A 115,343-nucleotide genomic window follows, 5' to 3' on the forward strand; every position below is an offset into this window, starting at 1 on the left:
AGTGGAACGAGGACACCATGTTCCCGGCCCACGCCACCGCCGCGAACCCGGCCGCGGCGGTGTTCAACGGGCAGCTGATCCTCGTGCACCGCGGCTACGGAGCCAGCGACCAGCAGCTGTGGTGGACCACGTTCGACCCCGACAAGGGCTGGTCCGAGGACAAGCGCTTCGATGCCCACTCCAGCGCCGCCGGCCCGGCGCTGGCCGTCTACAAGGGCGAGCTGCACTGCGTCCACCGGGGAGCCGACAACGACACGCACCTGTACCACACCAAGTTCACCGGCTCGGGCTGGACTCGCGACCAGAAGCTCGACGCCATCAAGAGCTCGGTCGGCCCGGCGCTCGCCGTCTACGACGGCCTGCTGCACTGCGTGCACCGCGGTGACGGCCCCAAGACGACCATGTGGCACACCACGTTCAACGGCTCCAGCTGGACCGCCGACACGGAAATGCCCCGCCACAAGACGGCCTCCAACCCCGCGCTGGCCGTCTACAACAACAAACTCCACCTGGTCCACCGCGGGGACGGCTCCAACGTGCACCTGTGGCACGCCACATACACCCGCTTCTCGGGCTGGACCGCCGACACGGAAATGCCCCGCCACAGCAGCCTGGAAGGGCCCGGACTCGCCGTGTTCGACAACAAGCTGTACTGCGTCCACCGCGGCTACGGCAGCAGCGACCAGAACCTGTACTGGGCCACCTACAACGGCAGCTGGACCCAAGACACCAAGTTCCCCGCACACAGCAGCGGCGCCGGCCCCGCCGTAGTCGCCTACCGCGACAAGAACGGCACCAAGGACCAGCTCATGGTCATCCACCGCGGCTACGGCAAGCGCGCCGCCGGCACCGACACCGCCGAAACAGAAGCACGCATCGCCGCCGAGGAAAGCACCGGCTGAACCACCGGCACTCCCGCCGACCGGCCCCCAGGCCAGCCGGCGGGAGCACCACCCCGGAACCGACCCACACACACTTTCAGGCGACCCGCCGATCCGGCGAGGAGCCGTGCCCGGCACCGGCCGGGGTTCCCGACGCGACCGCCCCTCGTCGGCAGCGCATGTCACCTACCTCCGCGGCGAGCTCCACCGCGCCGAACAGGCCCTGGCCGCCGAGCACGCCGGATGAGGCCGTCAGGGTGACGGCAGGCAAGAGTGAATACACTACGTGACCAATTCGGCACTTTACGTGATAGACGAATGGTGATCAGGTGGGGGGTGTCGGATATGCCGGAGGCAACCCCTTGGGGCGGCCCCGAGCGCCGCCCCGCTATAGGCAGGAGCGCCCAGAATGGCCATCGAGGAACAAGCAGCAGAGTCGGAGAGCGCCAGCTTCGTCCTGGGCAGTGACAACGCACAGCCGTTGCCGCAGGACGTCGCGCGCGCTGAGCAGGTCCAGAAGGAACTGGCCGCACGCGGGGTCAATGTGTGGCCCGAGAAGATGTGGTGGGGCTTCGCGCTCCACCTCAACGCGGAGGCCGCCGAGAAGACGGCGGAGCTCGCCGAGGAGATCGGAGGCGTGGCCGGAGGCATCCTGCCGCCTCCCTTCAACCTGATCGTCGAGGCGTACTGCAGGGCGAAGGCCGTATGGATCAAGGCCGTCTCGGGCGGGTACGGGTGCAGGCTGGTCTCGCCGTGGATCGCGCCCGGCATGCTCATCCCGATCTCCAAGAAGCCCAAGGACGACCCGGCCCTGTGGTGGACCGTCCTGGGGACCGGCAGCTGGAGCGAGGACCAGCGGTTCCCCGGACACAACACCGCCGCGAACCCCGCGCTGGGCACCCTCAACGGCAAGCTGGTGTGCGTACACCGGGGCAACACTGACAGCCGCCTGTGGTGGACCATCTACGACCCGGACAAGGGCTGGAGTGACGACCAGCAGCTCCCCCACCACGCCACCGCCTCCGGGCCGGCAGCGGCCGAGTTCAAGAACAGGCTGTACTGCGTCCACCGCGGCGACAGCGACAACAACCTGTGGGTGACCTCCACCGCCGACGGCGTCAACTGGACCCAGGACGCCAAGCTGGGCGGGGGCGGCCGCATGACCTCCGCCGGACCGGCACTGGCCGTGTTCAACAACAGGCTGTACTGCGTCCACAAGGGCAACAGCAGCAACTACAGCCTGTGGGTGACCTCCACCGCCGACGGCACCAACTGGACCGCGGACACCGAGCTCAGGAACCACAAGACCGACTCCAACCCCGCCCTGGCCGTCTACAACGGCCGCCTCTACTGCGTCCACAAGGGCAACGGCGACACCACCATGTGGTGGACCTCCACCGCCGACGGCACCAACTGGACCACTGACCAGCACATCAAAAACGCCGCCACCCGAGAAGGCCCCGCCCTGGCCGTGCACAACGGCGAACTGCACTGCGTCCACCGCGGAGGCGCCGACACCAGCCTCTGGGGACTCTCCTACAACGGCAGCAGGTGGACACAGGACTTCAAATTCCCCGGCCACCACAGCACCCAGGGCCCCGCCCTGATCGCCTACCGCGACAAGAACGGCACCCAGAACCAACTCCTGTGCGTCCACCGCGGCTCCCGCAGCTGAACCCCAAGCCGGCGATGAAGCACACCCCAGCCGTCACCACCAGAGGCCACCAGACCCCTTCCCAGGCACACGGCACCGCCGAGGAAGGCACCGGCTGAACCACCAGCGCTCCCGCCGACCAGCCCTCATCCCGGCCGGCGGGAGCACCCCCGCGGGGGACTCTCACGTCCGAGACGCCACCCGCCCCCGCCCCCGCGCCCGGCCCCCAGGCGCCCCACGGACGGCCCGTAAACCGGACCGGCGGAACAGCTAATCGAGCGCGAGATCGGCGCCGGACGGCCCCCGGGCCGCGTCCACGTCGGGACGTGCTGGGACACCGGCAAACGCTGCGCCCCCGCCACCGCCGACCAGATCCGCGACCTGCTCGCCCAGGGCAGGCCCGCCTGCCCCCAGTGCCGCCCGGACACCGCACTGGGCGTGCTGGAATGACCACCTCGCAGCAGGGTGGAGGAATGAGCCCCGCCCCGCGCATCATCGTCTACCCGCCCGACGCCCAGGGCGGGCGCCGCGTCCGCTGCGACGGCGAAATCCTCGGCCGCGCCCTCAGCCCCGCCGATCTCCTGGAGTTCCTGCGCCGGGCCGGCCTGGATCCCGACAACGTCGACCTGGACGATCCGCTGCTGATCGAGTGGCACGGCGGCGGCCCCACCGTGTGGAGCCCCGAACCCGACGAAGGGTGAGTGCCTGTGTCCGAACCCCGACCAGGGCCCGACTCGTCCCGGCCGTATCGGGTTTTACCTCCGAACCCTGACGGGCATGATCGTTGCACTGCCGGCCGCCCGGCCCAGCAGCCCGCTGACGCCCCCGGGAGGGGACATGGCCACTGGCACTGTGCACTGGTTCAACGACGCCAAGGGGTTCGGATTCATCACCCCAGAGGGTGGTGGTGACGATCTCTTCGCCCACTTCAGCGAGATCCGAACGGAAGGCTTCAAGACCCTGCAGGAAAACCAGAAGGTGGAATTCGAGGTCAAGACGGGCCCCAAGGGCCTCCAGGCCGCCAACATCAAGCCCCTATAACTCTCCGGCGCTGCGCTGCGACCGGCTGGTCGCCGGGGCAGGCGGGAGCCGGTCCATGGTGCAGGCCGTCAGGCTGACTCCATCGCTGCACCGTTGGGCACACTCAGCACCCCGATCCTTGCCTGTTCTGAACCGGAGCTGAGCCGAATCGGTAGCCTGCTGCCGGTCGAGCCAGGGACCAAGGTTGTTCCTGACCAACTTGACAACGATCAAGAAGCCAGCCGCTCGCCTTCGCCGGCCTCCGGGGCTACCCCACGCTCGGCTCAGCGTCTCCTGTGCCTCGGAGGGCCCGATCGCCCAACGGGCACGATGGCCGTTCGGCGAACACTTCCACCCACCGACCTGCGCGTCCTGGCCACCTGAGATGATCCCACCCACTCCCCTCGTCCCCCAAGAAGTGGGTTGGCTCATCTCAAGCGCAGTACAGGCGGGTGCCCACCCGGCACGGACGGGTGATCTCGCCCGGTGCCCCGTGACGCCAGCCGCCCCACCGCCCCACTGTGACTTTAAGCGGTAGGCGGCCAGCTGATCCTCAGCCTTTGCAGGTCACGCGGTGGCGTGGATCTGCAGTTGGCCAGTTCATGGCTCTGTAGTTGGCCATTCGGAGATCGACGCACGGCGCGGGTGCGTCGGTGGCAGGCGCCAGTGTCGACGTGGTCGCCGCGCGCCTTCGGCCCGGCGGGTCGGATCCCACCCTGTGATCGCACACGGGCGCTCCTTCACCAGGGCGCTCTCAGCTGCACCTGAGTGGCTGGTTTCGCTTGTCCGGCCAACTGGCAGCCCCGCGAGCGCCCTCCCCGATACGCTCCTGAACCGAAGATGATCAACGTGAAGGAGCGAAACATGATCGAGCTGCACACCACTCACGGCGTCATCAAGATCGAATTGTTTGCAGCCAAAGCCCCTAAGACGGTCCAAAACTTCCTTGACTATGCCAGGAGGGGGCACTACGACGGCACGATCTTCCACCGGGTGATCAACGGCTTCATGATCCAGGGCGGCGGCTTCGAGCCCGGCATGCAGCAGAAGCCGGTCGGTGCGCCCATCGACAACGAGGCGCACAACGGGCTGCGCAACGATGCCTACACCGTGGCCATGGCCCGTACGAACGACCCGCACTCGGCCACCGCCCAGTTCTTCATCAACGTCAACGACAACGACGTCCTCAATCACTCCTCTCCGACCCCCCAGGGCTGGGGCTACGCCGTCTTCGGCAAGGTCGTCGAAGGACAGGACGTCGTCGACAAGATCAAGACCGTCAAGACGGGCAACGCGGGATTCCATCAGGATGTCCCCCTTGATGACGTAGTCATCGAGAAGGCCGTCATAGTCTGATCCGCCCCCGACCGGGCGCAGCGCGACACCAGCGCCTGGGCCGATACGTGTTCAACATCCACCACAGCGGCTCCGGGCGCGGCCTGCGCCCGCTGCGCGATCTCAATGCGCCCGAGGAAGCCGACGAGGAGGAGTAAGTCGGAGTCAACCTCAGGAAGGCCACCTTCCGCGTCCGCCCGCGGTCCTCGCAGACGGTCCGGTACTACGGTGCGCCGTCATGAAGCTTCGGCCGGCAGAAGCCTCCACACTCAGCGCCGAGGTGACACGGACGTCCGCTGCCCAGGCAGCCGTACATTGGCCCACAGCGAACCCGTCAGGAACGGGCAGTACATCACCTGAAAGTGGACGACAACACCACGGTGGCACAACCGCCGGCGACGTCGTGTGAACATGAGCCAGGCTGTTCAGGCGCTGTGGCGGAGGATCGCCTGCCGCTGCTCGCCACTGCAGGCATCCCCCGGACCGTCTGCGCTGCCAGCCGCTCCCCGGGCCCGAGAGTCAAATACCCCTGCCCCCCGGCGCGGTGGTGGAAGCCGGCCCCGCGCATGTGGCGGTTCGCCACGCCGAGCCGCGCGGTGGAGCCAACCGGGCGGCGGGTTCAGGCCTGTGCCTACAACACGGTTCGCAAGCGGGTGACCTGGCACGCTGCCTTGTCGTTGGGCACTGTATGAAGCGCAGCCTGTTCAACCGCCGCCCTGCCGCCGTGCTGACCGCTCTCGCCGCGCTGCTGCTGCCTGTCGTGGCCGCCGGCCCCGCCGAGGCCATGACCCGCGACGTCCACGTCTCCTACATTTACGAAGACAGTCTGGGAGATGTCACCTACGACATCCGGTTCAACGGCACCGTGAAATCCAACGGCCCGACCGGCTACATCATCGACGGTGACTTCGACGGCTACTGCGCCCCCGGAGCCCTCACCACCCAGTACGCGACACTCGCCTACCACGGCGCCGGAGACGCCTGGGGATACAAGACCCGCAGCTGCGCTGATCTTCCCGAGCACTTCCACTTCACCGGAACCCGCAAGCGCGGCGCGAAAATCGAACTCCAGGTAGGCGCCACCAGCGGCATCGCGAATACATACGGCTACGGCACCAAGATGAGCTACGACATCGACGCCCACTGAACCACCACCCGGGCAATGAGGCTGCCCGGGACCAGTGGCTGCCCCTCACGCCTCAATGTGCCTAAAGGCGAGGAGAGGTGTGTGGGAGGCGGCCGCGCGGCAACATCCCGCCTCAGCGACTTGCGCAGGGCGGCATGAAACAGGGTCTTGCCGGTTCAACTTCTCGGCCGGCCGATGCATGGCGTCGGCGACGCGACGGCACGCTGTCGGGCCCCTGCCCACAGGCACCGGCCCAAGGTCTCATGCGTCGGTTGCGAACACCACGACCTCACCGCCGCTCGCGCGGCCAACCGCGAACTGATGGCCTAGATGAACCGCCACAGCGAAAGACCGCTCCCCACGTAGCCTCCGATCGCACGTCCCCCGGCATCACCAGTCCCGGGGGACGCTTGGTCTCCGGCCTCCCGCCGTCAGGGTGTTCCTACTTCGCCGCGCGTTCCACGGCGATCAGATGATCAACCACGTTCAGGAGCCCTTCGGGGCCCTGAGCCGTTCCAAGATCCGCACGGTACTTCCCGTTGACGACCATCGAGGGAACGCCCGTCACCTCGTAGTTCTTCACCAGCTCCTTGGCCTGCTTGACCTGGCCCATGATGGCGAAGGAGTGAAACACGGCCTGGTACTTGTCCTTGTCGACGCCCTCGGTACGAAGGAAGTCGGCCTGTTCCTCGGGCTTGGTGAGCCTCATGCGCTTGTTCTGCACCGCGTCGAAGACAGCGGCGTGGACCTTGGGCTCGGCCCCCATGGCTTCCAGGGTCAAGAACATCTGCCCATGGACGTCCCACGGGGCCCCGAACATGGCGGGGACCTTCTTGAAGTTCACATCCTTCGGGAGCCTCTCCGCCCACGGATTCACCACCGGCTCGAAGTGGTAGGTGTGCGGGTCGCCGTACCAGAACAGCTGCACCGCTTCGATCTTGCCCGGGACACTCACCGGGACCGGGTTGGAGATCTCGATGTACTCCGTGCCTGCGACCGGCTCACTCATAACCGACTCCATCCATCACGCCACGTGAACACGCATCCCACTGACGCGCTTAACGATCATGGCGTCATCGGCCCACGGTCGCGCGTGACTCGCACCGAAAATGACCGGATCAGGTGGCGAGCAAGCCCCCGTGGCGCGAAGAGCACGCCCTCCCTCTCACTCACCGGGCGCGCCGGCGCGCATCGGTTCGCTCGGTGGTGATTCGACGGACGGAGGGCGTCCCCCGTGGGAGGGATATGACGGCCACGCTCCCGGTAGCCGCCGCCTTCAAAGATCGACAATCCAGACATGACAGAGAACCTCACCCGACGCCGCCTCCTCGGCACCGCAGCTGCGGCGGCCGTCGGCGGCGCACTCCTGACCGTCGAGGCGGGCAGCGCCTTCGCCGCCACCTGGTCGCGCCGCAGCCTGCTTCCCACCATCGGGCAGACCGTCAACCAGAGCATCAACGCGTTCGGCGCCACGCTCACCACGGGGTCCGAGCCGCCGGCCACCGTGAATTTCATTGGCATGATCGTCGTGAAAGTACTCACCGGGGGCGCTGACTACGTGCGCTTGCAGGTGCTCGACTTCCAGGTCGAGGGCGCTCACCCGCGCTACGGAAAGATCACTCTCCGCCTGCCCGATGCCGACGTCTCTCCAGCGAGCACCCTGAGGCTCGGGCCCGGCGGCCTCCTCGCGACGTACCGGCTGCCCTTCGACGCGACCCTCGAACGCGAAGGTCACACGACCGGTCCGTTCACCTACACCACGCTCAACCCGGGAACCTGGCAGGGCACCACGGTGACGTGGCCGCCGCCGCCTCAGGACACGAACGCGGACGGATCCCCCACTGGCGGACACCTGTATGCGGGGCATGCGCCGCTGCCGCTGGGGACGATCGCGCACGACGGCACCCGGACTCCGCTCGCCCAGCTCAAGATGAACATGAACATGGGGGCACTGCTCACGTAGCCCGCCAAGCACGGCCTCAGCGAACATCGGTGCACGCCAAGCCGGTGATCTTGGTCGGTCCGGAGCAGTGATGGGGATGACGCGGTTCTCATACCTTGCGGCGGGACTGTGGGCTGGGCGCGGCTTCGCCTTCGCGCGGTGTGGAGGAACCTGCGGTTCGCCTGCTCGGCACCGCGTCAGCGCAGGTCCCACCACCAGGACACAGCGCGCCAGGGCGGGGGCGTGTGGCAGTCGTGGTCGGGATGGTCGGACGTCGGGGACAGCGTGATCGGGGGGAGGCGGTCGGGCCGTTCGCGGTAGCGCCGGGTGACTTCGTACCAGTCCAGGTGGCCTCGCGTGATCTGCGCGACCTGGCCTGCATAGCGCCCGAGTGGCTCTTTGGCGTTTGCGGTGAGGTCGGCCACAAGGTGTTCAAGTCTGCAGGTGAGCAGGTTGCGCAGTGCGACAGCTTCGTCAACGGCCTGGGGGCGGGGGATGCCTGCTTCGGCGGCGAGGATGTCGAGCAGATGCGCGCTGTGGGGTTCGGAAGTTGGTGAGGACAGGTCGTTGTCGATGCCGGTGATCAGGCCCATGGCGTGGCGGACGGCGGCGGCGCGGGGGTCCTGCCACTGGTGGCTGGTGAGGGTGTAGTCGCCGGTGGTCAGCGGCATGGGGGCGTAGACGGTGCTGGCGTCGTCGAGGTGGCGCCAGGACAGGTAGGCGTCGACGGTCGTGACGGGACGTCCCGGGATGAGGGCGGTGATCCAGGAACGCCAGCCGGCGGCGAGGTAGGACCAGGTCGACTCGGGCATGCTGGCGTGCCAGCGCTCGGCCAGGTCTCGTTGTGCGCCGACGTAGCGGCACGGCTCGGTCACCGGGACCCCGAGGGTGTCGAAGACGCGGTCGGAGGCAGCCAGGCAGGAGCGTACGTGGTCGCCGCTGGTGCCGCGGGCGGTGATGTGGTCGTCGTAGAAGAAGGCCCATACCGAGTACTGGGTGATCAGCTGCAGTGCGGTGGCGTCCACGGCATCGGGAAAGGCGCGGCACATGCCGTAGCCGCTGGTGGTGTTGGAGTACAGCTTGGGTGGCTCCGGAAGTTCTTGGGAGCCGTACCAGGCGACGGCTTCGGCCTCGATGTCCTTCCAGTCGGTGGCGGTGTACTGTCCTGCGGGCCACGGGCAGTACACCGGCATTTCACGGGGGTAGGCGTCGGCAGACGGCACAGGGTTTCCCTCCTCATGGACATGGTGGTTCAAAGGAGAATCAGTGATCGCTACGGTTCTCTGCGCCGTCCGCGGGTCTCCGTTCCGGGCCGCGAGGGTGATGGGGCGGCGCGCTCATGCTTGGCGTTCGTCCGGTTCCTGGCGGGCCGGCGCTGGCGGCAAGGCCCTGCTGGTGGTGTCTGCAGAGGGATAGAACTGTGCCGCCCAGCGCCGGTACGCCCCGATGGGCCCGTCGCCCTTGGCCAGCCGAGGGTGCTCGATGTAGATCTTGTTCTCCCAGACGGCGAAGTCCGCCGCGGCCTCACGGCCCAACACCGGAGCGGCGAGGCCGGTCAGCAGACGTGACAGCGGGGCCCGCAGTCTCCCCAGACTGCGGGGAGCGAGCAGACTCATCGTCCAGCGGTAGTGGATGTGCGTCGGGTCAACCGCGGTGGGGAGCTGGAGACTGCGCCCGCGAATACCGAGGCGAGGCGCGTCGAACTCCAGTGAGAAGTAGCCGAGTCCGTGAACGTCTGCCCTGATGTCGAACCGTACGGGACCGGTGAGGGGGAGGTAGGTCTTCTCCACGGCCAGGTGGTACCTCATCCGATGGCCGTCGAACTCGACCGGGCTTACTTCGCTGGCGTGTGAGAAGCCATGGAGGTAGGTCAGGTGGCCGATATCCATGAGGTTCTCGACGATTTCCTGGGGGTGATCGGTGAGGGGCACGGTGCGCTCCACCGGCGCAGGGAGGTCGTCGGGGAGCCTGGGGATCTGCCACTGCGGGGGCAGGTCATCGGGGTGGTGCCACACGAGGATGACGCCGTTGACCTCGCTGACGTGCCGTACCGTCAGCCGGGCCTGGGGAGGGGGTGTGTCGTATCCGGTACGGACACACCGGCCGCCTGTGTCGTAGGCGAAGCCGTGGAACGGGCACACGATGGTCTCGCCGTCCACACGGCCCCCGTAGCCGAGGTGTGCGCCCAGGTGCGGGCAGTAGGGGTCCACGGCGCGCGCCGCACCGCTTTGGGTGCGGTAGAGGACAACGTCGTCGTCCATGAAGCGGACACGGCGGACTTGCCCGCGCCGCACCTCCCTGCTGAAGGCCAGGGCGAACCATCCGTGCGGATATGGGCGTCTGGGCTGCATCGCACTGCGCGGCGGGTTCTGCACCTTCTTCAACCTTGGTCCCCTGGTCTCTCGAGCGGCTGTGGCTGGAGGGCTTGGTTGCTGTGCCGGCTCGGCCTGCTGAGCGAGGGACGGGCTCGGTCACGGGGCGGTTGTGTACGTGCCGGCATGGCGCTGAGGCCAACGCCCAAGTCGTCACCGGTCGCGATCGGCGACCAGGCGAGCCAGCATCCTGAGGTCGGCGGCGGCACCAGGCTCCGGCTCGGCGGCCCGGAGATGGTGCAGAGCCGTCTCGATGTGACGGTGCGCCTCGGACATTGCCCAGGCGCGGCCGCCGGCCTCCTCCACCAGGACTGCGGCCTGCTCCAACTGGCGCTGAGACAGAGAGCCGGGCGTGGCGTAGAGGCGGGCCAGGGCCTGACCGGCAGCGTTGCCGGAAGCGAGAGAGTGGGCGACCGGAAGGGACTTCTTCCGCGCGGACAGGTCCGCCCACCGCGGCTTACCCGTGGCCTCGGGGTCACCCCAGATTCCCAGCAGGTCGTCCGTCAACTGGAATGCCGCCCCCAGATGGCTACCGAAGGCCCCCAGTAGTTCGATACGTGCGTCATCCGCGCCTCCGGCCAAAGCCCCCAACTCACATGTGGCCGCGATCAGCGCACCGGTTTTCGCCTGAGCCATGGCCTGCGCTTCACCTCTCGGCACTGCCGGCCGGTCCTGGAAAGTGACGTCCGCGTACTCGCCGTCGATCAGATCCTGCACCGCCTCGTTCAAGCGCGTGAGCCCCGCGGCGGCCAAGGGGCCGCCCGCCTCGAGAAGAACCTGCGTGGCCAGGAAGAACAGCGCATCCCCCGCCAGGATCGCCGCCGGCACGCCGAACACGGTCCACAAAGCAGGTCTGCCCCGGCGCAACCGGTCCCCGTCTATGACGTCGTCATGGAGCAGGGAGGCATTGTGCACCAGCTCGACCGCCACCGCCGCGGGCACCGCCCGCTCGGCTTCACCGCCCACGGCCTGGCAGGACAGCAGAGCCAAAGCGGCACGCATCCCTTTTCCCTCCACCGCAGTCAGCGCGGCACCGCCCTGGTCCCACCACCCGAAATGGCATCCGGCAAGGTGGCGCATAGCACCCGGCAGCCGCTCCACAGCCGTACGAAGGGACCTACCGATCAGCAAACGGACCCGCGAGCCGATCACCTCAGAATCACGCTGAGACACCACGGGTGGAACGACAGGCGCATCCACGTATCCAGCTCCCCCTCGAATCCAGTTCTTCATCGCTGGCCGGACCCCCGCCCTGCCCCCTTCCGCACTCCGCGTCCGGCGCTCACCGACATCTCACCGCCCACAGCCCCTGAGCACAACCAGGCCTAATCGGCCCACGGACACCCACCGATGCACCACATATGTCACGTCCCGACTCGCCGCCCTCGGAGTAACGCCCGCGCGGACCCCACGGGCCCGTACGGCGGCCGCGACGTCGGATGCGACGTCCACGATCCGGCGGGGCGCCGAGGCGTTCCACAAGGGCGTACAGGCCCTCTCCCAGTACCTCAAACGGGAAGGCGGTGGACTCCCCGGACGGGCGCACGTCGAGCAGCTCCCCGACGGAACCGAGCACCGCACCGGAGTATGGATCGTCAACCAGAAACAGCGCCGTGACCGGCTTCACCCCGACCAGCTCGCCGCCCTCGCCGCCCTCGGGGTGGAGAGGGCGCAGTAGCCCACCCCCGCCCGGGAGTGGGCACCCCACCGGCCCTCCCGGGCCAGGCCCAGAAGTGAGCTGGCCAGTTGTCCCCTGCGGCGGGGGCCGCCTCCGGACCGGTGGTGGCCCCCGCCGCTGTGGGATCCGGCTGACCCCTCAGGGACACGAAGTGGGGCCGGCACCATCCGTGCCGGCCCCATGCAATCGGTCCGTCCGCCTGCTTCGGCCCGTCGCCCGCCGGTCAGAGAACCTGAAGGCGTGCGCCTCTGCGACGGCGATCGCCGAGGCTGATAACGGGTGCGGTTCGGCGCGGGGCCGGGTCGGCTGCCACATCAGGTGCGAGGGAGCGCATGAGGACGGGGTGCAGTCCGAGGTCTTCGGCGGCCTGGAGCAGGGACGGCGGCTCGCCGTACTTGCGGCCGAGCATGGCGCGGACGAGGGTGGGCTGCTCGGGGTGCACGGCGACGGGTTCGTTTGTCCGCCAGCCGCGGGCGGCGAGTTGCTTGTAGAGGCTCTCCCGGCGGGCTTGGTCGATGTGGCCGAGGTCGTGAGCGCGGTTGATCAGGGCTTGGATGGAGATGCCCCAGCGCCGCTTAAGTACGGCGAATTCGCGGAGCATCAGCGGGCCGCTGAACGCCTCGTCTGCCCGTTCGCGGGGAAGCAGGAACGCTCCTGCGAAGCGAAGCGCCTCGGTTTCCGCCTGCTTGGGGTCCAGGCCGGCTCGGCGGTGGGGGTGGAGGACGAGGTGCCCCAGTTCGTGGGCGGTGGTGAACCTCTGCCGGTCCCCGCTTCCGGCGGAGAAGTAGCTGATCATCGAGGGTCCCGTGGTGCCCTTCCAGCAGGAGACGCCGGAGTGCCCCACGACGGCTTCCTCTCCGGCGCCGTCGGAGTCGAGGAGCACGATGGGGACCACGGGGATGCCGGCGCGTTCGCAGGCGCGGATGACGTGGCCGATCACTCCGTCCGCCGCGATGCCGAGAGCGGCGCGGGTCTGGTCCGCAAGATCCTCGATGTCATCGCCGGTGAGGGTGCCCTCGGCCACGGGCAGGGTGGTGCGGCGGATCTTGGTCTCGTCCATGAGGCGTACGGCGACCCGGTACGCCTCCCTGACCGTCGCCTCCACCCGCGCGACCTCCTTGGCCGATGCGCTGGCCTTCTTGCGGAAGGCCAGCGTGTCGGCGGGTAGATCAGCCGGGTCCACGTCGAAGAACGACATGGGGGTGCCGGTCGCCGCAGCGATGCGCGTTAGCACGTCGTCGCTGACCGGCTTGAGGCCCTTCTGGATCTGGGAGATCAGCGGCTGCGAGACGCCAGCAGCTTGCGCGAGTTCCCCTTGAGTGAGGCCCATAAGGGCCCTCAGGGTCCGAATGCGCTCAGCTGGATCACGCACCACGTCCTTCACCCTCTTCGCGCACGTCCTCGTCGAACTCGAAGGGCAGTGTGAAGCCCTCGTCGTCCGGAATGAACTCCCAGTCGGTGAACGACTCAGTGTTGCGGGGGAGCTCGTAGTACAGGTCAAACTTCGCGGCCCGGCCCGGCTTCCATTCCCCTATCGGGCGAACGATCCGAACCGAGATTTCCCCGCCCTCCTCGGGCGGCGAGAGCCAGACCGCGATGAGGTTGCTGCCGGCAACCCCAAGTAGATCAAGCTTTCGATTCTCATAGTAGGTGATCCGGGCCTGGTTCCCACCAGGGGCGGGGACCATCTCGTACGGGGTGGCATGCAGGACCCGGATGGTCATCATGTCGTGGCGCAGGTGCAGCCGACCGCTGGACGTCTCGATGGGCGTCCAACCGCCGAGGTCGAGCCCGTCCGCGTGGCGACGCTCGATGAAGCCGCGGGTGTGGTCGCGCACGAGGTCGGTGCGGCCTTTGGTGTAGCCGTAGCCGGTCAGGCCCGAGTCGTCGTAGTGACCGTGGGCGGCGATGTAGCCGTGGACGAGTGCTTCGTAGAGGGGCGCGGCCAGACCTTCAGTGGCCCGCGTGATGTATGACGCGTCCTCAGGTGTGAGCATGGCGGTTATTTTATAACCGCGAATTCCACACCCACAACGACTTCGGAGTACAAGAAGGGCCGCCACCCTGCCGGGTGACGACCCTTCACGCGCGGCCGCGTCGCGCTACGGGGCAGGGGTGAACTCCACGTCCGTGCCACCGCAGCCGGCCGCGATGTCCAGCAGCCGGTCCCGCTCCGCCTCATCCGCCGCCAGGCCCCACCGCAGCTTCGTCGCGGTCCACTCCGCGCCGTACCTGCACAGCGCATCCGGCGATGGCGGCAGCCACTGGGCCGGGTCCTGGTCCGCCTTGCTGCGGTTCGAGCGGGCCGTGACCGCCACCAGCGAGGACGGCTGGCCCTGGTCGTTCGCGTACGCCTCTCGCCGTGCAGCCGTCCACGCGGACGCCCCAGAGTCCCACGCCTCCGCGAGCGGGACCATGTGGGTCAATATCGAACTGGCGTGAGTCTGTGGTCTGTACACCGTCGTAGTAAGACGACCACAGGCCACCGGTCAGGGTGCAGCCCGGCCCGATCTCGGGGTAGACGACCGCCTCGGCCAGCAGGACCTCCTGGCGGGTGTTGCAGCCGTCGGCGGGCAGGTCACCGGCGTTCCAGTGCTTGAACGACGTGCGCTGGTAGCCGGTCCGGTCCTCGAGCGCGACCGGCAGCGCGCTGACCGCGACGCCGATCGGGAGGACCTGCGCCACCCCGCTGACTGCGGCCGGCTTCTCGGCGGCGTGTGCGGACGTGACAGGCAGGGACAGGGCGAGGGCAGCGGCGGCCGCGGTGGCGGCCCGCACGAACGTGATCACCACGCGGCGGTTCTACCGCCTCCCGCCGCCCCGGGGACAGACCTCGACCAGGCAGTTCACCCCTGCGGGGCGGCTGATTCACTGCCGAAACGACACTGCCCGCCCACCAGCCCCACCACGGCGTACACCCCGCCCGGACGCGGAGTGCACCAGGCCGGGACTGCCGCAGCCCCGGGCCGGTCTCTGCAGCGGGCGCCGGGGGCGGGTCAGCCGTAGTACGCCCAGCCTCCGAAGCGGGCCAGGAGCGCCTCGGTGTCGTCGACGTTCAACCCGAGCGCGGCCGCGACCTCCTCGGGGTCCTGGCTGCGCGCGTCGTGGGCTGGCCAGTGCGCTGTGCGCTGGGCGATGAGTTCGAGGGAGCGGGCGGCTTTGAGGGCGGCGGCGGGTGAGTTTTGGGCGAGGTTTTCGATCGCGTCGGCGATGGTGTCAAGGAGGGTTTCTAGCTCGGCGGGCAGGGCGATGGTGGTGGCGCCGACGGCGGTGATGTGGCCGTCCCACTCCTTTTCGCACTGCGCGGCCATCACCAGGCCGCTCTCGCGGAACGGAAGGTCCCCCAGGGCGGCCCAGTCGACGGTGTGCCGGGTGCCGGTCCAGCCGCAGGAGCACTCGGCCCGCAGCACATCCGCCTTCGGCCGCGGGGAGTACGGGCCGTCGCCGTCGTAGACGCTCCAGTGCCTGACCTTCGAGCTGAACCCGCCGGAGTTGGAGTCGAAGTACACCGGCTCCGGGACCGTCCCGTCCGCAAGGAGCACGCCGACACGGCCTTCGTGCGACGTCCCGTACTCATCGGACGTCCACGTCTCGTCCTTCGCCACAGACACCTCCAGTACTCCCGCAGGCCGCGGTCACAGCCCACTGGGAACGACCATCTCGCATCCGCTGCATGTGCGGGCGAGAACCGGCTGAATCGACCACTTCCTCGTGCGGTCCGGGCGACGTCCGGGACGTCGCGGCGGCCCCGCGCTGCGGTGATCCGAAGCTGGTCCAGGGGCGGGGTCGGCTGCGGTCAGGTGTTCGGCGGCCTTGGCGGGCCGGGGCCGCCCGGAGCGGGAGCGTCCGCCCCGCCCGTGCGTGGCCGGTCCGTCTGCGTCGAGAGGCCGCGCACGAAGGACTGCGGCCGGTGGGGAGAGGTGGGGTGGGCCGGTGCTCAGGGCTGGGTTTCGGGGGTTTGATCAGTTCTGAGCAGTTTGTATGTTCGGCTTGATGCTTTATCGGCTCACCTTGCTGCACCTGCTGGTTTCTCGCGTTGACCGGCAGGTGGCTGTCGTCGCACCGATTAGGGTCGCGATTCGGAGGCCCCCTGACCGGCCGTCAAACCAGGGGCAGGGGCTCTCCTTCAACCGACTCGAACAAGGGAGCGCCATGTCCGTTATCCGAGGTTCTGCCGAGCCCATCATGGCCCTGAGCAGCGGTTTCGACCGTAACATGCCCCCTATTGGGGTGGCCCAGTCCTGCGGGGCTGTCGACAAGTGTGTCAACGTGTAATTGGTGCCGTTTCTGGCCGTCGTTTTCGTGGGCGTGATTCTCGTTCTCGCCCCTGCGCAGGTTTCGTCCCTGCTTCTTGTCCTGCCGGCTCTGCTGGCCTGTGCGCGGCGTTCTTCCTGGTCGGTGCGGTCCAGGCTGGTGTGGAGTGGTGTCGGCCCGGTGCCGGTGGCCACGGGCTGAGGCTGCGCTGCGGCCCGCTCGTCGCGGCGCGCGCCGGGACGAGTGGGCCGTTTCTTCCTCCCCTCGGGGGCATTGCGCCTCGGGGCGTGTCGTGACGAAACCGGGGTGGCGCGGCGATTCGCCACCCCCTCTCATGCCTGTGAAGGACTGGTATGTCGCAGTTGGTGGCGCCGCGGATCGAATGCGCGCACTGCAAGGAGAAGTTCTTCCGTCCCCGGCCGACGGGCCGGCCTCCGCAGTACTGCGGGAAGGAATGCCGGGCGGCCGCCTACCGGGCGCGGCAGGCGTCGGTCCTGCGGTATTCGCAGCGGCACGACGCGGATGTGGTGCGGCTCGCGCAGTCGGTGTCGGGCCGGGCGGGCGCGGCTCTGCATCGCGCCCGGCTGCCTGCGCCCTCGCGGCCGCTGGAGCTGGTGGAGGAGGTCGTGCGGCTGCAGCGGGACCTGGAGGAGCTCAAGGCGGTCGCGGTGCGGCAGGCCGCCGAGTACGGAGCCGGATGGTCGGACATCGCGGCCGTGCTGGCCATGTCCCCCTCGCACGCGCGCGTGAAGTTCAGCGACGAAAACGTCGCCAAGACTCTCGAGTGGCGGGCCGCGCGCGGCTCGGCCCCCGGCCCCCGCCCGCCGCGCGTGCCGTCACGGCGGCCGGCTTCCCCCTCCGCCGCGCCGCAGGAGGGGCAGGGGCCTTCCAGTCCGGCGCTGCCCGGCCATCCCGGCTACCAGCTCACCACCGCCCTGTCCCACCTGCAGCGGTCTTCCGGGCACACGCAGCGCTGGCTGGCGGCTGAAGTCGGGGTGTCGCCGTCGTTACTGTCCCGGATCCTGCTCGGCAGGCGGAACCCGAAGTGGGAGGTGGTCAAGGCGGTGGCCGCGCTGTGCGGCGCCGACCCCGACGACCTCAGGCCCCTGTGGGAGAAGGCCCTGGGGATCCCGCCCGTTCAGTTGCCGGGCCCGGAGGACTTCTTGCAGGCAGCCGCCGCGCTGAAGGCCTCCCTGCGCGGGATGTGGATCGCGGCCGGCGCGCCGCTGCCGCATGCGCTCTGCTCCAACCACCCGCTACTGGCCCCGGGCCGGGTGAGGCGTGCGCTGGTGACCGGCCGGCCCGAGGAAGAGCTGGCCGACTGGCCGTTCGTGGCCGCCCTGGCCACAGCCCTGCGCGGACAGCCGGAAGACCTCCACCCCTTGTGGCAGCGGATGCAGGTCGCATCCGCGCTCCTCACCCCCGCCGGCCCCCAGGCGCACGACGGCGCCGGCGCGGCACCGGCACCGGTCCCGCACCCGCGTGCGGGCAGCCCGTCCCACACGACCGCACCGGGGCACTCGAGCACTGGCCCACATGGAAGCAGTCCGAGAGACGGCTTTACGCCCCGGGCGCGCCCGTCCACGAGGCCCGGCGGCGCCAGGAGCACCGGTGCCGACGCGGTACGCCGGCGACTGGAGATCCTGGAAGTCCTGCGCGCCTGCGACGCGCCTGTCGGGCTGACCACGCTCGCCCGGTCCTGCGGGCTTCCCGTCCCCCAGGCCGCCGAGGTCCTCTCATGGCTGCGCGAACACCACTTCACCCAGGGCAAGGACGGCGGCCACACCGCCGGCCCCGTCCTGCAGGCCGTCGCCGAAGGCCGCGACGTCACACAGGACTACCTCGAAAGCCTCAGCCGGCAGCTCCTCGGCGCGATCTACATCGGCACCTACATCGACGGGGAGATCCACGTCTCCCACGAAGCAGCCGAGCCCGGCATCCCCACCGTCCACCAGTGGGTCGACTTCCGCGAAAGCGCCCACGCCAGCGCCGTCGGCAAAGCCACCCTCGCCCAACTCGACCGCGAAGCCCGCCTGGACCACCTCTCCCGCCACCAGCCCGAACCCCTGACCCCGCACACCATCACCAACCCCGACAGCCTTTTCCGCTCCCTCGACCTCACCCCCGTCCAATACGACCTCACCGAGTACTCCGACCAAACCATCTGCGCCGCCAACCCCCTCACCCTGCCCGGCCAGACCACCTGCATCGCCGTGGCGCTCCCCGCCACCGAACGCCGACGCCTCAACCAGGCCACCACCCCCCTCAAAGCCCCATCAACCACCATGGCCCTGTCCCTCATGCTCGCCCTGAACACCCCCCACCCCCGACAGCCGAGGTAGAGCACCCCGCACACCCGAGCACCAGGGCAGCCCCCGCCGGATCACGGGGTCCTCTCCGAACCAGGGACACACCCTCCGCCCCGAAATTGTGGCCATTCGAAGCGCAGTGGGGGCGAAAGACCCCGCCCCAGCGGACAGCTTCGCCCGGCGTCCCGCCCGCCGGCACAGTGGTGATCGGGTGTCGAACGTGGGGCTGCGCCCAGAGCTCGCAGGCGCCCCGCTGCGGAGCTTCAGCCGGGTGGGGGTGCAGGCTGGAGGCCCCCACCTGAGGTGCACGCGGGCCGGTTGTCAGTGGTCACCCCTAGCCTGATTCCGGCATTCCCGACATGGGAGAAAGAAGGTGCTATGCGAGGAGAAGATGCGGTGGACTGCGGGGACGACTGGGTTGCCGCAGGCTGGACTGCTCAGTACGCAGCGAACCCCCGAACACCCACTCCCGGGCCACCACCCAGCCCGGCAAGGAGAACCGCCGTCCGGCGTCCCCGGGCAATCCCGATCACGGCCCTGAGGACCTCGGAATCCTGAGCAACGCCCTCGCGGCACAAGGACTTCCCATCCGCACCATGCTGGCAGCACTGCACCAGGGAAGACTGATCTTCCTGGAACTGAACGTCGAAGACGCCGGTGACATCAACTCGATCGCCTTCTCTTCCGACGGCTCGCTGCTGGCCGTCGCCGCGAAGAACAGTCCGGTGCGCCTGTGGGAGACGGCGACCCTCGAACCGGCGGGCTTGCTGCAGACTTACCACGTCCACGGCGCTACCGACATCGCGTTCTCCCCGGCCGGTGGGGTCCTGGTCTCCATGGGCGAAGACGGGGCGATCCGCCTGGTCGACACCGTCACGGGCATGCCCCTCGGACTGTTCCCCAGCGTCATCAGCCAGTCCTCCAGCTACACCAGCCCGTTCCCCAGATACTCCGGCAGGGGTGCTGACGCATTCGCGCTCTCTCCCGACGGCCGGATGCTCGCTGTCTTGGCTGAGGTGTGTCGGGTGTGCGTATGGGACACCGACACCGGCGATCTCGTCGGCGACATCCACACCGGCGCCAACCCCGTAACCAGAATCGCGTTCGCCCCCGACGGCCGACTGGCCACCGCGATCGGGAACGTTGTACAGCTGTGGAACCCCGCCACCGCCGCTCCGGCAGGCGCGCTGTCCGTCAACGACGACCAGCACCCCCCCCTCTCGGCGCGATGGCGTTCTCCCCCGCGGGCGGGCTGGCAGCACTGATCTGCACCGGCTCCGGCATCAGCCCCTACGGCGCCCGCGGCCCCGAGGCGACGATGGAGCTGTTCGACCTGAGCACACACAGCAAGATCTCGCAGCTCGTCCCCAGCTACGTCGGCCACGGAAGCAAGGCGGTCTTCTCCCCAGACGGGCGACTACTCGCCACCACCTACGGCGACACGGTGTTCCTGTACGACACGAGCACCCACCAGTACGTCCGCCAGCTCGTCAGCGCCCCAACCGGCACACCAGCCTTCTCCCCAGACAGCAGGCTGCTCGCAACCGTCAGCAGTGCAGGTGTGCTCTTGTGGATCCTCCCCACGACCAAGACGTCGCCGAAGAGCAAGCTTCTGGCGAACCCGCTCGAAGGGAAGTGATTGATCATCATCCTTCCCTCTCCAAGTCGCCAGCCTCCACACGTGGGCATGAGGCAAGTGGTACCAGCGTGCTGTCGATTCTCGGGCTCTGTCTCACATTCGGCGGTAACGCAAAGTGTCCGTCATTGCAGTGGGTGATACCTGCAGGTGGGTCGACCTACCGCCCTGTCGGGTGGGTGCCGGCCCGTCTCCGTAGGATGCCCGCGCAGCGATTTCGCCGTCCCGGCTCCGCGGAGACCAATGAGAGGGACCTGTGTGCTGAAGCGCCTCCTCACCAGCCACCACGCGGCCGGCCAGGCGCAGTTTCCTCGACCAGGCAAGCGTCAACTGCGCCGTAACGCAGTGTTACCACCGAATGTGAGACAGAGCCGTTCATTGCACAGACCCTCGAACTCCGGCGCAACGGCTATGAGTCAGGGAGCTTGACCGTCCTCGGCCATGTGCTGAAGCAGAGACCGAAGCCGTTGAGACCAGTCGAGGGCGGGGAGATACACCTCCGTGTGTGCGGTGGCGAGGCTGTGGTAAACGGTGACCAGCTCGTTGACCGCTGCGAGAGCCTGCGGGATCCCGCCGGTGCTGTAGTGGCCTGCCGAGAGCTTCTTCAGGTAGTCCGCGAGGTGCGGCAGGTAGCGGTCGGGGCGTGCGGCAGCGAGCCCGCGGAGGATGGTGACGGCTTCCTCGAGTGCAGCGTGGGCGTCCTTGGTCCGCCCGACCTGCTCACGGCTGGAGGCGAGGATGTCGAGGTTGGCAGCTAGGCGGGGCAGGTAGGTTTCGGGGTTGTTGGCGGCGAGGTCGCGGCAGACGATGACGGCTTCTTCGCTCGCGTTGAGCGACTCCTGGATCCGCCCGGCTCTGGCAAGGCCTTCGGCGAGGTCGTTGAGGCTTCCGGCGTATTGATGGAGATAGGTGCCGGGGTGCCTTTCGGCGAGGTCGCGGTAGACGCTGACGGACTCCTTGCTGGCGCTGAGGGCCTCCTCTGTCCGCCCTCTTCTGAAGAGGCCTGCCGAGACGTTGTGGAGGCCAAGGGCGAGGTCGGGGAGGTAGGTGTCGGGCTGAGTGGTGGCGAGAGTGCGATAGACGGGGACGGCTTCCTCGAACAGAACGTGGGTGTCCTCCATCCGTCCGGCTCCCGCGAGGTTTGCGGCAAGGTCGCTGAGGCTTCTGGCGAGGTGGGGCAGGTAGAGGCCGGGCCGTGTGGTGGCGAGGCTGCGGTAGATGGTGACCACTTCCTCGGCTGCGGCCAAGGCATCTTCCGTCCGGCCGAGGTGCCACAGCTGGCTACCGAGGTTGTGAAGGGCGCCGCCCAGTTCGGGGAGGTAGGTGTCGGGGCGTCTGGTGGCGAGGTCGCGGTGGAGGGCAACCGCTTCGTTGCTGACGGTAAGAGCCTCCTCCATGCGGTCGGCTTCCTGGAAGGCTGCGGCGAGGTTGCTGAGGGTCCTGGCAAGGTCGGGGAGGTAGGTGTCGGGGCGTCTGGTGGCGAGGTCGCGGTGGAGGGCGACGGCCTCGTTGGCCGCAGCGAGGGCCTCATCGGTCCGGCCGACATCCCCGAGTTGGGTGCCCAGGTTACTGAGGACGCCGGCGAGCGCTGGGAGAAAGAGATCGGGGTGTGTGCTGGAGAGGCTGCGGTACAGCATGACCGCTTCTTGGCTGGCGGTGATGGCTTCCTCCAGCTCCCGGACGTCTCTAAGTTGGCTGCCAAGGTTCTGGAGACTCCTGGCGAGGTCGGGGAGGTAGAGGTCGGGCCGTGTGGCGACGAGGTTGCGGTGGATAGTGACGGCTTCCTTGATCACGACCAGGGCGTCCTCCATCCGCCCCAGTGCCTCGAGATGGACGGCGTGGTTGCTGAGGCTCGCAGCGAGGTCGGGAAGGTGTGTGTACGGGGGCGAGGTGGCAAGGCCGAAATAGATGGCCATGGATTCGTCGCTGATGGCGAGGGCTTCTTCCAGCCTCCCGAGCTCCCTAAGCCTCCCCGCAAAGTGGTCGAGGCTGCTGGCGAGATCGGGCAGGAGCCGGGGGTCTCGTTGGGCTCGCTGCCGGTAGGCATCGCTGGTGCGTTCGGTCAGGAGCGCGGCCCAGGGCGCGAGCATCTGGCTTGCCGCGGGCAGCTCGTTGGCCAGGGCTGTGAGGTCGTCGAGGGATGTGGCGGCGCTGTCGAGAATCTGCTGGAGAGCGTCGAGGATCGGGGTGGGGTGTTCGGACTGGGAGGCGACCTCGATCGCAGCGGGGGCGAGCGTGCCAGGGCTCGCGGCGATCAGGTCGGTGAGCTGTGGGCCGAGGTGGCGCAGTGGAAAGTGCGCGGCGGCGCGGGTGTAGAGGGTGAGGAGTTGGTCGGCTTGGGGACGGCTGATGCCGCTGGAGAGGTGGTGGGCCAGGGTGGGGACGTTGGTGAGGTGGCGTCCGACGAACCATTCGGCCAGGCGGTCGGGCTGTAGTAGCCCCCAAACGCGGTCGCTGCTGGCGGGTGGGTAGAGGCTGGCAATCCAGGTACGGACTCTTCTGCGCCGGTCGTAGGTCTCGTCGGCAAGACCGGGGATCCGGCGCAGGACGGTGTCGGCATCCGCGTTGGTGCAACCTTGGATGAGGAACGCCGCGGCCAGGGCGTCGGTCAGTGTCTCGTCGCCAAGACTGGACGTGAGTTTCCGGGTTTCGGCAGCGTTGGTCCAGTAGCGGCGTTCGTGGAAGAGCAGCCGGTCCTCGACAGTTCGTGCGGTGCTGGGTAACGGCGTTCTGGTGTGGTCGGGTTGGGTGGTGGTGGCGGTGTCGAGGAGGTCGGCGAGGGCGGTCATGTGCAGGGTCAGCGCACTCGAGAGGTTGGCCGCGTCGACGCTGCGGTTTCGGAGCTTGTCCGCGATGCTGGGCCAAGGGTGGTGCTGCCAGTCGCGGACGTTGGGCAGGTGCTGGGCATAGCGGTCGAGGGCTTCTTTGTAGGCCTGCTCGCGTGATTGGCCGGGTGTTGGCTCCAAGGGGCCGATGCCTGTGACCGTGGTGTCGTCGAGGAGGTCTTCGGCGCGGCGAGTGGCGGTTTGCAGGTTCTCCCACCAGTCGCCGGCAGTTCGGGCAAGCAGCAGGAGTCTGAACGGGCTGCTGCCTCGGTGACGGCCGGCGGCTTCGAGCAGGGCGAGGATCTGAGGGGCACGGATTTCGGCGTAGTCGACGACTACCAGCAGGGGACGGGCTGCCCCGGCGAGGACCGCCAGGCTCTCAGGCGCCGCGCTGGGGGCCAGCCACAGCACTTGGCTTCGTCCGGCGGAGAGGATGTCGGTGAGATGTTGAGCGAGGCGGGTTTTGCCCTGGCCGCCTGGCCCGTGCAGCAGGTAGGCGCCGAAGCCAGGCTGTTGGCTCCACGTCTGCAACTGCTCGACGAGGTCGGCCCTGCCTCGGAAAGGGACGATCTGGTTCCGGGCGTGCAGGAGCACGGTGGGGGATGCCAGGACGTCGGGGATCTGATCCAGGGTGTCGTCGAGGTGCTGCCATTCCACGGCCTCCAGGACGGTGCTGGCACCCGCGCCGTGTTCGGCCAGCACGGAGCGGAAGGCGTCGTCGCGCAGGAGCATGTAGGCGGGTACCGCTTCAAGTGCGGCGTGGGAGTGCCCACCGGGGTCGACGGCGATGACACCGGTGAGCAGGTCCTCGCAGAACAGGGCAGCTCCCGAGAGTCCGCCCCAGGGTGACTTCCCGTCCGCCCGGGGTGCAGGCGGATGGCCGTCGATGTTCATGACGTAGCGGTTGCCGACGTCCCGGTCCCCAGGGTTCAGGGTCCCAGTGAGGTGCTTGGTGTCGGTGGGCCTGCCCTTGCGCCTGACGAGGTCAGGGGAGCCCCAGGTTTCACAACGGGTGCCGGGCAGCGTGGTGGCGAGTCGGCCCCATCGCACCGGGCTGCCGTCCTCCGGAGGAACCCACCCGCTGTCGTCGACCAGGACGAGGGCGGCGTCGTCACGTCCATCCGGCGTGCCCCGCCAAACGACCCGGCCCGCGTACACGGGCGTCTCACCCGGGCGGAACACCGTGACACCCCCACCCCGCGCGGGTACCGCGTGGGCCGAGGTGATCACCAGATTCGGTGCTATCACATACCCCGACCCCGGACCGCCGGACCCCCGTACCACCACAACCCGGTTCTTCTCCACTGGCTGACCCGCCCCCGCGCGATGCGTCCGTTCCTGTGGGTTTCAGTCCTTGACCACTTCGTCGAGGTCGCCGGGACCCTCGTCGCTGTTGCTGTCACCGTGGACCATCAGGTCCGTTCCGTCCGCGTTCTGCGGCGTCAGGGTGAGCTTGACCTTGTGTGTGCGACCCCGCGCGGCAGTGCCCTCCGCTCCTGCGGTCACCACCCATGCCTTGAAGCCGGCCTTCGCCTTCGCATCCACCCGCACCTCCACGGCGAATTCCATTTCCACAGGGCCCACCTTGAACTGCAGGTTCTCGCCCGCCCCCCGGGCCGCCGCCTCCAGCAACTCGTCGCGGACCGCCGCCACCGCGTCCGCCAGCTCGATCTCCACCACAGACCCCCAACTCTCCTACCGGTCCGCGCGATTCATGACCGGCACTGCCAGTGAACTCACCCACCGTAGGGACAACACCACATCCGCCACAACACGCCGGGTCTGTACGGTCATCGGCTCTGTCCCGTAATCGGCTCTGTCTCACATTCGGTGGTAACGCAAAGTGTCCGTCATTGCAGTGGGTGATACCTGCAGGTGGGTCGACCTACCGCCCTGTCGGGTGGGTGCCGGCCCGTCTCCGTAGGATGCCCGCGCAGCGATTTCGCCGTCCCGGCTCCGCGGAGACCAATGAGAGGGACCTGTGTGCTGAAGCGCCTCCTCACCAGCCACCACGCGGCCGGCCAGGCGCAGTTTCCTCGACCAGGCAAGCGTCAACTGCGCCGTAACGCAGTGTTACCACCGAATGTGAGACAGAGCCGATTCTCGTGAACATCGAACAGCGCGCGACACGAGTGACTCCCAAAGTGGTGAACACGTGCTGTCCGAACTCGGGCTCTGGCTCATTTTCCGTGATCGGTCACTGAGAGTGTCCGGTGCTGGGAAGAAGCAAGCTCCGTAGTACGGCGGCGACTCTGCCGGGCTGGCTGAGGAAGGGTGAGTGGCTCGTGTGCCACGTCAATGTGCTGGAACAGCGCCTGCTCATCTCCCTCTGCAGGTCAGGTTCAATCGCGCGATCCTGAGTGCAGATGACGTAGGTGGAAGGCGTGCTCTGCCACGACTGGCGTTCCGGTACGCCGCGGCCACATCCGGGTTTCTGGGGTCGCAGCAACGACGCAGCCCAGGTCGCACGTTCGATCGGGGCGTCGGCGTAAAACACTTCTACGGCCGCGGCGGGATCCACGTGGGTCACGCCGTCTCCGTCTTGCACGATGGAGGAGGCGAGGAGCGTGGTCGAACCACCGAGACGGGCCGCACTCTCGCCTTCAGCAGGCACAAAGGCTGCCAGATACACCAAATGAGCAGCACCTGTCAGGCCGGTGATGACTGACCCGCCGTAAGAGTGGCCTACAACCAGGGGCGGCTGTTCCATGGCATCAACGACTGCTTGCACCGCTTCAGTGTCGGCCTGAAGCGAGCCACGATGCAGTTCCGGTACAGCGACCTCGACTCGGGCAGCAGCCAACTCCCCGACGACCAGGTCGAAGTGCTGGGGGTCGTGGTATAGGCCGTGTACCAACACCACACCACTCACGAAGATCCCCCAATTCAGTAGAGCATTCCTTCTCCCGCAGCCATGATCACCTGTGCGCCGCCGATCACGCCAGAAGCACTCGTTTGCGCAGGAGGGCGAATCCGGCTCGGCCGAACATCTGGCGCTTGAGCATCTTGATGCGGTTGACGTGTCCTTCGACAACGCCGGAACTCCAGGGCAGGGTGAGGCCGGCGATGACCGCATCGCGGTCACGGTCGATGCCGGCGGCGAGTGTGTGGAGGCCTGGGAGGTCGTCTCGCCGGACTGCATCGAGCCACTGCGGCAGCCGTTCGCCCTGGCGCTCGGTGAGCATTTGACCGAAGGAGCGGACGTGGCCGGTGAGGGCGTCCAGTTCAGGGCAGTGGACCATAATGGCTTTGAGTCGAAGGTGCTCCGTCTCGTTGAGAGTCTCCGGCCGGCGAAGGATCCATCCGGCAACGACGCGGGGTGACGGTGGCCGAGCTGTGACGGGGCCCGGCGAGAGCCGCTTCTCCCGGGAGTAGGCGCGAACCCGCTGGTAGCTGCCCTGATAGCCGAGCGGCACGATCTCTTCCCACACGGTCCAGGCGTTCGTGCAGCCCTGGTTCCAGCGGTCATCCAGGTAGGGCTTGAAGGCGTCGAGTATGGAGGGCCGGCCCTGCCACTGCCCGTGGAACAGGTCCTCTGGGGTGGCTGCGTCGGCCAAGAGCTTGACGGTGCGGGAGGTCATACGGAGTTGGCGGCCGATCGCCCTCCGGCTGAGCCCGGCTGCCAGCAGTTCGTGGACGGTCGCGTGCTTGGAGCGGGTGCGGTCGGCGAAACGATGCCCGGTAGGCCACGGCGAGCCGGACGGGTCTGCGAACTTCTCCGGCTGGGGGACGGACTGGGCTGGATCCGGCGCCAGGACCCGCAGGCACCCGCGGTGGTCTGCGACACAACGCTCGGCGGCCTCGCTCAGGTTGTGCCAGAGGTGCCACCTGTCTGCGACCTGCACCGCCTGGGGCGCCCCGGCGGTGGCCCCTTCGGCGAAGAACGGTGCCCGGTCGCGGCATACGACCTCTACCCCGGGCCGCTTCGCGAGCCAAGCGGCCAGACTGGAAGCCTCCCGGTCGGGCAGCAGGTCCACCGGACGCCGGCTTTCGACGTCGACCAGGACGGTCCCGTAGTGGCGCCCTTTGCGGGTCGCATACTCATCGACCCCGACCACGCGCGGGGCGGGAACTTCCGGGTCGGGCAAGGCTTCGACCAGCCTCAGCACCGTGCTGCGGCTGACGGACACGCCGAAGACTTTCGCCATGCGGGCCCCGGCCCGACCGGCGAGTGCGAGGCCGACCGCGGCCAGCGCTGACCGCAGGCGCTCGGTCCGCCGGCCGTACCGACGGGTCAGCCCCTGCATCTGCTCGGCGAAGGTCCGGCGCCCGCAAGAGATGACCGGGCAGAGGAACCTGCGGACACGCAGGCAGAGGACGACCCGTCTGCCACCGCTGGGTACATCAGCGGGAAACCGCAGGTAGGAGCTGTGAATCCGCCGTGACCAGCACAGACAGCCAGGGCAAACGGACTCGGCCGCCGTGCTCCGAGCCTCGATGCGTACCGACTCATCGTTCACGTCGACCGACAGCACCGCCACGTCCGCGATCGACGGGAACAGCAACTCTTCCAGCCGCAGCACCGTTTCTTCCACGAGCCGAACAGTCAGCCACATCGAACCGGAGGCAGATCATTTTCGGGCAACCTGCCCCGGGCCTGCTCGCCCCCACAATCGTCACTCAGCGTGGATAGTCCACGGAAAGTGCGCCAGAACCAAAACTCATGAACATCCGCGGCCCTCTTGATCGCCCACTGCTGACGGAACTCATCGACAAACGCTGTTCCTAGAAGTGAACGAAGCCAGCAGCCCATGGCAGCAGCCTGGTCACCTGATGACAGCCACTGCAGACCGCCACCTCGCCCTGAACCGAGACCATGGAATGATCACGAGATGACCGCGACGAGTAGTACGGACGGCCGCTCCAAGACCGAGCTGGTCGTCAACGAGATCGCCCAGGAGCTCCGAACCTTGGCCGACGGGGTTGCCTGGTTCTCCGGTCTCTCCCCGGCAGGCCAACGGGAGGTACTACAGCAGGTCAGCGGCTACGCGATGCAGGCACACATCACCGCCGCGGACGGCCGCGCCGGCGTGGCCCGGTCCGGGGTGAAACCCACCGCGAACCCCTCAGTGATGATCTGCATGGACCCACCCCGCTACGGATTCTCAGGCCTCCCCGCCGACGAATACGTCAAAGCGTTCCGCGTCCTCGTCTCCGTGTTCGCCGTCGCCGACACCCGCCGCAGACAGACGCACTGCAAGAACGCCTGCGGACACCCATGGCACAACCTGCCCTCAACGTCATCAGAAACCGAGCAGCCGTAACAGACGTCCACCCCAGCTCCAGCCCATGCAGCCGCCCAGAGCAGTCAGCAACCGTCGTACGCGAACACGGTCACCCGCTGACAACCAACCGCTGCCACCACACCACCCATTCACAGCACATCTCAGTCGCCCGGACAGAGTCGGCGTGAGAACTTCCACCCGTGGCTACGGAATCCGACGTCGGAGAGCTGTTGCACCAGCGCGGCTGGCGGACGGCATTCACGCTCGCTGAAAGGGTGAGCGGCTGGGCCGCCCTGGTGAGCGCCATCGAGCGCGGCTACGGCGACGACATCCACGAGTACTCCAACGATCTCTACTGCCGAAACTGGCTGCACGAGGCGTGGCTCCTGCTGGACGACCACATCGTTCAGCTCTGGACGACCGGTACAAGGCCGCGACCCTCGACGACGACGGCATAGCACTCGACCAGTTGCACGGGCTCCCCGGCCCCGCCCTATGGTGGTGGCGGCGACACCCCCGCATCCTCACCGGAGACCTCGGGCGTTCGCTTCGCTCGGCAGGCGCCATCGGCACCGCTCCGGACGCAGCCTCAGGCTCACAGGAGTACGGGAGATGACATGCAGGTTGCCGGTGCCGAGGTCTTCTCTTGCGCCGTGTGCAGCGCCCGGCTGTCCACGCCAGTGCGCGAGGTCCACCCGCCGGCAGAGGGCGAGGCATGGACACCGCTCGACTCCCCCGTCGAGCCCTGCCCGCCCAGGATGGCGGCGGGCACTTTCGCCCGTGACCCGCAGCCTGGACGCATCACCTGGGGCGCGTTCCTCACACGATTCCCGCAGGGCCTGTGCGGCCAACTCACCGCTCGCCGGGCCTTGAATCCGTCGATCAAGGCAAGACGGCTACGCGGTGGGGATGCGTGTCACCCCGGGACGACGATGCCGCTGTCCCGGCGGTCGTGCGGGGCCGTTCCGTCCAGGGAAACGCCCAAGAACGAAAGGAGGATCATCAGGGCTCCCCCGCAGACAATCGCCGAGTCGGCGAGATTGAAGACGGCGAAGTGCTGAACAGAGATGAAGTCGACGACGTGCCCTCGGAAGACCCCTGGTGCCCGGAAGATCCGGTCAGTCAGATTGCCGAGCGCACCCCCCGACAGCAGGCCCAGGGCGAGAGCCCACGGGAGGCTGTGGAGCTTGCGTGAGGCACGCACGATGACTACGACAACCGCGAACGCGATCGCCGTGAACACAGCAGTGACCGCCTGGCCCATACTGAACGCCGCGCCCGAGTTGCGTATCACCTGGAGAGTGAGCACGCGGCCGACAACGCCGACGGGCTCGTGGTTCTCCACCCGCGAGACGGCCAGGAACTTGCTGCCCAGGTCCAATGCATAGGTGAGACCAGCCGCTGCCAGCAATGCGGCCAGATGGCTCTTGCTCAGAGCTCGGGCGCCGGCTTCGGTCCCTGCTGTCTCCCGCTGGGGCTGCGAGGAACTGCTGGTAGGCATGATCCACTCCACTGATACAGAGCCGGCATGACGAGACGGCATTACGACACAATAGCCCCTGCCCTACTGAAGGCAGGCATATGCGGACACTACGTACCTGGCCAGCCACCATCAGTAACGAATGCCGGCTTGGCCGACTCAGCGGTGCGCGTTGAAGCACTGGAAAGGGACTGACAGGAATCCGGGAAAGTGTTCACTTCTGCTTTGACTCCGATCCCCTCGGATCCAGTCGGCGGCGTCCCGGGGACCTCTCTCAGCTCGGCCCACTCGACGTCCGCCATGCCGGGGGCGCCGTCAGCCAGGAGACCCCGGGCCCGGTGCGTCCAGGACGCCCGGAAGCAAGGCGGCAGGGTGGCGGCCGCCGCGTCAAGGAGCGAACAAGAGTCACTCGGAGTAGCATTTGGTGACAAGGTAGGGGCAATGGGTGCTATTGCCCCATCTCCACAGGACCAGGTCGGCGATGGGGCTCGCGTGATGAAGAGCACGCTCAATCGACTGATAGAACGCACCTACTTCCGCGGATTGGTATTCAACCAGTCCTGGGAGGATCCGCTTCTCGATCGTGAGGCGCTCCGCATATCGGCGGACCAGGACACCGTGCTGTCCATCACCTCGGGTGGCTGCAACTGCCTGAACCTCCTCTGCCTACGGCCCCGCCGGCTCATCTGCGTCGACCCCAATCCCGCTCAGACGTACCTGCTCGACCTCAAGCTGGCAGGCATCCGACACCTTGACCATGCCGACTTCCGCTCTCTCCTCACGTCCTGTGGCGGCACAGAGGCGGTGGACATCTACCGGCGAGCGCTGCGAGCCAAGTTGCCTGATGACGCACGAAATTACTGGGACAGTAACACTCGGATACTGGAACGCGGGATACTTGCCCAGGGCAAGCTGGGGTTCTTCTTGAAGTGGATTCGCCGCTATATGCGATGGCAACTCGGAGAGCGACGGATGCGCCAGTTCTTCGAGGTTGACGACATCGATGACCAGCGCGATTTCTACTACCGCGAGATCCACCCGCGATTGTTTCGCGATTCGGTACTCGAAATCCTCGGCTCCCGATGGGTGCTTGCCTTCGCCGGCATGCACCCCTCCCAGTACGACCTGATTCAAGACCGTCATGGCATAGGGCGATACATACGCGATCGCGTGGAATATGTGCTGACCACCGTCCCGATACGTGACAACTATTTCATCGCCCAGGCATTTTTGGGCGCCTACCTGGACGCGGAGAACGTTCCTCCCTACCTCCTCGAACGGAACTTCGACACCCTGAAGCAAACGGCCGATCGCGTAGTCAACGTCACAGCCTGGCTCACCGAGCACCTCGATTCATTGCCCGAGTCGTCGGTCGACAAGTTCAGCCTTCTGGACATATTCGACTGGATGAGCCGGGATTCTCTCCATACGACGGTGCGCAGCGTGCTCAGGGCTGGTACGCCAGGCGGCCGCTTCATCTACCGTTCCGCCGTACGCTCACTTCCTGTCCCTCCGGAGCTCCGAAGCGCGGTGGTCAGCGAGGACGATCTCGCCCACCGGCTCTTCGCGCAGGACCGGTCCTTTACGTACAGCAGCTTCTACATCTACCGAATTGATCAGCAGCGAGTCGCGGATCAATTGCATCGGACGTAACCTTGGGCCAGCCACACCTTCACAGGTCAGATGCAGCTCGCTCCTTCTGGCCGGATGCCGGACCAACTTTCACCCGAAGGAGTGAGGTCGTGCTCGAGCAGTTCAGCATTTCAGGCACCGGTCATGCCGTCGGCTCCAGGATTGTCTCGAACACCGGCCTGGCTGTTTCGATGGGGCTGTCCACGGATTGGTTCACGAAGCGCACAGGGATTGATGAACGACGGGTTTGCGGGGAAGGAGAGGACGTACTCACGCTGGCGGTGTCCGCTGTCGAGTCGGCTCTCCAGTCGAGTGGGCTGAAACCTGACATGTTGGGCCCCGAAACAGTTCTCCTTCACATCCAGAACGGCCTGACGGCCTTCACCCCGCCGTCCGGGGTCATCTTGGCGAATGCGCTGGGGCTCAAGGGTCTACGCGTGCTCTCCGTCGACGGAGTCTGCGCTGAACCTGTGGCCATGTTCGAGATGGCTGTGCTCATGTTGTCGAGCAATCGCTGCAGTCGGGCCGTCATCTCGTCGAGTGTGGATTTCCTGCCGATCATCAGCTCGAAGGACAGGGGCACGGTCGGGCTCTTCGGCGCTGGTGCGGGCGCGGTCGTGGTCGAGCGGCACACCACGTCACAGGGCATATCGGCGAAGGTCATGAGCCTTCAGTGGGTGACTCACGCCGACCATGCGGCCCTCGGGAGCATCCCGGTACTGGGCTACAACGCCGGCCCCGAAGGGGTCAGCGTGCAAGCGGGTTTCTACGACATGGACGGCTCTGGCCTGGTTCATACGGGGCTGAGCGTCATCCCTCCCCTGGTTTCCCGTGTACTCGAAGAAGCCGGGTGGTGCCACGACGACGTCCACCTCGTCATCTCCCATCAGCCGAACGTTCGCATGCTGAACGTTCTCATCGAGGCCCTGGGCTTCCGGCCGGAGATTTTCCCGATGCCTGCCAGCCGCCTGGGGAACATGGGCCCGGCCAGCCTGTTGGTGAATCTCTCCCTGGCCAGAGACGAGGGTCTGCTCCGTCCAGGGCAAAGGCTGTTGCTTCTCGCCTTCGGCCTCGGGTTCTCCTGCGGCGCAGTGGCAATCGAGCTCCTGCCCGGTGAGGCGGGGTGCGATGACTGACGCGCGCACATGGGTGCGCCCTCCCGTCTCGGACTCGCTTCGCACGAGGATGACCGAGGACCAAAGAGCGATCGCGGCGGCCATGCGTCCTGTCACGCTTCCCGACGGCAGAACACTCCGCGTACTCGACTGCGGAGAGGGGGACGCCGTTGTACTCCTGCCCATGGTCACCGAACTGAACTTCGTCTACGCACCTCAAATCGCAGAGTTCCAGCGCGACCACCGCGTCGTGCTCTATGAACCGCTGCTCAGCACGAACACGCGGGTCGGCATCAAGGACAGGGCCCACGAGGTCCGCTGCCTGCTTTCCGCCCTCGGTATCAGCCGCGCGCACTTCGTCGTGTGGGGCGACACGGGTGCGGCAGCCTATTATCTGGCCAAGCATCACCCCGAGTTGTGTCGCTCGGTGGTCTTCGTCGGGCTGGCCGATCGTTACCGGTTCCCGCAACCCTACGGCTTCTGGCTGAAGATGCTGGAACACCTTCCCCTCGAGCGAGTGGTGTCATCACGTGTGTGTGCGACGCTCCTTGGGCGCTTCGTCGGAGGGACCCAGATCAAACCGGAGTGGATCGTCCAGGAGGCGCTGGTCGTCCTTCGGTTGACGGCGCTGTTCAAGCACAGCATTCTTCCCAACCTGACCGAGCATCGCCCGACGCCGGGCGAGGTTCACGTGCCGAGCCTGGTCATCTCCGGCGACAACGACCACATCGTCTCGGTCGCCCAGGCCCGCCGCATGGCCGCGCTGCTTCCCCACGCGGGTGCAGCGGTCATCAAGCCAGGTGGTGAGCACTTCATCACCTACGTGGACGACTCATTCGTCAACGAGACCGTTCGCCGCTTCATCTCCAGCGTGGAGTAGCTGATGAGACCATGGCGAACGTAAGGAAACCCGCGGTTCCCGACGCGCAAGCCGCCGACCCCACCGCACCCGTCGGCGGACTCCACCCGCTCACCGTTCTCTGCATCGGTGTACTGGTCACCGCGGTCGCCCTTCCGGAGTCATGGCAAGGCTGGCCCTACGCGCCGTTTCCTGTCTTTCACGCGTGCCTCGCCATTGTCATCCCGCTTTGGCTGGGGGTTCGCCCCACCGGTCGACCCTGGCCTGAGATTCGGGCGCATCTTCCGAAGCAAGGCCGACCGTTCGCTGCCGCCATCGCGTTCATCGGCGGCTTCATCCTTCTCTACAGCCTCGCTATGGCCGTCCTCGGCAAGACGCGGGATCCCGCATGGAACCTGCTCGCGACCTATGGGAAGTTCGCGGATCTGTACGCCGCGCGTTATGGAAGCTGGATCGCGCTGATCATCGTGTACGTCTTCCTGGGACTGTGGCCCATGTTCGGGGAGGAACTCTTCTACCGGGGATTGCTCCATGGCTCGCTGTTGGGGCGCTACTCGCTGCCGATCGCTTCGGTCGTCACGTCCACCCTGTTCGGACTCCGCCACTCGGCCCAACTGGTCTACCTTTTGCCTGCATACCCGTATGTGGCCGGCGCAGCATACTTCGTATGGGCTTTCGGCGTGAGCATGATCTGGTGCTGGGTGCACGCACGGACGGGCTCTCTGTACCTCTGCATGGCGACACACGGGGTGAACATCGTCCTCGCCCCCCTTGCTATTGCCCTCGTGATTCGGTAGGTCCGCTCGTGCCACGTCCCGCATCACCGCTGCGTGCATTCACTCTGCGCGGCGCACGCGCTGTTCATCGAGCCGGAGCCTGGGGGTTCGACCGTTCTGGTCCCCTTGCACCACTCCTTGCCGAGCTCGGCGCACCCCTGCATCGGTGGCTGTTCCCCCACTCGCTTCTGACGGATCCGGGGATCCCCGTCGAGGTCGACGGCTTTCGGCTCTACCACGAAGGGCGCCCCTCATATCACCTCCAGATGCTGGCGATGGGCATGCACGACCGCGATGTCGCGGCACTCATCCGGCAGCTCGTCAGGCCGAGCATGTCGGTCGTGGACGTCGGTGCGCACCTGGGCTACTTCACGCTGCTGTGCGCGCGCCTCGGCGGAGCGGCGAGCAGGGTCTGGGCCTTCGAGCCGTCGTCGGCACTGCTCCCCATCCTGCGGAGAAACGTGGCGGAGAACGACGTCTGCGGCGAGATCCACGTGGTGCCGAGTGCCGTGGGAGATTCGGTCGGTGCAGTGACGCTGTTCGCAGGCACGCCCGACAGCATGCTGTCCAGCATCCACCGGGCTGCGGCGGCCGGCGACGGTGCGGGGCCGAGGGAGACCGTTGCGTGCACCACCTTGGACGCATGGGCCGAACGGAGTCTGTGGCCCCGAGTGGATCTGGTCAAGATCGACATTGAAGGCCACGAGGTCGCGGCGTTGGCCGGTATGCGGGAGCTGAGCCGTCGAAATCCCGGTCTGGTTCTGATCATCGAGCTCAACGAGCGGACGCTGGCCGCTGCAGGTGAGTCGATCGACTCGTTCTGGGCGGCCCTGGCCGCATGCGGATTCGACGACGTCTCCCTGGCGGGGCCCCCTCCTCGACCGGTGACATACCCCCAGGACCGCGACGCCATCCGGCGGGAGATCCGTCGCCAGGGAAACGGGCGGGTCAATCTGATGTGCCTGCGGAGGCCGGGGTAGCCGGCCGGTGACCGGCTCGTCGGATCTCCGATCCGCTCCTCGCACTCGCGACCAGGAAAGCCCCTGCCAGGGACAGGAGCAGGAAACACGACTCGGCGTACCCGCGCACGACGGACAGCAGCCCGGACGAGAGAAACACGACACCCAGGCCCAGTTCACACCACGCGATCCGCGAGGCGGTTTTGACCCACTTCACTTCGCTCTTCCGGATAATGCCCGACGACCCTTCCTTGGGGGTTCTCACGAACTCCGGCTCGTCTCGCTTGATCGTGTCCCGGAAGCCGGCCAGGATGGAGACCGATACGCCTATGGCGAGCGGCAACGACAGGGGCAGACGCAGACACCGCCGCGCCCAGTCGTCGTACAGAATTCTCTGAGAGAGCGCGCATTCCTGCAACGGCGGGAACAGTACGAGAAACGCGCTGAGACCGACTTGGGTGATCACCCAGTACGGAGTGCGTGGGAGCCCGAAAACGACATATGCACTGGAGAGCAGTCCGGTCAGGACGAGTACCGGTGTACCCAGAACCAGGTGCAAGGAAGAAAGCTCAAGAAATCGACGCCTCTTGCCCTGTGGCGGACTGAGCGCCTTCTTCCCGTAATCGAGGAAGAGCCGGAATGCCGCGCGCGCCCAGCGGCGTTGCTGGCTTTTGTAGCTGAGGTAGGTGTCGGGAAGGTCGCTGCTGGCCAATGCCTCGTTGACGAAGACGACCGACCATCCCGCGAGCTGGGCACGGAAGCTGAGGTCGATGCCGTCGTCGGTGAACGGTGCTTCGTGCCACCCGCCGAGTTCTTCGATCGTGCGCTTCCGCCAGACCCCACTGGTCCCCAGATATATGGTGGGCTCCCCCCTGGCCTGGCGGATCCCGCTCGAAAAGCAGAAGAGGCTGTCGATGACCGCCGCTTGGAACAGCGTCAGAGTGGACGAAAGGCCGTTGCGGTGTCGCCACCGCGTATGGACTGCAGCGACGCGGGCATCCTCGAACAGGGGCACGGTTTTGATGAGGAAGTCACGATCAGGTGTGAAGTCCGCGTCAAAAATCGCCACGAGGTCGCAATCTACCGTTCGCGTACCGTGGTTGAGCGCCCCCGACTTGTACCCTTCGCGGCTTGTTCTGTGGACGTATTCGATCGGGACGGAGCCTCCGCGATGTGCGTCGACGACAGCCTTGGCCAGCGCGGCCTCTTCCCCCTCGGAGTCGTCCAGAACTTGCACCGCGAGTCGGCCGTCCATATAGTCGAGGTTCTTTACCGCCGCGAGCAGTCGGTAAAGAACTTTATGTTCTCGATAAATGGGGAGTTGCACCACGACCGTCGGCCAGGAGCAACTGCTCGGCCGGGTGAGTTCGATGGCCTGCCCTCCGACACCCTTCATCTGAGAATATGCATGAATGACCAGTATCCGCAGTTGAGCTATGGCGAAGAACGCCAGCATGGCGGAAAGGGCTATCACCAGCATTCCATCAGTCTAACCCGAATTCCGCATGAGGGCTCGCCGGCTTACTGACGCGACAGTGGTGCGTTCGGGTGATGAGCCGACGAGCCCCCGGTGGAGACAGGGGAGCACGGGTGGGTTCTCACTCATCATGGTGACGTAACTGTTCGCAACCGTTTCGCTCCGATGCTTAGTTCACGCTCAGTCGAGGAGGCCGCCGCGTGAGGCGTCATTCACCTTTCGGCCGGCACCTCGCAGAAACCAGAGACGAAGCAGTCTTCGTCACCGGTACATCCAGCGGGATCGGCAGGGCAATCGCTCTGGACCTCGCCGGGCGAAGTGTGACCGTATTCGCCGGTGTGCGCAGGGCCGGGGACGCGCCGAAGGGCGACGGACTGCCCGGTGCGGTGCACGAGATCCTCTTGGACGTCACCAGTGGCAGCCAGATCACGGAGGCGGCCGATTCGATCCGCCGGCTCCTGGGCCGGCAGCGCCTCCGCGGAGTGGTGAACAATGCCGGCGCCGCGACCGGCGGCCCCCTGGAATACGTGACCATCGACGAGATGCGACACCAGTTCGAGGTCAACGTCTTCGGCCAGCTGGCCGTGACTCAGGCGGTTCTTGACCTGATCCGCGATCACGGGGACGGACGCGTACTCTTCACGAGCTCTATCGCAGGACACGTCGCCGCACCCTGCTTCGGACCCTACGCCGCGTCAAAGCACGCACTGAACGGCATAGCGGAGTCGATGCGACGCGAGCTGCGGCCATGGAACATCTGCGTGTCCGTCCTCGTGCCCGGAGCGGTGGCGACGCCGATCTGGGGCAAGGCAGACCATTCTGTGCAGGGCTTGACGGACCGATTGCCGATGAGAGCGAAGGAGTTGTACGGCAGCACACTGGAGAACATGCGGCGATACGTGGCTTCCGCCGCGGCGGGGCGGAGCATCTCGCCGTCGGTGGTCGCCCGTGCCGCTCATCATGCGCTCTATGCGCGACATCCCAAGGCCGTCTATCTCATGGGCGCGGAGGCACGCGCGGGGGTGGCCCTGTCCACCGCTCTGCCCACACGAGTCTTCGACGCGCTGCTTGCCAGGCAGCTGAGCAGATCCCCGTCGAGATAGACCTTCAGCGACGTGGGGCCGGCCCACCTCAACGAGCCGCGGGCACGACCTCCCAGTCCGGCGTGTAGCCGCAGTGCCAATACAACACGGAACCATTGCTGCGCCCCTGGGCCAGACAAGACTCCATGATCGACCAGGTCTTACCTCCGAAGACCGGGTCGAGCTTCAGTCCTGTCTCGTCCTTCACGGATGTGCACAGCTCGACCAGGTCGGTTGGGTAGCGGCCGAATTCGCGGTAGATCCTGGTCGTCCTCAGGTCGATGCGTCCACTCGGCACCCGGTCGGACACGGACAAGTAGTGCTCGGTCCACCGGACGAGTCCGTGGATCCACCAGCGTGCTGGGCCCGGGTAAACCTGAACGCCGACGACATGGATCGGACGATGTCCTTGCTGGCGCAGGAGGTTCTCCGCCAGCACGAAACCCGCGAACGCCGTGCCCGACGCGGCCGTGATGAACACCGTCTGCAGCGGCGGCACCCCCATGGCCTCGACCTGACCCACCATTTCCAGGAAACCGCGCGCAGCAGCGATCACCGCTGCGGGATGTGCGAGGCTCGGCGGGGCGAAGAACGGCCGTCGTCCCGCTCTGCGGCTCCGGTGATAGGCACCGGCCAGCGCACCGGCTGCCTCGATGTGGCCCGGGCCGATCAGACGCACGTTGCTTCCGAGGCCGCCGAACATCCTCCGCCGCTCACCGAGAGGAAGAGGCGGAACGTCAGCGACGACGATGTCCCATGCGATGTCGAACCGTCGAAGAACCGGGAGGATGTCGTGTACGAGGTTGGTCACGTTGCCCACCGGGGTGACGAGGCTGCCGTACCCCTTCTCCAGCATGTGCCCGACCAGATGTTCGATCTTACGTGTCTTGACGCCTCCGCGGCCGTGACCGGAGAGGTCGTCACGCTTGACCAGGACATCCACCCCGTTTGATCGGGAGATTGCCGAGATCGGCGTCGGCCACTGTCCCAGAGGGACGAACGGGGCCTCCAGAATGCGCTGGATTCCATTGTGGTCGCGCATGCCTGGTCCCTCAACGTGCTGTCACGGCCGGTCCGGGCACGGGATGGAGAATCACAATGGGAAGCTCTCGGGCTGTGCGCTGCCGGTAATCCTCGTACCCGGGGAAAGCCTTGACGAACCGGAGCCACAGTTCCGCACGTTTCCGTTGGTCGGCCCGTTCGGCCCTGACAGGGAAGGTGCGACCTCTGATCTCGACCGTCGCGAAGGGATTTTCTCCGAGGTTCAGCCACCAGCCCGGCGGCTGGTCCAGTCCCCCGTGAGAAGCGATGACCGCGAGGTCTTCGCCGTCCTCGACAGCGAGGAGGGGAACCGTCCGCGGCTCGCCCGTCCTACGGCCCGTCGTCGTGATGATCACGATCTTGCCGTGCTTCAGACCCAGTCGTCCCAGCAGACCACCCGTTCGCCGGTAGACGCCGAGATGCAGCACGCTCATGACGACGATGAATCTGCGAAGGGCAGGACTGGACTTCTGCCCGATCCGGAGCATGGCCGCGCGCAGAAGGGCCACCCCGAGTCTGTGCATAGGGACTCCCCACGGCAGTCGATCTCCTGTTCCACGTTACGTCGGACTGCCTCCGTCCGCATGACGGCGGATTGATGCCCGCAGCGGTCTTTTCGTTCCGGACACAGCTCACGTGAAAGCAGGGCTGCGGGCCACGGTGGTGGCGGCGTGCGGGACCGGCAAGACGTTCATGGCCGCCGCGGCAGCGCTGAAGCTGGCACGGGGCGGGCGGGTGCTGGTGCTGGTGCCGACCCTGGATCTGCTGACCCAGACGGTGCGGGAGTGGCAGGCGGTGGGCCACACCGGGCCGGCGGTGGCGGTGTGCTCCCTGGAGGACAACCCCGAGCTGTGGGCGGGGCAGGTGCGCTCCACCACGTCCGCGCCGCAGCTGGGCCTGTGGCACAGCCGGGGGCCGGTCACCGTCTACGCCGCCTACGCCTCCCTGCCCGTGATCACCGAAGCTCACCGCGGGGAGTACGGGCTGCCGATGGAGGCTTTCGACCTGGTGGTGGTGGACGAGGCGCACCGTACGAGCGGGTCGGCGGGGAAGGCGTGGGCGGACGTGCACCGCCAGGAGGTCATCCCCGCCCGCCGCCGGCTCTACATGACGGCCACCCCCCGCGTCTGGGCGGAGCGTCCTCCGCGTTCGCGTGCGGAGGAGCGGCCGGTCGAGGAGAGCCGGCGCCTGGCCGAGGAGGAGGGCCGGCCGTATGTGCCCCGGTCGCGGTGGGACCGGCTGCCGAAGGAAATGGCGTGCTCGATGGAAGATGTGCGGGTGTTCGGGCCCGTGGTCTATGAGCTGTCCTTGGCCGACGCAGTCGCCCGGGGGCTCCTCGCCCGGTATCAGGTCGTCGTCGCCGAGCTGGTCGACCCCGTCGTCACGCCGCAGAGGCTCTACAGCGAGAAGCGCTACGAGGAGCGGCTGCGTGGCGAGCGGCTGGCGGCGGTGCAGACGACGCTGCTGGAGACGATGGCCGAGCACGACCTGAAGACCACCATCACCTTCCACCACCGAACCGTGGAGGCGCAGGCGTTCGCCGAGGGCCTGGACCGCGTCGCGCGGCGGCTGCACGCCGTCGACCCCGCCCGGCACCCCGAGAAGGTGTGGGCCGGGTGGCTGCGCGGGGAGCACGAGCCCGAGCACCGGGCCGCCGTGCTCGCCGACTTCGGCCGGCGGGCTGGGCGCGCGGTGCTGGCGAACTGCCGGGTCCTGGGCGAGGGCGTCGACATCCGGGCGGTGGACTCCGTGGCGCTGATCGACCCGAAGGGGTCGGCCGTCGACATCGTGCAGGCCATCGGCCGGGCGCTGCGGCAAAAGCCCGGCGAGGGGAAAATCGCGACGCTGATCGTGCCTGTTTTCCTGCGGGAGGATGAGAATCCCGAAGACATCATTTCTTCGAAGTCGTACGGGCCTCTTATTCGGCTTTTGAATGGTTTGCGGGCGCATGATGAACGCGCTGTCGAATTGCTTGCTGTGCCGCAGGAAAACCAGAAACGCGTCGTACAGCCGTCGCTGACGATCGGTCCCCCGCCGGAAGACGGCGACGAGGAGAGCCGGCTGCTGCTGCGGTTCGCCGCCCCGCGAGACCCGGCGCTGATCGCGAAGTGGATCAGCTACCAGGTCTTCGACACCGAACGGCAGGACTGGCGACGCGGCTACGAGGCCGCCTGGCGCTACCGGGAACGCGAGGGTCATCTGGACGTCCCGTACGACCACACTGAGGGCGCCTACCCGCTGGGGCGGTGGCTGTCCGACCAGCGGCGGGCGTTCCGGGCCGGGACCATGACCGGGGAGCGGGCCGCCGAGCTGGAGGCGCTGGGCATCGTGTGGGACACCGCCGACGCCGGCTTCGCCGAGAACCTCGCCGCCGCGCACGCCTACTACGAGCTCCACGGGACGCTGGCCGCGCCGCGTCACGCGACCGCGCTGGACAAGCCGGTCGGGCAGTGGCTGACCAACATCCGCCGGCCTGGCGGACTCGGCAAGGACCCGGTACGCGCCGAGCGGCGGGCCGCCCAGCTCGCCGCGATCGATGAGGACTGGAACCCAGGCAAGCGGGGATGGACGGTGGACTGGCAGCGCCACTACGCCTACCTCGCCCAGCTCCTGGCCGAGAGGGCGCGGCTGGCGGCCGTCAAGCCGGGAGTGACCCGGCACGGCGAGGACGTCGGCCGGTGGCTGGCCACCCAACGCCGGAACTGGAACCGGCTGAACACCGAACAGCAGGCCCGGCTCGGGAAGCTCGGCGTCACCCCGGCCAGGGTCGTACACGCCCGCACAGCGCCCCCGAAGCCCGCTGCGGCCTCCCGGGCGGGGCGGGGCCGGGAAGCCTTCGACAAGGGCCTCCAAGCCCTCCAGCAGTACCTGGAACGGGAAGGCGGCGGCACACCCGGACGGGGGCACGTCGAACGACTCCCCGACGGCAGCGAACACCGCACTGGTGTGTGGCTGGCGAACCAGCGGCAGCGCCGCGACCGGCTCCACCCCGACCAGCTCCAGGCGCTCGCTGACCTGGGGCAGGAGTGGGCCGACTCGTGACCGGGCCGCCGACCCGGTGCGGTGCCCGTCGGGGTGGACACCCTCCTAAAGACCGTGTCCTATGTGGTGAGGCGTCGTTGGGCTTCGTATGGGGCGGGGTACGTGGAGTTGGATTGTTCCGGACGGGTTGTGGGAGATCGCGAAGCCGCTGCTCCCGCCGTCTCGGGTGCGGCCGCAGGGCGGCGGGACACAGGACACGCCTGACGAGACGCTGTTCGCAGCGATCATCTACGTGCTGGTATCGGGGTGTGCCTGGCGAGCACTGCCGCCATGCTTCGGGATATCGAAGTCCACCGCACACCGCCGGTTCCTGATCTGGTCCAGAGCCGGCGTCTGGGGCCGCCTGCACGAGAAGATCCTGTACCGGCTCGACGACGCCGGCTTGCTCGACCTCTCCCGCGTGGTTCTGGACTCCGCCCACGTCAGGGCTAAAAAGGGGGCGAACTCACAGGTCCGAGCCCCGTGGACCGGGGCAAGGCGGGCTCCAAGATGCACGTCCTGTCGGACGCGGCAGGACTGCCCCTCCTCGTCGGTGTCAGTGCGGGCAACACCCACGACAGCCTCGCGCTGAAGCCGATGGTGCTCGGTCACCAAACGAGACACGACCCCTACCGTGGCCGCTGCTTCAAGCCGCAACGCATCCATGCCGACAAGGCCTACGACATACCCCATCTGCGGAAATGGCTCCGCGGCAAACGAATCGGAGTCCGCATCGCCCGCAAGGGCGTCGAGTCCAGCGAGCGGCTCGGGCGGCGCAGGTGGGTGATCGAGCGGACGATGTCCTGGCTGACCGGCTACCGCCGGCTCAACCACCGCTACGAGCGTCATCCCCGCAACTACCTGGCCTTCCTCGGCCTCGCCGCAGCCCTCTGCTGCTACAAACGCCTCCTCCGCCTCACCACATAGGACACGGTCTTAGGGTCTTCGTCCAGTGGCAAACTCGGGAGGGGTGGTTCGGGTGCACAGAATGATCAGGTCCGTGGCCGTCGTGATGATGGTTGGCGTGGTGGGGGCGTGTCAGTCCGGAAGTCCGCAAGGCGGGTCTCATTCGCAGAGCCCTTCTCCGGGCACCAAGCCGGGTCCGGCCACGCCCCGGCTGAAGGCACCGGACGGCTTCGACGCCGCCAAGGGGTGGGCGTTACCCTCCGGCCCCCGTGATCAGATGGCCGTCGCTCCCACCGCCCAGCTGGTCATCGAATCGACGAAGGAAGCGAACGGGTACGTCTTGACGGCCAAGGACGCCGTCACAGGCGCGGTCCGGTGGTCGAGCGAGCCCTGGTGGCCGTTCAAATCCATCCGGGACAAGGCACCCAAGCCCCAGGTGGTCACCGTGGGTGGCAAGGACTACGTGGCGGTCTCGATCGCCGGGCGCCCCGGCCAGGACAGCGTGCACAAGGGCCAGCCGACGATCCAGACCGCGGTGTATACCGCCGAGGCCTCGGGGACCGCCGTTCGCCCGGCCCGCACGATGGACCTCCCCGTCAAGGAGGACGAGATTGACCGCCTCCCCGAGGCCTCGGGAACCCAACTGGTCCGATACACGGGAGGAACCCCGAACAATCCCCTCACCCCCATGGCGATGGACGTGGTCTCCGGTAAGATCACCCCCTACACACTCAACGTCTACGACGCCCCGGACCCGAGCGTGTGCCGCAGCTGCTCCCTGGGCGGCCACGCCGCGGGACTGACCGCGGAGGGTCCGGTCATCCAGGGGCACCAGGGCCCCCAGACCACGGTCATCTGGGTACCCAGTGTCTGGTACGGGCCGGACAACCTGCCACCGGGGGCCTTCGCCGGACAGACGGCCGAGGACCTACAGGTCATCGGCGATCTGGTCATCGCGGGCTGGCCAGCTGACGACGGGACCAGCCTGAGCAGTCACCCCCACCGCGTCTGGGCCGTGCACGACGCGGCAACGGGCAAGGTCAAGGCATCCGTCGGCTGCACCACCGACAACCCTGCGGGCAGCAATGTGCGCAACCTCTTCCACCCGGTCGTCGACCCCGACCACCACTACCTCGTGTACGGCCCGCTGGCCTTCGACCTCGTCAGCGGCAAGGGAACCTGTGCGCTCGGCAGCTCCACCACCAAGGACGCTGGCTTCGACTCCGTCGATCTCAACGGCACGGCCTACGGCCACACCACGGACCGCGACGAGTCGGCCCCGGTCGCCCTGGACATCGCTTCGGGAAACGTCACCGCCCTGCCGTCCGGCACCAGGATCCCGACCCTCTTCCTCAAGGGGGCGGCGGTATACATCCCGTCGGACGAGGAGAACGTCCCTTACAGCCTGGTGTCCTACCCGCGGCGCTGAACGCGCCGACGGACTGCTCACACACGGAGTGTGCGTCGGCACACGACCGCGTTCCCGTCTCCGTGCCGCGTCATCGCCCGGCACGGAGACGGTCCTCCTCCGGTGCGGCGGGGAGACGCGAGACCTGGGCGGTCCATGCTGGGGAGCGGGACCCCCAGCGCTGCGCGCTGGGGAGAGACGGCGACCGCTGCGCGGCCGAGTGACGGAGCGTGAGGCCCCGCGCTTCGCGCGGGGCGGGCCGGCGCCCGCTTCGCGGGTTAGGCCGTGTCTTCAAATGGTTCTGATGGGGGATCATGTCGGCATGGTGCGTCGTCATGAGCTGACGGATGTGGAGTGGGAAGTGCTGTCCGGGCTGTTGCCGCGGTCGTCCTCGGGGCGGCCGCGGTTGGACGACCGGCGGGTGCTGAACGGGATCGTGTGGAAACTGCGGACGGGGTCGGCATGGCGTGATGTGCCGGCACGGTACGGGCCCTGGCGGACTCTGTACACGCGTTTTCGCAGGTGGGCGCTGGACGGGACGTTCACGCGGATGCTGGCCGCGGTCCAGGCGGAGAAGGACGCGACCGGTGACATCGACTGGCTGGTGTCGGTCGACTCCACGGTCGCGCGGGCCCATCAGCATGCTGCGGGCGCCCGTAAAAAGGGGCAGGGCAGGGGGACGAAGTATGTGATCACGCCCTCGGGCGATCCCGGGGCGGACTGACCACGAAAATCCACCTGGCCTGCGACGGCCGCGGCCGGCCGCTGGGCTTCGTCCTCACCGGCGGCAACGCCGCCGACTGCACCCGCTTCGAGGAGGTCATGGACACCATCAAGGTCCGCCGAGCCGGGCCCGGGCGGCCCCGAACCCGCCCGGACCACGTCCTGGGCGACAAGGGCTACAGCTCCCGCAGGATACGTGCCTACCTGCGTAAACGCGGGATCGGCCACACCATCCCCGAGCGCCGTGACCAGCGGGCCAACCGCTACCGCAGAGGCCGCAACGGAGGCAGACCACCTGCCTTCGACACACAGCTCTACAAGAAACGCAACGTCGTCGAACGCTGCTTCAACCGCCTCAAGCAGTACCGCGCGATCGCCACTCGCTACGACAAAACCCGCGAGTCCTACCACGCAGCCGTCACCATCGCGTCCCTGTTCCTCTGGCTCAGACCCCTTTGAAGACACGCCCTAAGGCTGGGGCCGTCCACACTCCGCGGCGGCGTGCCCCGGCCCGGCGACAACCTCCGCCGGGTCCTGACCGCGCGCGTCGTGGGCGGCCGTAGGCGGTTTGCTGGTCTGCTGGCACGACGTCATCGTGGCGCGGATCTGCCTGTCCTCCCGTTCATCGGGCGGCGGCCGGGCCGGAGGATGTCGGCAAGCGCAAGGGCAGACGGCGGCAAATCACGCGGTGAGCAGATCTCCGCGTTGCAGCGCCTGGCGCAGGACAACGGAGACTTCCTCGAGGAGGTACTCGCCTCGGTCGTCGCGCCCCAACTCGGGCACGCAGCGGTCGTTGAAGTCCCATGACTCGACGCAGGCGAGGTAGAAGAACTCCTGCTCCCCCTTGGGGTTCTCTAGCAGGTGGGACAGGCGGAGGATCTCGGCGTCAGGGGCGGACCCGTCCCACGTGCGGGCCCGCCTCGCGTGGAAGATGCAATCGGCTATCAAGCCGACCGCGCTGATCATCGATGACACGGGATTCCTCAGGGATGGCGACGCCTCAGCGTGCGTGACGCGCCAGTACACCGGGACCGCGGGCAAGGTCACCAACTGCCAGGCGGGGGTCTCGCTGCATCAGACCGGCGACCATGCCTCAGCTGCGGTCAACTGGCGGCTGTTCCTCCCGGAGACCAGGGACCCGGCCTCGCCGAAGGCCGATCCCGCGAAGGTGGCCCGCCGGGCGAAGTGCGGTATCCCCGAGGGCCTCGGCCACGTCGAGAAGTGGCAACTGGCGCTGGACATGGTCGACGAGACGCGGTCGTGGGGCCTGGACGTTCCGCTGGCCGTCGCCGATGGCGGATACGGGGACACCGCTGCCTTCCGCCTCGGCCTCGAGGAACGCGGCCTGCATTACGTGGTGGGCACCTCCACCACCGTGACTGCCCAGCCCGGCGACGCGGCGCCCTGCACTCCGCCCTACTCCGGAACCGGGCGCCGTCCCTCAGCGCAGTACCCCCAGACAGCCCAGAGCGTGAAGGAGCTGGTCATCCAGGCCGGACGGAAGACTGCCCGGCCAGTGCAATGGCACGAGGGATCCCGTCACGGCACCGGCCGCAGCGGCTTCAAACGCATGTACTCGCGCTTCACGGCTCTGCGGATGAGGCCCGCCGGGCGCCAGATCCGCAAAGCCGTCACCGGGCCAGAGCTGCCCGCCTGCTGGCTGCTGGACGAGTGGCCCGCCAGGGAGGCGGAGCCGGTCCAGTTCTGGCTCTCGAACATGCCCGAGGACACACCGCTGACCACACTCGTGCGGATGGCGAAGCTCCGCTGGCGCATCGAGCACGACTCACGCGAGATGAAACAGGCCCTGGGCCTGGCCCACTTCGAGGGCCGCAGCTGGCGCGGCTGGCACCACCACGTCACCCTCGTCTCCGCCGCCCACGCCTTCTGCACCCTCCGGCGACTGGCCAGAGCCCCAAAAGAAACGGCGTCGGCCTGGCCCTCTACCGGGTCGTCCGCGAGTTACAGACCCTCCTCACGGTCTGGACCAGCGCCTGCCCCACCTGTCACCGCGACACACCCGCACCAACATCAACCTGACCAAGCCCTACTAGGCGGGATCATGCCCGCCCCGACCGCGGCGCCATCGGCTGCCGCAGGTGGCCGGGGAGGTGGTTCACACGACCGGGTGACGCCCGACGCGCGGCACTCCTGAGCTGCTGCCGAAGGCCCCTGCCCCGGAGCATGGGCTCAGGGGCAGGGGCGGCCACCGGCTCCCGTGGTCGGCTGCATCACGCGCGCGGCACGCCCGGACCGCAGCGGCCCGTTGCCCCGGAGCATTCGGGGAGCCCTGTGCGTGACGTCGGTCTCCAAGACCTGGTCGTGGTCTTCGAGACCGACGCGCAGGCCAAAGTTGGATACCCTCATGCGGTTGGTTTCGCGCGTTGACAGGCTTTGAACTGCCTGATGGGGGAAGGCTTTCATGAGCGGCACACATCCGGCCGAGCTCTTCCGACCACTCGGTCAGGGCGACTTGGTCACGGTGGGCGGATACCGCCTGGCCGCCGTACTCGGCGCGGGCGGCATGGGCAAGGTGTACCTCTCCTACACTCTCGGCGGACGGCCCATCGCCCTCAAGGTGATCCGGCCCGAGTTCAGCGAGGACCCCGAGTTCCGGCGGCGCTTCCAGCAGGAGGTACGCGCCGCGCAGCGTGTGCAGGGCCTGTACACCGCTCCGGTCATCGACTTCGACACCGAGGGCGCACAGCCCTGGCTGGCCACCGCCTACGTACCGGGCCCCTCCCTCGCGCACGCCGTGGCCCGGCACGGACGACTGCCGCTGCGCAGCGTCCTGCAGCTGACCATCGGCGTCGCCGAGGCACTCCACGTCATCCAGGGCGCGGGCATCGTTCACCGCGACCTGAAGCCGGCGAACGTGCTTCTCGCCTCCGACGGCCCACGCGTGATCGACTTCGGCATCGCCCGTGCTGCCGACGCCACCTCCCTGACCAGCAGCGGTGTCAGCATCGGCACGCCCGCGTTCATGGCGCCCGAGCAGGCCTCCGCCGGGACGGTGACCGCCGGAACCGACATCTTCGCCCTCGGCCAGATCATTGTCTTCGCGGCGACCGGCGCACCTGCCTACGGCGACGGGAACTCGCATGCGGTCCTGTACCGCATCGTCCACGAGGACCCAGACCTCAGCGGGCTGCCCGCCGAGCTGCGGCCCCTGGCGACCCGCTGCCTGAGCCGCGACCCCGATGGCCGGCCCACCCCCACAGAGGTCATCAAGGCGTGCCACGCCCTCTCCGCCGAGCCCCTGCGCCAGGGCGAGGGCTGGCTCCCGCAGGCGGTTGCCGGATCCATCACCGAACGCCTCCAGCTGCCCGAACCGGCAGCGACCTCGCCCTCACTGCCCACAGCAGCCCCCACCGCAACCGAGTTCTCCGGGCCGCCGCGGCCGGCCACGGCACCTGCTCCCGCCCCGTATCCGCTGCAGCCCCCGGCGCCCGCGTACGCGCCAACGCAGAGCGCCCCGGCAGGTCTGGCGCCGACCCCGCGCTACCCGACACCCCCGCCCTACCCGACGCCTCCGCCCGGCCACCAGACCAGGCCGCCCAGCTACGTGGCCCCGGGCCACCCCGTGCCGCCGCCGCTCGACCAGACCGGATACCCGCCTGCCACTCCGCAGGGCTCCCGGCCCAAGGGACTGGTCGTCGCAGGTGCGATCGTGGGCGCGGTCATCGGCATCGCCGTCATCGGCTCCCTTCTGCCGGACGGCTCGGCCGAGAACGGAAAGAACACCGGCAGCAGCGGCAGTCGCGGCAACAGCGCCGACAATCCCGCGAGTCCGGCCGACGGGAGCCCCGGCCGGGCCGGTTCTGGCCTCGGGAACCAGAAGAGGCCAGAACCCACCCCGGCCTCCTACCAGGGCATCAACATCACGGCCAACTACCAGGTCATGCTGGCCGATAACCCACCCCGCCCCGATTCGGGCGGTTCGAACGGCGTGATGTACAACCACGGGGACTTCTACTACTACTTCGACACCCTCTTCGGAGGAAAGGAAGTCGGCACCGCCAACGGCAAGCTGGTCGTGCTGAACAACGCGCAGAAGGGCTCCCTGGAGACCTGCCGCGAGGAAACCCGCTACACCGAGAAGATCAAGCTCGATCAGCTCACCGACGGCTCCGAGATCTGCGTGCTCAGCGACGCCGGCCACATCGCCGTGGCGACGTACCGAGGCAAGTCGGACTCAAAGGACGCCAGCAACTACATCACGGTGGACCTCACCGTCTGGCGCAACGCCGAGGCCCCGAAGAAGCACTGAGCCGCACGGCGGACTCGGCCGCGGTATCCGACCACAGCGCGGGTGCGGCAGCCTGTTGCTGTGGGACCTCAAAAACGGGTCGTCCGGTGAGGCGGTCCACCTCCTGCTCACCGCGGCGCCGGTGACGAACCTGGTGACCGGCGTCGGCAATCTCCTCCCTCTCGGTGGACTGTCGGGCCTCGCGGCCCTCACCGTGCCGGATGGCCGAGAGGGGAACCTGGCCAAGGGGGGTGAGCTACGACTCGTACGCCATCTGGGACGGGGAGGGCATCCGCCGTCTGTCGGTCCGGAACCGTCCCAGGCGAGTGCACTCGGCTTGTTGTGACACCTGCCGTGAAGGCATCACGACGAGTCGGCTGCCAAGCCCCCGCGGGGCGCGACCGAGTCCTACCCCCACCGGAGGTGCGGCCGGCAGGGGACGTCCGCTCCCCGGGACGGTGGGTCCCACCGCTCGCTGTGCGTGCCGTCGAGTCTGCCGGGGGGAGCCGTGCCCCCCAGCGGTCGGCCGGCAGGGGCAGCCGTTGCTCAGCCAGACTGCCACGGTGGCAGCAGGAGTCGGCGGTCTTCCGGACGGGCGCACAGCCGACGCGGTCCAAGGCCGATCCGGGCGGCTGGAGAGATCAGGCACCGCCCAGACGCCGCCGTCCGCGCAGACCTCGAGCGCATCGTCCGCGCCTACTCGGGGCTCTACTTCGCAGGAGACGGTGAGGCCGCGTACCGCTTCCTGTCGAAGCGGTGCCAGGACAAGGCGGGAGACGAGGCCGCCTTCACCGCGATCGCCAGCGCCGCCGCCAAAGGACCACGGGCCCCAGGAGATCGAGATGCTGGACGTCGACCAACTGGCCGGTGGCATGGCCCGCGTCTCCTACACCTTTGCCGTGCCCGAGCTCAACCAGGCCCGGCAGCCGTGGACGCGCGAGGCCGGTGCCAAAAATACGACGGCTGCGGGCTGCTCCAGCAGCTGACGAAGCGGCTGCTGGAGTCCGCCCTGGAAGCCGAGATCATCGACCATCTCGGCTATGACAAGCACGACCCGGCCGGGAAGAACGGCGGCAACTCAAGCAGCGGAACCCGCGCGAAGACCGTGCTGACGGACGTCGGTCCGGTGGAGATATCCGTTCCCCGCGATCGGGACGGCTCCTTCGAGCCGAAGATCGTCAAGAAGCGTCAGAAGCGCCTGTCCGACGTGGACGGGGAGATGGTCATCTCCCCGTCCACGAAGGGCTTGACGACCGGTGAGGTCCGAGCCCACCTGGCCGAGGTCTATGGCGCCGAGGCCTCCCGCCAGACGATCTCAACGATCACCGACAGGGTCATGGACGGCATGGCCGAGTGGCAGAACCGGCCGCTGGAAGCGGTCCATCGGGTGATCTTCATCGACGTGATCCACGTGAAGATCCACGACGGCGCGGTCGCGAACCGGCCGATCTATATGGCCCTGGCCGTCACGACCGAGGGCCGGCGGGACATCCTGGGTCTGTGGGCCGGCGACGGCGGCGAGGGTGCCAAGCGCTGGATGCACGTCCTCACCGAGATCAAGAACCGGGGCTGGACCCCACCGGCAAGGGCCGGGCCCGCTGGACCATGCGCCGGAAGACCGCCCTGAACGCCTTCGACACCACCTTCGACGGCCGACTCTCCGCAGCCCGTCAGTAACCTCGAACATCCTGGTTACACCGTTCGATTGACGGGCCCTCTTCCCGGGCCTTGAAGCTCATCAGAAGCATGTCCCGATGGCCGGACGTCGCAGGTCCGGCCATGGAGACCGGGGTGACGTCATGGAGGATGCGGGCGTCCTCGGCGTAGAGGCTGTCCAGAGGGGACCGGAAGGTGGTGGTGGCGATCGGTGGGCCTTCCGGGGTCGTGTAGAGGACCGTGCGGCCGCCCTTGACGTTCGCGCGGCCGATGTGGTGGAGGGCGACGTAGTCGAAGCCGTCGCGGTGGCGGCCCTCGGGGGACGGCTTGCCCCGGGCTCCGGCGATCGCGGTGACCCTGATCAGATGGGCGTCGACCTCCCAGAACGGCGGAGCCTGCCCTGCGCACCGGTCGAAGACCAGGGCGTTGTGGTGGGTCAGGGCTTGGAAGAAGGGGTTGTCGGCCTCATGGTCGCGGAAGGGGGCGAACCGCCGGATCCGGCCGCCGATCAGCGGGTTCGCCTCGGCGCTCTGGTGGTACCCGGCGCCTGGGACACGTACGAGTACGAGTCCCGTCCGGGAGTACAGGAACTTGGCGTGCCGGCGGCGGCGGTAGGTGCCGTGGTCGGGCAGGTAGCCGTCGGGCGGCAGGTCGTCCCAGGCCGCCCGGAACAACCGGAAGGCCCGGGCGCAGTCCGGGTCCAGCCTGAAGCCGGCACCCCGAACGAACTGATATCCCTTATCCACTAGGGAACCCCCGAGGTCCACCGTGACTTCCACCCCCACCCGCCCTCACGCACCTTCCGGTTCCTGGGAACGCTGGTGCGGCAGGGTGGTGCCCTCGAACTCGCCGCGCGAGAAGTACAGGTCGGTGATCGTGGGGTGCCAGGCCAGGTGGCTGAGGTGGTAGGCGCGCAGGACCGGGCTGAGGGCGAACATCGAGCCGACGTAGTCCGCCCAGGCCTGACGGTCGGCCTCCGTGATCCCCTCTCGCCTGTGCCAGATCCATTCGAAGACGTCGAGCATGAGCTCGGCCACGGCGTGCGCCCAATGGTAGTTGGGGTCGTCCCGGGTGAGCGACTTGCCGTCGTAGAAGTACGGACGGACGTGCGGGTATTCCACGAACACCAGGTTGAGCTGCATGAAGAGGTCGGTCCCGGAGTGGTACGAGGCGGATTCATGGCTCCTGGCGGCGGTCTGGTGGCTCTTCGACGCGGAGTTCTGGGCGAGTACGCTCGCGCCGATCGAAATGGCGACGGCGAGCAGGGCTATGAGGTCAGACGTCTGCATCAGGCCCCCTGGTCCTGGTCCGACCCGCCAGGATGACCAGTGCCGGAACGGGATTCAAGGGCGCGCGGAGGGGGCGCGCGGAGGCTCGGGAGGCGCGCAGGGTGAGGCGCGCAGGAGACCAGCCACGCGGGACGAGGCGCGGAGGACCAGGCGTTCAGAAGCGGCGACGTGTGGCTTCGACGATCTCCGCCGCCGTTCGGCCCGCGAAGAGCTTGTCCTCCGCGCGGCGTACGGCGAGCACCGCGTCGAGGAGGCGATCGCCCATGGCCCGGCGGAGCAGCGCGGACTTCTCCAGGTGCCCGATCGAGGCGGTGAGGGTGTCGGGGAGGCGCCGTACGCGGAGACGTTCCAGCATGGCGGGCGGCGCAGAGGCCGGATCGGCCGTGTACTCGGAGGGCAGCCGTAGCCCTTCCTCGACTCCCGCGAGCCCGGCGGCGATGACCGCGCCGACGACCAGGTAGGGGTTGGCCGCCTGGTCGAAGCATTTGACCTCGGCGTTGGCGCTGTCGGCGGCTGCGTGTGGCCCCGTGACCAGACGCAGCGCGGCCTCGCGGTTCTCCCTGCCCCAGCACTGGTAGGCGCCTGCCCACCGGCAGGGGATCAGCCGAAGGTAGCTGGCGGGGCTCGGGCAGCCGATCGCCGTCAGGGCGGGGAGGTGTTCGAGGATCCCGGCGAGGAATGCCTCCCCTTCGCGGGTCATGCCGTACGGACCGGTGCCGCCGTGCAGCAGGTTGGAACCCGACCGCCAGGGGCTGAGGTGGAGGTGGCCCCCGTTGCCCGCGCCGGAGGGTGTGGTGAGGGGGGCGAAGGAGGACAGCAGCCCGTGGCGGACGGAGAGGGCGCGCACGGAGTGGCGTACGAGGACGGCCGTGTCGGCGGCGTCCACGGGAGACTCCGGCGCGGTGGAGACCTCGTACTGGCCCGTCTCGTACTCCGGATGGATCTGCAGGAGGTCGATCCGCTGGTCGGCGAGGACGTCCCCGATGTCGAGGAGGTAGGGTCCGCAGCCGGCGAGGCGGGCGAGTCCGTACGCGGGCCCGGGCCCGCTGCGGCCGGACAGCGCGGGAGCGGAGCGGGGGTCCTCCTCCACGGTCCACTCAGTCTCGAAGCCCATCCGCAGCTCGATGCCGCGGGCCTCCGCTTCGCGGCTCATGCGGCGGGCGAAGGAGCGCTGGCAGCCCTCGTACGGTGTGCCGTCCTGGCCGTACCGGTCCGCCGGCGCCCAGGCCCAGCCGGGCTGCGCGCCGAGCGGGGTCAGCCGGGTGAGGTCGGGGCGCAGCCGGAGGTCCCCCACGGGGCCGTCAAACCCGGGGCCGCCGGCCCTGGAGTCGTCGACGAGGAAGGTGTCGAAGACGGGGGCCATGCCCACGCCCCACCGGTCCGCGTGCTCGAGCCGGTGGACGGGGACCGCCTTGACCCGGCTGATACCGGCGTTGTCCACCCAGCTCAGTGCCACCACACGCACACCCCGGCCACCGTCCGCGCTTTCGCTCATGTCCTGCATGATCCTGCGCAGCGGGGCCGCTGGAAAGGTCGCGTTCCAGGATGGGCGCGGATCACGGCGCGCGGCCCCGGCCCCGTACCGCCGGCTCCAGCGGCCGGGGTGTCAGCCCTTGACGATGATGTAGATGACTCCGGCGACGATGAAGTACCCCAGGTAGGCGCCGAGCACCAGGCCCACCATCGCGAGGAGCTTGGCGGGTGTGCCGAACGGCTTGCGGGCGAGGGAGAGGTTCACGAAGAGGCCCGCCGCCCCGAAGGCGCCGCCTATCAGCCCGCCGAACGGCAGCAGCAGGATCGGCACGATCGAGAGCACGAGCTGCCACCAGGTGAGCCCACGGAACTTGGCCCACGGGTCCGGCTTGCCGGGCGAGTTCTTTCCGAGATCGGGGAGCTGCATGGGTGGGAACCCTTCGTGGTGTCGTGGTGGTGGATCGTCGGAATGCGGGGGGCGTGTCGGCCTGGCAACGGGCGCGTCGACTGCGGTTTGCGTCCGGACCTGTGGTCTGCCGACGGGCCAGGGTCCAGGCCGCGCGGACGCCCCGCCGGGGTTCCGGCAGGGCGCCCGCGTGGGGTTATCCGAGGGTGAGTGCGGTGTTCCAGCCGTCTTCTTCGACGCGCCAGCCGTTGGCGATGGCGGTGCGGCCTCCGTAGTAGAGGTGGAGGGTGCCGTCGTTGCGGGTGAGGTAGAGGTCGGGGATGCCGTCTCCGTTGACGTCGGGGGTGCCGCGCAGGAGGGGCCAGGTGGTGCTGTCCCATCCGGTGGTGCCGTAGGTGAGGTCTTTGCCGTCGGCGGAGTTGACGGCGAGGGCGAGGGAGTTGATGTCGGCCCCGCCGTTCGTGCCGGGCTTGCCGCGGCGCAGGGCCAGGCCGCGGTCGGGGGTGGAGTCGTCGCGGTAGACGAGGTCGGGGATGCCGTCGCCGGTGACGTCGCGGATGTTGATGATGTCGCGCTTGGTCCAGCTGGTGGCCGAGAGCTGGCGGGCTTCGGTGATGGAGGCGCCGCTGTAGCCGGTGAGGACCCAGAAGGTGTCCCCGGCGGTGGCGAAGATGTCCTCGGACTTGTCGCCGTCGACGTCCTGGACGACCACGATCTGGCTGAGCGTGGCGGGGTCGGGTGCGCCGGCGGGGAGGAGGATTTCGGTGCGGCGGCTGATGTCGAAGCGGCCGTTGCCGTCGCCCTGGTAGACGTAGAGCTTGCCGTCGGGCATGCGGGCGATGAGGTCGGTGATGCCGTCGCCGGGGTACCAGTCGCTGGAGTGCGCGATCAGCGCGTCCTTGAAGTAGCCGGCGGGTGCGGGCTTGCCGTTGTCGGTGGCGGCGGGCATCCAGGCGTCGACGTCGCCGGTGGCGTCGGCGGGGTAGACGCGCAGGTCGCCGTTGCCGTCGACGGCCAGGACGTCGGCCTTGCCGTCACCGGTGACGTCGCCGGGGCCGTCGAGGCCGGGGCGGGGGCGGACGTAGAAGGTGTAGATGAACGGGTTGGAGACGTTGCCGGCCTTGTTGACGATGCGGACGTAGAAGAGGTTCGGTCCGGCGTTGTCGGGATTGACGTCGACGGTGACGGTGTCCTGGCCGGCGGCCGGGACGGCCTTCTTGTCATAGACCGGGTGGTTCAACGACCACTGGAACTCGCGGATGTCCGCCGGGTCCGTACCGCCCGCGATCACGGTGATCTTGCCGGGGCCGAGGGTGTTCTTGCTCCACTCGGCGCCGTCGGGGCCGGGCGCGGGGAAGTCCTCGGAGCGGATGGTGGGGGCGGTGGGCTGGGTGTGGTCGATCGTGAACGTACACGGCTTGTCCGTCCCCGCGGGACCGGCGGCCGAGGTGGAGCCGTCCCAGTCGCTCGCGGTCGCCGACCACGAATACGCCGTGTTCGCGGCGAACGACTCCCACGGAATGCCGGTGCGGGCGACGCCATAGCTGTCGGGCCAGATCCACTGGTCGAAGACCACCTGGTTGTCGGAGGTCCGCCAGACCCTGATCTGGATCTGCTTGAGGTTGCCGTCGCCGTCGTGGCCCTGGACCTCGAACATCACGTCGGACTTGCCGACCTTGTTGAACGGCGCATCCGTCACGCACAGCCCGCCGGGGACGGTGTCCATACCGGCCTGGGTCGGCTCGTCGGGGGCCTTGTTGTACTCGACCTCGATGTAGGGGGCGCTCTCACCGTTGGCCTGGAACTTCTTCCAGTAGCTCGCGTCACTCTCGTTCGGCGAGCGCAGGCCCAGGGTCAGGTTCTGCCAGGCACCGCGGGCGCCCTCCTCGACCTTCGACTTGATGTCGATACCGACCCACGCATCGGGGCAGGAGCTGTTGTAGCCGTGGCCGGTGCTCGCGCCGGCGATGCGGTTGCTCCAGAACCCGGGGGTGTTGGTGCTGTTCCAGGTGCTGGCGCTGTTGATCAGCGGCACGTGGTAGACGTCGAAAGCCCGCGGGTCACAGCCCCAGGAGTACGTCTGCAGCATCCGCAGATTCGCCGAACGGATCTGCGCACCGTAGAGCTCGCTGCCGAAGTCGAAGATGAACGCCGCCCGCGAGGTGCCGCCCGAGGTCGACTCGTAGCCCACCCGCGCCTCAGGGGTGCCACTGCCGCTGTTGTAGTTCTGCCCGTTCCAGAAACTGGAAGAGCCCTCGGTCTTGTAGAACAGCGACCAGTTCTGCTTGTGACCCTTGAACGACGGGTCGATGAAGACCGGGTAGACCGTCTCCGCGTCCTCCAGCAGCTTGCCGTTCGGGGCCACCGTCAGGACGTTGTCGCCGCTGAGGGAGGCGCCAGCGGAGACCGCGTGGTTGCCCTCCGCACCGTTCAGCCCGGACAGAGCGAGGGTGGGGTGGGCCTTGGCCTCAGGAGCGGGAGCCGGGACGGGCTCGCCCTCGGTCACCGCCACCTTCCCCGCAGAGTCCCACATGAACGGGGTCGGCGAACCGGCGACCTCCTCACCCTTGGAATCCTGCGCACTCACCGAGCGCGAGGCCTCATCGAGGTGGAAGGTCAGGTCCGGGGAAGACAGCCGGTAGTTCAGCTGCCCGAGCAGAGGGTCGGCGGCGGCCTGCTTGTCCTTCACCACCAGCACATGCGTGTAACCGCCGTCCTGCGCCGTCAGCACCAGGTCGATACCCGGACGGACATTCTCGTACAGCGCCCGGGAACCGGAGATGACCGGCTCGGGCAGCGGGCCGGGCCAGGCAACCGCCAGATCATGACCGTCGAGACTCAGCCGGACAAGGTCGGTCCAGGCCGGCTGCGGGACATCCGCCTTCGTGACGGCGGGCCGGACGAGGGGCACACGGGATGCCCCGCGTGATGCCCGGGCGTTGTCACCGGCGGCTGACGCCTTGGTGCCCGCGCTGAAGACGACCTTCCCGTTGACGGCCTTCGGGGCGAAGCCGCCGTCCACCCTCTGAAGGGTGGTGTCGATCGGCTTCCACTCATTGCCGACCTTGGCACGGGTCGTAAGGCTCGACACCTTCAGCTTGAACGTGCCCCCGGGCTGCGCCCAGGTACTGGTGTAAGCGGACGCTTCGGCCGTGACCTCGACCTCCTTGCCGCTCTCCCGTGCTAGGCGGCGGGCCTCGGTCGCGTTGACCGGGCCCTTCGCCTTCGCGGCCTTGGCCTCCACCGGCTTGCGGCTGTCATCGTGCGTCAGCGCGACGGGCACGGCAACGGCCACGGCAAGGAGCGCGGCAAGACCACCCCACGCCCTTCGCCGCCGATACCAAGAAGATTTGCCAACTTGCCCTCTCTCAGGGCTCTTTGGTGAATCTCCCTGTTCGGGTTCGATTCTGGACACGCTACTTCGTCTCCCCCCTCGGGCATGCGGTTCAGCCGCCCCTGGGTGCTCGCAAATGAAAATAGCCCGGCGAGCGGGCAACGCGAATGTCGGCTCCCCATCTGGACGTTCGCGCGTGGAATGTGCGAGCCGAGCATGACTCATTGCTCAGACATCGTCACCTGCAAAATTGTCGGATCTAGGGGCGAAACATCCCTTTCATTACGACGTATGCAGGCAGTAAGTGATAAACGCCACACCGAGCTGATCCCTATGGATTTCCTGTGGATCACGCCACAGAATCAGCGGACTATTTGTCAGTTTCCTGCCACACGTGTGTCTTCACGTGGGCAGAGCGTGGGGGGTCCACATGTCGCCGTTCTCGGCGCATAATTTCCGCCTGCCCGGAAACAGAAGAGCACGCGCGAAACGCGCGCGCCTCGCCGGGCGCACCGGCATCACCGTCTCGGTGGCGCTGGTCATATCACTCCTGCCGATCCAGGCCTGGGCGGCGCCGCCGGGCGACCGCAGCGGCGTCCAGCTGCCCGGCCTGCAGCAGGACATGAAGGCCAAGCTCGACAAGGTCGAGGCAGCCAAACTCGAAGGCTGGGCCGGCGCGCCCGTCCAGTCCCCGCCGGAGTACGAACCGTCCAAGGTGACACCGCCGACCGGCGGCACGGCCACCGTCGCCCTCTCCGGCGACCAGCTGGTCCAGGCCGGCTCCCTCCCGGTCAGCATCGGCAAGGCCTCACCGACGGCGGAAAACCCGACTCCGCCCGCACCGTCCGGCACTTGGTCGGTGGCGGTCGAGACGCGTGCCGCGACCGAGGCCGCGAACGTCGACGGCGCGCTCATCAAGGTGACCCCGCCCGCCGAGGGCTCCACGCCGGTCGACGTCCAGCTGGACTACAAGAAGTTCAAGGACCTCTACGGCACCGAGTGGGCCACCCGCCTGGAGCTCAAGCAGCTCCCCGAGTGCTTCCTGACCACGCCGGACCTCCCCGAGTGCACCGTCGCCCAGGACGTCCCGAGCACCAACGACCCCGCCACCGGCACCGTCCGGGCCACCATCGACCCGGCCACCGCGCCCAGCCAGGGGCTGCGCACCATGGCCGGCGGCAGCGGCGGACCCACCGTCCTGGCCGCCTCCGACGGCGCCTCCGGCGCCGGTGGCACGTACAAGGCCACCTCCCTCTCCCCTTCAGGTTCCTGGACCGCGGGCGGCAGCGGCGGAGGCTTCTCCTGGTCCTACCCGCTGACGGTCCCCGCGCCTCCGGCCGGACCCACGCCGAAGATCGGGTTCTCGTACTCCTCCCAGGCGGTCGACGGCAAGACGTCCGTGGCCAACGGCCAGGCGTCCTGGGTCGGTGACGGCTGGGACTACGAGCCCGGCTACATCGAGCGCCGCTACCGCACCTGCGCCGACGACCTGAAGGCGAACCCCTCCAAGCCGAACAACGACAACGCCACCGACAAGAAGAAGGGCGATCTGTGCTGGGCGGGCGACAACGTCGTCATGTCCCTGGGCGGCAGCACCACCGAGCTCGTCCACGACGCCGCCACCGGCAACTGGATCCCCGCCTCGGACGACGGCTCCCGCGTCGAGCACAAGACCGACACCACGGTCCCCAACGGCGCCAAGGACGGCGAGTACTGGATCGTCACTACCGGTGACGGAACCCGCTACTTCTTCGGCCGTCACGACGTGGACGGCGCGGGCAGCCGTCCGGTCACCAACTCGGTCCTGACCGTGCCCGTGTTTGGCAACCACCCCGGCGAGCCCTGCTACCAGAGCACTTTCGCCGCCTCATCTTGCGACCAGGGCTGGCGCTGGAACCTCGACTACGTCGAGGACGTCCACGGCAACGCCATGATCATCGACTGGGCCAAGGAGACCAACCGTTACGCCAAGAACTCCAAGTTCAAGGAAGCGGTCACCTACGCCCGGGCCGGCTACCCCACGCAGATCACCTACGGCCTGCGCAACGACAACCTCTCCGGCCCCCCGGCCGGCAAGGTCGAGTTCACGGTCGCCGAGCGCTGCATCAAGGAAGGCACCACCCAGTGCTCCGACGCCGAGTTCGAGGGCAACAACTACGGTGACAAGCAGCCGTGGTGGGACACCCCCTCCACGCTGTACTGCAAGCCCACCGCCAAGGACTGCTACGTCGGCTCCCCGACGTTCTGGACCCGCAAGCGCCTGACCGCCGTCACCACCTCCGCCCAGCGCACCGAGGGCTCCACCGCGCTGTCCCTGGTCGACCGCTGGACCCTGGCCCAGTCCTTCCCCCGCCAGCGCACCGACACCCACCCGCCGCTGTGGCTGGAGTCCATCACCCGCACCGGCTACGGCACCACCAAGGACAGCGCCGGAAACCAGCAGTCCACCTCCCTTCCCCCGATCTCCTTCCTCGCCAACGTCAAGGACATGCCGAACCGGGTCGCGACCGGCCCGACGGACGCGACGCCGGACTTCGACCGCCTGCGTGTGGAGACCATCCGCACGGAGATCGGTGGCGAGATCGTCGTGGGCTACTCCGCGCCCTGCCCGGTCGGCGGCACCCACCCCAAGCCGGAGGAGAACACCACACGCTGCTACCCGGTGTACTGGTCTCCAGACGGTGACTTGGAGAAGCCTCCGCTGGAGTGGTTCAACAAGTACGTCGTCGACACGGTCACCGAGAAGGACCGCGTCGCCCGCCAGCCCGACTTCACAACGTCGTACACCTACGAAGGCGACGCCGCCTGGGCCAAGAACACGGATGAGTTCTCCAAGCCGGAGCTGCGGACCTACAGTCAGTGGCGCGGCTACGCCAGTGTCGTGACCAGCAGTGGTGTCACCGCCAACGCGGGCAAGCCCGATGCGACCGAGCAGTCCCAGACCCGTACCCGCTACTTCCGCGGCATGTCCGGTGACGCCGGCCGGCCGAAGATCACGGTCAAGGACTCCACCAACACCGAGGACCTCGGTGAAGACCTGCCCCAGTACCAGGGCCAGGCAGCGGAGAGCATCGCCTACACCAAGGCCGGCGGCAGCGTTGAGTCCCGGACCCTGAACTGGCCCTGGAGCCAGAAGACCGCCACCAGGCCACGTGACGGCACCACCCCGCTCGACGCGTACCGCGTGGGAGCCGCTCGCACAGACTCCATTCAGACGATCAGCGGCGGATCGACCCGCACCAACCGCACCCGTGTCTCACACGAACCGGTCTACGGTCTCGTCCAGACCGTCCAGAAGGAAGCGGTCACACCCAACGGGAGCGGCGGGTGGCAGACGACAGACCAGACGTGCGCCACCACGACCTACGTCCACAACACCGACAAGAACCTCATCGGCCTGCCGCAACGACAGCGCACCACCGCCGGTGATTGCGCCCAGAGCGGCACGGCGGCGCTCCTGTCCGACACCCGGACCTCCTACGACGCGCTGAACGCCTTCGGTGTGGCCCCGGTCAAGGGTCTGGTCTACCAGGCCGACACCAACGACGCGGCAGGAACCGGCTGGATCACCAGCGCCCGCAGTGAGTACGACGCCTTGGGACGTGCCACCAAGGTCTACGACGCCGCCGGCAACGCCGCAACCACCACGTTCAGCCCCGCCACCGGTACCCCGTTCTCGGTCACCACCACCAACGCGCTGGGCCACACCGCCACGACCAAGACCGACCCCGGCCGTGGGCTTCCTGTGGAGTCCGCGGACGTCAACGGGCGCAAGGTCACGACCACCTATGACAACCTCGGCCGCACCAGCGCGGTGTGGTCGCCGTCGCAGAATCCGGCCAAGGACAAGGCCTCCCGCACCTTCAGCTACCAGATTGCGGAACACGAGCCCCCGGTCGTCACCAGCAACTCGCTCAACGACGACGGCTCCTACCTACAGTCCATCGCCATCTACGACGGCTTCCTGCGACCCCGCCAGACCCAGGGCGAGGCGGTAGGCGGCGGCCGTATCGTCACCGACACCCTGTACGGACCCAACGGCACCGTCCGCCATACCAACAACGGCTACTACGCCGAAGGCGCACCCGAGAAGAAGATCTTCGTCCCGGAGAGCGTCTTCCAGGTCCCGAACTCGACGGAAACCGCCTACGACGGCCTGGGCCGCGCGGTGCGCACCACAACGCTGTACGCGGACGTTCCGCAGTTCTCCGCCACCGCCGAGTACGGCGGCGACTACACCCTCATGCGCTCGGCAATGTCCGTCGACGGTACGACCCCGCTCAAGGGGAGCACCGCCTCGAAAACCTGGACCGACGTCCTGGGGCGGACTACCGCCGTCGAGCGCGCCACGTCGACCGACCTGACCACCTGGAACAGGACCACCTACACCTACGACGTCCGCAACAAGCTGAAGTCGGTCACCGACGCGGCCGGCAACAAGTGGGCGTACGAGTACGACGGCCGCGGCCGCCAGACCGCCTCCGAGGACCCGGACAGCGGCCGCTCCGAGTTCGGGTTCAACAACCTCGACCAGCTCACCTGGGGTAAGGACTCCAGCGGCCGTACCCAGTACACCGTCTACGATGCCCTCGGCCGTGCAACCGAGCTCCACGACGACGCGGTCAACGGACCGCTCGTCGCCTCGTGGGCCTTCGATACCCTGCCCGGCGCCAAGGGCCTGCCCGTCTCCTCCACCCGCTACGACGGCACGACCGCGTACAAGAGCGAAGTCACGGGCTACGACGCCGAGTACCGCCCGACCGGATCCAAGATCACCATCCCGGACGTCCCCGGCACCAGGGGCCTCGCCGGCACCTACGCCTCCAACATCACCTACACGCCCACGGGCAAGGTCCAGTCGACCACCAGCCCGGCCACCCCGGGCGGCCTGGCCGCCGAAAAGCTCGTCACCCGGTACAACGCAGACGGCCTTCCGCAGAGCATGTCCGGCCTGGCCTGGTACACCGCCGACGTCAAGTACAGCCCCTTCGGCGAGGTCCTGCGCACCGCGTCCGGGAACGCACCGAACCGGGTGTGGACCACGACGCAGTACAACCCCAACAACGGGCAGGTCACCCACCAGATCACCGACCGGGAGACCGGGCCGAACCGGATCAGCGACGTCTCCTACGACTACGACCCGGCCGGCAACATCACCTCCATCACCGACACCCAGCCCGGCGGCCGGGAGGACCGCCAGTGCTTCGCCTACAACCCGATGGGCCAACTCACCAAGGCATGGACCGGCAAGACCGCGTCCTGCACCGGCCCCTCCCTCGCGGACGTCACTCCCGGACCAGACGGTGACGGGTTCTGGCAGGAGTACCAGTTCGACGCGATCGGCAACCGCACCAAGCTGATCAACCGCGACCTGACCGACCCGGCACTGGACGACGAGACGACGTACACCTACGGCGTCACCATCGCCGGCAACGGCACCCAGCCGCCGGTCAAGACCCAGCCCCACGCCCTGGCGAAGGCCGAGAAGACCACCCGCACTCCGGGCCGCACGGTCACCTCGCTCACCGACTACACCTACGACGCGTCCGGCAACACCAAGACCCGGCGCATCGACGGCGACACCCAGACCCTGAACTGGGACCGCCGAGGCAAGATTACCTCCGCCAGCAGCCCCGGCATCGGTGCAGCCTCCGTAATCGGAGCCTCCGGCAAGTGCATCGACGTCGAGAACGCGGGCACGGCCGACGGCACCCCGGTGCAGATCTGGCCGTGCAACGACACCAAGGCACAGCAGTGGCGCCTGACCGGCAACACCGTCCGTGCCCTGGACAAGTGCCTGACGGCCAGCGGAACCAAGCTGGTCCTGGCCACCTGTGACGGCAGCGACAAGCAGAAGTTCGTCTACCGGGCCGGCGACAAGTCCCTGAACAACCCGGCCACCAACCAGTGCGTCGACGTTCCCAACTACGCCAACGACGGCAGCGACCTCCAGCTGTGGTCCTGCAACACCACCGGACCGCAGCAGTTCACCTTCGACACCACCACCACCTACATCTACGACGCCTCCGGCAACCGCCTCATCGAGGAGACCGGCAGCAGCCGCACCCTCTACCTCGGCGACACCGAAGTCACCGTCAACAAGGCCGGCCAGCCCCTGGACGCCGTCCGCTACTACGCCGGCCCCGGCGCCACCACCATCCGCCAGACCGGCGGCAAGCCCGACAACCACAAGCTCAGCGTCCAACTCGCCGACCACCACGGCACCGCCACCACCACAATCGACCAGAGCACCGGCCAGACGATCACCCGCCGCAAGAGCGACCCGTACGGCAACCCGCGCGGCGCCCAGCCCGGCAGCTGGCCCGGAAGCCGCGGCTTCCTCGGCACCGGCATCGACGACACCAACACCAGCCTGACCCACATCGGCGCCCGCGAATACGAATCCACCACGGGCCGCTTCATCTCCGTCGACCCGGTCATCGACATCACCGACCCGCTCCAGATGAACGGGTACACCTACGCCAACGCCAACCCCATCGGGAACGCGGACCCGAGCGGCCTCAAATACTACGAAGGCATGAACGACGGCGGCTTCCAAGCCGCCCCCGATAAAGCCTCCGAAAAGGCCGGGGAATACAGTTCCCACAGCGGGTCTTACAATGCCAACACTGGAAAGTATTGCTACTTCTGCTACAACAGCAGCAGCGGAAGTAGCGGCAGCGGCACCAGCGGCGGAAATAGCGGCGAAGGCAAGAAAAGTAGCGGCGGAGCAAAAGGGAAGTCCCCGGATTGCAGCTGGTTCTCGAAATGCGGCCTGAGTAAGGCCGTCGACGCGACCAAGAAATTCATACACGAAAACAAGGTGGTCATCGCCCAGGTAACCGCCGAGGTGGTCGTCGGCGGCGCATGCGTCGGAACAGCTATTGTGGCAGGCGTTGCCACAGGCGGAGCCGGAGCTGCTATAGGCCTCGGATGCGCAGGACTCGCTGCCTCAGCCGGAGCCGCTGCCGGAAACTTCTTCGACGACAACGCCGACCACAGCACCACGGGAATCCTTAAAGTCGAAGGCGAGGCCTTCGTGTGGGGAGCAGCTGGTGAGGCGGCGGGAGCCGCTGTAGGGGTCGGAGCAGCAGCCGTAGTCGCAGGAATTGCCGGAAGGGCGGCTGGCAAGGCATTCGCAAGCACAGTCGTCAAAACCGTCGAAAAGATAGCCGCCATATTGGGGAGCGGGTGCTCTAAACCCGGAAATAGCTTTGCTACCGGAACTCTGGTCGTCATGGCCGACGGCTCCAGGAGGGCAATAGAGGAACTCCAACCCGGCGACCAAGTCTTGGCATCGGATCCGGAGACGGGCCTGACGTACGCCGAAGAAGTAACCGCGACGATCCTCGGTGAAGGATCGAAGAACCTGGTCGAAATTACTGTCGACTCCACCGACAACGCAGAATCACCTTCCATCACGGCCACGGATCACCACCCCTTCTGGGTACCCGACCTGTCCGAGTGGGTCGATGCAACCGACCTGCAGTCCGGCGAATGGCTCCAGACCAGCACTGGAACCCGGGTCCAGATCAGCGCGGTAAAGCGCTGGACGACCTCTGCCACGGTTCGAAACCTCACCGTTGCCGACTTCCACACGTACTATGTGGTTGCGGGAAGCACACCCGTCCTAGTCCATAACTGCAATGGCGCAACGCTTGAACTGAAATACAAGAAAGGCTGGAGTGCAGACCAGATAGCAGCAGCTGATCGCAAGGTTGCCGCTCTCAACGCTTCCGGTAATTTGATCGTTACTAAGCCTCAGCGATCAGGAAGTGCAGCAGACATGTGGCGCCGAGCGGGTAACGACACGGTCAGCGGATCGGATATTGACCACATTGTTGAATTGCAACTCGGCGGTGCAGATGATGTCTCAAATATGACACCTCTTGACAGTTCGGTGAACCGAAGCATCGGCTCCCAAATATCTCGCCAGTTGAAAAAACAGGGCCTCAATCCCGGCGATCGAGTATGTAAGATCAATATAACCAAACGATGTTAGGAACGGGGAAGAGCTGTGACCTTGCTGGAGCTTGATGTAACGAGGACGGTCGGCACCTCGGCTGGCATGTTTGCCCTATGGCGACTCTCTCGCTTCGCGGAGGTGACCGAGCTGGACCAGTGGGAGGACGAGATCGCGGATGAGGAGAGCCTCACCGAGGCAATCAAAGAAGGCGCTCTCGTACCCATCAATATCGGCGGTGATGGCACTTACCAATTCACCGTTCGCGGCGTCCCCGCAATTGGTGGCCTCACAGAGCGCGAAGCGCGGTACCGCCTCGTTTCATCGCAGCCCTATCTCCTTGTTTCTGATGGCCTAGTGGGACTGGGCGGACTTGAGGCGGTGGGAGATTATACCGGAGTGGACCCGGTCAGCATTCCACTCGAGTCCGGAAGATACACCGTACAAGTGCACCTCATCGATTGGAAGGCCGAACCCGGATCTACTGGTTCAGACGGAAAGCCGATACAGCATGCCTTGGGAGACTTCGTGATCGAAATCTGTCGGGAGCGTTCGGAAGATACGCGCGAATATCGTCGCAGCGTAGTCACGTTCACACGGTGATTGCGTATCTCGCAAGAGGCCATCTACGCGGCCACTAATGGGAATCCATAATTGCGAGAATGAGCCCCACCGGGCGTTGCCCGGTGGGGCTCATGCATTAGTGGTCAAATTTGTTGAGCAACATCATTCGGGCCCTCGAGTGAAGGAAGCGACACGGTCAGCGAACAGCTGCCATGGCAGGAGTAGCCGGTGACGATGTCGGCAGCACGGGCCACGATCCGCGGCCGACGAGGTCGGCGGCTGCACCCTCCGACAGGCGTACTACCGGCTCGTGGTCGAGGGGTTGATCCCGCACACCGCGCCGACGTACTGGCGGCTGTCCGCCGCAGCTGTCGGCCCAGGTACGACGATCACGTACCTGCGCCAGCCGGCGCGCGCGAACAGTCGAAGTCCGCGCGACGGTTCCACGGCCCTCACCAGGATCGAACAGCTCGCCGACGCCTGGGGCCTCGGATGACCGGTCTCGCGCGGGCGGGCGGCGTTCCCCCGCCCGCCCACCCGCGCGAGCTGGCTGTGCGTCGGCTACCTGGGGATCACGACGCAGGGGATGCTCGGCGTGATGGGTGGGGGCGGGTTGCTGCCTCCGACGAGGAGGGCCAGGAGGACGGCGATTGCTTCGTTGCGCAGGACCCGTGCGGCCTGTGCGAGCTTGAGGGGGTCGGGGGTCGGGGGTCGGGAGGGAGAGGGCCACGCACTCGGGGTCGGTGCCGGTGCGAATCGGCACGGCCGCGCACACCGTGCCCAGGGCGTACTCCTGGAGGTCGACCAAGGGCTCGCCGGGGTCGCGGGTGTCGAGTTCGGCGAACAGCTCCTCTTGGTTGGTGATGGTGTGGGGGGTGAAGGCCTCCATGCGGTGGCGGCCGAGGTGGTCGCGGCGGTCGGCGGGGTTGAGTTGGACCAGGAGGGCCTTGCCGACGGCGGAGGCGTGTACGGCTTCGCGGAAGTCCACCCACTCGTGGACGGCGGGGGCGGTGGGGCTGTCGGCGTACTGGGTGATGGAGACCTCGCCGTCGGTGTAGGCGGCGACGTAGACCGCGGCGCCGACCTCGTCGCGCAGGAACGCGAGGGTCTCGCGCAACAGCGCGCCCGCGGTGCGGCCGGACTCGGCGAGCTTGTAGCTGGGCCCAGGCGAACGCCTGGAGGTTTGCCTCCTTGAGCGCGTCGGGCCACACCTCCAGGAGGAAGGTGAACACGTCCTCGACCACGCTCGGGACTGCCTCGGGGCCGAGTTCGAGGTGGGCGTACTCGAGGTAGGCGACGTGGTTTTGGGAGTGGAAGGCCACGTAGTCGACCGGCATCACGCCGGCGAGTTCGCTGGAGACGGCCTGCTCCCCGGATGGGTCGAACTCTGCGTCGGTCATGAACTCCCCCACTGCTGCTCGGTGCCGTCCAGGCCCGGGGCGGCCTCGCGTTCCACGGTCATCTGGACCAGCGGCTGGTGACGGTGGGAAAACAGCTCGGCAGCGCCCACCCGGACACCGGCGCCCAGCAGGCGCCGCAGACCTCTCACCACGTCGGGTGCGAACACCCGTACAGCGGTGGCGCCTATCAGCGCCAGGACAAGGGGCTCGGTGCTGTTCACGTCGAAGGAAGTCCTTCCAAGCGGATCAGATGTGACCAGGCGTGCCCCTTCCCCCCGGTGTGGCAGCCAGCGGAGCGGTCTGCGAGGACCGCCTCCTACTCACAGCCAAGCGAAAACAACCCCCCATCGTTCAGGGGGATTTCAAAAAGTTTCTGGAGCGGGCGCATCCGCTTGTCCGGGCGCCCGCACGCTCCGGCGCACATCCCGCGCGAACACCCAGCTCACACCGCTTCCCCATCCGAGCTGGCAGGGCCCCGCCGCCGATCTGTGGTGATCGGCTAGGCCCGGTTTTTCACAGGCTGGTGCGGTCTCCGCTCAGGGGCGGCACTGCCTGGGACGGGGCGATCCGCCCGGGTGCCGGTATAGATCAGCGGGGCCACGAGGCTGGTACTCGGGCCTCGCTGTCTATGCCGGGAGCCGACGGTCCGGTGCCGGGTAGAGGTCGGGGACACCCTCGCTGCTGACCACGGCCTCAAGGCGGTGCGCCCGCTCGGGCGGTCGCTGCATGAGGTGGAGCGTGCCGTGGGTGTCGTTGACGTCACGGACGTGGCGCCATCCGCAGCGTCGCGCCAGGCGCCAGGCCAGGGCCTGCTCGCGGACTGCGCAGCGGATCCAGGGCTGGTCGGTCTGGCGGGCGGCGTAGTCGCTGAGCCAGAGGGCAGCGAGCCGCCCCAAGAGGGGCTGGTCGGGTAGGGCGTAGGCGTGGGAGACCTGGAGTGTGGGCTCGTCGCGTTCTTCGGGGGTCCATCCGTGGCGGGGTGCGGCATGCTGCAGGACGAAGGCGGCGAGGAGCTCCCCGTCTTCCCACATCCCGATCGCCCTCTTGCCGTCTCCCGTCGGCTTGCCGGAGGTCTTCGGGCAGATGGCGCCGGTGACGGTGTCGCGGAGACCCAAGCCCTCACCGCGGGGACGGTGGCAGTTGGCGACCTGGAAGTCCATCCGGGCGTCGATCAGCTTGTCGACCGCCTCGGTGTCGGCGGGTCCGAGCAGCTTCATCACGTACATCGGTGTCCTGATAGGTGAGGTGGTCGGTTGCCGGAGAACAACGTCAGCGAGGCAGGGGCGGGTGCGGCACCGGCCCGAGAACGGATAGAGGCTCGGCGGACAGAACTACCCGATCGGCACGGGCTCAGGCCTGGGGCGGGCGGGTGGGCGTGACCAAGATGCAGGACGCCATGGCGAGCTTGCGTTCCGTGCGGTCTAGGCCGTGTTTTAGAACTCGCCGACCTGCCTGGTTGGCCGTCCGGGGAAGTCGCGGGCGGCCATCCAGACGGTGAGGTCGCGGGCGATGTCGTTGATGCTGGTCGCTGTGGTGACCTCGTGCTCGTTGCGGGTGGTATCGCGGCGGACGAACTCGTAGCCGCCTTCGTCCAGGACGGCCACGGAGGCGAACCAGACGGGGTCGTCCTCGTCGGGCTGGACGACCACGAAGGTGTTGTCGGAGTCGTTGAGGTCGCTGACCATCATGAACAGCGCGTCCTCAGAGGGGTCGTCGATGCGGTCGCCGTTCTCGCTGTCGGCGCCGTAGTACTGGGCCCCCATCGCTGCTTCTCCCTCGCGTTGTTCGCCCTGGCCGCGGTCAGCATGGCATGCGGACCGACGGCCCAGGCCAGTCACAGCCATTCACCGATGGCGGCGATCAGGACGGTTGCCTCGAAGCGGACCGCGAGCTTGTCGAACCGGGTGGCCACCGCCCGGTTGCGCTTGAGCCGATTGATCCCACACTCGACCGCGTGCCGAGCCTTGTAGTCCTCACGGTCGAAGGCCGGAGGCCGCCCGCCGGCCTTCCCCCGCCGCTTGCGGTTCGCGACCTGGTCGGCGGGCTCTGGGATGGTACAGCGGATTCCCCGTTTTCGCAGGTAGGCCCGGTTGGCGCGGGAGGAATACGCCTTGTCGCCCCGCACCCGCAGCGGGCGGACACGAGGACGGCCCGGTCCGGTGCGGGGAACCCGGATGCCTTCCAGCACGGCGGCGAACTGAGGGCTGTCACCACGCTGACCTGCGGTGACCAGCAACGACAGCGGCCGTTGACCTTGCTCGCAGGCTAGATGGATCTTCGTGGTGAAACCGCCCCGGGACCGACCCAGTCCGTGGTCTTCCGGCTCGGCGCGGGTCCCGCCGGGCGGTTCCTTCTGGGCCTGTCCGTCGCGGCGGGCACCCGCGGCGTGCTGATGGGCCCGGCAGATCGTGGAGTCGACGTTGACCTCCCACGTGATCAGCCCTGCCTCATCCGCGCGGGCTTGCAGCCTGGTCAGCAGTGCAGGCCAGGTGCCGTCACGCTGCCAGCGGCGGAAGAGCCCATAGACCGTCTGCCACGGCCCGTACTCCGACGGGAGATCCCTCCACGGAGCACCAGTCCGCACCCGCCACCGAATCCCGTCGATCAGCCTCCGCCGGCCCAACGGCGGCCGCCCCAACACCGCGACCGGCAGCAGTGGTTCCAGCACGGCCCACTGACCATCAGAAAGATCCCCTCGCCCCACACCACGATCATCACGGCGCAGGGCGAGCGACAAGCCCATTTCTAAAACACGGCCTAGGGCGTGTCTTCAAAGGGGTCTGAGCCAGAGGAACAGGGACGCGATGGTGACGGCTGCGTGGTAGGACTCGCGGGTTTTGTCGTAGCGAGTGGCGATCGCGCGGTACTGCTTGAGGCGGTTGAAGCAGCGTTCGACGACGTTGCGTTTCTTGTAGAGCTGTGTGTCGAAGGCAGGTGGTCTGCCTCCGTTGCGGCCTCTGCGGTAGCGGTTGGCCCGCTGGTCACGGCGCTCGGGGATGGTGTGGCCGATCCCGCGTTTACGCAGGTAGGCACGTATCCTGCGGGAGCTGTAGCCCTTGTCGCCCAAGACGTGGTCCGGGCGGGTTCGGGGCCGCCCGGGCCCGGCCCGGCGGACCTTGATGGTGTCCATGACCTCCTCGAAGCGGGTGCAGTCGGCGGCGTTGCCGCCGGTGAGGACGAAGCCCAGCGGCCGGCCGCGGCCGTCGCAGGCCAGGTGGATTTTCGTGGTCAGTCCGCCCCGGGATCGCCCGAGGGCGTGATCACATACTTCGTCCCCCTGCCCTGCCCCTTTTTACGGGCGCCCGCAGCATGCTGATGGGCCCGCGCGACCGTGGAGTCGACCGACACCAGCCAGTCGATGTCACCGGTCGCGTCCTTCTCCGCCTGGACCGCGGCCAGCATCCGCGTGAACGTCCCGTCCAGCGCCCACCTGCGAAAACGCGTGTACAGAGTCCGCCAGGGCCCGTACCGTGCCGGCACATCACGCCATGCCGACCCCGTCCGCAGTTTCCACACGATCCCGTTCAGCACCCGCCGGTCGTCCAACCGCGGCCGCCCCGAGGACGACCGCGGCAACAGCCCGGACAGCACTTCCCACTCCACATCCGTCAGCTCATGACGACGCACCATGCCGACATGATCCCCCATCAGAACCATTTGAAGACACGGCCTAGGGGTTGCACCGGAGGTGTGACCGAAGGTTGGAGCCTCCCAAATCGGACACCCGTGTTTGTGCAGGTCAGCCCCCATGGGCAAGCCCCCAGCCGCGACGACACCTCTTCTCCTGCGGTAGCCAGGGGAAGAGCTTGGTTCTCGTCCGAGCCAGCGGCCCTAAGACCGTGTCCTATGTGGTGAGGCGGAGGAGGCGTTTGTAGCAGCAGAGGGCTGCGGCGAGGCCGAGGAAGGCCAGGTAGTTGCGGGGATGACGCTCGTAGCGGTGGTTGAGCCGGCGGTAGCCGGTCAGCCAGGACATCGTCCGCTCGATCACCCACCTGCGCCGCCCGAGCCGCTCGCTGGACTCGACGCCCTTGCGGGCGATGCGGACTCCGATTCGTTTGCCGCGGAGCCATTTCCGCAGATGGGGTATGTCGTAGGCCTTGTCGGCATGGATGCGTTGCGGCTTGAAGCAGCGGCCACGGTAGGGGTCGTGTCTCGTTTGGTGACCGAGCACCATCGGCTTCAGCGCGAGGCTGTCGTGGGTGTTGCCCGCACTGACACCGACGAGGAGGGGCAGTCCTGCCGCGTCCGACAGGACGTGCATCTTGGAGCCCGCCTTGCCCCGGTCCACGGGGCTCGGACCTGTGAGTTCGCCCCCTTTTTAGCCCTGACGTGGGCGGAGTCCAGAACCACGCGGGAGAGGTCGAGCAAGCCGGCGTCGTCGAGCCGGTACAGGATCTCCTCGTGCAGGCGGCCCCAGACGCCGGCTCTGGACCAGATCAGGAACCGGCGGTGTGCGGTGGACTTCGATATCCCGAAGCATGGCGGCAGTGCTCGCCAGGCACACCCCGATACCAGCACGTAGATGATCGCTGCGAACAGCGTCTCGTCAGGCGTGTCCTGTGTCCCGCCGCCCTGCGGCCGCACCCGAGACGGCGGGAGCAGCGGCTTCGCGATCTCCCACAACCCGTCCGGAACAATCCAACTCCACGTACCCCGCCCCATACGAAGCCCAACGACGCCTCACCACATAGGACACGGTCTAAGAGGTCATCTCATTTGGCTGGTTGGGTAGGCTGTCGGCTGTGGTGGGGATTGTTGAGCGGCTGGTGCCGGATGAGTTGTGGGTGCTGTTCCAGCGGGTGGTGCCGGAGGCGCCGTCGCGGCCTCAGGGCGGTGGCCGGCGCCGGCATGGTGACCGGGAGGTGCTCGCCGCGATCGTGTTCGTCGCCACCTCGGGCTGTACCTGGCAGCAGCTGCCCGCGGCATCGTTCGGGCCGTCGGGGGCGACCGCCCACCGGCGGTTCACTGAGTGGACGAAGGCTCGGGTGTGGGCGAAGCTCCACCGCCTGGTCCTCGATGAGCTCGGCGCCCGCGGCGAGCTGGACTGGTCGCGCTGTGCGATCGACTCTGTCAACATGCGGGCCCTGAAAAGGGGGACCTGACAGGTCCGAGTCCTGTCGACAGGGGCAAGTTCGGATCGAAGATCCACTTGATCACCGAGCGAACGGGTCTGCCCCTGTCCGTCGGAATCTCAGGAGCAAACCTGCACGACAGCCAGGCCCTCGAACCCCTCGTCCGCGGCATCCCACCCATCCGTTCACGTCGCGGGCGCCGTCGGCGCAAGCCCGCCAAGCTCCACGCAGACAAGGGCTACGACTACGCCCACCTGCGGAAATGGTTACGTCAGCGCGGCATCACACACCGCATCGCCCGCAAGGGCATCGAGTCCTCGCAGCGACTGGGCCGTCACCGCTGGACCATCGAACGCACCATGGCCTGGCTCGCCGGCTGCCGCCGCCTCCACCGCCGCTACGAACGCAAGGCCGAGCATTTCCTCGCCTTCACCAGCATCGCCTGCACGCTCATCTGCTACCGCAGACTCGCCAATTGAGATGACTTCTAAGACCGTGTCCTATGTGGTGAGGCGTCGTTGGGCTTCGTATGGGGCGGGGTACGTGGAGTTGGATTGTTCCGGACGGGTTGTGGGAGATCGCGAAGCCGCTGCTCCCGCCGTCTCGGGTGCGGCCGCAGGGCGGCGGGACACAGGACACGCCTGACGAGACGCTGTTCGCAGCGATCATCTACGTGCTGGTATCGGGGTGTGCCTGGCGAGCACTGCCGCCATGCTTCGGGATATCGAAGTCCACCGCACACCGCCGGTTCCTGATCTGGTCCAGAGCCGGCGTCTGGGGCCGCCTGCACGAGAAGATCCTGTACCGGCTCGACGACGCCGGCTTGCTCGACCTCTCCCGCGTGGTTCTGGACTCCGCCCACGTCAGGGCTAAAAAGGGGGCGAACTCACAGGTCCGAGCCCCGTGGACCGGGGCAAGGCGGGCTCCAAGATGCACGTCCTGTCGGACGCGGCAGGACTGCCCCTCCTCGTCGGTGTCAGTGCGGGCAACACCCACGACAGCCTCGCGCTGAAGCCGATGGTGCTCGGTCACCAAACGAGACACGACCCCTACCGTGGCCGCTGCTTCAAGCCGCAACGCATCCATGCCGACAAGGCCTACGACATACCCCATCTGCGGAAATGGCTCCGCGGCAAACGAATCGGAGTCCGCATCGCCCGCAAGGGCGTCGAGTCCAGCGAGCGGCTCGGGCGGCGCAGGTGGGTGATCGAGCGGACGATGTCCTGGCTGACCGGCTACCGCCGGCTCAACCACCGCTACGAGCGTCATCCCCGCAACTACCTGGCCTTCCTCGGCCTCGCCGCAGCCCTCTGCTGCTACAAACGCCTCCTCCGCCTCACCACATAGGACACGGTCTAAAGCGTGCGGCCACACGAGGGCGGGGCCGCCCCCCCCTTTCAGGACGGCCCCGCGTTCAGCTTGTAGATCAGGCCGCGGTGCTGGACTTGAAGACTGCCGTGAACCAAGCAGGCCGCGGGTACACCTGCTGCTGCACCACCCAGTCGTAGTACCTATCGAGGAGCTCGGGGTGGAAGAAACTGAATCGCCGGAGAACGTCGAACGGGTTCACGTCCCGAACTCGGGACCAGGCCTCAAACCAGGCCGGAAGGCTGCGCGTATGAACCTCGCAGGCCACAAGGAAGCTCAAATACTGCGCGAGGTCCACCGGCATGGTCTCGCCCCGTACGATGCGGTGCGCCGTGGTGCGCGGCAGGCTGTGGCGGCCGACTCGCTCGACGAACTCTCGAAGCGGCGGGCGCCCGGCGGCGTCGTAGGCGGCGCGCAGGGCCCGGCTGAGGTCGGCCTCGCTGACGGCCAAGTCGGGCCGCGGCGCGGCCCCCCATCGGCTGGGGCGCCGCTTGCAGACCTCGTAGGCGTCCATGAAGAGCTGCCCCGCGCGCGCGTGCTCCGGGCCGTCGACGATGCCGCACGCGGCCAGGTAGTCCTGGACGCAGCCCACTGTGGGCATCGTCTTCCCGGAGGCGGCGCGCTTGAGGGGGGAGGCCCCGCGCCGGCTGCGCTTGGCCAGCGTGCTGTAGGGGATGCTGCCCCGCTTGTCGCGGAGGAACTGGGCCAGCGCCCCCAGCTCGGGGATCGTGTGGTCGACAGGGGCTTCGGGGCGCCCCGGCCGGCCCACTAGTTCACGCCCCCACTGCCGGGACCGCCGAGCGCGGCGTTCAGCAGCCGCCGCAGCAGACCACCCCCGCCGCCCTTGCCGCCCTTAACGTTCGAGGCGACCAGGACGGCGACGCTGACCGCGCCGGCGCCCCCGAGCAGGGCGAGGATGTCCTGCACGGGCATGTGCGCGATGAGGCTGAGGAGCACGGCGGCCGCCAGGTAGGCGGCGATGACGAACGCATGCGGCATGCCGAAGCGCACGCCGGAGACCGGGGCCGAGGCCCCGTCGATCGTGTTCAATTCAGGCAACCCTTCACGGGTAAGGATCGACGGCCCCAAGAGGGCCGCCGACCGACGGCTACTGGCTCCAACAGGCCGTGTCCCACTAGGCGATTGGCGTCACCTGAGCAGCGGAACGAAGCACTGCCGACCAAGCCTCTCAGCCCGTAGCCCCTCCACGCCAAGACCCCTGAATTGGCCCCTAAGCCGTCCCAGATGTTGGCTCTTAGCCAACGAATCCACGGCGCCTCTGACCTGCGACGATGCTGGTTCCGAAGCGTCCAAAATTCATTGGCCCGACTTTTGTCCCAGCAACACTGAGCGAAAGGCCTTCCTGGCAGCCGTAGTCTCGACCTCGTTACGCGCGCACAATCCTCAAACGGCGTGTGCGCGCACAGGCGCCCTGACTGCTACTGGCTCCAACCAAGGCAAACACCAGGGACATTGCGGGTCACGTTGGCGCGTGCCCGCGCGGCGGCCGATGAGCGTACCCCTGTGGTGCGGACGTCGGCCTTTGCCGTATCCCGGACAACCCCCGAGGACCAAAACCCACACGTTGCGCCCTGAGCGCCTTTCAGGCCCCCACTCGACAAACCCAAGGACCCCGAGCGGCTGTTCGGCGCCCAGGCGGCCACACAGGGCCCTTCCCGGGCCTGCGGGGGACCCTGCTCCGACCAACAAGTCCCCGCTCCGCTGCGGGGCTCCCCCGTCGACGGTCCGGTGTACCGGGCCGGCCAGCAACAGGCAGGTGCACGGGTGCTGGGTGTCTCTCACTGAGCCTTTTCAGCGTTGCCTCTCCAGGGTGAGGACCGCGGCGGCGATGTCCGTCATGCGGTTTGGGCTGCAGCGGCTCCGGCGGAAGATCCGCCAGAACGAACCCGGCCCAAGGCCCGGATGACCGGCACCAGATCCAGCAGCAGGATCTCCGTCCCCCTCCGTACCTTCCGTCCGAGGAAAAACAGGGCACCCATCACTGCTGCCACAGCCATAACCACCGTGACGACGACATCAACATTCATGCGGCACCGCCCCGACGCCGTCGTCCTCCAGGCCATCGGCCACACACTTGCGCGAGTCCCACCCTCAGTCTCCCTACATCTCGGCCAGTGGGCCCTCACCACGAAGGCCCGCCCTGCCAGCGCGCATGGGTAACCATTAGCGCTGGCAAGACGGGCCTCACTCCTCTTCAACTACTGTCCAGGCACCCACTGACAACCGAGCCCACAACTGCCAAGTGAATCTTGAACCCCCGCTCAGACCGGCCCCCGAATCCCGCAGGTCATCACGGACATGCCCAACCACCCACGCCCGCCTACCAGGAGTTGGCCGCCTGGCGCATCGAGGCCATGGGTCACGAGGTCGACGTCCAGCTCGTGGCCGGCCTCCCGGGCAGATCCGCCGCGGGGCGCGCGGTGTCCCCGGTGCTCAGCCCGTCCCCTTCTGGTTGCGCTCGTCGTCCATGACGTCCCCGGCACCCCTGCCGGGAGCCCGGTCGTCGGGCAGCGGGTCCCCTTCCTCCCACGCGTCGTCGGCCGGAGCCCCGGTCGTGCGCTGCGTGGCGTCGAGGCCGGCGTCCCGCCGGCCGGCGGCGGAGAAATCGGCGCGGGCATCGCCGGCGTGGGCCTCGAAGTCCGCTTGCGCGCTCGCTTCGGAGAGCCTGTCGACGAGGCCGGCGGCCTGGTCCACCACGGTCTCCGTCACCTTCGCGGCGCCTTCCGCGAGGAAGGTGGCCATCTGCCCGAGTCCGTCGCGCAGGTCCTCCAGGTTGCCCGGGCTGCCGCCGGAGGGAGCGTCGCCGGTGTCGCCCCGCGAGGCGGAATCGGCCCGTGCCGGCGCGGACTCCGGGGTGGCGGACGGCCGGCCCGGCGGAGTCGGCGGGTCCGCTTGCTCAGGCGCGCGGTTCCGCGACCCGTCGGGCGGGTTGTCCGAGGGGGCCGAGGACGAGCGGACGCTCACGGGTGCCTGCTCACGGCCGCCCGTGGGGGCCGTGCCGTCGGCGGGCCGGGACGGCCGTCCGTCGGCGCCCGGGGTGCCGCCGGCCGGGGGCGTCTCCGCTGCGCCGTCGTTCCCGGCCCCGCTCCCCCCTTCCCGGCCCGGCCGGGTCCCCGCCTCCGCCGATGCGCCGCCGGAAGGACGTGAGGGTTCGGCGCCCCGGCCCGGCACTGGCTCCTGTTCCCGCGGTGCGGGGCGCGGGCCCGGCGGATCGGTGGGGCCCTTGTCCTGCCGCGGTTCCCCCTGGGGTTCCCGCGGCGCGGGCCGTCGTTCGTCGGACTGCCGTGGAGGCGGGGCCTCCCCGCGGCCGCCACGGGGAGGCCCCGATGGGGGGTCGGTGATCGGACGGGGGCTGCCGGGAGGCTCGGGAGGCCGACCGCCGCCGCCCTGCTGCCCGTCGCCGCGTACGGCAGGCGGGTCGTCCGGTGGCGGCCGGCCCACATCGGTACGATCCGGCGGTTCCTCCACCGGCCGGTCCGGGTCGGAGGAGGGCCGCGGCTCCGCCGGCTCCTCCTCCGCCGGCTTCGCCTCCGCCGGTTCTGCCTCCGCCGGTTCCGGTTCGGTCTCCGGTCGTCGTTCCTCGTCGGCGGCGCGTCCGTCGTCCACGTTCCAGGGCAGGTCGGACAGGCCGGGCTCTCCGGTGTCGGCCTGCCTGTCGCCCTCGTCACGGCCGTCGTCGTCCGTCCGGCGGTCGGCGCCTTCCGGCCGGACGTCGCCGTTCTCGTCCGCCGTCCCTTCTCCACCGCGGTCCTGCGCGTCCGGGCCCCTGTCGGGACCGCCCGAAGCCTCGGCGGGAGGAGGCGGCGGGGGCGGGGGTGCGTCGGCGGCCCCTCCGCCGTCTATCGCCACTGGCCCACCCCGGACCCGGCATCCCCCATGACGGCCCGGTTCTCCGTCGGGGCACGGTCGCCAGCCGGCGCGGACCCGTCGGCTCGTGTGGCCGCCCCGGCAGAGCCCCGAAGCCGGATGACCGTTCCTCGGATCACTGCATGAACTCCTTGAAGTACTCGAATTCAAGGCCCAGTTGGTAGGCGTGCATACGGGCGCCGTGTTCCACCCGCTCGGACGAGTCGAAGCGGGCGCGCAGGCCGACCGCGTAGGCCTCGCCCGTCACCTGGTTGAGCGACGGCAGTGTCGAGTCGTCCACCTTGCCCTGCTTGAAGAATCCGTCCATGGTGTCGTAGTAGGCCGCCATGTGCTCCCTGGCCTTCTCGGCGTTCATCGGAGCCTGGCGGATTTCGGCCAGCCTGTCCATGAAGGCATCAGGGCTCGGTTCGTATCCCGTTTCCGTCTTCCGGCAGTCGACGACCAGGCCGTTCCTGGTCGAGAGGGTGATGCGGTCGAACAGCCGCGAACCGAAAGCCTGGCGTATTGTGTCCGGATTGTTCCTGTAGGCCTCGTCGTGCACCGCTCCGGGAGTGTGGCGGCCTTCCGTCAGGACACGGCTGACGGTTCCGAGCCGGCTCACTTCAGGCGGCTCTGCGACGATGTGCAGTTCTTTGCGCCATTCGGGGCCGAAGTCTTTGGCCGTACCGATGAGTACGGACGGGTCCCGCAGCGTCCCCTCGATCGCGACGTCAAGCCTGAGCGCCCGGGCGTCGCTGATCGCCCTTCTGGTCCACTCCCCGGCGGCCTTGCCCGTCACCACCGTCATGTTGTGCGGTTCCGTGGCCATGACGGCGTCGTAGTCGGGGTGGAACGGCCGGAGCGCATCACCCTCTATCTGTATGACGTCGCCGCCGGCCTGCTCCTTCACCAGCTCCATGGCACGGCTCTTGCCCGTTCCGGGAGGGCCGCCCACCCAGGAGACGGTCCGCTTGTCACCTTCCGTCGCCGGTGTGGACTCCGCGGCCACCGCGCCCTCCTGCCACCGGTCACCGAAGACGAGCTCACGGACCTTCACCTGCCCCTGGTCCAGTTCTTCGGGCGAGAGATCCATCCGCCATGGGGGCTTCGGGGTGTCGGCCGCAGGCGCCGACACCTCCTGTGCCTTCGGGACTTCCGGGGCGGGATCGGCCGGGGCGGGCCGCTCGGCCGGGGCGGGATCGGCCGGGGCCGGCGCCCGGTTCCGCCCCTCGTCGTCCATTTCGTACATCGCGTGGTAGCCGTGGACGTCGCCGTCCGCGGGCTCCTCCTCCACGGCCGCGCGGTGGGCATCGGTACCGACGCTCTCCTGCGGATCTGCGGCGTCGTGCGCCTCGGCGGCGCGGTGCGTGTCCGCCGTGTCCACCGTGTCCTGCGGGTCCGTGTCCTCCCGGATGCCGGAGCCGTTCCGGGTGCCGGTGGACTCCCGTTCGGCAGCCGTGTCGTCCGCGTCCCCGCGAAGGTCGCCCTCACCGCGTGGGGGCGGTGGGGGTGGAGGAGGCGCGTCCGAGCCGGGGGCCGGGGCCTCCTTCATGATCGCGGCTCCTTTCCGCGGGCGCACTCCGTCGCTATGCGCTCGGCCGTCTCCTCCACCAGGGTCTCCACCAGCGTTCCCGGGACGCAGGCCAGCCGGAAGCCGCGTCCGACGTGTTCCTGTGTCGTACCGCCCGTCACCGCGGTCAACGCCTGGGACAGGCCGCTGCGCACGACGTCGCCGACCCGGCCGTGGGCGCGGTCGGGCCCGTAGCACGCCAGGGCGCGGACCTGCCGCCGGTGGTCGGCTCCCGAGGTGCCTGTCAGGACCAGCCCGCGGGCCGCCCATTCCGCCGCGCACCCCGGGTAGTCGTGCGGGCCGTCGGGCCGGTCCCGGCGGGCCTTGTGGATGACCTCCAGGACGTCCCGGAAGCGGTAGTTGGCGTACGTGTAGCGGCGGCGGTCCTCGTCGGGCGGGGCGGTCCCGAGCAGGCGCGAGGCCAGTACGGCGTGCAGGCGCGCGGCGAAGTCCCCGGGGTCGACCTCCTCCCGCATCAGCGGTTCACGGGCCGCCACCGCCCGTTCCACCGCGTAGACGAGGGTGCAGTCGAGGTCGCGGTCGGGAAGGGCCTTCAGGGCCTCGCGCACGGCGGGGGCGGGGCCCGGCGCGGGCATCCCCATGGCCTGGGCCGCCGCGGCCGCCTCCACCCAGATCAGGTGCAGCGGTGCGAGGGAGCGGTGGTGGGCGTCGTTCATCGTGCGCAGGGTGCAGGGGCTGCGCCGGCACGAGGCGCCGCAGAGCGCACTGCGGCTGCCCAGCAGGGGAGGGGCGGTGGAGGCCTCCTCCGCGCTCTCGTCCCCCTCGCCGTGGGGGACGGCGGTCAGCACCGGCCGGTCCATGCCGTCGGCCGCCACGGCCGCCCGCCCGGGCCGGAGCGCGACCACGCTCTCGCTCTGCTCGGACTGGAGGTTCATGGTCGCGCCCACGGACCGGCGGTCGTCCTCGGCGGGCAGCCGGTGCATGACCTTCAGGGCACTGTTCTTGATCACATCGGCCAGGATCTTGCTGGGGATCTGCTCGACGATGACCACGCCCTCGCCGTACGCACGGATCTCGGCCAGGAGGGACGCGAACAGCTCGACGGCCGCGGCGGCCGGACCCGACTCGACGTTCTTCAGGAGCCGGTGGGCCTCCTCGACGACCAGCACATGGCGCAGCGCCACCCCGCCCGTGCCGTGGTGGACGCGCAGGTGCTCGACGATGCGGATCAGCACGGCGCCGATCAGGAACGCTTTGTCCTGGTCGTTCGTGATGGTCTCCAGTTCGAGGACGACGTTCCCGGCCAGGAGGCCGGCGACGTCCAGCGGGTGACCGCCCTGGAAGAACCTGCCGGGGGTGCCCTCCCTCAGGGATCCGATGCGGACGTCCACGAAGCCGCGGACGTCCGCCGTGACCTCCCGCCCGTACCCGATCATCTCGACGACGCGCTGGGCGGTGGTCTGGAGGTCCGTCAGCGTCGGGTAGTGCGCGGTGCGCGGCACCTCCGGTTCGTCCAGCCGGAACCTGGGCTTGTAAGCGGGGCGCGGCTCGCCGGTGACGAGGTCCCAGCCGGCGGCCGTGTAGCACTGGGTGAGGGCCCGGGCGAGCACCTGCGGAAAGGGCTCGTGACCCTCGAACGCCGCCAGGAACAGGGCCCGTACGAGGTCAACGTGGCTCTGGAGGGGGAAGCCCGGCTCCGGCTCCAGGGGGTTGAGGGAGGCCGGCGCGACGTCCACGTCACCCGGTCTGATCACGGTGACCCGGGAGAGCGGCGACGGGCCGGCTGCTCCCTCCCGTGCGGGGGTTCCCTCTTGTCCGGCGGTTACTCCTTGTACGGCGGCCCGGCGCGCGGCGAGGCGTCCTGCCATCCTCGCGTACTCCGCCTTCGCAGGTTCGACCGCGAGCCAGGGGACGGGCCGTTCGTGCGTGGAGAGGGCGGTGAGCAGGCTGCGCACGGTCTGGGACTTGCCCGAGCCGGTGGCGCCGCAGACGAAGGTGTGCCGGTTGAGGGTGGCGCGGGAGACGTGCAACGGCCCGGAGGCCGTCAGGGACTCGTCGAGGACGTCGCCGAGCAGGAATCCGTCGGCGGCCGCCTCCGGGACGTCGGAGCTGACGTCGAACCGGTTCGCCGTCACCGTCTGGATGCCCGGCAGCTCACGGGCGGGCGGCCGGGCGAGTGCCGCCACGAGCTCGGCCGGGGCCGTGAAGGGCCCCCCGCCCTGCGCCCCCGCCGTGCCGCTGTCCGCCGCCATCGCCTCGGCCAGCGGTACGGGGTGCCGGGCCGGCACGAGCAGGTACGGCAGGTCGTCGAGCTCGCCGGAACCGCACAGCAGCGCCGCCGAGGCCAGGGCGGTCTCGGGGTGGTCGGCGCCGACCAGCACCCGTACGCTCCAGATCCCGGTGGCGAGAGCCCGTGTCAGCTCCCGGTAGCGGGCCTCGGCCCGCTCGGCCGCGATCCGGTCGGCCTCGGAGTTCTCCCGCTGGCGCAGCCGGGGCAGTGCGACGCCGAGCGCCGTGCGCTCCCGTTCGAGCCTCTCGTGGGGCACCGGCTCGGCAAGGACCAGCCAGGCGAAGGGATCGGGGAGGTGGGCGGCCGCGTCGTCGAAGGAACCCCGGCGCTCGGTCGGCAGGGACCGGCCGTCCTCGCCCAGGCGCAGGGGTTCGTGCACACCGGTGCAGGGCACCCAGTACGGCATGCGCCCCAGCAGCCCGGCGACCTCCTCGGGCGGGACCTCCCGGGCCGTGGCCCCGGGCGGATAGCGCAACGGGCGTTCCCTCCCGCCCCCCGGCTCTTCACCGGCGGGAGGGAAGAAGGGCGCGCCGCCGGCCAGGAAGTGCAGCGGCTCGTGGCGGCCCGGACGGATCCAGGCCATCGCCAGGCCCGCCGGGTCCGGGCCGCCGCGATGGGACAGCACCGCGTGGGCGGCCGTCACCGCCGCGGTGAGTTGGGCGGGCGTACGGTCCTGCGCGTGCGGTTCCTCGGGGCGCCGGGGGATGGTGAGGAGGCGGTGGAAGCGGTGGCCCGCCAGCGCGGCCGCAGCGCCGGGGATCACGTGAGGCTCGCCCGCGGCCGGGCGGACAGCCGGGGCAGCAGGCTGATGCCGGGGTTGCAGTCCCCGAACACCACCCGGCGCCCGCCCAGGGCCGCCTCCACCAGGACCAGGCCGGTCACCGGGAGCGCCTGGAGCTGCGTGGGTTCGACCGCGAACTCGTAGACGCGGCTGAGGTTCTCCCCCGTGGTGGTGGACTGCGCCGTCGATGTGTTGGTCGATTCCTGCCAGCTGCGCGAGAGGGAGGTGGAGAAGGAACGGGACGATCCCCAGTTCCTGCCCCATCCGGCCTTGCCGGAGGAGCCGCCGCGGCTGGTCCCGTCGGTCTCGGAGATGCCTCGCTGGTAGGTGTAGCCGTCGGAGCGGCCCTCGGTCAGGGTCTCGCCCACCTGCCGGGTCAGCTGGTTGACGAGGAAGCGGTGTTCCTGGCCGATGAACTGGGCGGCGGCCTTCGCCTCCTCGCCGTTGCCCATCCGCATGAACACGGTCGCGCTGTCCGAGCCGCCGGCGACCTGGACGGCGCCTTCCCGCAGGTGCTCCAGCAGCAGTACGAGACGGACCCCGCTGGTGCGCGCCTGGCGTGCCATCGATTCCAGGGCGTCACGGCCCAGATGGTCGGCCCCGGCGACCACGAGGGTTCCGGTGCCGCCGGCGAAGGTCCGCTTGCGCAGGGCGTGCAGGAGCCGGAAGAACACGAGCCGGTCGGTGAGGTCCTTGCGGCGGTGGACGACGTCCTCGCTGGTGACGATGGTCAGGGCACCGGGCCGCCACCACTGCGCGAGGGCCGGAACCCCCGCGTCGGCGGCCCCGCCGTCCGCCCCGTCGGCGGCTGCGCCCTCGGCGCGGGCGAGCAGTTCCAGCTGGGCGCGTACGTAGCGGAGTTCGTTCTGCACGCGTTCGGTGTGGCCGACGAGGTCGATCGCCTGGCTGATCGCCTCGATCTCGGACGGGTCGAGCGGGCCCGGCCGGTCCGGGTCGGCGTCGTACACGCGCATCAGGACGCGCAGGCCGGCGGCGAGCCGGGTGAAGGTCACCGCCCCTTCGAGGAGGGAGGCGACGGTCTGCAAGAGGTCCACGTCGATGGCGTGCAGGTCGACGTCGGTCCCCGGCGGCCGCATGGTCGCGAGCGCCTCGGCGAGGGCCTCGGCCAGTTCCTCCGGGGTGAACTCCGCGCACAGGTCGACTCCCAGGAACGCCTCGGGGACCGGGACGTGCAGGACGGGGACCTCGCGGCCGGCGGCGAATCCGGCGAGTTCGAGGGCGACGGCCTGCTGGGTGAGGTCCAGGACGAGTAGCGGCTGTCCGGAGCCGAGGAGCGGGCCGCCGACGGTGGCCAGCAGGCTCGCCCATCCGTGGGCGGTACCGCCGAACACGTCGATGCGGCTGGGGCGGGACGGCAGCGCGAGGGGGAACCAGGTGTCCAGTTCCCCGTTGCGGCGCAGGTGCTCGGCGCGGTGGGCGTCGAGCCGTCGCTGCCATGCCTGCATCCGGTTCTGGTGCTCACGGAGGGCCTGCGCGCGTTCGCGCTCCAGATCCCGCTGGGCCGCGCGCAGCCGTGACTGGGGAGAGGTTCCGACCCAGGCAGCGAGGAGGAGGACGACGGCGATCCCGGCGGCGACGATCCCGGGGCCGTCGCCGCCGGCGGCCAGGAAGGCGAACACGGCGAGCAAGAAGGTGAAACAGCCGCAGCCGGAGCTGTTCCGCTTGCCCGTGGCCCGCTCCTCCAGATCGCGGACCCGGGCGTTTGAGGGCCCGACGAGGACGGGCGGGCGCGCCGCGTCCGGGTGGGGCGGCGGCTCGGGCGGCTGGACGAACTCCCAGCCCCAGCGTTCCTCCCCGGCGAAGAGCCGCCGAACCAGCTCCGCTTCCGTGTCACTCACGGCATCGCTCATGAAGCCCCCCGTTCCACAGTGGGAGCATCCTGGCCCCACCACAGCGGTTCGTGTCACGGGCTGTGCGCCACCGTGGGCGCGCTTGTCGTGAACTGGCCGCTGATTGTCCGGATCCCTCCGCCCGTCGGGTCCTGTGGGGTTGGCCCGGGCCGGCGGGGTTTGGCCGTCCGGCCCTCCAAACGCGGCGCACACGGCGCAGGGCCCGGTACCTGAGCCGGACCGGGATTCTTTCGCCGGTCCGGCCGGCCGGACCGAGACGGCCGCCGCGAGCGGCAACGACGCGCTTCCGGAGCGACCTCTATGCGTGTCTGACCGCGCACGGTGACGACCTGTTCGAGCTGACCGACGCGATGCTGTGCGCGGACGGGCCGGTGAGGACGCCGGTGGACTTGACGCTGCTGGCCGAGCACCGCCTCGGTCACGGCTCCCTGTATGCGGCCTTGAACCACGGCCGCATCGACGTTGCCCGGCTGCGGCGGACTCTCGCCGCGGTGCCGCAGCCGAAGGCGTCCGACAACCGGCTCGTCCTGGCCGTGGATGTGAGCAACTGGCTGCGGCCGGACGCCGAGTGCAGCGCGGACAGGTTGTTCTGCCACAACTTCGGCCCGGGGCCGGGACCAGCACCTGATGATCCCGGGCTGGCCGTACTCGTTCGTCGCAGCGCTGGAGAGCGGCCGCACGTCCTGGTGCCAACTGTTGGACGCGGTGCGGCTCGGCCCGGCGGACGACGTCGCTGAGGTCACCGCCCGCCAGGTCCGCCGTGTCGTCGAGGACCTGATCGCCGGAGGACATGGGCGCGAAGGCGATCCAGACATCCTGGTCGTCTTCGACGCCGGGTACGACGCCCCGCGCATGGCTTACCTATTTGACGGGCTGCCCGTCGAGGTTCTGGGGCGGATGCGCTCGGACCGCGTCATGCGCCGGTCGACTCCCTCGCTCAAGGAGTACGCCGAGGCCTACCCCCGGGGCGGGCGGTATCCGAAGCACGGCAAGGAGTTCCGCTTCGCCAAACCCGAGACCTGGGGCGAGCCGGACGCGGCGACGGTCCAGGTCACCGACCGCTACGGCACAGCCCAGGCGATGGCCTGGGACCGTCTCCACCCCAGGCTCACCACCCGCTCCGCCTGGATCGACCACGACGGCGAACTCCCCATCATTGAAGGGACGCTGATCCGCCTGGAGGTCGACCGCCTGCCCGGCGGCGGAGATCCGCTGCCGCTGTGGCTGTGGTCCTCCGCTACCGGAATGACCGGCGCCGACGTCGATCTGCGCTGGCAGGCGTTCCTGCGACGCTTCGACCTGGAGCACACCCTCCGGATGATCAAGCAGACCCTCGGCTGGACCCGACCGAAGCTCCGCACCCCGGCGGCGGCAGACCGGTGGACATGGCTGGTCATCGTCGCGCACACCCAGCTACGTCTCACCAGGCCACTCGCCGAGGACATCCGCCGGCCCTGGGAGCGACCGATAGAACCGAACAGGCTCACCCCGGCCCGGGTCCGCCGGGGGTTCAGGAACATCCGCCCCCACCTGCCCTGCCCGCCCCGTGCGCCCAAACCCACCCGACCCGGCCCCGGCAGGCCGCTCGGCTCGAAGAACCAGCAGCCCGCCACCCGCTACGACGTGGGCAAAACCGTCCGACGCCCCGAGAGCATCATCGAACGCGACCGGTCCAGACCATAAAGAACAAGCTCAGGGGCTGTCAAGATACGTGTTTCCGCGACGTGCCTCGTTGCTGGTGGGGTGACGTAATGAAGTCATCGGTGAAGGAAGGACTGGCGCAGCCCGCGCGCTCCTCCATTCCCCAGACCATTTTTATTCGCTTCATCTACCAGAGATGAGAAAATCGTGACGATCATAGGAAACGACCGCCAAATCAAGAGTGCCCGCCGCCAGGACGCCGCGTTGCCGGAGGTGCTGGGTACACGCAGCGTCGACACGGGCAAGGTCGTTCGCTCGGGTGTTGCAACAAACATCTTTTGGCACTTTGAGGACTTCAGCTTTCACGGCGAGTTCTTCCATACGATCAGACTCCCCACGGCACAGGTCAATGCGTTCAGTCAGATCGCCGTATCGATCTGTGAACGCGACGCCGACGGCAACCCCTCCATCGGCGATGCCAAAATGGAAGTTCACAACGTTGTGCCATTTGGCGATGGCAGGATTGCTGTCCGAGGTGATATCCATTGGGGCACGAATCTGCCGGTGCGGCTAAATTACATCATCGTCACCTGAGCATTCTCAGGTCGGGGCGTGGTCTCATTCCCGCAAGCGGGCTTGGGGCGAAGCCCTCGGTTGGGTGGTCGGCCGTGCGGCGGGTCAGGCGCGACCGCCCTCTGACGCCGCCCAACGCGGGCCACCACTACACCAGTGGCGGCCCGCACTGTTGCGCATGGGGGCATGACCAGTGCGTGGCAAAAATGGGCGTCCGAGCCGTACGCATCCACCGCACCGCCCCCTGCACCTCTCCCCCGGCGCGGGGCCCGCGGACAAGGCCGCGCTGTGCCGCGCCGCCCACGGCGTGACCAGCGCCTCCGTGGCCACCCCGCGCCCCGTACGGCCGGTGACGTTCGGCCCGGCGCTCGTGCAGAAAATCGAACGCGCGTTTTAGTGGAGTGGTGAGACCACCGTTCCGCTTCCCCGAGGACCTGATGAGACTGAGCACGATAGATGGCCTTTGAGCACGCTAGTTGGCCTCTGAGCGTGATAGGTGGCCCGCAGGGTAGTGGGTGGATCATCCTGATCACGGCTGTTTCTGCGTTCTGCGGATTTCGGCATGTTCCGCGCGGTGTGCTGGTGGCACGACGGGTACTGACCAGAGGGCCGTGTGGTCGCACTGCTGTGGGTTCGATGAGCTGGCCGTGCCGTACGCGTTGATGTGCGGGGAGGCCCTCGATCCACGCCGCGATTGGACCGCTCGCTGGACGGTGACGTGGTAGGTCGACGGAAGCGACATCGTCTGTCCCGTGCGCGATCTGGCCACCTTCCCCTGGACTCGGGCCCAGCCTGTTCGCGCGTTCTCCTGGCGCCCGGGGCAGCGGCACAGGCCCGGGCTGGCGTTTATGGGGGCGACGGGCCGCGGGCACGGTTTCGAGAGCCTGGCCGAGCGCCGCGCGCTGACCGTTTTGGACTTCTGCGGCCAGGTCCGCGATGTGCTCTCGCAGCCGTTCCGCCTGCGGTTCCTCAACGGGACCCGCCGCGCACACATCCCGGACTTCCTGGTGGCCACGGCGGGGGCGACGCTGTTGATCGATGTCCGTCCGGCACACCTTGTGAAGGAGTCGGATGTGGCCGTGTTCGCGGCGACCGGCCGGGTGGCGGCTTCCGCTGGCTGGCGGTACCTGGTGGTGACTGGCTGGCGGAACAACGTCGCGGACACCGTGGAGGCCCTGGCGCGCGGGCGTCGCCGGCACACCGACCCGCTGGGCCTGGAAGATCAGCTCCTCGGGGCAGCGGTCAGGCCCCGTCGATTCGGCGAGCTCGTCGCCGCGACGTCGTGGCCGGTACTGGCGCGGGACCACCTGCAACGGCTGCTGTGGAAGCGGCGCTTGGCCTTCGACCTGAACGGGGCCGCTCGGGGATGGCACCTGGATCTACCCGGTGGGGCCATGATGGCCGACGCGGGTGCCCGCACGCCGTTGATCGAGGAGCTCACCGAGCAGGATCTGGCTCGCCTTCACATCCGGCTAGAGCACCTCATGGAGGTCGAGACCGGATTCCGCAGTGGCAGCCGTCACTGGGCCCGACCAGACGAGCCCCGGCCAGCCTTCGATCCTGCGACCACCAGCCTCGGAGAGCGCCGCTTGGCCAAGGTTGCCGAGCTCGGCGCGCTGCCGGAGACCGAGGCCGCCCGACTCGGGCTGGAGTCAGTCAGCGAACGCACCCTGAAGCGGATGGCCACCCGCTACCGCAAGTTCGGCCTCATTGGGCTGGCCGACGGCCGGTGGACGCGGCAGGCCGGCGGCCACCCATCGGTGACGGCCGATGTGGAGGAGGCGATCCGGAAGCGGACGCGGCGTGGACTGTGGCAGAGATGGAGCACCTGCTCGCCTCGTGGATCGTCTCCGTGTGGCAAAACCGGCGCCTGGACCAGCACGCTCCGGCCTGGGATCCCTCGGGCCGGCACAGCCCGAACGCCCCCTTCGCCGCCGCAGCAGCCCGCGACGGCATCGCCTTGGAGATCCCGGCGCCCGAGCTGTACTACGAGCTGCTGCCGGTGCAATTCGCGAAGGTCGACGCCCGGCGAGGAGTGAAGGTCGGCGGCCTCTGGTACGGGGCCCACAGCCCGGCCCTCGACCCGTGCCGCGGTGTCCCGGCACCGCGCGGTGGGCGGCATGCCGGAAAGTGGGCGGTACGCCGCGACCCGAGGGACTGCCGCCAGGTGTTCATCGAACTAGACGGCACCTGGCATCCCTTGCCGTGGAACGGCCTGCCGCCCGAGGGGACGGTGCCCGCCTTCGGGGATGCCCGGGTCGGCGAGGTCCTCAAGGAAGCCGCCCGGTCCGGGCTTCGCCCCCGCACAGACACCGAGCTGCTGCCCGTACTGCTCGACCTGTTGGCCGAGGTCACTCCGGTCGAGGGCTGGCCCGGCCGCCCGGAGGCCAGAAAGAGGGCCGCCGCCCGGGCCCGCGAGCTCGCTCGCGCCCGTGCGGCCACGGCGGACCGCCCCGACGACCGGCCGCCGACGGCACCCGCCGCACGGTCTGCGCCAAGGCGGGAGGTCGCGGACGCGATCACAACCGACCGGCTGCGCCGCCGACGGGCCGCAACGGGCGGGGCCCGGCCGGTTCCCGCAGCCCGGCTCGGTGACGGCCTGGCCGCCCGCACGCTCTACCCGACAGCCAGACCGGAGCCCCACGCGGACCTGGACAAGCTGGAGCGGCCGGACAGCGACCACGCCGAATCGATCAAGCATGAGGGCGGTACGGGATGACCGGCGACTCGCGACGGGACGCGCTGGCCGGATGGGAGGCGTGGCGGCTGAGCCAGACACTCCTTCGAGCCCGCGCCTCGCATCTCCCCGGCGCGCTGGAGGACGATGTCGGCAGCGGAGAAGGCCGCTTGGGATCTGGCCCGGGCGGCAACGCACGCGAACCTGCCCCTGTTGGGGACACCGATGAGCCAGGCTGTGGACCGGCTCCTGGCTGCGCGGATCCGGCAGAACGCGTTTAAGGCCCGCCCAGCCACCCGGGCGGGGGTGATGGTGTCTGGAGGCGGCTACCAGGGCAAGACCGAGACCGTGTGCGAGATCGCCGCCGCTTTCGAGGACTCCTGGCGCGACCTGCACCGCACCAACCCCGAGACGGTGCCCGGCAGCCGCGACCTATGGGCGCCAGTCGCCTACGTGCAGACGCCCGTGACGGCGAAACCGAAAAGTACCTGCAAGGCGATCCTCGACTTCTACGGAGCCCCGACCAAGCGGATGGACCTGCCCGAGCTGATCCACCAGGTCGCCGCCTACCTGTCGGACCATGGCACGAAGGTGCTAATCCTGGATGACATCACCCGGCTGCGCATGCACCGCGCCGACGACCAAGACACCCTGGACCTAATCCGCGCGTTCATGAGCATGCACGTCACTCTCGTCCTGGTCGGGGTGGGCATCCCCGGCTCCGGCCTCTTGCGTGAAGGCCGCGGACCGGCGGCTGCGAAGAGTGTGAACGGGTGGGAGCCCACCCAAACCGAGCGCCGCTTCGACCTCGTTGAACTCGACCGGTTCCGCTACGACACAGCCGAGCAGATCACCGCTTGGACCTCCCACCTCGCCGGCATCGAGCATCACCTGCGCCTGCTCAAGGCCCGCCCCGGCATGCTCACCGACAACACCATGCCCGAGTACCTCTACGAGCGGACCAACGGCGTCGTGGGCCTGCTGGAGCGCCTCATCGAGGACGGCTGCTCGCAGGCCATCGCCAGCGGCTCCGAACGCCTGACCGAGTCCCTCTTCGACGCCCTCCCCCTGACCCTGGCAAGAACCGGCCGCGACGCCGAAGCAGGGGAGATCCCTGCCGTCCCCGCACGGTCCGGCCGCCGCCCGCCCGCCGGCCGACGCCGCAACACCGTCTTCGACGACCTCGGCCCTGCCGCCGCGGACACAGCATGAACACACCGCTGCCCAGAAGCCTGGACCCGGCACCCGGCGAACTTCTGCCGGGCTACCTCCTGCGCCTCTCCCACCGAATCGGCATTTCGCCAGGCGACCTCGCGCATCGGTGCGGCCTCATCCAGGGGAACAGGCTGCCCACGCAGCCCCTGGTCCGCCTCGACGCCGACCAGGCCCAGCAGATCGCCACCGTCTGCCGACTCGAAACGACCGAGGTTCACGGCCTCACCCTGACCAGCCAGGACCCCGGTTACTCCCCGCTCGGCGCCACCTACCTCGGGCAGCGCCAAAGCCCTATGGACATGGCCAACAGCGGATGGGTGTTCACCGCCTTCAGCCGCTACTGCCCCGACTGCCTCACCGACACCGTCGATCTTCCGGGCGGCCCGGTCTGGCAGGGCTCCTGGCGTCTCCCTCACATCTTCATCTGCCCGCGCCACAACCGTCACCTCTCCTGGCGATGTCCAGCTTGGGGGGCACCCGCCTTCTCCAACGGCTACCAGGCTGACGGAAGGTGGCGTCCGTCCCAACTGGCCCCGGGACTCCGCCTCCGCCTGCATCCGGCGCAATGCCGTCACCGCCCGGCAGGCGGATGGGACGCCGCTTGCGGCGCCCGCCTCGACTGCACACCTGCTGCCTTCACCCCGCCCACCACAGCCGCAGCACAGCCGCAGCACAAGCCCAGCAGCGGCTGGCCACAGCCGCCGCTACCGGCCCCGAAGGCGACATCAAGAGCCTCGGGCAGCCGGCCTCCCCCGAACAGTTTTTCAACGACGTCCGCACTACGGTCCTGGCGATCTGCTCCACCTGGCCTGCCGCCGCCGACGTCTTCCCCGCCTTCGAGTACCTGGGCTCGATCGCTGCCCACGCCCAAGCCCTGCGTAGAAGCCCCGTCGAACGCCTCAGACCGCAGAGCGATGGGTGGCTGGCCCGATCCATCGACCATCCGCCTGCTGATTCACGGCAATGCGCCGCCCTGATGAGCCTCGTCGTCCAGGTCCTCGACGACCCGGACGGTTCCGCCGCACTCACTCGTCTACTGTCCCGACTCCCGCCAGGCAGGTCCGGGCGCCTGAGAACCCTCACCCCGCACTGCTCACCCGCCATGAACGCTGCGATCGCGGAAGCAACCCGCCTCCAGCAGGAAGCCTGCGGACCGCAGCCCCTCTTCCCCCAACCCCCCTCCCACAGAGGCTGCCTCGACCCGCGCACCATTTCAGATCCCCTCCCTAACGCCTGGGCAGCCCCGTTGGACGGGCTGGACGGACCTGCGAGGTTTCTGCGGCGCGACGCCGCGATTCGTCTGGTCCAGATGGCCCGCGGCGGATCACGTACGAGCGCGGGCCGCTACCTCGGCATCCCGCCCGGGACCCTGCAGTCCACCACTCTGCGAGTGCGCACCTGGCAGAAGCTGCCGGGCAACGCCGAGGCATACCAGGCCGCCCTGCAACACGTGGCAGAGATCATCATGGCTGCTCCCGAACGTGGATGAAGCCCCATGCCACCTGCGAGCGCGGGAAATGGAGATGCTTTCCCTTGACCGGCACAGGCAGGATCGCTCCATGTCGACCGATGTCAGCGGAATGATCGAATGCCGGCCCGGGGCCCGTCTATGGGGCCCCGACGACGAAGACTCCGTGTGGGAGGTCGCCATCGATCTCTTCCTCCTCAACAAGGGCAACGCCTACGACGGCCTGGCTTGCCTATTTGGAGTCCGAAACTCCTTCGGCTTCCGTCCCCTGGCGGAAGGTCGTGGCCTTCCGGATGACGCCTCGGATGGGCTGCGAAGTGAGTTCGCAGGCTACGGCGGCCCGCGCGATGTGCACGGGACCACGTGGCTGACCTGGGCCGAACTGCGCACGACGGATTGGCAGGAGACCAACTCCTCAGGCACGCGAACGCGCGCCTCAGCCGCAGGGGACGACACCGACTGGGGCCGCGTCTGGAGCGTCATGCGCATCCTCAGCGAGATCCACGGAGCCGAGAACGTACGCCTTGTCGTCTGGTTCCACTGACTCGCGGCTGAGCGCCTGATGGCACTGCTCTGCGGGTCGAACTGTCAGCTCGATGCAGATGCCCCCTGTTGTGACTGAGCAGGGACGGTTGGCCCTGGAAGGGCCTGCGTGGGCCCGCCTGAGGCTGGGGCGAAGCCGGTCACTAGTAGTGCTTTGTTAGGTGGTGTCGTAGGGCTGCCAGGGGACGGTTTGTCGGCAGGTGGGGCAGGTGCCGGTCCAGGTCGCCAGGAGGTGTTGGAGGAGGTCCAGGGCCTGGTAGAGCGTCAGACCCTGGACGGGGCTTTTGGGCTCCTCCGCTGTTCGGTCAGGAACAGGTGAGCGGCGGTCACGAGGGTGACGTGGCGGTGCCAGCCGGTGAAGGACCGGCCCTCGAAGTGATCCAGCCCCAACGCTGTCTTCAGCTCTCGGAACCCGTTGTTCTATCGAGCGTGGGGGCGTTTGGGTTCGAACAGGGTTCTGGGTCGGGTGATATTGCGAGTGTCCGGGTATGAAGGCAGGGCCTCTTGGTAGCTCGGGGGTGCGACCCCATCCGGGCTGTTCCAGGAGACCCTGTTGCCACAGCTTTGCGCGCCTGAGCTCGCCGCGTCCAATGCGGTTTCCCCATCGTGTGACTGCCTCGCGCACGTGTACGGAAACGCCGCTGATCATGGTGAACGGGTGCGGCGTTATCCGTCGGACATGACGAATGCGGAGTGGGCGGCCATCCGTCCGCTGCTTCCGGTGCCGGCCTGGCTGGAGGGCCGGGGCGGGCAGCCGGAGGGCTACTGTCACCGGCAGATGCTCGACGCGGTCCGCTACCTGCTCGACAACGGGATCAAGTGGCGGGCGATCCCTGCGGATTTCCCTGCCTGGGACCGGGTCTACGTTTTCTTCCGCCGCTGGCACCGCCAAGGACTGACCGCCGAGTTCCACGACCGCCTCAGGTCCCGCCTGCGTGAGAGGGAAGGCCGCAAGGCGGAGCCGACGGCCGCAGTCATCGATTCGCAGTCCCTGCGGGCGGCCGGCACCGTCGGCGCCGGATCACGCGGCTGGGACCAGGCCAAGAAAGTCGGCGGCCGCAAGCGCCACCTGGCAGTTGACTCCACAGGCCTGCTGCTGGTCGTGAAGGTCACCGCCGCGTCCGTGCAGGACCGCGACGGAGCCGTCCCCGTGCTCGGACGGCTCCGCGAACTCCACCGCAAGATCACACTGGTGTGGGCCGACAGCGCCTACGCCGGCCAGCTCGTCCACTGGGCCGCGGAGTCCCTCCGCCTCGTGCTGGCCATCGTCAGACGCGCCAAGGGCGACAAAACTCTCCAGGTCCTGCCCCGCCGCTGGGTCGTCGAGCGCACACTGGCCTGGCTCATGCACCGCCGCCGCCTCGTCCGCGACTACGAACGCCTGCCCGCCACCCACGAAACGATGGTCCTCTGGTCCATGACCATGATCATGGGACGCCGCCTCGCCCGCAGACCTCGGCACTCAACCGGCGGCCGTGGCCGCCACTGAAGTGCCGGCCACGGTGAACAACCCCTGATCCGCCACCGCCCACCCCCGGGACACCAACCGCTTCGCCATCGACCGGACACACTCGATCTTCGCGGGCACCGCTTCACGGCCCAGGGCCACGGTCAGATCCCTGGCCCGCATCGGACCGCCGGCCGCCCCGGCCACCAGCACGGCCAACAGACGCTGGTACTCCTCGGGCAGCACCCGGGCCGAGAGACCCTCACGACGGCGTGGCACCACCATGAGCCCCATCGGACCGGCATCTGTGGCCGTCACGGCCGTCTCCGCCCGAGGCACCGGGCCGTTCAAGATCTCGGCGACCGTCTCACGCGCAATGACCAGCCGCTCCAGACCGGCTTCCGCCTCATCGAGCTCCGCCAGAATCCGATCGGCCTCTTCCCGCAGCCGCTCGATCACCTCCCGCGCAGCCGACTCCCTCGCCTCCAGCAAACCCAGCACCGACGCCACCGCACACCCCCGCACGATCAACGACAAACACAACAACGCATCCCTGCCTCACCCAACCGAAACCCACTCCCACCAGCGGAAACCCAACGATCACGTTCGATAAGACAACAGGTTCTCGGTAGTCGTGCTCAATCCGCCAGCGGGACTTCGCCAACCGGACCAGGTCCTTGGCGGGAATGTTCGCCGGCAAGTTCGAAATCCAGTACTTCACCGGTTCCCTCTCGCCCTCGGGCCATTGCGCGATCAGCCAGACGAGCGGGATGGTTCCATCGGGAGCGGGCTGGGGTCGGCGGCCCGCGAGGCGGACCCGCAGCAGCACGAAGTGCGAGCGCATCGCCGCCTTCGAGCCCTTGCGCCAGGTCACGGCCCGGCCCCGGTGGCGTCCCGCGGCCAGCACGTGATCGCGTAAGGGGACGGGCCGGGTGCGGTAGCGGGGCAGCGGCCTGGGGCCGAGCCTGCCATGGGCGGGCTGGTGCGGCACCGCTTCCTCGCCGTGGGCGGTCATCTCGCCCTTGACCTGCAGGACGTAGGCCAGGCCCCGCTCCTCCAGACCGTGACGGAAGTAGGCGTTCGCACCGTAACCGGTGTCCGCGACCAGCGCGGCGGGCCGCAGGCCGATCCCGGCGAGTTCGTCGAGCATGTCCAGCGCGAGCTCCCACTTCGGACGGTGGTGCTCGCTCTCGGGTATCCGGCAGGCCCGCCTGCGTGCCTCCGCTTCGGGTTCGTCCCACGACTGCGGCAGGAACAGGCGCCAGGACAGCGGGCACGAGGCCGTGTCCGAGGCAGCGTGGACGCTGACGCCGATCTGGCAGTTGCCGACCTTGCCCAGGGTGCCGGAGTACTGCCGGGCCACTCCGGGCGAGGCCTTGCCGTCCTTGGGGAAACCGGTGTCGTCCACCACCCACACCTGCGGCTGCACCGCCCGCACCGCCCGCACCGCCCGCCAGGCCAGCCGGGCCCGCACCTGATCGACCGACCAGGTCGACGACGTCATGAACTGCTGCAACCGCTGATGATCCACCCCGAGGCGTTCGGCCATCGGCTGCATCGACTTGCGTCGGCCGTCCAGCAGCAAGCCCCGCAGATACAGCTGCCCCTTCTCCAGCCAGTCCGGCCGCACCAACGGCGCGAACACCTCGGAAGCGAACTCCTCCAACCGACCCCGCACCGCCGCAAGCTCCCCAGCCCTCATACAGCCAGCGAACTACCAGACACCCGACGTGACAAGACCGGCTAACAAAGCACTACTAGGCTCCGGCCCTATGACCAGTGATCTCGGGTTCACATGCACGTGCTGCGGGACCCACCACCCTGAGCTGCCGATGAACTACACGGCCGAGGCCCCGGCTGTGTGGGAGTCGGCCTTTGCCGACGCCGACGACTGCCTGCTCTCGTCGGACCAGTGCGTGATCCGCGCGCAACACTACTTCGTCAAGGGCCTGATCGAGATACCGGTCATCGACAGCGACGAGGTGTTTTCCTGGGGCGTGTGGGTCTCGCTGAGCCGAGAGAATTTCTCCCGGGCCGCGGACTTGTGGGAAAGCCCCAGTCGAGAGTCCGAGGAGCCGTACTTCGGCTGGCTCACCACCGACCTGCCGGTCTACCCGGCCACGACCCTCAACCTGAAGACCTACGTCCACACCCGCCCGGTCGGTGAGCGCCCCTTCGTCGAGCTTGAGCCTACCGACCACCCTCTCGCCGTCGAGCAGCGCACAGGAATCACCCTGGACCGCGTGCGGGAGATCGCGGCGGCCGTGCTCCACGCCGGCGACGACGCGCAGCGGTGACGGCCAGCAGCCCGGTATCTCCCATCCCGGTCGGGCCCACCGGCCTGAGCTCCAGGGCCCGACGGTTCGTCGAGGTGGCGGGCATCCGCGTCCCGGGGCAGGACATCCAGCGACACCGCGGCGCGAGGATCGGGCACGGGATCCCCGCTGCGGTAGTCGACCGGGCCACCGCCTTCCAGGACCGCTGGGGCGGCCTCGCCCTGCCGCCGGCCCCGTTCTACGAGGGCGGCCCCCGCATCCTGGACGCCGGCTGCCCCGAGCGGATGGCCGGGCAGGGCTGGTCCTTCGAGGCGGGCCAGGGTCGGGTCTCCATGGCCTATGGATTCATGATCGGCTCCGACGGGGCGTTCGGCATCGACGCCTACCAGTGGACACCCCTGCACGCCGACACGGACGGCTGGGTGGAATCCCTGGCGCTCGCCGACCACGCCCGCCGCTGGGCTAGAACCGTCACAAGGATCAAGGGTAAGGCGGTCGAGGCCCTGGACCTTGGCGGCTTCGAGCCTGTACCCGAAGTGCGGGGAGTGACCGACAACTGGTGGCGGGGCGAGGACTCCCTCATCGCCGTGTACCGGGGCGAGGCCGTTGGCCTTGACGCCCCGCAATGCCTCGAAGCCCACATCTACGGCGGCCTCGACGAGTGGGGCCTCCACGGCGGCTGACTCGTAGGGCTGGATCTGAGCACCTACTTGGCCAAAAGGGCCAACTATCGTGCTCGGTCACACCTGATCACCCTCCAAAGGGCGTGGCACCAGACCTACGCCGAACTCGCGAGGCCCCCGCCGGGGCCAGCACGACCGTCCTGCGGCGCCGGCTGATCACCCTCTCCGTCATCCTCTGCGTCTTTCCCTGGCTGCTGCACCTCACCCATGCCTATGTCGTTGACGCTGACCGGCCGGCCGGCCGGCCGAGGCGTTCTTCCGCGCAGCGGCGGTGCAGGCGGGCGTGGGGGGCCTGGGGATTGATGGGGATCCTTGAAAACGGCCGCTGCTGCTCTTCGCCTCACTTTGTTGTTGGTTGAACGGTGTGGGGAAGGTGGGGATCAGCGAGCATGCGTGGGGCCCCGCCGACCGTCAGGTCGGCGGGGCCCAGTGATCGTGAACCTCAGGTCGTGGTCAATTGATCAGTTCGGACTTCGAACTCAACGCGTCCGTCGAGTGAGTCGAGTCCCCAAGGGGCGACGGAGATCGTGACCGTGTCCGTGGTGTGGTCGGTGGTCAGGATGTCGCAGAGGATGCCGACCTCGACGGGATAGTCGGAGTCGGGGGTCAGGTCGTCGCTGGCGAAGACGGGCCACTTGTCGACGAAGGTCCATTGTTGCTGGTGGGCGTCGGCGAAGCGGACCTCGACGAGGCCGGGCTGGGGTTCGTCATCGACCCATCGGACCGCTTCGCATCGCAAGAAGACCATGGGCAGCGCCTGCCATCACGGCCTGCGGTCGGCAGCCGGATTTCCGGACTGCCGACCCATGGGTCTGGCTGTCATGGCGCCCTGCGGAGCGGGACGACATCGGGAAGGCCGGTCGGCATCGACGGCCGGGCGGCTTCCGGTGTCGCCAGGAGAGCGACGATGGTGACTGGCTGCTGGCAGTGCGGGCAGTTGCGGGTCGCGGTGGGTTCGAGCGGGTCCCTCTCGGGTGCCTGTCGCGAGGTTCGTGCGGCTGGCTTGGAGACGGGCGGGAGATCGGCGAGAGGCGGGGCAGGGGCCGGAGCCGGCCGTGGTGCCCCTCCGAGTCGGCGGGCCTGGTCTTCGTCCCTGGTGGGCACGCCTTCAACGCCATTAGCCCGCGACCGACGGGGCGCCGAACTCACCCAGTGGATGGCCCGGGCTCTGGCCGACGGACCAAAGCAGATCCAGTCCTTCGCCACGTTTCTCCAGCACGACTGGGATGTGGTGGTCAACGGCCTCAGCCTGCCCTGGCGCTCTGGCGTGGTTGAGGGACAGGTCACGCGGATCAAGCTCATCAAACGCAGGTCCTACGGGCGGGCATCCTTCTCCCTCCTACGGACCCTCGTACTCGCTCAACCACCGTGACTGTCACGAATTGTGGACCACAGCCAAATCCAAATATCCCCATCAAGGCGTTGTCGAAGTCGTACAGCAGATCGTCCGTGGCAATGGGGGACGACCTCAGCCACCTCTGCTGGGCCGAAGCATCGGCAGCCAGCGGGATCAGGGCGGCGATGAGAAGGCGGCGGGCGCGGGAGCTGTGGTGGTCGTAAACAACCACAGTCTCTCGCGGCGTCCGCCGACCGGTGTCGGGCCCCCTCCCCGGTCGGCGGACGCCGAAGTTGTCGCGGATCGCTGAAACTGCGCAGAGTAGTGCCCGGGCGGGCCCGGACCGATCAGCCGGTGCGCGGTACCCCGAGTCTGCTTGTACGCCTCGCGGTCGAAGGCCGGCGGCCTGCCGCCCCGGCTGCCGCGCCGCAGACGGTGGCCGCGCTGGTCGGCCGGTACGGGGATGACCGCCCGGATACCCCGCTTGCGCAGGTGCTCGCGGATCGCGTGTGAGGAGTACGCCTTGTCGGCCAGCACCACGTCCGGTCTGGTGCGGGGCCGTCCTCGCCGTCGAGGAACGCGAAGGCGGGCCATGACGTGAGCGAAGGCGGGTGCGTCACCAGCCTGTCCTGCGGTGAGCACGAAGGCCAGTGGCCGACAGCGGGCATCGGAGGCCAGGTGGATCTTTGTGCTCAGTCCGCCTCGGGACCGGCCGATGCCGTGGTCTGCCGGTTCGCCCGCTGGGGCCCTTTTTGCGGGCCCCGGCCGCGTGTTGGTGGGCGCGCACGATGGTGGAGTCCACCGAGACAGCCCAGTTGAGGTCGTCATCGGCGTCGGCCTGTGCGACCAGCGCGGTGAACACCCGCTCCCAGGTGCCGTCGACGGCCCATATCCGCAACCGGTTGTAGCCCCCTCGCCAGTTGCCATACTTCTCAGGAAGGTGGATCCACTGCGATCCCGTCTGGAACTTCCAGGCGATCGCGTCGATTACTTCTCGGTGATGCCGCCACCGGCCACCCCGCCGCGGTGTCCGATCTGGGAGTAACGGCTCGATTCGCGCCCACTGGGCGTCAGTCAACGGCACACACGGATAACGACTGGCGGTGCGGGTTGGAACGGCGCCGCTGTCAGGCCATCGGCCCAGTGCGGAGCCGCCGCACGTCCCGCACCAGCGTGTACGAAGCGCTGAGGAAGATCACGGCTCCAGCCACGAGCCAGAGGACCGACGCCCCGGAGCGGTACTCACGAACGGCAAGAACGAGCAGCATCACGCTGGCAAGGACGCCGAAGGCCGAGATCAGAGCGCTGATGCGGTGAGTCACACGGACATCATCAACGACAACCTCGGCCAACGGAAGTGATCCAAACGAACCGGCCTAGCCCACGGTCGCCAACCTCGCGGGCGTGGGTCGCGTACTCGGCACGGGCCGCGGTGAACTCAGAAGGCCTCAGCCCATACAACGCCACCGCCACCGAATCCACATCCATACACGGCAGTCTCCCGCCCAACATCACACCCCGGGCGGGTACCAGCCCTGCGCTTCGCCACTCGATCGATCGTCCTGCTGCTGGCGCACTCATAGCGCGAGGCGGCGGCCGTACTCCTATGCCGACGTCGCCAGGTTTCGGCAAGCGGGTGCGTCCCGGCCGCCGCCGAGCAGGTGCGCCGGCTCCTGGCCGAGGGCGTGCCGACCTGTATCCACTGCCGCCCGGCACGGTGGAGGGATGAGCCCTGGACTGCGTGTCGTCGTCTACCCGCCGGACGCCGAGGGCGGGCGCCGCGTCCGCGTAGACGGCGAGATCCTCGGCCGTGCCCTCGGGCCTGGCGATCTTCTGGAGTTCCTGCGGCGGGCCGGCCTGGACCCGGACGACGTCCGCCTGGACAGCGCGCTGATCGAGTGGCGCGGCGGCGGGCCGGCCGTGTGGAGTCCGGATATCGACGGAGCCTGAGCGCAGCAGTGCGGGCCGTCACCCGGCGAGGGTGCCGACCCGCACTGCTGCGCCGACTCAGACGGTGGGCGAGGCCGTGTAGTCGTGGCGTCCGTAGCCGCGGCCGTCGCCGTGCCAGTCCAGGAACAGGGTGGAGTCGGCCAGGGCTCCGGGGCCCGCCCGGGCCTGCCTGATGAACTCCGCCCGGCGGCCTGCCGAAGCGGGATCCCGGCAGGCCCCGGGTTCAATACGCAGGTGCCGCAGCGGCCTGCAAGGACGCGCATCTCGCCGCCGCCGTCGAGCGGCTGGCACTGGGCGAGGAGCTGACGGTGCGCCGCTGTGGCGGCGGTGACGTGCAGGGTGTAGCCCTGGCCTCGCCGCACGGCCACGCCCTGGTCGAGCGCGGCCCGCTCGGCGGGCTCCAACTCGGGCGGTGCGGAGGAAGTCGGCGCCTTTCCCGGCATGTCGAGGGTGACATGGCCGTGGAACAGACCACCCGCCTCGGTCGCCGACGCCCAGCGGGTCTACACCGAGATGACCGCGGACGAGAAGACCGGGAAGCCGCGTTCGCTGCCTGACCTGGGCCAGGTCCATGGCCTTCGAGCTCTCGAAGGGCGAGGCCCACGCCTACGTCCGGGTCGGCACGGTCGTGGTCTACGTCTCGGAGCAGGGCAGCCACGACGACTACAAGCCTGCCGTCCTCGAGTCCCTGGCCAGGATGGCCGCCACCTGGGCCCAGCAGGCCCAGGACGGCAAGACCCCGGCGCGGAGGTTACGTAGCGACCCGGACCGGATTCGTCGCCCCGGACGCCGGTCCGCTGCCGGGCCGGCGTCCCGCACTGGGGTTTCGTCACGCCGTCACGGGGTTTCGTGACGGTCGCCGGCCGTGGCCGGGGCCGCCACCTGCTGCGCGGCGGCCAGGCGGGTGCGCTCGCGGTAGGCGCGGGAGCGGCAGGCGGGCGAGCAGTACCGGGCCAGACGCCCGTTGACCGGACCCGCGGGCCGGGGCGGCAGGGGGTCGCCACAGGCAGGACAGGCGGGCCAGGCGGAGGCGGCGGGCCCGGCGGACGCTGCGGCGCCGGCCTCCGCGGTCTCTCCGTCTCCGGCGTCTCCGGCGTCTCCGGCGTCTCCGGCGTCTCCGGCGTCTCCGGCGTCTCCGGCGTCTCCGGCGTCTCCGGCGTCTCCGGCGGCCACTGTGGTCTCACCGACCTCAGCGGGCTTTCTGGCCTCTGTGGCCCCGGCGACCTCTACGGCCTCCGCGCCCACGGGCGTCGGTACGTGGTACCGGGTCAGCCCCTGCCGTTCGGCGATGACGCCCGCTTCGAAGCGGCTGTGGGCTCCGAGGGTCTCCAGGAGCTCCGAGACGTGCCGACGGCAGGTACGCAGGGAGACGCCGAGGCGGCGGGCGATGGCGTCGTCCTTGAGGCCCTTGGCAAGCAGGACGAGGATGGCCTGCTTCATGGTCCGGGAGACGCCGGACGCGGCCTGGGGGCCGCTGGCGTACGGGGTGGCGTTGGCCCAGTCCCGTTCGAAGACGTCCAGGAGGTAGCCGAGCAGGTCCGGTTCGCGGATGAGCATCGCGCCGCCGGAGCGGGCCGGGAGCAGGGCCAGGGCCCGGTCCACGTTGATCATCTGGGGCAGCACCTCGGGCAGGGTGCGGATCTCGGCGCCGGCGGCGACCAGTTGCTCGGCGTGGGTGCGGGTGGGCTGGTCGAAGCGGGTGACGTGCTGGTGGAGGCTGCGCATGCGGATGCCGCGTTCCAGGAGGGCCAGGTCGCGCGGGAGGGCTTCGCGCAGGGCGGCGACGGGGAAGGAGCCGCCGTGCTTGGAGACCAGGACCTGCTGCGGCAGGAGCCGATGACGTCGGTGAGCAGGGTGCGGACCGCGAACTTGTCGGGACGGGCGTGAGGGCGGCGAGGCTGTCCTGCTCCGCCTGGATCCGGCGGCGCTGGGTGCGCAGGGTCTCTTCCTGGGCGCGTAGCGCGGCGTCCCGGTCGGAGAGCAGCCGGCTCGCGGCGGCCTGCGGGCTGACCGGCTGCCAGCGCACGCCCTGGGTCCCGGCGGCGGGGAGCTCCTGGAGGAGGCAGGCGGCGAGGAGGGAGTCCAGGGCCCGGGCCGCCTCCACGATGTCGTCCCCCCAGTGTCGAGTCGTCCCATGCTGCGGGGCTGCACGGCCGGGCACCAGGCAACCCGCCCAGCGGGTGGTCGTCGAGGGGCAGGAGCGTGCGGCAGTCCCCGTCCTGGCGGCGCAGACCGCAGGACGGGAGGGGTCGGCGACTTCCTGGGGACGGCGGGGTGGGTGAGCCGGAGGTGTGCAGGCGGCTGTTGTGCCCGTCCTGGTCGCCGGCGCTCTCGTCGTTGAACCAGTGGTCCCCCGGCGCCAGATACCGGAACGCGCCACTGCACTCCCCTGGCAGCTCCACCGTCACCGCCCGCCTGCCGTCCTTGCGCGGTTTCACGGGGTCGGCGCCGGGCCGTCAACTCGTTGAGTCACCCACCACGCTCACCGGACCCGCAGAGTGTCCGCGAGCGGGTAGGCGCCGATGCTGTCACCTTTCGCCCTCGGCATCCGTCATAGGTGCGACGGCCGGCTACGCACGGCCATCGCACCGACGAGCGAATGGGGAACCGGATGGTGACCACCCTCATGTACGTGACGGTCTACGTCACCGACCAGGACCGCGCGCTGGCGTTCTACACCGACGGCCTCGGCCTGGAGAAGCGGATCGACCACCCGGGGCCCGACGGGCTGTTCCTCACCGTGGGTGTCGGCGACAGCCCGGTGCAGATCATCCTGTGGTCGCAGGCAGCAGGCGCCGGTCGGCCGGCGGGTGCGCCCGGGCCGCTGATCCTGGAATCCGACGACCTGCGCAAGGATGTCGAGATCATGCGCCGGCGCGGAGTCACCTTCGAGGAGTCCGAGCCGGAGGAATATCCCTTCGGGCTCCGCATCGAGGCCCTCGAGCCGGACGGCAACCGCGTCTCTCTGCGTCAGCCGCGCACGCCGTGACAGCGCATTGGGCCCATCTCGTGACCGAGGCGTCGGGGGGCGCTGCCGGGTTGAAGGCGAGGCCGCAGGCACCGTTCATGGAGGGAGTTCGGACACCGCGTCATCCTGCCGCCCAGGCACTACGGTGACCGAGCGCCGGCCACCAGCGATCCGAGGGCCGTGCGCCGGTGGGTGACCGAGCGGCCCGTGCGGGTTGTCGTCGTCATGCCCGCCGATCTCAGGGCGGCCGCGTGGGACGAAGCCGTCGCGTTGCTGACGTGGAGAGCACGGGCCAGGGACGTCGTGGTGTGAGGTTCGGCCAGGAGGTGCAGGGCGTCCAGCCGGGTGCGCCCCAGGACGGCGGCGAGGCCCTCGGCGAAGACGGCCGGGTCTCCCGCGCCGGGCGGGAGCCCGGGGCCGGCCGGGTAGGTCAGGACCGCGGGACGGCCGGGGGCGTCCTGGAGAAGTGGGCCGGCTGGGTGGTGGAAGGTGGGCAGCAGAACCAGGCCGCGCCCGTCGAGGCGGACGTCGCGGTCCGGCGCCGCGCCGGGCCATTCCCACACACCCTCATGGATCCGGCTGCCCGGGGCGAGGCCGGTCAGGGTTGCGGCCAGGCCGTGCTCGGCGATCGTCAGGGCGTAACGGGTGAATTCCTCGCGGTGGAGGTCCTCTACAACGGACCAGACGGGGGCGAGGACCGTCTCGTATGCGGCCCGCTGGGCGCGGCGCAGGGTGTGCCAGGCCGTCTCCCGCCCCGCGTGCAGGTCGCGGATCCAGCGCGGGGCGGGCATCGCCGCGTAGAGCCGGTCCAGTTCGGAGCGGACGAGACCGGCGCTGGTGGCGCGGATTCGTCCGAAGCCTTCGGCGACGGTGTCGCCGAGGACGTCGAGGAACGAGGCCGGGTGGCCTGCCGGAGCCAGGTCGGCGAGCGGGCTGCTCGAGGCCGGGAGGGAGCGCAGGATGCGACCGCGCCACGGTGCGAACAGTGGGCCGCCGCTTCGTTCCATGGTTGTGGTAAGGGCGGCGTGCAGCTCCTGGAGGGGTGCTGGACGGACTGCGAACCGGGTACGGGCGAGGTCGTCCGGAGTGAAGTGGACTCGCAGCACTCTCACAGCTCCTCGCCCTGGGCCAGCCCTTCGGCCACGGCCTGAACCTTCGCGTCGTGACGGCCCCGCACCAAGGATGTCCGTATGACTTCACGACGCACTCTGTTGAAAGGCACCCTATTCGCCAGTGCCGCCGCCATGCTGCCCACGGCTGCGTCCGCCTCCGGTCGCGGCTTGGTCCTGCGCCTGCCCGCGCCCACCGGCCCGTACCCGGTGGGCATGGAGGTGGCCCATCTGAGGGATCCGGCCCGTTCGGACCCGTGGGTGGGTGGTGCAAGGGAGTTGATGCTGACGATCCTGTACCCGGCTCGATCGGTGCACGGGTTGTCCCGGGCGCCACAGCTCACTCCGGCCGAGGCCAGGGAATTCGCCGACCTTGCGCCCCACGTTCATCCCGGCCTGCCCGGGCCGGGGGCCGTGGACTGGGGTGCGCTCCTCACCCACGGACACGTGGGTGCGCCGCCTCTGCCCGGCCGTCGGCCGGTGCTGGTGTACTCACCGGGCGGCGGTGACTCCCGCACGCTTGGCACGACCCTCGCCGAGGACCTGGCGAGCCACGGCCGGGTGGTCGTGCTCGTCGACCACCCCGGTGACGCTTCTCAGGTGGAGCTGCCGACCGGGCTACGACGGACCGTCCTGCTCGGGCCGCCGGACCCATTGACCTTCCGCACGATGGTGGACACCCGGATCGCTGACCTCCGCTTGATTCTGGACCGGCTCGGTGAATTGCCGCTCGCCCGGGTGATGGACTCCAGCCGCATCGGGCTGTACGGCCATTCCGCAGGCGGCACCGCGGCGGTGTACGCGGCGCGTGAGGACCGCCGGGTCGGCGCGGTCGCCAACCTGGAGGGCTATCTCGACCTGTACCCGGCGCCGGTCGCCTTCGCCCGCCCGCTGCTGCTTTTCCGCACCGCCGGATTCGACGGCGCCACCCGTATCGAATCGTCCTGGGCGTCCCTTTCCGGCCGCCGCGCGCTGCTCCCGGCGGCGAACCACTGGGCGTTCACGGACTACGGCTCGCTCGTCGCACAACTCCATACAGGCGGCTTGGTGACAGCAACAGCACGGGCCGGGCTCATCGGTACCGGCGACCCGGTCGTGACACTCGCTGAGGTACGGCGCCGGATGGGTGCCTTCTTCGCCTGCCTCTGAGACGGCGGCCAGGGGGCTCCCGTTACGGCCGTACGGGGCGCCGTCAGCGCCCCGGGACGCCGACAGGCTGCAGCGCGGCCCCGGGCACACAGTCGTGCTCGAGTGCTGTCGGGCGCCAGGGGCGCGGCGAAGGCGTGGGGTCGAGCTGGCACACGCAACCTCGACTCGAGGCGCGTGCGAGCCCACCAGCACGTCATGGCGGGCTTCCGAGGGCATCTCGGATCGGTCATCATGGAGGCCCATCGGCGATCCGAGGGTGGGTACGAACGAGGGTGGGAACATTCTGGACGGGCGACAGAGCAGGCCGGAGGAGGTCGGACCCGCCCCGTGGCTGGCGCTGGCCTGTCTGGTCGGGCTGTTTCTGGCCTACGTCGTACTGACGAACTTCACCTCAGAGCTTCGGGCGGCGCTGTGGGGCGAGCCCGGCACCGTGACCGAAGCCGACTGCCGGACGTACGACAACACCGGGGCCAATGCGGGAACGTCGACGTCCTGCTCGGGTACCTTCACCCCGGAAGACGGCGGCTCCTCGTTCGAAATCCCCGTCGAGGGCGGCATCGATTCGCAACCGGTCCGCGCGTGGCTGGTGGACGGCCCGTCCGGCACCGCGTATGTCTCACCAACGCTGTGGGCCGGGGTGCTCCCGGTGGGGCTGTCCCTCCTCCTGGCCGGTCTCCCGGCGGCGGCGACGGTGAAGCGTGTGCGCCGGGTCCGCGCACAACGCCCCAGAGAGCCGCTTCACGGATCAGACCCAGAGTCGAGTGTGTGATCGACGACAAGCACGACGGCTACAGCGAGCATGTCCCCCTGGCTCGACATCGACAAGCGGGCCTGTCGCGATGGGAGCGGCCCGCGGCCGAGGGCTGGCTGAGGCGGGCCCGCGCGCAGGTTCCAGTGAAGCTGGTTGGATTTACTCTTTGAGCGTTGGCTGCCGATCCAACTGGCTAGCTCGCGGGCCAAAGCGAGTTCGGCCTTCCGTCATCGCCCATGTGCGCCCGCTGCCAGATCTCGTTCCAGTTGAACGGGGTCACCGGCACGAACCGGTGCCGCTGCCCACACGGACATGGCGCCAGCAACCACGCGCAGCCACGGCACAGCTCGACCCAACCGTGCCCGGTCGAGCTCAGCACTCGCGGTCCCTCATCCCCACAAGCCGGGCAGCCAGGCAGCTCGGTACCGTCAAGAATCGCGTTCTGCCGCCGTACATACTCGGACAGGCGCAGCGACGGGTGAAGAAACGGGTCGTCGAACCAGGCACGGTCGGGACTTTCCCACCAGTTCCGTAGCCACCACGGCCGAGGGTTCGGTACCGCCCGCCGCCCGGCCTGCTTCTCGGCCCGGCGTTGCTCGGCGTACTGCTCTGCCCGTGCGAGCCACAGCACACGTGCCTCGTGTAGTTCCTCCACCGCCCGCACCAGCGCGTCGGGGTCCTCCTCCAGCCGGCGGGGGATCGCGGCGCTGAGGGTGAGGTGGTGGTACGTAGCCCGCAGACCATAAGGGGCAAAAACGGTGAGGCAGGTGCGCAGCGCGCTGTGCCGCCGGTGAAGGGGGAGCCCGGAGTCGTGCACGTGCGCTCGGTGGGTCAGGAAGCTGGTCACGGTGTGGGTGCCAGGTCCAGTGCCCGTGCCAGGGCGGTGGTGACGGCCGCAGCATGTGCCGGCAGGCGTTGTTCCGCCCAGGTTCCGGCAAGGCTGAGGAAGTCCTGCAGATCCTGCTGGGCGTCGGCGACGAGCCCGCGTACGTGGTCTACCGGCAGCTCGATCACCGGGCTGCCGTCCACCCCATGAGCATCGAACGTGAACCGGACCACGTCGTTGACGCGTTCGGCCACCGAGGATGGATCGTGGCCGAAGTAGGCGCATTCGGTACCGTCGAGTACCTCCAGCCAGTCACGCCAGGTTTCCAGGCCGTTGCAGCAGCCAGGCTCGACGAAGACGGTGTCGGTGGCGTTGTCCGTCACCCGGAAGCCGCCGGCGGCGAACAGGTCAGGCATGGTGAGCAGCCCGTGCAAGAAGGCGCCGAGCGGGTCGGTCGGACACGACCCGTGCCCCTCTTCCGGCTCGAAGTCATTGCAGTCGGCGATGCGCATGACGGCCGTGCCGACCTCCGCCGGAGTCAGCCCCCCGTTCAGCACGAGGTAGCCATACGAATCGTGTTCGCCAACGGGCCAGAGCTCGAAGTCGTCGGAAGCGGAGTTCTCCAGAACGGGTTGCATAACAATCACACGGGGATGATGCCGGACCTGCTGCTTCGTCGCCACGGGCTTTCGGCTGCGGGAGGGGCACGGCAACGAGGACCAGGCCGTGGTCGCCGAAGGGGCCGCCACAGCCCGCGGCCCGGTTGGCCGGGGCCGTGAAACGCACACCGGGCGCCCGGTGGCGCACGAGTTCGTTTGGGCGTGGGGGCGGCTGCCAGGGTGGAGGCGTGCCGGCGGGACCAGCTGACCCGTACCGTTACCACGGCCGGGCCGCCGCGGTTGCCAGGGGCCGCGATCCGTCCGGCCGTCTGCCCCGAAGCAGTACGGGCCCGCTCCGGCGCCCCGGCGTGCCCGGTCCCGGCCGCCGCCGGGCGATCCGGCTATGCGACGTCGGCCGCAGCCGGCACCACCCGCATGGGCCGGGGAGAATCCGTCATATCCGCCGGCCCGCCCCACCCCACACCGCTACCGCACTTGACGGAACAGCCTCAGGATTCGAGATCCAGCACGGCCGTCTGCACGGCCACCCGTACGACCTCCCCGGACACCGACCGCCCCACCCACACCGGGTACACCCCGTCGCCGCCCGTGCAGAACACCGCCAGGTCCGCCCCGAGGCTTCCACCGTGCAGGTACGTGCCGACGACGGAGTTGGAGAGCCGGTCGTGCTCCGGTGACCCCTGCCGCCTCGCCCGCGCCAGCAGGTCCCGCAACTCCTCCCATACCTCGGCGTCGCCGAACGCGCCTGCGGCTGCGTCCGTGCCGAAGCCGAAGGCCGTACCGGCCCGGAGCCGGAGCGTGTCGTCACCCGGACCGAGCGCCATCTCCCAGGCTGCCACGGGGCCTTCACCGATCAGCAGCCGGACGGCCACCGCCTCCATGTACGACCCCCAGTGCTCCTCCCCCACCTCAACCCAGGCCGCCTCCATCGGGTACGCGCCCGGCGGCACCTCCACCGTGATCCCGGACAGCCCCTCCCCGGTGTCCGGGCAGGCCACCGCCAGCACCCCGCTCGGCACGCGCACGCTTCCGCACGGCACCGGGTCGAGGACCTTCAGCCCGGGGATCTCCGCCCCGGCCCGGAACACCCGGTCGAAGTCGACGGGCCCGCGCAGCCGCGACGGCACCCGCCGCCAGCCGGGCGACTCCGCGTCAGGCAGCACGCCGACCCACTCCGGGAGCATGTCCGCCACAGGCAGCGCCGGCCAGTCGTCGAAGCCCGGCCGGACCACCCACAGGTCCCCGTCGGCCACCTCCACCTCGGCCTCCAGGGAGTCGCCCCGCATGCCCCCGGGCTGGTGCGAGATCCGGGCCGTGGCGTCGGCGGACACCTCCACCGCCGTGCGGGGGCAGTCCACCGCGTCCTGCGCCGTCCCCGCGTCCGGGTACCGCCGCACGAGCAGCCGTCGCAGCAGCAGCAGCCGCTCGTCGTCGCGTACCCGCAGTTCCACCTCGGCGGTCCGGCGGCCCTGCTCGTCGTACGCCCAGGCGTCGACGGTGCCGGCCCGCCACGCCACCATCCGCACCCCGAGCGGCACTCCGCGCCCCGGAGCGCGGTACACCACCGCGTACGGCAGCCCCTCCGCGTCCCGCGCCCGCGCCTCGTCGGGGGACAGCGCCCGCCCGCCGGTACGGGACCCCGTGTGCCAGGACTCCTCGTACGTCACGTACGCCGTGTCAGACATCGGCGGCGACCCCGTCCCGCTCGGGCAGGATCTCGGGCATCCCCTCGATCAGCACCACGACGCTGACCAGCTCGCCGGCCTCGCAACGCCCCAGCCACACGGGGTAGGTACCGTCTCCGGTCGTCGCGAAGGCCATCAGTTCGCCGCCGGTGGCCGTGTCCCAGGTGTGGTGGATGAACATCGACCCGTCGGTGAGGTCCTCGTACCCGTCGAGGTCCGGCTCCCCGTCGATCAGCCCCCGCTCGAAGAGCGAGAGGAGCGACTCGAAGGACCCGGCATCGGCGAAGCAGCCGGTGGCGCCGTCCGTGTCGAATCCGGCTATCTGCTTCTCGATGAAGATGCGGCGGTCGTCGTCCGCCCCGAGGGCCATCTCCCAGGACGCCGCAGGGGTCTCGCTGAGGAGCAGGCGGACGGCCGTGGGTTCCGTGGTCTCGACCTCGGCGTTGCGCCACTCGCAGTGGTAGCTGAATGCGACCCGTGCCTCGTCGAGCACGTACTCCCCGGGCGGGACGGGGACCGTGATGTGCGGCCCGTTCTCGTGGCCGGTGAAGAGGCCCGAGACGGCCAGCAGCCCGCTGGGGACGCGCACGGTACCGACCCGGTGCGGCTCCACGACCGTCTGCTCGGGGTGGTACCCGTCGGTGACCCGCACCCCGGGCCGGAACAGCTTCCCGATCCGGCCCGGTTGCGCGGGACGCGGCGGCCGCCAGCAGGAGGCGGGCGCCTCCCCGACATCGCCCTCGAGGACCACGGCCGCCTCGATGGGCGGCGGCTCCGTGAACCCGTGCAGCTGCGCCGACAGCAGCGGCCACTCCCCGAAGGCGGGTCGTTCCATCCAGCGCTCGTCCTCGCGGAGGCCGGCCGAGGTGGCGTAGCCCCGGGGCTCCTCCACCCTCCGCCCCCTCCCGTCCGGGAACAGGTCCAGGATGACGCGCGGGCACTCCGGGTCGAACTCCGCCGTCTCCGGGGCCGGGTAGTTCCAGGCGACGGAGTACCGGTGGAACAGCCGCTCCGGGTCGTCCAGCAGCCTCAGGTCCAGGTCGTGTGTACGGCGGCCCTGGACGTCGTACACCCACAGCCCGACGTGATGGTCCCGCCAGGAGACGAGCCGGACCTCCAGCGGCACATCCCGGCCCGCAGTCCGGTACACCACCACGTACGGCAGCCCGGCCGCGTCCCGCTCCCGGGCCTCTTCGGAGGACAGGGGCCGCCAGGCCGCCCGGGCCTGCGGGTCCCACGCCTGCGCGTACCCCACTTCGACGACCATGACCACTCCCTGCTCCTGCGCCCCTACATGTTCCTGAGCAAGGTAGCCGCCGTCTGTGACAGCGGTCCCTCGTCTGGTTCCTCGGGGCCGCCGTGACCGCCCTCACCCCCGTCCTGCACTGGCGCGCCCTCTCCCCCGAAGGCGGGCCCGCCTTCGGCACCGTCCACGCCGATGCCGGGCAGTACGCCGACGCCGAAGACGCGACCCGCCTCCTTGGAGACACCCTCACCCGCATCACCACCGGCTGACAGCCGACCGGGCGCGGGGCCGCGCCCCGCCGATGGAGGCTGCCAGCCCCGGCAGGTCATCCGCTGCCACGGGCCGGAGCGGCCGCATCAGCGGCGGCGGGCGATGGTGATGCCGTCACGAACGGGGAGCATCACCGTGTCCACCCGGTCGTCTTCGGTGATCCGGTCGTTCAGGCCTCGCCTGGTCAGGTGGCGCTCGTCCTGGTCCGGCGCAGCGTGACACCGGCCGACTGTTCCTGGAGGGGCAGGGCTCGGATCGTCCGGGGCGATCGTGCCCTCCTCCACCAGGATCAGCAATGCGGCGGCGGTGACGGACTTGGTGATCGAGGCGACCCGGAAGATGGAGTCCCTCGCCATCGGGACGCCGCCCCCGGCGTCCTGCGCGCCGACAGCCACCACGGGCACCGGGTTGTGCACGGCAACCGTCCAGAACGGTTCCACACGCCGGTCGTCCGCATCAGTCCCGAGCAGTTCCCGCGCGAACCGGGGAGCCACCTCTCCTGGTCTTCCGCAGCGGGATAGGGCCCGAGCCACGACAGCCCACGCCTCCCCCGGTGCGGCTGGGTCTCCGAGCATGGGCAGCAGGAGGAGCAGCCGCTGTGCCTGATCGACGAGGCCACCGAGGTCCGACGGGCTCTCCGGCAGGCTCGCGGCGAGGGCAGTCAGCTCTGTCCAGGACAGTCCGGGGCCAGCCGACTCGGGCCCGCACTGCCCCAGATGTCCGAGGCGGTCCCATGCGGGCGGTGGGGGCGCTGGCAGGAGCCCTGGTCGGGCTGCGGATCAGAACCTCCCGTCCGCTGGTCGTGGCCAACATGTGCATGGCGCTCGGATGCCTGCCCCCGGCCCTCATCGCGCTCCACGCGCACCCCGTGGTGATCGCCGTGGCAACAGCCCTGATGAACGGCGCCCTCGGGCTGAGCTCGACCTGTGGGACGCCACCGTCCAGCGGCGCATCCCCCCGGAGTTGATCTCCCGGGTCGACTCCCTCGGCTGGCTGCTGTCCACCGCCATGAATCCGGCGGGCATGGCCCTGGCCGGGGCCGTCGCCGCGGCCGTCGGCCCCGGCACGACGCTCGGTGTCGCCGCCTTCCTGGTCGCGGGTTCCTCCCTGGGCCTGCTCGCCGTCCGCAGCGTCCGGGCACCGGATCCGGCCACCGCGCCGTCCGGGGCTGAGCCCGTCGTTTGGCGACGCCGGCCTCCTCGACCACTCCCGGGCCGTCCTCGACTCCGCCCATCGTGCGCAGTGGTTCTCCGGGTCGGCCGGCTCCTACAGGGGTCGCCCGCCCGGTCAGTTCATCTGGCCGCGGACCAGTTCACGGAAGGGGCCCGCCGGGTCCGCGAGGAGTTCGGCCGGTGGGCCCTGCTGGGCGATGCGGCCGGAGGACATGACGATCACCCGGTCCGCGTCCATGACCGTGGAGAGCCGGTGGGCGATGACCACGCGGGTGCAGCGCAGCGCGCGGGTGGAGTCGGTCACCACGCGTTGGGCCTCGTTGTCCAGCGCGCTGGTGGCTTCGTCCAGGAAGATGACGCGCGGCTTGCGTATGAGGGCCTGGGCGATCATCAGGCGCTGGCGCTGGCCGCCCGAGACGGTGCCGCCGCCGTCGGAGAGGATGGTGTGCATGCCCATCGGCATGGCCTTGATGTCCGCCGCCAAGCCCGCCATCGCGGCGGCCTCCCACGCTTCGGCCGGCGAGTACGTCTCGGCACCGCTGATGCAGTCGAGGATCGAGCCGGAGAAGGGCTGGGCGTTCTGCAGGACGACCCCGCACTGGCGGCGGACGGCCGCCTGATCGAGGGCCGCCAGGTCCTGGCCGTCGTACAGGACGCTGCCGGCGGCCGGCCGGTCGAAGCCGATGAGCAGGCGCAGCAGGGTGGATTTGCCGCAGCCGCTGGCTCCGACGATCGCGACGAACTCACCCGGGCGAATGTGCAGCGACACGTCGTCGAGGACCAGGGGGCCGTCGGCGCTGTAGCGGTAGGAGAGGTTCCTCGCCTCGATGGCGCCGCTCAGCTCACCGGGCATGGTGGAGGATCCGCAGACCTCGGGGGGCTCGGCGAGGAGCGGCCTGAGCTGTTCGAACATCGGCTGTACGGCGGCGGCGGAGAGGAGCGCGCCGGTCAGCTGCGTGACCGAAGCCAGCATCATCGTCACGGCGGTGCTGAAGGTGAGGAAGTCACCGGCGGACATGCTGCCCCGGGCCGGCCCGGCCAGCAGCATGAACATCACGAGGGTGCACAGCGGCAGACAGACCGCGTTGAGCACGGTGACGGCGTTCTTGATCCGGCCGATGCGCTGCTGGAGCTCGCGGGTGCGCGCGAACTCCTTCGCCCAGGCGGCGTAGGCGAAGCTCTCGGCCATCGCCACGCGTAGCTTGGGCAGTCCGCGCAGGGTCTGGAACGCCTGGTTGTCGAGCCTGTGCCCGAGCTCGATCAGCTGTCGCTGGTAGCGGAGCTGCCACAGCCCCAGGCCCAGGAACACGGCGGCGATGACGAGCAGCATGGCGATCGCCGCCAGCGCCAGCGGCACGCTGAACGCGAGGAGCAGCGCGAGGTTCACCACGGCGACGGCACCGGCCTGGACGCACACCGAGCCGATGCCGGACAGGGCGCTGCGGATGGCGCCGATGCCCAGGGCGGCGCCGGCCAGTTCGCCGGTGGAGCGGCCGGCGAAGAAGCTCACCGGCAGCCGCAGGAGCCGGTCCCATACGGCGGGCTGCAGGGTGGCCTCGATACGGCCCTCCATACGCAGGACGGAGACGTTCTGCAGCAGGATGAACGCGGCCGAGACGAGGCTCGTCGCGATGAGCGCCAGCGCGGTCTGCACGATGAGGCCGCCCTCGGCACGGGGTACGTACTCGCCGAGCACCTTTCCGGTGGCAAGGGGTACGAGGGCTCCCAGGCCGACCGCGACCAGCCCGCCCAGCAGCAGCCCGCGCAGCTCCCTGCCGGTGCCGCGCAGGCTGAAGCGCAGCAGCCGCGGCAGGCTCGGCTCCCCCTCGGGCAGCGGACGGTAGAACATGAGGCCACGTGCTTCGAAGGCGGACGCGGTGTCCTCGTCCACACGCTCGCGCGTTCCGCGGGCCGGGTCGACGGCCTCGTAGCAGCCGCGCCGCCACAGCAGGGCCACCGGGGTCCCGTCCGCCTCACGCCGGCCGACCAGCGGCCCGCTGTCCTCCCGCCACCACCGGCCGCCCAGGCGGACCGTACGGGTACGGATCCGCGAGGCGAGCGCGAGCTGCTCGACGGGATCGGTGCGTCCGGAGCCGGAGGCGGCGGAGCCCGTCGCACGCCCCTCGGACAGTGCGATGCCGGCCTCGGCGGCGACCAGGCGGCACACGGCGAACGCCGCGTCGTCGCTCGCGCCGCGCCGCGGGCCCCGGCCCGAGCGGCCGATGGACGCCAGCAGCGTGCGGTCGGCGCGGGTACGGGCGGCCTCGCCGGCCCGGATACCGGCTGCCGCGCGGTCCTCGTGGGCGCGTTCGAGCTGCTCGATCCAGTCCCCCAGGGCGTCCAGCAGCCGGTGCTGCTGCTCGACCATGCCCTGCCACAGCGTCGCGTCGAGGAGGAGGGCACCGGTGGCGCCGTACCCCTCGTAAGCGGCGCCGTACCCCACGCTGCCGGGGCTGACCGGGATCCACAGGATGTCGTCGTCGGTCCCGCCCCGGGAGGTGCCGGCCCGGTTTTCCAAGGGTGCCTGGTAGAGCACTCGCAGGCCCCGGCCGACGCCGAGCGCGAAGGCGTACTCGAGGGGGCTCAGCGGCGCGGCGTCGTAGGGTGAGCCGTACTGGCCCTGGTCGTACGACCACGGGTCGGCGTACGGCGTGCTCCCCAGCTCGTGGAGCTCGATGCGGTGCAGTCGGCAGCCGTGCAGGGGGCGGCCCACCAGCGTGTGCCCGGGGCCGTCGGGCGGGCCCAGCAGAAGGGTGCCCGCCTCCAGCCGGCCCAGGAAGTGCCAGTGTCCGGCCTGCGCGGCGTCGACGGCGAACAGGTCCAGGTCCCCCTCGACGACGAGCCACAGGACGAGCGGCCCCTCCAGGGACAGACTGCGCACACCCGCGCAGTCGACGGCCGCGCCGAGTCCGCCCAGGGCCGCCACGACCGGGTCCGGGGCGACGACGGCAATTGGTTGGGCGTGGGCCGGGTACGGGGATGCCACCTCAGTGCTCCTTGACCAGTTCGGCGTACGGGCCGCGCGCGGCCAGCAGCTGTTCGTGCCGCCCGCGTTCGACGACCCTCCCCCGGTCGAGGACGAGGATCTCGTCGCTGTCGCGCACCGTGCTCAGCCGGTGGGCGATGACCACGCACGCGCAGCCGCGTCGCCGCAGGTTGTCCATGACGGTCTGCTCGGTCGCCGCGTCCAGGGCGCTGGTCACCTCGTCCAGGACCATGACGCTGGGGCGGCGCACCAGGGCCCGGGCGATCTCCAGTCGCTGGCGCTGGCCGCCGGAGAAGTTCCGGCCGTCCTGCTCCACCCGGCTGTGGATGCCGCCGGGGCGCCGCGCGACGACCTCGTACACGGCCGCGTCCTCCAGGGCGGCGATCACGGCCTCGTCTGGGATGGAGGGGTCCCAGAGGGCGACGTTGTCGCGGACCGTGCCCTCGAAGAGGAAGACGTCCTGGTCGACGAAGGAGACCGACGCCGCCAGCGCGCCGCGCGGGATGTCCTCCAGGCGCATGCCGTCGATGCGGATCGTGCCCTCCCAGGGCGTGTACAGGCCGGATATCAGCCGGGAGACGGTGGACTTGCCGCTGCCGGAGCCGCCGACGAGCGCGACCTGCCGGCCGGGGCCGACCGAGAGGGAGAATCCCTTCAGCAGCGGGGCGTCCAGCGGGCTGTATCCGAAGGTGATGCCCTCCAGTTCCACACGGCCGTGGAGGCGGCGCGTCGCGGCGGGGGGTTCACGTCGGGTGTAGAGCGGGTCGACGGGGAAGTTCTCGACGTCCTTGAGGCGGGCGACGTCGGCCGTGAAGTCCTGGATCCGTCCGGCCACGCCGTTCAGCCGGGTGATCGGCGCGGTGAAACTCGTGACGAGTGCCTGGAAGGCGACGAGCAGGCCG

At 69.0% G+C, this 115,343-nt stretch carries 92 protein-coding genes and 8 pseudogenes (1 of these 100 running past the window's edge); 49 read left to right on the forward strand and 51 right to left on the reverse strand.

Translation table 11 applies throughout. The features are described from left to right. The 7 genes from BX286_RS36225 to BX286_RS00035 form a co-directional block, all read left to right on the forward strand. Positions 1 to 902: hypothetical protein (locus BX286_RS36225; protein ID WP_222842043.1), on the forward strand; the 902-nt coding region annotated here is incomplete at its 5' end. 388 nt (positions 903 to 1,290) lie between these two features. Continuing rightward, a complete protein-coding gene (locus BX286_RS00010; protein ID WP_121014232.1) occupies positions 1,291 to 2,556 on the forward strand; it encodes a hypothetical protein in 1,266 nt (421 codons plus the stop codon). Positions 2,557 to 2,820: 264 nt separating this feature from the next. Continuing rightward, positions 2,821 to 2,985: a DUF6233 domain-containing protein gene (locus BX286_RS36950; RefSeq protein WP_398898868.1), complete on the forward strand. Its 165-nt coding sequence runs from the start codon at positions 2,821 to 2,823 to the stop codon at positions 2,983 to 2,985. A 23-nt stretch (positions 2,986 to 3,008) separates the two neighbouring features. Next, positions 3,009 to 3,236 carry a hypothetical protein gene (locus BX286_RS00020; RefSeq protein ID WP_121014233.1) on the forward strand — a complete coding sequence of 76 codons (228 nt, stop codon included), beginning with the start codon at positions 3,009 to 3,011 and terminating at the stop codon, positions 3,234 to 3,236. A 136-nt stretch (positions 3,237 to 3,372) separates the two neighbouring features. Next, the gene (locus tag BX286_RS00025) at positions 3,373 to 3,576 is read left to right on the forward strand and encodes a cold-shock protein (protein WP_121014234.1); all 204 of its coding nucleotides are present in this window, start codon (positions 3,373 to 3,375) and stop codon (positions 3,574 to 3,576) included. Between the two features lie 843 nt (positions 3,577 to 4,419). After that, positions 4,420 to 4,911 (forward strand): peptidylprolyl isomerase, encoded by a 492-nt coding sequence (locus tag BX286_RS00030; RefSeq protein ID WP_121017460.1) that lies wholly within the window; start codon positions 4,420 to 4,422, stop codon positions 4,909 to 4,911. A 667-nt stretch (positions 4,912 to 5,578) separates the two neighbouring features. Further along, positions 5,579 to 6,037 (forward strand): hypothetical protein, encoded by a 459-nt coding sequence (locus BX286_RS00035; protein ID WP_121014235.1) that lies wholly within the window; start codon positions 5,579 to 5,581, stop codon positions 6,035 to 6,037. Positions 6,038 to 6,458: 421 nt separating this feature from the next. On the opposite strand, the pseudogene BX286_RS00040 reads toward BX286_RS00035, so the two are convergent. After that, positions 6,459 to 7,022: pseudogene (locus BX286_RS00040) on the reverse strand (thiol:disulfide interchange protein DsbA/DsbL); the annotation flags it as partial. 291 nt (positions 7,023 to 7,313) lie between these two features. On the opposite strand from BX286_RS00040, the gene BX286_RS00045 reads away from it, so the two are divergent. Then, entirely contained in the window at positions 7,314 to 7,979 is a 666-nt protein-coding gene (locus tag BX286_RS00045; protein ID WP_121014237.1) for a hypothetical protein, read from the forward strand. Between the two features lie 176 nt (positions 7,980 to 8,155). Here the strand turns inward: BX286_RS00045 and BX286_RS00050 are convergent, their stop codons facing one another. The 7 genes and pseudogenes from BX286_RS00050 to BX286_RS00080 form a co-directional block, all read right to left on the reverse strand. Further along, positions 8,156 to 9,181 carry a terpene synthase family protein gene (locus tag BX286_RS00050; RefSeq protein WP_148710226.1) on the reverse strand — a complete coding sequence of 342 codons (1,026 nt, stop codon included), beginning with the start codon at positions 9,179 to 9,181 and terminating at the stop codon, positions 8,156 to 8,158. Between the two features lie 114 nt (positions 9,182 to 9,295). Further along, positions 9,296 to 10,309: a Rieske 2Fe-2S domain-containing protein gene (locus BX286_RS00055; RefSeq protein ID WP_121014239.1), complete on the reverse strand. Its 1,014-nt coding sequence runs from the start codon at positions 10,307 to 10,309 to the stop codon at positions 9,296 to 9,298. 174 nt (positions 10,310 to 10,483) lie between these two features. Continuing rightward, positions 10,484 to 11,410 carry a polyprenyl synthetase family protein gene (locus tag BX286_RS00060; protein ID WP_261993272.1) on the reverse strand — a complete coding sequence of 309 codons (927 nt, stop codon included), beginning with the start codon at positions 11,408 to 11,410 and terminating at the stop codon, positions 10,484 to 10,486. A gap of 821 nt (positions 11,411 to 12,231) precedes the next feature. Then, complete coding sequence (locus BX286_RS00065; protein WP_315974676.1) at positions 12,232 to 13,392, reverse strand: XRE family transcriptional regulator; 1,161 nt, start codon at positions 13,390 to 13,392, stop codon at positions 12,232 to 12,234. After that, complete coding sequence (locus BX286_RS00070; protein ID WP_121014242.1) at positions 13,373 to 14,005, reverse strand: hypothetical protein; 633 nt, start codon at positions 14,003 to 14,005, stop codon at positions 13,373 to 13,375. The genes BX286_RS00065 and BX286_RS00070 overlap by 20 nt, the downstream gene beginning before the upstream one ends. Before the next feature lie 105 nt (positions 14,006 to 14,110). Beyond that, positions 14,111 to 14,801 (reverse strand): annotated as a pseudogene (locus BX286_RS00075) (HNH endonuclease family protein). Positions 14,802 to 15,004: 203 nt separating this feature from the next. Continuing rightward, positions 15,005 to 15,619 carry a hypothetical protein gene (locus tag BX286_RS00080; protein ID WP_261993274.1) on the reverse strand — a complete coding sequence of 205 codons (615 nt, stop codon included), beginning with the start codon at positions 15,617 to 15,619 and terminating at the stop codon, positions 15,005 to 15,007. A gap of 996 nt (positions 15,620 to 16,615) precedes the next feature. Between BX286_RS00080 and BX286_RS00090 the strand changes: the two genes are divergently transcribed. From BX286_RS00090 to BX286_RS00100, 3 genes are all read left to right on the forward strand, one after another. Continuing rightward, positions 16,616 to 18,604 (forward strand): helix-turn-helix domain-containing protein, encoded by a 1,989-nt coding sequence (locus tag BX286_RS00090; RefSeq protein WP_100864412.1) that lies wholly within the window; start codon positions 16,616 to 16,618, stop codon positions 18,602 to 18,604. A 563-nt stretch (positions 18,605 to 19,167) separates the two neighbouring features. Continuing rightward, positions 19,168 to 19,836 (forward strand): WD40 repeat domain-containing protein, encoded by a 669-nt coding sequence (locus BX286_RS00095; protein WP_121014244.1) that lies wholly within the window; start codon positions 19,168 to 19,170, stop codon positions 19,834 to 19,836. Next, positions 19,800 to 20,210 carry a WD40 repeat domain-containing protein gene (locus BX286_RS00100; protein ID WP_121014245.1) on the forward strand — a complete coding sequence of 137 codons (411 nt, stop codon included), beginning with the start codon at positions 19,800 to 19,802 and terminating at the stop codon, positions 20,208 to 20,210. The genes BX286_RS00095 and BX286_RS00100 overlap by 37 nt, the downstream gene beginning before the upstream one ends. Before the next feature lie 413 nt (positions 20,211 to 20,623). On the opposite strand, the gene BX286_RS00105 is transcribed toward BX286_RS00100, so the two are convergent. From BX286_RS00105 to BX286_RS00120, 4 genes are all read right to left on the reverse strand, one after another. Further along, positions 20,624 to 23,926 carry a tetratricopeptide repeat protein gene (locus BX286_RS00105; protein WP_261993275.1) on the reverse strand — a complete coding sequence of 1,101 codons (3,303 nt, stop codon included), beginning with the start codon at positions 23,924 to 23,926 and terminating at the stop codon, positions 20,624 to 20,626. Positions 23,927 to 24,379: 453 nt separating this feature from the next. Next, on the reverse strand, positions 24,380 to 24,709 hold the full coding sequence (locus BX286_RS00110; protein WP_100864815.1) for a trypco2 family protein: 330 nt from the start codon (positions 24,707 to 24,709) through the stop codon (positions 24,380 to 24,382). A gap of 520 nt (positions 24,710 to 25,229) precedes the next feature. Beyond that, on the reverse strand, positions 25,230 to 25,904 hold the full coding sequence (locus BX286_RS00115) for an alpha/beta hydrolase (protein WP_121014246.1): 675 nt from the start codon (positions 25,902 to 25,904) through the stop codon (positions 25,230 to 25,232). A gap of 64 nt (positions 25,905 to 25,968) precedes the next feature. Then, entirely contained in the window at positions 25,969 to 27,567 is a 1,599-nt protein-coding gene (locus BX286_RS00120; protein ID WP_121017463.1) for an ISL3 family transposase, read from the reverse strand. A 297-nt stretch (positions 27,568 to 27,864) separates the two neighbouring features. Here BX286_RS00120 and BX286_RS00125 point away from each other — a divergent pair, with 297 nt between their 5' ends. Together BX286_RS00125 and BX286_RS37175 are read left to right on the forward strand one after the other, a co-directional pair. Next, complete coding sequence (locus BX286_RS00125; RefSeq protein WP_121014247.1) at positions 27,865 to 28,296, forward strand: DUF5958 family protein; 432 nt, start codon at positions 27,865 to 27,867, stop codon at positions 28,294 to 28,296. A 161-nt stretch (positions 28,297 to 28,457) separates the two neighbouring features. After that, positions 28,458 to 28,715: a hypothetical protein gene (locus tag BX286_RS37175; protein WP_237293247.1), complete on the forward strand. Its 258-nt coding sequence runs from the start codon at positions 28,458 to 28,460 to the stop codon at positions 28,713 to 28,715. Positions 28,716 to 29,173: 458 nt separating this feature from the next. Here BX286_RS37175 and lspA read toward each other — a convergent pair whose 3' ends face one another. Then, positions 29,174 to 29,758 carry a signal peptidase II gene (lspA, locus tag BX286_RS00135; RefSeq protein ID WP_079431453.1) on the reverse strand — a complete coding sequence of 195 codons (585 nt, stop codon included), beginning with the start codon at positions 29,756 to 29,758 and terminating at the stop codon, positions 29,174 to 29,176. Between the two features lie 474 nt (positions 29,759 to 30,232). Here lspA and BX286_RS00140 point away from each other — a divergent pair, with 474 nt between their 5' ends. From BX286_RS00140 to BX286_RS00160, 5 genes are all read left to right on the forward strand, one after another. After that, positions 30,233 to 31,390 (forward strand): DUF3419 family protein, encoded by a 1,158-nt coding sequence (locus BX286_RS00140; RefSeq protein WP_187344038.1) that lies wholly within the window; start codon positions 30,233 to 30,235, stop codon positions 31,388 to 31,390. 89 nt (positions 31,391 to 31,479) lie between these two features. Further along, on the forward strand, positions 31,480 to 32,505 hold the full coding sequence (locus tag BX286_RS00145; RefSeq protein WP_121014250.1) for a 3-oxoacyl-ACP synthase III family protein: 1,026 nt from the start codon (positions 31,480 to 31,482) through the stop codon (positions 32,503 to 32,505). A gap of 163 nt (positions 32,506 to 32,668) precedes the next feature. Beyond that, complete coding sequence (locus BX286_RS00150) at positions 32,669 to 33,364, forward strand: alpha/beta fold hydrolase (protein WP_148710229.1); 696 nt, start codon at positions 32,669 to 32,671, stop codon at positions 33,362 to 33,364. Between the two features lie 11 nt (positions 33,365 to 33,375). After that, a complete protein-coding gene (locus tag BX286_RS00155) occupies positions 33,376 to 34,140 on the forward strand; it encodes a CPBP family intramembrane glutamic endopeptidase (RefSeq protein ID WP_121014252.1) in 765 nt (254 codons plus the stop codon). A gap of 245 nt (positions 34,141 to 34,385) precedes the next feature. Further along, the gene (locus tag BX286_RS00160) at positions 34,386 to 35,099 is read left to right on the forward strand and encodes an FkbM family methyltransferase (protein WP_187344039.1); all 714 of its coding nucleotides are present in this window, start codon (positions 34,386 to 34,388) and stop codon (positions 35,097 to 35,099) included. Here the strand turns inward: BX286_RS00160 and BX286_RS00165 are convergent. After that, the gene (locus tag BX286_RS00165; RefSeq protein WP_121014253.1) at positions 35,068 to 36,558 is read right to left on the reverse strand and encodes a glycosyltransferase; all 1,491 of its coding nucleotides are present in this window, start codon (positions 36,556 to 36,558) and stop codon (positions 35,068 to 35,070) included. The genes BX286_RS00160 and BX286_RS00165 overlap by 32 nt on opposite strands. Before the next feature lie 197 nt (positions 36,559 to 36,755). Here BX286_RS00165 and BX286_RS00170 point away from each other — a divergent pair, with 197 nt between their 5' ends. Next, positions 36,756 to 37,658: an SDR family NAD(P)-dependent oxidoreductase gene (locus tag BX286_RS00170; protein ID WP_121014254.1), complete on the forward strand. Its 903-nt coding sequence runs from the start codon at positions 36,756 to 36,758 to the stop codon at positions 37,656 to 37,658. A gap of 28 nt (positions 37,659 to 37,686) precedes the next feature. On the opposite strand, the gene BX286_RS00175 is transcribed toward BX286_RS00170, so the two are convergent. Next, the gene (locus BX286_RS00175; RefSeq protein ID WP_121014255.1) at positions 37,687 to 38,679 is read right to left on the reverse strand and encodes a pyridoxal-phosphate dependent enzyme; all 993 of its coding nucleotides are present in this window, start codon (positions 38,677 to 38,679) and stop codon (positions 37,687 to 37,689) included. A gap of 10 nt (positions 38,680 to 38,689) precedes the next feature. Next, positions 38,690 to 39,112, reverse strand: coding sequence for a nitroreductase/quinone reductase family protein (locus tag BX286_RS00180; protein WP_159036836.1), 423 nt, complete (start codon positions 39,110 to 39,112; stop codon positions 38,690 to 38,692). Positions 39,113 to 39,314: 202 nt separating this feature from the next. Between BX286_RS00180 and BX286_RS00185 the strand changes: the two genes are divergently transcribed. The 4 genes from BX286_RS00185 (at position 39,315) to BX286_RS00200 (ending at position 45,195) form a co-directional block, all read left to right on the forward strand. Beyond that, positions 39,315 to 41,720: a DEAD/DEAH box helicase gene (locus BX286_RS00185; RefSeq protein WP_261993276.1), complete on the forward strand. Its 2,406-nt coding sequence runs from the start codon at positions 39,315 to 39,317 to the stop codon at positions 41,718 to 41,720. An 88-nt stretch (positions 41,721 to 41,808) separates the two neighbouring features. After that, positions 41,809 to 42,626, forward strand: a protein-coding gene (locus BX286_RS00190) for an IS5 family transposase (protein ID WP_100861943.1) whose coding sequence is annotated in 2 segments (ribosomal slippage) — positions 41,809 to 42,151 and positions 42,151 to 42,626 — 819 coding nt in all. Because the reading frame shifts where the segments join, the coding sequence is not laid out codon by codon here. 256 nt (positions 42,627 to 42,882) lie between these two features. Beyond that, on the forward strand, positions 42,883 to 44,034 hold the full coding sequence (locus BX286_RS00195) for a hypothetical protein (RefSeq protein WP_121014256.1): 1,152 nt from the start codon (positions 42,883 to 42,885) through the stop codon (positions 44,032 to 44,034). A gap of 301 nt (positions 44,035 to 44,335) precedes the next feature. Beyond that, positions 44,336 to 45,195, forward strand: a protein-coding gene (locus tag BX286_RS00200; protein WP_199848270.1) for an IS5 family transposase whose coding sequence is annotated in 2 segments (ribosomal slippage) — positions 44,336 to 44,684 and positions 44,684 to 45,195 — 861 coding nt in all. Because the reading frame shifts where the segments join, the coding sequence is not laid out codon by codon here. A gap of 222 nt (positions 45,196 to 45,417) precedes the next feature. On the opposite strand, the gene BX286_RS36230 is transcribed toward BX286_RS00200, so the two are convergent. Then, positions 45,418 to 45,711, reverse strand: coding sequence for a hypothetical protein (locus BX286_RS36230; protein ID WP_187344312.1), 294 nt, complete (start codon positions 45,709 to 45,711; stop codon positions 45,418 to 45,420). Between BX286_RS36230 and BX286_RS00205 the strand changes: the two are divergent. From BX286_RS00205 to BX286_RS00215, 4 genes and pseudogenes are all read left to right on the forward strand, one after another. Next, a pseudogene (locus BX286_RS00205) lies at positions 45,638 to 46,672 on the forward strand (IS701 family transposase); the annotation flags it as partial. The gene BX286_RS36230 and the pseudogene BX286_RS00205 overlap by 74 nt on opposite strands. Before the next feature lie 486 nt (positions 46,673 to 47,158). After that, complete coding sequence (locus tag BX286_RS00210; protein WP_121014257.1) at positions 47,159 to 49,006, forward strand: serine/threonine-protein kinase; 1,848 nt, start codon at positions 47,159 to 47,161, stop codon at positions 49,004 to 49,006. 821 nt (positions 49,007 to 49,827) lie between these two features. Continuing rightward, positions 49,828 to 49,971: a hypothetical protein gene (locus BX286_RS36235; protein WP_187344040.1), complete on the forward strand. Its 144-nt coding sequence runs from the start codon at positions 49,828 to 49,830 to the stop codon at positions 49,969 to 49,971. Then, a pseudogene (locus BX286_RS00215) lies at positions 49,953 to 50,555 on the forward strand (transposase); the annotation flags it as partial. The gene BX286_RS36235 and the pseudogene BX286_RS00215, both read left to right, overlap by 19 nt. Positions 50,556 to 50,655: 100 nt before the next feature. On the opposite strand, the gene BX286_RS00220 reads toward BX286_RS00215, so the two are convergent. The 5 genes from BX286_RS00220 to BX286_RS00240 form a co-directional block, all read right to left on the reverse strand. Then, on the reverse strand, positions 50,656 to 51,387 hold the full coding sequence (locus tag BX286_RS00220; RefSeq protein WP_187344041.1) for a 2OG-Fe dioxygenase family protein: 732 nt from the start codon (positions 51,385 to 51,387) through the stop codon (positions 50,656 to 50,658). A gap of 45 nt (positions 51,388 to 51,432) precedes the next feature. After that, positions 51,433 to 51,930, reverse strand: a complete 498-nt coding sequence (locus BX286_RS00225; RefSeq protein ID WP_121014259.1) for a hypothetical protein — start codon at positions 51,928 to 51,930, stop codon at positions 51,433 to 51,435. Between the two features lie 154 nt (positions 51,931 to 52,084). Then, positions 52,085 to 53,425 carry a glutamine synthetase family protein gene (locus BX286_RS00230; protein ID WP_261993277.1) on the reverse strand — a complete coding sequence of 447 codons (1,341 nt, stop codon included), beginning with the start codon at positions 53,423 to 53,425 and terminating at the stop codon, positions 52,085 to 52,087. A 111-nt stretch (positions 53,426 to 53,536) separates the two neighbouring features. Then, a complete protein-coding gene (locus tag BX286_RS00235; protein ID WP_121014261.1) occupies positions 53,537 to 53,830 on the reverse strand; it encodes a hypothetical protein in 294 nt (97 codons plus the stop codon). Between the two features lie 175 nt (positions 53,831 to 54,005). Beyond that, entirely contained in the window at positions 54,006 to 57,104 is a 3,099-nt protein-coding gene (locus BX286_RS00240) for a DNRLRE domain-containing protein (protein ID WP_187344042.1), read from the reverse strand. 469 nt (positions 57,105 to 57,573) lie between these two features. Between BX286_RS00240 and BX286_RS00245 the strand changes: the two genes are divergently transcribed. Both BX286_RS00245 and BX286_RS35945 read left to right on the forward strand, forming a co-directional pair. Beyond that, positions 57,574 to 65,145, forward strand: a complete 7,572-nt coding sequence (locus tag BX286_RS00245) for a ricin-type beta-trefoil lectin domain protein (protein ID WP_261993278.1) — start codon at positions 57,574 to 57,576, stop codon at positions 65,143 to 65,145. 15 nt (positions 65,146 to 65,160) lie between these two features. Further along, entirely contained in the window at positions 65,161 to 65,709 is a 549-nt protein-coding gene (locus BX286_RS35945; protein WP_148710230.1) for a hypothetical protein, read from the forward strand. A gap of 157 nt (positions 65,710 to 65,866) precedes the next feature. Here BX286_RS35945 and BX286_RS37965 read toward each other — a convergent pair whose 3' ends face one another. From BX286_RS37965 to BX286_RS00280, 7 genes are all read right to left on the reverse strand, one after another. Continuing rightward, a complete protein-coding gene (locus BX286_RS37965) occupies positions 65,867 to 66,787 on the reverse strand; it encodes an IclR family transcriptional regulator C-terminal domain-containing protein (protein WP_398897933.1) in 921 nt (306 codons plus the stop codon). A 279-nt stretch (positions 66,788 to 67,066) separates the two neighbouring features. Beyond that, the gene (locus BX286_RS00255) at positions 67,067 to 67,291 is read right to left on the reverse strand and encodes a hypothetical protein (RefSeq protein WP_121014263.1); all 225 of its coding nucleotides are present in this window, start codon (positions 67,289 to 67,291) and stop codon (positions 67,067 to 67,069) included. A gap of 405 nt (positions 67,292 to 67,696) precedes the next feature. Continuing rightward, positions 67,697 to 68,296 (reverse strand): hypothetical protein, encoded by a 600-nt coding sequence (locus BX286_RS00260; protein WP_121014264.1) that lies wholly within the window; start codon positions 68,294 to 68,296, stop codon positions 67,697 to 67,699. Positions 68,297 to 68,503: 207 nt separating this feature from the next. Beyond that, positions 68,504 to 68,833 (reverse strand): hypothetical protein, encoded by a 330-nt coding sequence (locus BX286_RS00265; protein ID WP_121014265.1) that lies wholly within the window; start codon positions 68,831 to 68,833, stop codon positions 68,504 to 68,506. Positions 68,834 to 68,904: 71 nt separating this feature from the next. Next, on the reverse strand, positions 68,905 to 69,813 hold the full coding sequence (locus BX286_RS00270) for an IS5 family transposase (RefSeq protein ID WP_398897937.1): 909 nt from the start codon (positions 69,811 to 69,813) through the stop codon (positions 68,905 to 68,907). Between the two features lie 27 nt (positions 69,814 to 69,840). Next, a protein-coding gene (locus tag BX286_RS00275; RefSeq protein WP_199848270.1) for an IS5 family transposase occupies positions 69,841 to 70,700 on the reverse strand; the annotation gives its coding sequence in 2 pieces (ribosomal slippage) (positions 69,841 to 70,352 and positions 70,352 to 70,700; 861 coding nt in all). Between the two features lie 214 nt (positions 70,701 to 70,914). Beyond that, positions 70,915 to 71,732 (reverse strand): IS5 family transposase gene (locus BX286_RS00280; RefSeq protein ID WP_121014267.1). Its coding sequence is split into 2 segments (ribosomal slippage): positions 70,915 to 71,390 and positions 71,390 to 71,732, totalling 819 coding nucleotides; the frame shifts between segments, so codons are not numbered across the junction. Positions 71,733 to 71,821: 89 nt separating this feature from the next. Here BX286_RS00280 and BX286_RS00285 point away from each other — a divergent pair. After that, positions 71,822 to 72,621, forward strand: a protein-coding gene (locus BX286_RS00285; protein WP_398898869.1) for an IS5 family transposase whose coding sequence is annotated in 2 segments (ribosomal slippage) — positions 71,822 to 72,157 and positions 72,160 to 72,621 — 798 coding nt in all. Because the reading frame shifts where the segments join, the coding sequence is not laid out codon by codon here. A 50-nt stretch (positions 72,622 to 72,671) separates the two neighbouring features. After that, positions 72,672 to 73,489, forward strand: a protein-coding gene (locus tag BX286_RS00290; RefSeq protein ID WP_100861943.1) for an IS5 family transposase whose coding sequence is annotated in 2 segments (ribosomal slippage) — positions 72,672 to 73,014 and positions 73,014 to 73,489 — 819 coding nt in all. Because the reading frame shifts where the segments join, the coding sequence is not laid out codon by codon here. Between the two features lie 79 nt (positions 73,490 to 73,568). Here the strand turns inward: BX286_RS00290 and BX286_RS00295 are convergent. From BX286_RS00295 to BX286_RS00325, 7 genes and pseudogenes are all read right to left on the reverse strand, one after another. Beyond that, positions 73,569 to 74,279, reverse strand: coding sequence for an XRE family transcriptional regulator (locus tag BX286_RS00295; RefSeq protein WP_100861961.1), 711 nt, complete (start codon positions 74,277 to 74,279; stop codon positions 73,569 to 73,571). After that, positions 74,279 to 74,560: a hypothetical protein gene (locus BX286_RS00300; protein WP_100861962.1), complete on the reverse strand. Its 282-nt coding sequence runs from the start codon at positions 74,558 to 74,560 to the stop codon at positions 74,279 to 74,281. The genes BX286_RS00295 and BX286_RS00300 overlap by 1 nt, the downstream gene beginning before the upstream one ends. Positions 74,561 to 75,322: 762 nt before the next feature. Next, positions 75,323 to 75,409: pseudogene (locus BX286_RS00305) on the reverse strand (IS5/IS1182 family transposase); the annotation flags it as partial. Positions 75,410 to 75,964: 555 nt separating this feature from the next. Further along, the gene (locus BX286_RS35950; RefSeq protein WP_100861971.1) at positions 75,965 to 76,495 is read right to left on the reverse strand and encodes a hypothetical protein; all 531 of its coding nucleotides are present in this window, start codon (positions 76,493 to 76,495) and stop codon (positions 75,965 to 75,967) included. Positions 76,496 to 77,513: 1,018 nt separating this feature from the next. Then, complete coding sequence (locus tag BX286_RS00315) at positions 77,514 to 78,929, reverse strand: zeta toxin family protein (RefSeq protein WP_121014269.1); 1,416 nt, start codon at positions 78,927 to 78,929, stop codon at positions 77,514 to 77,516. Next, the gene (locus BX286_RS00320; RefSeq protein WP_187344043.1) at positions 78,926 to 81,961 is read right to left on the reverse strand and encodes an ATP-binding protein; all 3,036 of its coding nucleotides are present in this window, start codon (positions 81,959 to 81,961) and stop codon (positions 78,926 to 78,928) included. Before BX286_RS00320 ends, BX286_RS00315 begins: the two co-directional genes overlap by 4 nt. Further along, positions 81,958 to 83,838 (reverse strand): hypothetical protein, encoded by a 1,881-nt coding sequence (locus BX286_RS00325; protein WP_121014270.1) that lies wholly within the window; start codon positions 83,836 to 83,838, stop codon positions 81,958 to 81,960. The genes BX286_RS00320 and BX286_RS00325 overlap by 4 nt, the downstream gene beginning before the upstream one ends. A gap of 362 nt (positions 83,839 to 84,200) precedes the next feature. Here BX286_RS00325 and BX286_RS00330 point away from each other — a divergent pair. The 7 genes and pseudogenes from BX286_RS00330 to BX286_RS00360 all read left to right on the forward strand — a co-directional run bounded on the left by BX286_RS00330 (position 84,201) and on the right by BX286_RS00360 (position 91,968). After that, positions 84,201 to 85,533, forward strand: a pseudogene (locus BX286_RS00330) (NF041680 family putative transposase). A 165-nt stretch (positions 85,534 to 85,698) separates the two neighbouring features. After that, positions 85,699 to 86,085, forward strand: a complete 387-nt coding sequence (locus BX286_RS00335; protein ID WP_100861974.1) for a hypothetical protein — start codon at positions 85,699 to 85,701, stop codon at positions 86,083 to 86,085. Positions 86,086 to 86,816: 731 nt separating this feature from the next. Further along, a complete protein-coding gene (locus BX286_RS00340) occupies positions 86,817 to 88,103 on the forward strand; it encodes a TnsA-like heteromeric transposase endonuclease subunit (RefSeq protein WP_261993279.1) in 1,287 nt (428 codons plus the stop codon). A gap of 128 nt (positions 88,104 to 88,231) precedes the next feature. Next, positions 88,232 to 88,783 carry a hypothetical protein gene (locus tag BX286_RS00345; RefSeq protein ID WP_121014271.1) on the forward strand — a complete coding sequence of 184 codons (552 nt, stop codon included), beginning with the start codon at positions 88,232 to 88,234 and terminating at the stop codon, positions 88,781 to 88,783. Positions 88,784 to 88,966: 183 nt separating this feature from the next. After that, positions 88,967 to 89,953 (forward strand): TniB family NTP-binding protein, encoded by a 987-nt coding sequence (locus tag BX286_RS00350; RefSeq protein WP_187344044.1) that lies wholly within the window; start codon positions 88,967 to 88,969, stop codon positions 89,951 to 89,953. After that, complete coding sequence (locus tag BX286_RS37970; protein WP_121014273.1) at positions 89,950 to 90,933, forward strand: TniQ family protein; 984 nt, start codon at positions 89,950 to 89,952, stop codon at positions 90,931 to 90,933. The genes BX286_RS00350 and BX286_RS37970 overlap by 4 nt, the downstream gene beginning before the upstream one ends. Positions 90,934 to 91,515: 582 nt before the next feature. After that, positions 91,516 to 91,968: a hypothetical protein gene (locus BX286_RS00360; RefSeq protein WP_100863954.1), complete on the forward strand. Its 453-nt coding sequence runs from the start codon at positions 91,516 to 91,518 to the stop codon at positions 91,966 to 91,968. Between the two features lie 263 nt (positions 91,969 to 92,231). Here the strand turns inward: BX286_RS00360 and BX286_RS00370 are convergent. Beyond that, positions 92,232 to 92,378 (reverse strand): annotated as a pseudogene (locus tag BX286_RS00370) (IS701 family transposase); the annotation flags it as partial. Between the two features lie 268 nt (positions 92,379 to 92,646). On the opposite strand from BX286_RS00370, the gene BX286_RS00375 reads away from it, so the two are divergent. Continuing rightward, positions 92,647 to 93,456, forward strand: a complete 810-nt coding sequence (locus tag BX286_RS00375) for an IS5 family transposase (RefSeq protein ID WP_121014274.1) — start codon at positions 92,647 to 92,649, stop codon at positions 93,454 to 93,456. On the opposite strand, the gene BX286_RS00380 is transcribed toward BX286_RS00375, so the two are convergent. Together BX286_RS00380 and BX286_RS00385 are read right to left on the reverse strand one after the other, a co-directional pair. After that, positions 93,430 to 93,873 carry a hypothetical protein gene (locus BX286_RS00380; RefSeq protein ID WP_261993280.1) on the reverse strand — a complete coding sequence of 148 codons (444 nt, stop codon included), beginning with the start codon at positions 93,871 to 93,873 and terminating at the stop codon, positions 93,430 to 93,432. The genes BX286_RS00375 and BX286_RS00380 overlap by 27 nt on opposite strands. Further along, the gene (locus BX286_RS00385; RefSeq protein WP_261993281.1) at positions 93,821 to 95,080 is read right to left on the reverse strand and encodes an IS701 family transposase; all 1,260 of its coding nucleotides are present in this window, start codon (positions 95,078 to 95,080) and stop codon (positions 93,821 to 93,823) included. Before BX286_RS00385 ends, BX286_RS00380 begins: the two co-directional genes overlap by 53 nt. 166 nt (positions 95,081 to 95,246) lie before the next feature. Here BX286_RS00385 and BX286_RS00390 point away from each other — a divergent pair, with 166 nt between their 5' ends. Continuing rightward, positions 95,247 to 95,711 carry a DUF2199 domain-containing protein gene (locus BX286_RS00390; RefSeq protein ID WP_257584265.1) on the forward strand — a complete coding sequence of 155 codons (465 nt, stop codon included), beginning with the start codon at positions 95,247 to 95,249 and terminating at the stop codon, positions 95,709 to 95,711. Beyond that, on the forward strand, positions 95,708 to 96,373 hold the full coding sequence (locus BX286_RS00395; protein ID WP_100861980.1) for a hypothetical protein: 666 nt from the start codon (positions 95,708 to 95,710) through the stop codon (positions 96,371 to 96,373). The genes BX286_RS00390 and BX286_RS00395 overlap by 4 nt, the downstream gene beginning before the upstream one ends. Positions 96,374 to 96,815: 442 nt before the next feature. On the opposite strand, the gene BX286_RS00400 is transcribed toward BX286_RS00395, so the two are convergent. Next, a complete protein-coding gene (locus BX286_RS00400) occupies positions 96,816 to 97,121 on the reverse strand; it encodes a hypothetical protein (protein WP_100861981.1) in 306 nt (101 codons plus the stop codon). Between the two features lie 159 nt (positions 97,122 to 97,280). Here BX286_RS00400 and BX286_RS37180 point away from each other — a divergent pair, with 159 nt between their 5' ends. Continuing rightward, complete coding sequence (locus tag BX286_RS37180) at positions 97,281 to 97,745, forward strand: transposase (protein ID WP_121014277.1); 465 nt, start codon at positions 97,281 to 97,283, stop codon at positions 97,743 to 97,745. 309 nt (positions 97,746 to 98,054) lie between these two features. Here BX286_RS37180 and BX286_RS37185 read toward each other — a convergent pair. Both BX286_RS37185 and BX286_RS00415 read right to left on the reverse strand, forming a co-directional pair. Further along, positions 98,055 to 98,793 (reverse strand): annotated as a pseudogene (locus BX286_RS37185) (IS5 family transposase); the annotation flags it as partial. A 43-nt stretch (positions 98,794 to 98,836) separates the two neighbouring features. Further along, the gene (locus BX286_RS00415; protein ID WP_121014278.1) at positions 98,837 to 99,031 is read right to left on the reverse strand and encodes a hypothetical protein; all 195 of its coding nucleotides are present in this window, start codon (positions 99,029 to 99,031) and stop codon (positions 98,837 to 98,839) included. A 403-nt stretch (positions 99,032 to 99,434) separates the two neighbouring features. On the opposite strand from BX286_RS00415, the gene BX286_RS00420 reads away from it, so the two are divergent. Next, positions 99,435 to 99,659, forward strand: a complete 225-nt coding sequence (locus BX286_RS00420) for a hypothetical protein (protein ID WP_121014279.1) — start codon at positions 99,435 to 99,437, stop codon at positions 99,657 to 99,659. 571 nt (positions 99,660 to 100,230) lie between these two features. Next, on the forward strand, positions 100,231 to 100,512 hold the full coding sequence (locus BX286_RS00430; RefSeq protein ID WP_121014280.1) for a hypothetical protein: 282 nt from the start codon (positions 100,231 to 100,233) through the stop codon (positions 100,510 to 100,512). Here BX286_RS00430 and BX286_RS00435 read toward each other — a convergent pair. After that, complete coding sequence (locus BX286_RS00435; RefSeq protein ID WP_187344048.1) at positions 100,497 to 101,384, reverse strand: LuxR C-terminal-related transcriptional regulator; 888 nt, start codon at positions 101,382 to 101,384, stop codon at positions 100,497 to 100,499. The two genes, BX286_RS00430 and BX286_RS00435, sit on opposite strands and share 16 nt — an antisense overlap. Between BX286_RS00435 and BX286_RS36250 the strand changes: the two genes are divergently transcribed. Then, positions 101,370 to 101,546 (forward strand): hypothetical protein, encoded by a 177-nt coding sequence (locus BX286_RS36250; protein ID WP_187344049.1) that lies wholly within the window; start codon positions 101,370 to 101,372, stop codon positions 101,544 to 101,546. The genes BX286_RS00435 and BX286_RS36250 overlap by 15 nt on opposite strands. A 739-nt stretch (positions 101,547 to 102,285) precedes the next feature. Further along, positions 102,286 to 102,648, forward strand: coding sequence for a VOC family protein (locus BX286_RS00445; protein ID WP_261993599.1), 363 nt, complete (start codon positions 102,286 to 102,288; stop codon positions 102,646 to 102,648). 119 nt (positions 102,649 to 102,767) lie between these two features. Here BX286_RS00445 and BX286_RS00450 read toward each other — a convergent pair whose 3' ends face one another. Then, positions 102,768 to 103,733 (reverse strand): helix-turn-helix transcriptional regulator, encoded by a 966-nt coding sequence (locus tag BX286_RS00450; protein WP_079431442.1) that lies wholly within the window; start codon positions 103,731 to 103,733, stop codon positions 102,768 to 102,770. Between the two features lie 84 nt (positions 103,734 to 103,817). Between BX286_RS00450 and BX286_RS00455 the strand changes: the two genes are divergently transcribed. Beyond that, the gene (locus BX286_RS00455; RefSeq protein ID WP_079431441.1) at positions 103,818 to 104,885 is read left to right on the forward strand and encodes an acetylhydrolase; all 1,068 of its coding nucleotides are present in this window, start codon (positions 103,818 to 103,820) and stop codon (positions 104,883 to 104,885) included. Positions 104,886 to 105,141: 256 nt separating this feature from the next. After that, the gene (locus BX286_RS00460; RefSeq protein WP_121014282.1) at positions 105,142 to 105,654 is read left to right on the forward strand and encodes a hypothetical protein; all 513 of its coding nucleotides are present in this window, start codon (positions 105,142 to 105,144) and stop codon (positions 105,652 to 105,654) included. A 175-nt stretch (positions 105,655 to 105,829) separates the two neighbouring features. On the opposite strand, the gene BX286_RS00465 is transcribed toward BX286_RS00460, so the two are convergent. The 4 genes from BX286_RS00465 to BX286_RS00480 all read right to left on the reverse strand — a co-directional run bounded on the left by BX286_RS00465 (position 105,830) and on the right by BX286_RS00480 (position 110,034). Beyond that, entirely contained in the window at positions 105,830 to 106,483 is a 654-nt protein-coding gene (locus BX286_RS00465; protein WP_100861987.1) for a hypothetical protein, read from the reverse strand. After that, the gene (locus BX286_RS00470; RefSeq protein WP_315974677.1) at positions 106,480 to 107,145 is read right to left on the reverse strand and encodes a hypothetical protein; all 666 of its coding nucleotides are present in this window, start codon (positions 107,143 to 107,145) and stop codon (positions 106,480 to 106,482) included. The genes BX286_RS00465 and BX286_RS00470 overlap by 4 nt, the downstream gene beginning before the upstream one ends. A gap of 425 nt (positions 107,146 to 107,570) precedes the next feature. Further along, positions 107,571 to 108,767 (reverse strand): DUF4241 domain-containing protein, encoded by a 1,197-nt coding sequence (locus BX286_RS00475; RefSeq protein ID WP_121014284.1) that lies wholly within the window; start codon positions 108,765 to 108,767, stop codon positions 107,571 to 107,573. Further along, entirely contained in the window at positions 108,760 to 110,034 is a 1,275-nt protein-coding gene (locus BX286_RS00480) for a DUF4241 domain-containing protein (RefSeq protein WP_079432182.1), read from the reverse strand. Before BX286_RS00480 ends, BX286_RS00475 begins: the two co-directional genes overlap by 8 nt. A gap of 92 nt (positions 110,035 to 110,126) precedes the next feature. On the opposite strand from BX286_RS00480, the gene BX286_RS36255 reads away from it, so the two are divergent. Then, a complete protein-coding gene (locus tag BX286_RS36255) occupies positions 110,127 to 110,282 on the forward strand; it encodes a hypothetical protein (protein ID WP_159036651.1) in 156 nt (51 codons plus the stop codon). Positions 110,283 to 110,369: 87 nt separating this feature from the next. On the opposite strand, the gene BX286_RS37810 is transcribed toward BX286_RS36255, so the two are convergent. The 3 genes from BX286_RS37810 to BX286_RS00500 form a co-directional block, all read right to left on the reverse strand. Continuing rightward, positions 110,370 to 110,777 (reverse strand): serine hydrolase, encoded by a 408-nt coding sequence (locus BX286_RS37810; RefSeq protein WP_315974678.1) that lies wholly within the window; start codon positions 110,775 to 110,777, stop codon positions 110,370 to 110,372. Between the two features lie 793 nt (positions 110,778 to 111,570). Then, entirely contained in the window at positions 111,571 to 114,441 is a 2,871-nt protein-coding gene (locus BX286_RS00495) for an NHLP bacteriocin export ABC transporter permease/ATPase subunit (RefSeq protein WP_121014286.1), read from the reverse strand. Between the two features lies 1 nt (position 114,442). Beyond that, positions 114,443 to 115,343 carry the 3' portion of an NHLP family bacteriocin export ABC transporter peptidase/permease/ATPase subunit gene (locus tag BX286_RS00500; protein WP_398898870.1) on the reverse strand. Its footprint extends 1,343 nt past the window's final position, so only the last 901 of its 2,244 coding nucleotides appear in the window; its start codon lies beyond the right edge, outside the window; its stop codon occupies positions 114,443 to 114,445.

The sequence above is a fragment of the Streptomyces sp. 3211.6 genome (assembly GCF_003634815.1).
Classification (GTDB): Bacteria; Actinomycetota; Actinomycetes; order Streptomycetales; family Streptomycetaceae; genus Streptomyces; species Streptomyces katrae_A.

Coding starts and splice junctions, on each gene's coding strand:
- BX286_RS00010 (WP_121014232.1), top strand. CDS start 1,291: ATGGCCATCGAGGAACAAGCAGCAGAGTCGGAGAGCGCCAGCTTCGTC.
- BX286_RS00020 (WP_121014233.1), top strand. CDS start 3,009: ATGAGCCCCGCCCCGCGCATCATCGTCTACCCGCCCGACGCCCAGGGC.
- BX286_RS00025 (WP_121014234.1), top strand. CDS start 3,373: ATGGCCACTGGCACTGTGCACTGGTTCAACGACGCCAAGGGGTTCGGA.
- BX286_RS00030 (WP_121017460.1), top strand. CDS start 4,420: ATGATCGAGCTGCACACCACTCACGGCGTCATCAAGATCGAATTGTTT.
- BX286_RS00035 (WP_121014235.1), top strand. CDS start 5,579: ATGAAGCGCAGCCTGTTCAACCGCCGCCCTGCCGCCGTGCTGACCGCT.
- BX286_RS00045 (WP_121014237.1), top strand. CDS start 7,314: ATGACAGAGAACCTCACCCGACGCCGCCTCCTCGGCACCGCAGCTGCG.
- BX286_RS00055 (WP_121014239.1), bottom strand. CDS start 10,309: ATGCAGCCCAGACGCCCATATCCGCACGGATGGTTCGCCCTGGCCTTC.
- BX286_RS00060 (WP_261993272.1), bottom strand. CDS start 11,410: ATGCGCCACCTTGCCGGATGCCATTTCGGGTGGTGGGACCAGGGCGGT.
- BX286_RS00070 (WP_121014242.1), bottom strand. CDS start 14,005: ATGCTCACACCTGAGGACGCGTCATACATCACGCGGGCCACTGAAGGT.
- BX286_RS00090 (WP_100864412.1), top strand. CDS start 16,616: ATGTCGCAGTTGGTGGCGCCGCGGATCGAATGCGCGCACTGCAAGGAG.
- BX286_RS00095 (WP_121014244.1), top strand. CDS start 19,168: ATGCTGGCAGCACTGCACCAGGGAAGACTGATCTTCCTGGAACTGAAC.
- BX286_RS00100 (WP_121014245.1), top strand. CDS start 19,800: ATGGCGTTCTCCCCCGCGGGCGGGCTGGCAGCACTGATCTGCACCGGC.
- BX286_RS00105 (WP_261993275.1), bottom strand. CDS start 23,926: ATGAACATCGACGGCCATCCGCCTGCACCCCGGGCGGACGGGAAGTCA.
- BX286_RS00125 (WP_121014247.1), top strand. CDS start 27,865: ATGACCGCGACGAGTAGTACGGACGGCCGCTCCAAGACCGAGCTGGTC.
- lspA (WP_079431453.1), bottom strand. CDS start 29,758: ATGCCTACCAGCAGTTCCTCGCAGCCCCAGCGGGAGACAGCAGGGACC.
- BX286_RS00140 (WP_187344038.1), top strand. CDS start 30,233: ATGAAGAGCACGCTCAATCGACTGATAGAACGCACCTACTTCCGCGGA.
- BX286_RS00150 (WP_148710229.1), top strand. CDS start 32,669: ATGGTCACCGAACTGAACTTCGTCTACGCACCTCAAATCGCAGAGTTC.
- BX286_RS00155 (WP_121014252.1), top strand. CDS start 33,376: ATGGCGAACGTAAGGAAACCCGCGGTTCCCGACGCGCAAGCCGCCGAC.
- BX286_RS00160 (WP_187344039.1), top strand. CDS start 34,386: ATGCTGGCGATGGGCATGCACGACCGCGATGTCGCGGCACTCATCCGG.
- BX286_RS00165 (WP_121014253.1), bottom strand. CDS start 36,558: ATGCTGGTGATAGCCCTTTCCGCCATGCTGGCGTTCTTCGCCATAGCT.
- BX286_RS00175 (WP_121014255.1), bottom strand. CDS start 38,679: ATGCGCGACCACAATGGAATCCAGCGCATTCTGGAGGCCCCGTTCGTC.
- BX286_RS00180 (WP_159036836.1), bottom strand. CDS start 39,112: ATGAGCGTGCTGCATCTCGGCGTCTACCGGCGAACGGGTGGTCTGCTG.
- BX286_RS00195 (WP_121014256.1), top strand. CDS start 42,883: ATGGCCGTCGCTCCCACCGCCCAGCTGGTCATCGAATCGACGAAGGAA.
- BX286_RS00210 (WP_121014257.1), top strand. CDS start 47,159: ATGAGCGGCACACATCCGGCCGAGCTCTTCCGACCACTCGGTCAGGGC.
- BX286_RS36235 (WP_187344040.1), top strand. CDS start 49,828: ATGCTGGACGTCGACCAACTGGCCGGTGGCATGGCCCGCGTCTCCTAC.
- BX286_RS00225 (WP_121014259.1), bottom strand. CDS start 51,930: ATGCAGACGTCTGACCTCATAGCCCTGCTCGCCGTCGCCATTTCGATC.
- BX286_RS00230 (WP_261993277.1), bottom strand. CDS start 53,425: ATGAGCGAAAGCGCGGACGGTGGCCGGGGTGTGCGTGTGGTGGCACTG.
- BX286_RS00235 (WP_121014261.1), bottom strand. CDS start 53,830: ATGCAGCTCCCCGATCTCGGAAAGAACTCGCCCGGCAAGCCGGACCCG.
- BX286_RS00245 (WP_261993278.1), top strand. CDS start 57,574: ATGTCGCCGTTCTCGGCGCATAATTTCCGCCTGCCCGGAAACAGAAGA.
- BX286_RS00260 (WP_121014264.1), bottom strand. CDS start 68,296: ATGTACGTGATGAAGCTGCTCGGACCCGCCGACACCGAGGCGGTCGAC.
- BX286_RS00265 (WP_121014265.1), bottom strand. CDS start 68,833: ATGGGGGCCCAGTACTACGGCGCCGACAGCGAGAACGGCGACCGCATC.
- BX286_RS00270 (WP_398897937.1), bottom strand. CDS start 69,813: ATGGGCTTGTCGCTCGCCCTGCGCCGTGATGATCGTGGTGTGGGGCGA.
- BX286_RS00315 (WP_121014269.1), bottom strand. CDS start 78,929: ATGAAGGAGGCCCCGGCCCCCGGCTCGGACGCGCCTCCTCCACCCCCA.
- BX286_RS00350 (WP_187344044.1), top strand. CDS start 88,967: ATGAGCCAGGCTGTGGACCGGCTCCTGGCTGCGCGGATCCGGCAGAAC.
- BX286_RS37970 (WP_121014273.1), top strand. CDS start 89,950: ATGAACACACCGCTGCCCAGAAGCCTGGACCCGGCACCCGGCGAACTT.
- BX286_RS00360 (WP_100863954.1), top strand. CDS start 91,516: ATGTCGACCGATGTCAGCGGAATGATCGAATGCCGGCCCGGGGCCCGT.
- BX286_RS00375 (WP_121014274.1), top strand. CDS start 92,647: ATGACGAATGCGGAGTGGGCGGCCATCCGTCCGCTGCTTCCGGTGCCG.
- BX286_RS00390 (WP_257584265.1), top strand. CDS start 95,247: ATGAACTACACGGCCGAGGCCCCGGCTGTGTGGGAGTCGGCCTTTGCC.
- BX286_RS00400 (WP_100861981.1), bottom strand. CDS start 97,121: ATGGTCTTCTTGCGATGCGAAGCGGTCCGATGGGTCGATGACGAACCC.
- BX286_RS37180 (WP_121014277.1), top strand. CDS start 97,281: ATGGTGACTGGCTGCTGGCAGTGCGGGCAGTTGCGGGTCGCGGTGGGT.
- BX286_RS00420 (WP_121014279.1), top strand. CDS start 99,435: ATGAGCCCTGGACTGCGTGTCGTCGTCTACCCGCCGGACGCCGAGGGC.
- BX286_RS00430 (WP_121014280.1), top strand. CDS start 100,231: ATGGCCTTCGAGCTCTCGAAGGGCGAGGCCCACGCCTACGTCCGGGTC.
- BX286_RS00435 (WP_187344048.1), bottom strand. CDS start 101,384: ATGCGCAGCCTCCACCAGCACGTCACCCGCTTCGACCAGCCCACCCGC.
- BX286_RS00445 (WP_261993599.1), top strand. CDS start 102,286: ATGTACGTGACGGTCTACGTCACCGACCAGGACCGCGCGCTGGCGTTC.
- BX286_RS00455 (WP_079431441.1), top strand. CDS start 103,818: ATGACTTCACGACGCACTCTGTTGAAAGGCACCCTATTCGCCAGTGCC.
- BX286_RS00475 (WP_121014284.1), bottom strand. CDS start 108,767: ATGTCTGACACGGCGTACGTGACGTACGAGGAGTCCTGGCACACGGGG.
- BX286_RS00480 (WP_079432182.1), bottom strand. CDS start 110,034: ATGGTCGTCGAAGTGGGGTACGCGCAGGCGTGGGACCCGCAGGCCCGG.